The organism is Pontibacter actiniarum (assembly GCF_003585765.1).
Lineage (GTDB): Bacteria > Bacteroidota > Bacteroidia > Cytophagales > Hymenobacteraceae > Pontibacter > Pontibacter actiniarum.
This window is the reverse complement of the sequence record NZ_CP021235.1, coordinates 2,584,683-2,700,025: the sequence shown is the minus strand read 5'-3', so window position 1 is coordinate 2,700,025 and position 115,343 is coordinate 2,584,683. Positions and strand designations below refer to the sequence as shown.

Sequence of the window (115,343 nt, the reverse complement as noted above, 5' to 3'; positions counted from 1 at the left end):
CCACGTTAACAACGGGGAAACTTGGGAAAGTGTGGACCCTAAAATTCACCGATGCGACCAACTGGATTCCTGTTGTCCGCTACCCGGAAGTGATACTGTCCAAGGCGGAGGCTTTGGCGAGGCAGTCTTCCGCGGTTAACCCTGAGGCCATCGAGTTAATTAACCAACTACGCAGGCGGGCACAGGCTTCTGAGTTTTCAGTTCCTGATTTTGCCTCCCGGGAGGAGTTGATCGAAACTATTTTGCTGGAAAGAAGAATAGAGCTTGCTTTTGAGGGACACGGTATTTTTGACAGGTTGAGAAACAAGAAAGACATACCGGCCTCCAGTATGTACACTGTTCAACCTTATGGCTCAAATAAAACGATCCTTCCAATTCCACAGGTGGACGTTCAGGCAAATCCTAACCTAGTGCAGAATCCTGGCTATTAATCGGGGTAGCTTTTCTGCGGCCTACGACAGGAAGCAGGGAGTTTGGTAGTCTGTCAAGCAATAGTGCTAGCAAAGCGGTGCAGGAATTAACTTGCACCGCTTTCTGATTTCAGGCGTGTATGATGCCAGTTCAATGGGCAAAGGGCCGGGGGGGTGGATGCTGATACCACCTGAAAAAGACAAGTTTAACATAAAGTTAGCTTCTACAGCATATTAAAATCAGGCGCTATTTTTCTAAACGCTGCATAAGAAGTACCTCAGAGATTTACTGACTACTCATCTTTGTATTTCTCTATTTCGCCTATCACGGTGCTGCGAAAAACACAGCCAGTCCAGTCCGCTTGCTGTGTAACTTGTAAAATCCTGCTTATTTTAATTTTCATGTTGCCATGCTGTTTGAGCCCTTCTTTAAATGTGTATATTTGAGTAAGTATTGTATTATAATTATAGAACTGATGGAGAGAAGGGCGAAATTGCCAGTAGGTGTGTCCTACAGTCACGCATGTGAAGTGGTGCATGTGGACGATAAAAATTATTATAATTTCAAGCCAAAAGTAAGTGCCAATCGGATAATGAGCTCTTTTTTTACCTCCTTGGAAGATGAGGTGCAGCCTCGCGGGCTTGGGCTAAAGTATGCAGCTGTAGGGCAAGAGCATTATTGCGTGCAAGGCAAGAAGTACAGCGTATCGAGGGACAAGTACCTTCTTGTCAACAATTCAGTGTCTTCTTTGGATGTTGCTATCAAAAACACCTCTACCTGGAGTGTGTGTATTGACATGGACGAGGCGCTGGTCAACGATATGTTACTTCAGTTGCTTCAGCCCAATGAACTGGACAATTATGAGGAGGTTAGCCGCTATTTGCTTACTCCGGAGCTTTTCTTGAGAGAAGTGGCGGTATCAGATTCTTTGAGGTGTTTTTTAGATAACATCATTACCTCCTCTGCTTCACATTCGATTGAGCGACCTGCTATGGAGCTTATATATGAGCTCATCGATTACATTGTGCAAGGAAATGTAGGTGTAATTAAGTCATATTATAAAGTAAAGACAGCAAAGTTATCAACTCGTAAAGAGGTATTTCGTCGGTTGCTTATTGGAAAAGAGGTCCTGGACGATAGTGTGTTTTGCCAGGCGGGCATAAAGGAGGTCGCGGAGAGTTGTTGCATGTCTGAGTTTCGTTTTTATAGACTTTTTAAGCAATGTTTTGGCGACAGCCCATACAATTACCTGTTCAAGAAGCGTATCGAAAAGAGTATTGAGCTGAAAAAGCAGGGACTAAGCTGGGTAGAGATTGCATCACTTTTAAACTTTACTGATTTGGCGGCTTTTAGTAAAGGTTTTAAAAAGACAAAAGGAGTTGCTCCAACAAAAGCTATGATCAATTGCTAATATCCTTCCTCTGCACTAGAAAGTTATACTCGTTTATCAGTACACCAGAAGAACATTGGAGCTTTTTAACTATGTAGAGAGTTAAAAAGCTCCATAACCACCCTCTTGTTACCAGGCACTCACCATGCTTTTACCGGTGAGCTATGTATTGACCCAGAACGCGGGTTTAAATTTGATTATGAGGTCGTACACAAGTTATACGACGCTAGGTCTCTAAAGCGAATGGTCTTTACACGCAGTTCTGCCTTGTTGCCAGTTTCTTCTTCAACTCTACATACTGCTGTAGCGTTAGTTAGTTAGTTAGTTAGTTCTCCTAGTGAAATAAGTACTCTATTTATGCGTCACAAAGGGACTCTCAAAGCTTGTTATTTCCCTATAACCTGTCAGGCTGATTTGGACTCCGTGACTAAAAACACTTCCCCTGCTGTTAGTCGTATAGTTCTCAATGTACTGCTCGCAAGCAAGTAAAATGCACAGTTGCAACCGCAGGCGGAGGGCACATACGGGAGGATAAAGGCTTGTGGGTATGGACAGCGGTTATGGGAACTTTGAGTACTCGAGAAGAGACTTAATTTTCCTCATAAAGCATGAGAGATATATCCTCTTCTGTAAGATGTTTGGGAAGGTAACCGTTAAAAGAGTCTTTCACGCAGATGCGTGTTTCCTCCATTGATTCTGTTGATGTCAAATAGTAAAGCCTGGGGGCGTAAATAACTTGTCTTTGCTCTAATTCTACAATAGTATTCGAAAGCTTGAAGCCATTCATGATTGTAATAGTCAGGTCAGTAAAAATAAGTACTTGCTCGAGATCTTCTTTTCCCTTATGACGGGCCTCACAGTTTGAATAAATCCACTTTATACCTTCCTGCTCAGTTGTCGCACTTTCTATAGCCTGGCAGATCCCGAGTTTATGAATTAAACACTTATTTAAAAATGAGGAAACAGGATCATCATCGATAAGCAGGATCTTTTTAAATTTTTTCATAGTGTGGTATTAAATTGGAAAAGTGACTAGTTATGGGAAGTACAATGCTTCTTTGCTATAGTGAAGCATAAAATGAAACAGCACAGTTAGCCGCGGTGTCATAAGTTTCATTTTTCTTTTCTGAAGTTAGTGTCTTTGAATTAACGGTAGCGTTCCTTCTTCATGGAGTACTTAGCGCTTGAAATGGATTTCCATACAAACAGAAAAATTATTGTAGTCCATTTCATACATAGTAACTGTAACTGAAGAATATGTTTAAGGCTTATCTGTATGATAGCCTTACAGCTAACGTTTACAGGGAGGCTACCTTGGTTATTAGATTCAAATATAGATGAATTATAAGAAGGTGATATTGTGATAATCTGACATTTTTAGAGTTGCAAGAGGGGGGAGTATACAACAGAATAGTTTCTGTTGTAAGCCATCAATAGCTTCGGTTTTCCTATCAGGAGAATAGACATGAATGTACAATACTAGCACAAATTGTTATTATTTCCTTTGTATTAGAAGTGTGGCAGTATTCACCTTTTTCGCTATCTCCCACAGTGAAAAGGCAAATTACTGCTTCGCTGAGTCAAACACCGCTCTAGTGACCGGCTGGGTACAAGAGGTTGATTGAGTTAAGGCGAGGCTTCTTGTTGTATCGGTTAGTATGATAAGCCTGCTTCACTACAGTTGTATTTATGCTCTTCATTGGTTAAAGTTGAATCAGGAGAGGCAGAGGGAATGTAAAAGATGTGTCTAACCAGGTAGCAGTGAAGTTACCGGAATGCATATAGCTGCACCGATACCTGCCTTATTGTTCATGGATTCCTGCTTTTCTCTGTTATACATTATCGAGTATAAGTGTTTAGACAAGTTTTTACGTGACTTAACTTGCTCTATGCAAAGTTATCGCTGTACTCGTTCCCTTGCTATGAAAGTACAGAACAGGCGGAAGCATGTTTTTGCCTGCTCCCTACCCAAAGGTGTTGAGCTTGTATCATAACACGACTTATAGAAGAACATGGAACATGCACTATGGTATCTATTACTCCTGGGCCATTGGGGAAAGAGAAGATGTTCCATTACGGATTTTTACGCCTACGGCAACTATTTAGGTGAAGCAATCCACCATGTGAAAGCTCGTGCGAAAGTACTTGGGCTTTCAGACTGTCAACTCTTAGAGGCTACCAGAGTTGAAACATTTTCATCACCTGACCCCATCTATAGTATCCGGTTGAGCAATGGTGTTTTTGTGGGTAAGGGTATAAGTTCTTTTACCGTATCCCCTGATACTGTTCCTTTCCTTTATCCTACCGGCATAGTTCAAAATGTTACAGATGGTTTACTAGAACTGCGAGATGCAGAAGATACCTACACTGCTAGTATGTGCAGCAAGTGGCATGTGGTCAGATCACAGTTGCAAAAAGTAACTTTCGAGCAGATATTTTACAAAGTGCTCGACATCGTGCCTCAGGTCCAGCAAGTATGCCTCACAGTGAGGGACTACAATGGCGAGGGCAGAGGTGCGTCAAAGTGGATAAAGAAAATAGAAGACAAACATGTTCTGCTGTCCTTGATCAAGGATAATAGCAAGGATATTCTGGAGAATGGTTTTGTAGAATTCGAAGTTTATACGCCGGATGGAGAGACTTGCTTAGGGTTTGACAAATACAGACACTTGTTGTTAAAAACACAGCACAAGGCCTTCTATCAGCTTTACCTGCTGCAGCTTCAGTCTTTTAAAGTTCAGGAAGTGGAAACCATCTCGCTACCGGATTCCTGTCAGTACTACTGTCACTACAGGCCCTTTGAAAGCCTCGTGGAAAAAGAGTTCAAGAACTTACTGTAGCGCCATGGATTTCAGAGGCAGTGCACAAGAGGTTATTCAAGGCTTCTACCGGTGCTTTCGCGTATTTTTAACAGTGGCTTCCATAGGCCTTAATCTTTGGAGGCTTTTAAAACTGCTACAGTTAGAGTTGCTGATATAATCTGTTGATGTCACTGTGGTTGAAGCATGTGCCTGCGGGTGCCCCAATCAGGGTACCCGCAGGCACATGGCTATGTCTTACCTGTTTCTCTATGAAGAATAACAAGAGCAGGTACTTAGAAGAGAGGGTGGTAGCTAATCAGCAACTGGAGTCTGTTAGCAATGCTTCCGCCGTTTCAGCGTCACGCACTACCCGGCAGCCATGTGAGGCGAATGCCCGAAGAACGGCTGGAGCGATCTAGCAGCAAGTTCAGGAAAAAGAGGGCCTGCCAGAAAGTAAATGTATCTAACTTCTGGCAGGCTTATACATGATCTGCAGAACCGCTACACGTAGTCAGGCTATATCACGGAGCAGCTCGATTTGCTGAGGAAGTAACTCTGCGTAGATTAGTTTCTGTTCTCTTTCATTCTTGGGATAAAGAAACTTTTGCCGCAAAGCAGGTTCTACAGTTGAAAGTGCTGAATGGCGGCCTCAGGTGATACTTGATAAATCCCATACGCTGTAGTTTTAACTATGCTTTTATGAGTGAATTGTTGTGTAAAGCTTGTTTGGGGTAACTTTTTCTGCTAACCCAACAGTGTCTAGTCTTATTTGATAAGTTATACTACGCTGGTGCGAATACGTTACTTTGTCCTGTGCAAGCTTAGCTGTGACTCACTACTTCCGTTTCAGTACACACTGTTCTCTGTGTTCATTTACATGTTGTGACTTTTACAGAGGAGATGGCAGCCCAGTTGAGATAAAAATGTCATCCGGTTGGAGTATGTAGCTAGTTCAACAAGTTCATCTAACTTTCCTTCAGGTAAAATCTTCTAGGAGGATGGATATTGTTGCGACATTAACTTGAAATGTAAAGTAAGGTTATACAGCAACAAGATTAGAACTGAAGTTGTTGCTTATGCCTAATGCTTTCAAACTGTCCAACAGCACTCAGGCTACTGGAGTGTTAGCAGGTAAAAGAAGTGTTCCTGGTACTTAGACTTATCTGGTGAACCGTAGGTTACCTGTACCGAAGGGTTATGGCCCAGGGTAAAAATCACAGAACTGAAAGTGAATGCTACGGCCGCTGGATCATAGGATACGCAAACAGGGAAGCGCTCGTGATCCTTTGAGCGAAGGGTTCCTTTAATAAGTTCTGGTGTTAGTGCTGTCTCTGAAACGTTCAGGCGTTGACGCAGCGTCTCATACCTTGTCTGGCTGTTCGTTTTTTGGCCTGTTCCTGTCTTTATACGTTGGTGGTATTCCTGCATCCAAGGTTTGATATCGTGGTTCTTTAAGGAATGGTTGGTGTGGAAGACCAAGTTTTTATTTTCAACAGGGAAAAAAGGTACTACCTGATTGGCCGATGCTTCAAAGTTGATGACTTCTGTTTGGGTTCCAATGAGATAGTTCTGACCAGTGGCATGCGGTACTTTGTTAATAAAATCGAGCGCCTGCTGTCCTGACGTCTGCTGCAGTATTCCGCGTGTTACAAAGGTAACAGGTAAGCCATCTATTGAATTATTCAGATCAGTCAGTGCGTTGATTACTACTGCTACACCTTTGTTGTTCATGCCAGCAAAACCGATAAAACCAGCGCAGGTCATCACGTATTGCTCCATGTTCTGCTCGCTTGAGCCAATGTGCAGCAGTACCTGGTACCCCTGCATATAGGTATCAATGTCTATGTTCTGAGCCACGAATGTTGGGCGATCCTGAGTCGCGGCCACGCCGATGGCACTACAATGGTCCTTGTCGACTGAACCGTTCTCCAGGCGATCCAGGTAGCCCCAATATTCATCAATCAGTTGAAACGCCAGCACGTCATCCATCTTTTGCCCGGAGCCGACCGCAATGCCCTGAATCTCCTGCCAAAGGTCCGGTGTCCACTGCTGGATGGCATCCTGATAATTAGATGTTTGCAGGAAATCAGCAATAACTGCATCAGGATCTTTGCCAGTGTCTTTTCTAATGCTTTCTTTCCACTTGTAGTAAACTTCTGCTATCTGCTTTTTTAACTGATATCCATGCTGTAACCCGCGGTTGTACCCGGTGCCGGTAAGCGTCAAGACAGGAACCTGTTTCGGGTTTTTAGGTTTGGCGATAGACTGGAATGTGAGCATACACATTAGCAGAAGTAAAAGTAATAGAGTTGTCTTTTTCATGTTTTAAAAGTTTAACTGGTGGTGTAAAGGGTAAAGTTGTAGTAATCTTGGATAGGTGGGCATTGCTAGCCCTGTCGATTGCTGCAAATGTAACTGTTTCCACATAGGGAGCTTTGTAACTTCCTGCCCAATTGAAGGGTGGTACAAGTAAACCCGGACAGCCTTTTAACACCACTGTCACTAAAGTACTAGCGGCTGATGGAAGCAGGTGTCATGCTGCCGGTTATGTGCAGGGTTCCTGTAAAGCTCATAGCGGCATCGACAACAGCTGCCCGCTCTCCGGCTGTTACCTGATATGGCTCTTTCTGTCATTTTATGATTACCAGGCTTTATAAGGTAGGCTGCTTGCGGCTATTTGCTCTTGCCGAACAAAGTTCTGAGACAAGGGTATTAGCCTCACAGTGGTGGCAGCGGGAGTCCCGCCATAGGCATTAAGTTAACTTTGGATGAAAATGAATTGTGCTAAATGACAGGATTGTACAAGTAAACAAACTTCAAAAAGTCATTACTTTATTGCCTTGAGGAAGAGGTGGTCTCTTATTGGATTCCTATGGAAGGATGACAACTTTCCATTTGCTTCTTCCAAGGCGAATGTAAGTTGATTATAAAATACATACCCTATGAAGCGATTATTTACCAGCACTTTGCTGATACTTTTCTTTTGCTATTTCAGATTAGCAGCACAGACTCCAGCACAGACTGTGGTTTTAAAAAAGCTGCTGCAGACTAAGCTCGACTCGCTACAAAAAGCCAACGGGTTCCCAGGAGCCACTTTTGCTGCCGTGTTACCAAACGGGGAAAAGATCGCTATCGCAACAGGCATAGCGGATTCGCTTGAGCATACGCCTATGGACCCAAATAGCAGAATGCTGTCTGGTAGCAATGGGAAGACACTCTTTGCCGCATCAGCCATGGTGCTGTCAGAGCAGGGCCTTTTTGGACTTGATGATAAAATTGAAAAATTCATAGGCCACGAAACATGGTTTGACAGACTGCCAAATGCACGAAACATCACCATGCGCATGCTGCTCAACCACACTTCCGGTATAGAAGAATACCTGGAGCAGGGCGATTTCATGCAGCGGCTTAAAAGCAATCCCTCTCACAGATGGGAGCCAGTGGAGCTTCTAGCCTACGTGTTTGACCGCGAACCTTTGTTCGAAGCGGGGACCAAATTTAACTATGCCGATGCCAACTATATCCTGTTTGGCTACATTGTAGAGAAGATCAGCGGTGATAAAATGTATGACCTAATTGCTACCCATGTCATTGCTCCCTATGCCTTGTCCGCTACAGAGCCGTCCGAAAAGCGAAAGTACAATAACCTTGCCGTGGGGTATGTCAGGTCGGGAGGACCTTTCCCAGTGGAAGGCGCTATGGTGAGAAACGGAGAGTTAATTCTCAACCCACAGTTCGAATGGGCCGGGGGAGGCTTTATATCCAGCGCTTCAGATCTAGCCCTTTGGGCGAAGGCCTATTATGAGTTTAAAGCTCTGTCACCTGATACGAGGGAGCAAATGCGGAAGGGTGTAACTGCTAACACAGGTAAAAATCACCAGTATGGGTTAGCCATGCAGATTAGACCTGGAGGAGAAGCAGGAGTAAGCTATGGGCACAGCGGTTGGTTTCCCGGCTATGTAACTGATGCTGCCTACTTCCCTGATTTAGACCTGGCTGTAGCCATACAGTTCAACACTGATAATTTTCACTTATTAAAAAGGTCTACAGAAGCATATCTTCTAGATATGGCAAAGACCGTTGCTACGATGCGAAAGTGAAATAGTTCGCTTCGGCTTACCGACATCTATCACCTGCGAAAATTCCTGGTTAACATTTGGGTGCAAGAAGTGCGGTACCACTTTTTCTCCTTCTATTCCTGAAGCTATTTGCTTTACTCTAAACGACATGATGAAAAACTTAATTTTAACGGCTTTCCTACTGTTCATCCTAACAGGTAGTTCCCTAGCCCAGTTAACAGGGAAACTACAAGATGAAAAAAGAGTTGCACTGGCCTATGCAAATGTGGCGGTACTCCATACTAGCGACTCTACTGCAGTGACAGGTGTCGTAACAGGGGCTGAAGGTGACTTTGCCGTTCCCACACCTGCCGAGGGGGAATACCTGCTTCGCCTGAGCGCAATAGGATATAGAACAATGTTTGTCGGTCCTTTTGAGGTAATTGCCAGAGGGATGCGCAAAGATTTTGGTGTCCTTACTTTAAAGGAAAACGCTGAAATGCTGAGGGAGGTAACTGTACAAACTCTTAGACCCACCATAACAGTGGACGCAGACAAGATGGTGGTAAGTGTCGAAGGAACTGCACTGGCGGCAGGCAGCACAGCTTATGAGGTGCTTGAAAAGTCACCGGGGGTATGGGTAGACCAGGATGGCAACCTGCAGCTAAACGGAAAGGCCGGTGTTCGCGTGATGATAGACGGGAGGCCCTCCTTCCTCTCTGGGAAAGAGCTTCAAAGTATGCTGGAAGCGATGTCTGCAGAGAATGTGAAAAGTATAGAAGTCATAGCCAATCCATCCTCAAAGTATGATGCTGCGGGAAGTTCCGGTATCATCAATATAAAACTAAAGCAGAATACCCGTCAGGGTATGAACGGTAGTTTGTACGGAGGGTATCAGTACAACAAGGCTTCAGGGTATAACGCAGGCGCAAACGTAAACTACAAGAAGGGGAGTTGGAATTCCTTTGTCAGTGCGGACGTAGCAAAGCGCCCGCGCCTGCGCGAAGGGGTTATGATCCGGGAGTTTTATGAGGCTGGTGCAGACGCTCGTTTTCACCAGCTCCGTGACGAGCTTATGGCCACAAGCACGCCCGCCCTGCGCTTGGGTACCGACTACGATTTTAACGACAAACATAGCGTTGGTGCTGTGGCTAACTTTAGCCACAGCACCACCGACCGTGCCTTCTATTCCGATACTGACATGAACGATAGGGCAAAGGGTGTGCACACGTTTGTAAAGGCAGGCAACTTTAATGATATTACCAGCAACAGCAGCGCCTTTAACCTGCACTACAGTGGCCTGTTGGATACGACTGGCACCAGCCTCGCCATAAACCTGGACTACATACAGTTAAATAATAACAACGAGGCTCGCTATGCAAACAGTTTTCGTAACCTAAACACAGGAGCGGGGAGCGAGGAGCTACTGAAAACTTATAACCCTGGTTATTATGATATTTACTCTACGAACATAGACTTTGGAGCCAACATTCTGGAAAACACAAAGCTGGAGATGGGGTTTAAAGGCAGCCATGTCCTATCGGGTAATCAATTAAGCTTTTACGTTGCCGATCCAGAACAGAAAAACCGTCAAGTGTTGGATGAGGCCAGGAGCAACCACTACCGGTACACCGAAAACATCTTTGCTGCTTATGCAAATCTTAGCATCAAGATGAGTGAGAGCTGGAACCTTCAAGCTGGCTTAAGAGGAGAGCAAACCATAGGTGAAGGCAAGCCAGTTGGAGGCGGTGAAACTATTAAGAAACGCTATCTTGATTTCTTCCCCAGCTTCTTCCTGACGCATAAGGTGAGCGGCAGCTACAAGATTGTTTATAACTATAGCCGTCGCATTGACAGGCCCAACTACCGTACCCTGAACCCGTTTATTTTTTACCAGGACCCGTACAGTTGGGCAGAGGGGAACCCGGACCTGAAACCGCAGTACACAAATTCGTTCCAGCTCATTCAAACCCTGCAGAACACGTACAATTTAGTGCTGGGTTACACCCACACCAAAGATTTCTTTGCAGAGGTGCCGCAACAGAACTCCGAAAACAACACCACCATATACCAGGAGCGCAATATTGACAAGTCAGAGAGTTTTAGCGCCACCCTTATAGCACCTGTTAAGGTGCTGAAAAACTGGGATGTGAGCAACAATCTGGTGGCTGGGCATCAGCGGAACAAAATACTGTTACAGGACAAGGAGCTAACAAACGAACAGTTCACATTTACTGCCCAGTCCACACATAACGTGCTGCTACCACTGGGGCTACAGTTACAGGCTACAGCGGGATACAGTTCACCCACCACCTATGGGGTTTACAAGTTCAAAACCCAGTGGTGGATGGATGTTGGCCTGAAGAAATCCTTTCTGGATGACAAACTGGACCTGATGCTTGGCGCCACCGACGTTTTCAGGACTAGGGAAGCGCGCGGAGACGCCAGCTACAACGGCAATATGTTCACGTTTGTCAACTATTTTATGGCAAAAAGCGTCAGGCTTAACCTGAGGTACAACTTTCAGCGTGGGCAGAACTTTAAATCGAAAAACAGAAGTACAAGGTTGGAAGAGCTCAACAGAGCAGGTGGGCAATAGGACGAGTATGGCATACGTGCGTCATTGTATTCGCCTTTGACAACCCCTATGCCTAAGGTAAGTCAGCGACTATATACCTACTGGAAAGCTTGCAGAAACATACCCCTGGCACATTACACGAATGGAGGAATTGTATTCTTATAAAAGTGTAATAGTCAAGATATGCTCTGCCAGTTGTGGATTAGCTGACAGGCATCTGCCCTAAAGTTGTGTTCCATGAGCCCGCGCCGTTGGGCTCATTTTTTTTCTGCACCACCCCTTCGTCTTCGGGTGTAAGGGCTGGTTCCAAAAAAAAATGTTTGACAGGATCTTGCCTCAAGCTGTCGAGCATTTTCTCCTTGGCCAGCGGAATGGTTTCGAGCAGTGTCTGGTAGGGTGTCCTGCCAAAGCAGTATTTGTCCGTATGCGTCCGCTCCTTGTTGTAGTATTCCAGCCACAGGTCCAGGTCTTCCTGCAGTTCCTCTAACGTAGCATACACCTTTTTACGAAAAGCGATGGCATAAAATTCGTCTTGCATAGTACGGTGGAAGCGCTCACAGATGCCGTTGGTCTGCGGGCTCCTGGCCTTCGTCTTGCTGTGGTCGACGTCCTCAATGGTCAGGTAGAGTTCGTACTCATGGTGCTCCCTGGCTCCTCAGTACTCGGTTCCACGGTCAGTGAGGATGCGCAGCAGCTTCAGCTCGTGCTGCTCATAAAACGGAAGCACCCTGTCATTGAGCATGTCGGCCACAGCAACGAGTTCTTCCTATCATAGACCTTCGCCTGCGCCACCTTAGTGTAGGTGTCGATGAAGGTCTGCTGGTAAATCTTGCCCGCGCCTTTGATGTAGCCCACGTAATAAGTATCCTGCGCTCCCAGGTAGCCTGGATGGTGCGTCTCTATCTCACCGTGCACTGTCTTCTCTTCCCTGGCTTTCTCCAGGGCCGCAATCTGCGCTTCGGTCAGGATCAGCCCTTCTTCAGCCACTTTGGCTTCAAGTGCTTTCAATCGTTTAGGGAAAGTCTCTAACTGGTAACGCAGCCACACGGATCGCACCCCTCCTGGTGAAATGAAGATGCCGCGCTTTTTGAGCTCATTGGAAGCTCTCAGTTGCCTAAAGGCAGGTTGCTCGGTGGCAAGTGCTACCACTGCGTCCTCAACGGCTTGCTCTACTCTGTTCTTGATGTTGGGCTTTGAGCGGCTGATCTCCTGCAGGGCTGATGAGCCGCCCTGCTCGTAGAGCTGTTGGAAGCGGTAGAAGGAATCTCTGCTGTACCCCATCACTTTACATGCCTGCGATACATTGCCCAGCATCTCGGTCAGGTTTAGCAATTCTAATTTGTTTTTGATAATTTTGTCTTGAGTAGTCATGGTATAATCTGACAGTTTAAGTGGTTAAATGCGTCATATTCAATATATCTTGACTATCTCTCTTTAGGCCATCGTAAAGTTAATTTTTCAAGTTACAGTTTCCTCCAATAATTCCGCGGGCGCCCTGAAGTTCAGCGCCTGGTGCGGGCGGTGGTGGTTATAGTCCTCCATCCATTCCTCAGCCTTCTGGCGCACCTCTGAAAGGGTTCTGAACACGTAAGCATTGAGCAGTTCTCTTCTGATGCTGTCGTTGCAGCGCTCGATGTAAGCATTCTGCATGGGCTTACCAGGTTGTATAAACACCAGTCTTACCTTGTTCTCCCTGCACCAGCATTCCAACTTGTTTGAGATGAACTCCGGTCCGTTGTCTACCCGGATCATCTCGGGCAGCCCCCTGAACTCCTTGAGGTACTCGAGCACCCTTATCAGCCGGATGGGCGGGATCGACAGGTCCGTCTCCATCGAGAGGATCTCCCGGTTGTAGTCATCGACAATATTGAGGAGCCTGAACTTGCGGCCGTCCCAGAGGCTGTCGCTCATGAAGTCCACCGACCATACCTGGTTGACCTTCCCGGGCTGGAACAGGGCCTGCTTCACACGTGCCGGCAATCTCTTCCTGTGTCTCCTGCGGATGTTCAGCTTCAGTTGGCTGTAGACCCTATAGACTCTCTTGTGGTTCCATGCATGGCCCTTTCTCCTGATTCTATGGAAGCACTGCCAGAAGCCGATGGCCGGGTGCTTCTCCACCAAGCTTTGCAGCTGCTCCTCTATCAGGCTGTCGTATTTCTCTGTTGCTTTGTACTGATAGGTGCTTCTGGCCACCCCTGCGGCCTTGCAAGCCTGACGAACGCTCACCCCGTGCTCCTCTACCATAAACTCCACCAGCGCCTTTTTCTCGTCAGGCCCTACAGCTTTTTTCCCACTGCGTCCTTCAGAGCGTGGTGCACCAGCGAGAGTTCGGCGAACATCTTCTTGAGGCGGCCGTTCTCGTGCTCCTTGATGATCTGTGGTTCTGTGAAGCGTGTCTTTTTCATTCCGTTTAAAGTTTGACCTCCCCCCTAAAAAACGGACCAATGTAAAGTAGAGAAAACGGGCAATAATCGTATAGAACCAAAAGCGAATTGCCAAGAAGAAATCAAAGTTTACTGAGGCGCAGATCATCTTCGCCATCAAGCAGTCAGAGACAGGAGTCTCTGTCGCAGAAGTATGCCGGGAAATGGGTATATCAGAGGCCACCTTCTATAACTGGAAGAAAAAATATGGTGGTTTAGGAGTATCGGAATTGCGCAAGCTGCGGCAGTTGGAGGAGGAGAACCTACAATTGAAGAAGCTGGTGGCGGACCTAAGCCTGGACAAGCAAATGCTACAGGACGTACTGCGAAAAAAGCTTTGAAGCCAGCCCAGCTAAAAGGGCTGGCTTCAAAGTTGACCGATGATTACCGCGTTTCCATCACCAGGGCCTGTAAGGTAGTGCAGTTCCATCGCTCCGGCTGGTATTACCGCTCCAAGGCCAGGGACAGCTCAGTGATCAGGAAGCGGATGCAGGAGATTGCTCAGGTAAGGGTCCGCTACGGGTTCTGGCGTATCTTTATCCTGCTCAGGCGGGAGGGCTGGAAGGATAACCATAAGCGTGTACATCGCCTCTATAAGGACGAGGGGCTGAATCTAAGGAGCAAAAGGCCCAGAAGAAGCAAAGCTGCGGCCCATCGGCTGGAACGCCCAGAGCTCTCTACTAACCATGAGTGCTGGAGCATGGATTTCGTGGCAGATCAGCTCTTCGACGGCAGGAAATTCCGCTGCTTAACTGTAGTGGATAATTATAGCCGCCAATGCCCAGGGATTCAGGTGGGACAGTCACTAAAGGGAGAAGATGTTGTAACCGCTTTGGAGAGCATCAGGCAGGACACTAAAAAGCTGCCCAAGCGTATACAGGTGGACAACGGCAGCGAGTTTATCTCCAAGGCACTGGATAGGTGGGCCTATGACAACAAGGTGACGCTGGACTTCTCCAGGCCCGGAAAACCAACGGATAATGCCTTTATTGAGTCCTTCAACGGGAGCTTTAGGGACGAGTGTCTGAACGTGAACTGGTTCCTGTCACTGGAGGATGCCCAGGAAAAGATCGAGGCCTGGCGGCAGGAGTATAATGGCTTCCGGCCCCACAGTTCACTAGGTGACAGAACACCGGAGGAGTGGATACAAAAAAATATAGTAAAACCTGAATTCTCTACTTTTGACCGGTCCTAAAAATGGGAGGAGCTCATCAGCGGAATAACATTCTACTGAGATTTGGCGTGAAGCAGGTGCTGGTTCAAGGATCGTTGCACCAACAGGAGCAAGCAGACATGCTGCAATGGGTTTAGTCGCGCTCAACAACGCCGATCCTGCCTCGGGGGCAGTCACTTAAGCCAACCTGGAAAATCTTTCGTGCATCACAGCCTTATAGGCTTCTTTAGTTCCTTCGCTTAAAAAGCTGGTGTCTATAAACGAGACCCATTTGGCCTTCGCCTTAATCATCTTGCTAAAAAGGTTCTGCTGTTGTCTTTCGTTCAGCTTGAGGGTGGTGAATGCTGTTATGAAGTCTTCCTTTTTGATTTTCTTCCTCTTGCCATTGAGCATAAGGGCCAGGTCTTCGTCATCTGCCGGGTTCACGACAGCCGTGGCCACCATGTCATAGGCCGGTGCCAAGACTGGTCCGAAGCCAGGCTGGTGAAGCAGGGAGAAATTCTTCAGGTGCATGTCCGCATTCCCAGTGAGAAAGGAAAAGAGTACCTGCTCAAAGAAGTTAATCACGTCCAGGCCCGGGTTGACCGAGTACCTAAGGATAGCCTTGGCTATCTGTTCGTAAGAGCCATAGTATTTATCTTCCGTAAGCCGTTCCGTCAGCTGGCACATGTCCTCCATGTGGAGCTTGCCTTTCGGTGTGCGGTCTATGCGTTTGGTAATGTAGGACAGATTTCCTGACTTCAAACGGATCAGGCTGTGCGGCACCACGGTTATTCCGGCGATGGTTGCCAGGTGCATGGTTAGGTCCTCTACCTCCGGAAGTTGGGCATAATGTGGGCTTGGTGGCTTCAGAATGTAGCCTCCCCACAAGCCGACGATGGTGAAGCGCTTGGGGTCGGCAGCAGTCGGTCCCGGTGCCAGGTCGAGCGACAGCTTCGGTTGCACCCCAGTGACCGCGGCATGGTTCCGGATCACCTGCTCAGCCAGCTGCTCCATTTGTGCCTCCGTATATGGCAGGGTAGGAGGGGTTGCCTGTCCGAACAGCTTTTTGCTGCAGCGCGCATGGAAGTCCCCCTCATGTTCTGCCAGGAGTTGATAGCAATACAGACACCTTTTCATGCGTTTCCCTCCTCATCAACCGGGTATACACTTACAGCTCCGATGCAGTCCTGGCAGCAGGCGAGCAGTAATCCCATGCGGTCCCGCGGGTTTAGTTTCCAGTTGCGCTCGGCGATGTCCAGTAGCCATCCTTCCGGGATCAGTCCGTCAAAGAACGGGAACAGGACCCTGCTGGTGAAGGGCTTTTCCTGCAGCGGTAGCGTAAGGCTGACCGGTTCTGGCGCAGGAGATTGCAGGTAGGCCGGGTCATACACAAAATGGTACCCGTTCTCGTCCTGCGTCAGCCAGCCGGCCGTTCTGTCGTGGAGCTTTATCTCGGCTTTTCGCATCAGGTAGTTATGTTATGTGTTGTAGGTACGGGTCCTATCTGGTGCCCGAAGAGCTGCAGCACCTGATTCACCTTATCCAGGCGGAGAGTCTCTTTCCCCTGCTCCAGGTCCCGTATAAACCGGAGGCCGACACCTGCCTTCACCGCCAGTTCTGGTTGTGTCAGGCTCGCTTGCTTGCGCCTTTCCTTTACAAACTCATTTAATAGCATATTTTATACCTTATCGGGTATAAATTTACGAAAAATATTAGTATTATACCTTATCGGGTATAAATATTTGTTTTGTGATGCTTCTATACCCGATGAGGTATAATAAAGTGTTAAGTAGTGGCGAAATTCACAGCCGTTACCCCACATTAATGAGTTAATTGAGTGCATGCAGGCTATCAGTTTACTCCAGACTTATTATAGCTCATGGTGCATTCGATTTATATCTGTTTATTTGCCGAATGCCGTGAGATGCGCCGCATACTGCCGCTTCACGTCATCTTCGAAGCTGTCGAGATAGAACTCCGTCGTTTTGAGGTTGCTGTGACCAAGCGACTCGGAGATGAATTCGGTGGGGGCACCGGCGCGCTTGAGGACGGTGGAGAAGGTGTGCCGGGCAGTATAAGTAGTCACGTTATGTTCGATGCCTACGTCGGCGGCAACTCGTTTGATGTAGAGGTTGATCGTTTTGGTTGTTTGTCTGACATAGGCTAGCTCTTGCTCAGGAGTTATGCCCGCCCTGAGAATAGGAAAGACGTAGGTGTCTGGTGATACCGGTTTGTTGCCCCACCGCTTGATGATACGATTGATTTCAGGGGTGCGCATGGCTACGATGGGCTTGAGGGCATGACGGGTGGTGCGTTCTGTCTTCGCCCGGATAAAGGTAATGCACTCCCGGCTCAACTGCTTGTACTTTAACCGCGCAATGTCTTTGACGTTGATGCCATTGCACAGGTAGGAGAAGATCCAGAAGTCCCGGGCCTTCGCCTGGCTGTCGTGCACGGGGTGGTAGTTGTATATTTTCTCCACATCCGAAATTGTCAGCGCTTTTTTGACATTCTTGCTGGCTGGCATCCTGTACTTCCTTCTTCCGAACGGATAGAGGTCCCTGCTCAAGTCCCCTGCGTCTATAAGATCATTAAACAGGGTGCGGAGCGTACGCAGGTACATGCTTACCGTCGTCAGGGTCTTTCCGCGGCTGAGCATCCATTTTTCATAAGTATTTAGGAAGTCGACGGTAATATCGGTAAAAGGCAGCGGCTTTTTCCTTCTTTTCAGGTCCTCCTTCCTTTCCTTAGACTTTTGAATAGAAAGTCTCCTTCGGTTGATGGGAGGCTCCTTGAGCATAAAAGAAATAAGTGAGATATAGGCAGTTTCATAGAAGTTGGCGTTGGCAGCCTGCCCATTCTCACTCAGTTGCTTAATGCTCTGCTCGTAGGCCGCGAACACATCCGTTCTTGCCGGCAGGTCCAGAAACTTCCTGTCAAAGGCATCGAAGGTGAAGAAGGGCATCTTCTCAATGATGCGGACTGCCTTCTGCTCTAAAGCCTGCAGGGAGAGCTGGATTTCTTTGTGTCTGCCCCTGGGTTTGTCCCCTTGTACTTTGGAGAAGTCTTCCTCAGACAGGGCATATTGGGTCCCGTAATATTTTCGTTGTCTTAGGTAAGTAACCCTTAACTTTACACGGTACGTCCCGTCCTTTAACGGGCGTCTGGTGTCCAACATAATGGATGTGGATGCAGTTATCATAGCTGTGTGCAAGGTGTTTCTGTGCACACAATTTGCACACAAAGAGCTAAAATAGCAATAATTACCAAAAATTAATTTTTAGTAAAAGTGTTGTTAATCAGAAGTTTATAAAATATTAAAAAACATGTATAACTGGTAAAATACTATTGTTTGCCGCTTCTAAGCAGTAGGTCTTTGGTTCGAATCCAAACGGGATCACAAAAAGCCTCTCTACATCACGTAGAGGGGCTTTTTTGTTTTATGGGCACCAAATTGGGCACCATTTTCAAGTCCATGCTTTCCCAAATGCCCGCCTTTCCAGCTCGTTCAGCTGCTGTAATTTCTCCTTAGTATCGCCGATATTGTTGTGCACCTCCAGCCGGTTCGGTCAGCTCAGTACCTCCTGTTTCATCTCCCGTACCTCCTGCAGCAACTGCTCCTCAAACTTGGTCAGCGTCTGGTTCTCGTTACTACTGTTTGGCAGGGACCGGTGCGGTCATGCTGCCGTCGGCGAAAGCACGAACTCTCTTCTGGCGCTCTGCCTCCAGCCACTGCACAACGTTAGCATACTTCGGCGACTCCACCATCCAGTTGGGCAGCACTAACTCCCGGCCGCGCTCCCCGATCAGGTCGAGCTGTGCATCGTTCACAAAACCACCGTCGGCAAAGGCACCGATGTTGCCCCCGGAGGAACCGCTGGCCGTCTGCCACAGCCCGTTCACTTCATTCATCGGGATGGTCTTGCCTCCGGAGCCGGTAAAGCCTCTCTGCTCAAAGGCTACTACCTTGGCCATGGATATTTCCGCACGCACCGTGGAAAGGATGTTGACGGCTTTCAACTGAGTGCACCGGCGGCACCAAAGGTAACGGCATTCAGCGGGTTGGCAGCCGCAGCCACGGCGTTAAAGGCCAGTTCCCTCTCCAGGTTCATAATGATCTCGGCCACTGTCAGTATTTTGCGGATCGCCTTGAACACCTGGTAAGCGGCTGACTCCTCATTCAGGAAGCCCATCCGGCCATCTAAGGTGTCGCCTGCGATAGACAGGCGCATCTCGGACATGCTTCGCTCAAAGTTTGCCCGCTCCTGGGCCAGTGCCTTGTTCTTTTCCGTCTTCTCTTTCTCGATGTATAGGATTTCATTTTTGATTTTGAGTGCCTCCAGTATTGCTCCCTGACCAGCGGCCTGCAGGAATTCCAGTTTCTGGTGAAGCGTCTGCTGGTGCAACTCCAGCAAGGCTTGCTCTCTGGCAGCCTCGGCGTTATGGGCACGCAGACATAGTCTAATACTCTTCCTCCTCAAGCTCAAAAAAGTATTCTACCCGCTGCAACTTCCTGTCTGTCTGTTTAACTTCTTTCGGCGCCAACTTGTACTCCTCATCCTTTAACCGCTGCTGCTCAGCATAGGTGGCCAACAAATCCTGTTTCTTACTTTCTTTAGTATAAAATAGTATATATCAAAATCTCTTACTAGATTTTAGGTCCACAAGTAAAAATTATGGACAAGTCACTAATCAGCGAACTTAAGGAAGGGAGCGAAAAGGCTTATGATGCACTGTTTCATAAGTTCTATGGGCGTTTATGTGGATTTGCAATAAGGTTTGTTCGCGATCAAGAGATTGCTGAAGAAATAGTGGCCGAATCCATGGTGGTGCTTTGGGAGAAGCGCCATAAGTTTGACAACATGCTTGCCTTGAAGTCCTACCTTTATAACACTGTGCGTAACGCATCGCTGGATTACCTTAAAAAGTCAGGAAGGCATACCTCTCTGGACATGCTCGATGGAATGGAAGCCGTTGTGGCGGCGGATTTCTATATTGTGGAGGAGGAGGTGCATGCTACACTCTACCAGGCCTTGGAAGCCTTACCTGCGAAATGTAGGCGGGTGTTTGAACTTTCCTGTATTGAAGAACTGAAGTATAGTGAAATCGCAGATGATATGGGCATTAGCCTGAATACTGTTAAATCACAGCGGGCAAGGGCAATCCAGTTACTCAGGGATTTTCTGAAAGCCCACCCTTATGCTGTATTGCTCCTCCAGATTCTGCTGGGAAGGTAGCGTAATGACGTCGTGACGGCGGTAGAGTTTAAGTAGCTCAGAGCAAGCAGATGAAAAAATAAAAAAAGTTTTCCACCCGAATCACACCTTCAGGAGTTCTATAGATACTAGAAAGAAATTATGCGCTTAAACAACTCTAATTTTCAGCTGGCGGACCTTATCTGTAAATCCATTGCGGGTACTCTTACAGAGGAGGAAAGTGCGGTGCTAACCCAGTGGAAAGCGCAGCCTGAAAATGAGAAGCTGTATGATCGCATCGTGGACGTGCAGACCATAAGGCATAGGTTTGAAACTTATGACCAGTTCGATAGCCATCGGGCACTGCGCACGGTGAAAACCCGAATCCGAGAGAAAAGCAAACCTCAAGCACCAGGCTTCCTAGTTCAGTACCTGAAGTATGCAGCGGTGCTGTTTGTGGTTGGCCTAGCCGGGTCCCTGTATGTGTATTTGAACAACAAGCCTGGAAAAGAACTACTTGGGGCTGCTGAGCAACCCGTACAAACACAAGGCGTACAGACTGAACCTAGACTGATGCCTGCCAAAAACAAGGCGGTGCTGCTGTTGGCAGGCGGCGAGGAAATAGACTTGACGCAGCAAGGCAAAGAGCTACTCAAACTTTCCGGCCTGGAAGTCAGAAATGAAAACAACCTTCTTGCTTACCCGGATGACGAAGCAGCTGCCGGGTCGGTTATTGCCTACAATACGTTGCAGGTACCCGTCGGCGGAGAGTACCAGGTGCAGTTACCCGATGGCACCAAAGTATGGCTCAACTCAGCATCGTCGCTAAAGTACCCCACCCATTTTACGGGCGACAGACGCGAAGTTGAGCTGCACGGCGAAGCGTATTTTGAGGTACAGAAAGACGCGAAGCAATTTGTAGTAACAACGGGTGAAGTGGAGGTAAGAGTACTTGGCACCAAGTTTAACCTGAGTGCTTATGCCGATGATGCAACCATTGCCACCACACTAGTAGAGGGAAAAGTAAGTATGGAAGGCACTGCGGCCAGCAAGCCTACTATACTTACACCTGACAAGCAGGCGGTGTATAGCCGTGCTAATAACAAAATTAGTGTAAGGGAGGTAGAAACCGGAGAGTATACTGCCTGGAAAAACGGGGAGTTCTACTTCAAAAAGGAAAGGCTTGAAACTATACTGACCAAGCTTGCCCGCTGGTATGACATCCGTGTCACGTACCAGCACCCCTCCATGAAAGATAAAATCTTCACAGGCATCGCCTTGAAAAGTAGACCCCTTGAGCACATACTGGATTTAATCAGCAAGACCTCTGGTATAAATTACCGGATTGAAAACAACAAGGTTATTCTTTTAGAGAAGGAGTAACATAACACAAATCTTAGTTTTTGCCCACTGCTTTTCAGTTAACGGCAGGTGACACCTGCATGTCTGCTAGGAGAAGTGTGGCCTGTTATAACCTATAGCTGAAAAGACAGAAACCCAACACTGGTGTGTTTGTTGTTATAACCATATTGATTATTGTTATAATAGTATAATTGTTAGCGTTTCTTGTACACCTGTAGGCTTTCTGAGTTTTAGTCTGGCACTGTGCATCTATACTATACCACCACCTTATCTAACCAGTAACCTTATGATAAAACCTCTACTAAAAGAAGCTTCACCGGGCTTGGCTCTCCGGAGAAACACACTCTCGCAGCGGAAGAAAAAGCTTCTGCTGCTTTTACTGGCCTGCTCGGTAAATGTTACAGGAAATGCGTTTTCGCAAACAATTTCTTATTACGTACCAGATGGTGACTATCAGGGCAAAGCAGTGCCAAGTGCTGCCAACAAGCTCATCAGCATTAACATGGGCAACGTCACGCTGCAGGAAGCCTTCTCCAGAATTAAAAGCCAAGCTAATGTCCACTTTTTCTACAGCGATGATGAGCTGGATGTAAGCCGTCAGGTGAATGCCCGGTTTACCAACGTCACCCTGGCCGAAGCTGTGGCGAGCCTTGTAGGCCCACGTTACAAGGTAGAGATTAGCGAAGATAACACGGTGGTTATTACACCGCAAGAAGCTGACAGGGAGGTGATAAGGAAAAAACAGGAAGCAAGGGTAAGCGGTAGGGTCACCGACGAAAAGGGTCAGCCCTTGCCTGGTGTGAGCGTTATGGTTAAAGGGAGCAGCCGGGGCGTCGTAGCTGATAACCAAGGTACCTATAGTTTACCTGTGGCCGCCGGCGATGTGCTTATTTTCCGGTTTATTGGCTTTGAGGTGATAGAGGTGCCGGTCAATGGCCGTGAGGAGATTAATGTCCAGATGGTCCCAAACGTAACGGAGCTCTCCCAGGTAGTGATCACTGGTATTTTTGAGCGTAAGGCAGAGAGCTTTACAGGCTCAGCGGTTACCATCACTCAGGAAGAGCTCAAGCGCGTTGGCAATGCCAACCTGTTTCAGACTATCCGTAACATTGATCCCTCCATCGTTATTATGGACAACCTGGCTTTGGGGGCTAACCCAAACGCCCTGCCCGAAATGCAGATCCGTGGAACTTCTACCTTCCCGGTGGATGAAGCACTGGCTGGTTCCGGCCTAAAGGGAAACTACCTCAAAAGCCCAAACCAGCCGCTGTTTATACTGAACGGTTTCGAAGCCACCGCAGAACAGGTGCTGGACCTGGATATTAACCGTGTGGAAAGTGTAACACTGCTGAAGGATGCCGCTTCCAAAGCTATTTATGGATCAAAGGCGGCCAACGGCGTGGTGGTTATCGAGACAAAAAGGCTGTCCGGCTCCAATACGATTGTTACCTACAACGGTAGCCTGGACATCGACATGCCTGACCTTACGAGCTATAACCTGGCCAACGCGCTGGAAAAGCTGGAAGCGGAGCGAATTGATGGGAGATACACGCCTACCGTTAACGACCCGGAGGCGCAGACCGGCTTGCAGCAGCTCTATAACGCACGCAAAAAGCTGGCGCTGGAAGGGTTGGACACCTACTGGATGGCCAAGCCGCTTCAAAATGGTGTGGGGCAGCGTCACGGTCTGGCAATGGAACTGGGCGGCCAGGAACTGCGCATATTAGGAAACCTTTCTTATCGGGATGTGGTGGGCGTAATGAAGGGCTCTTCCCGAAATAATATTGCCGGAAACCTGACCACCTCCTATCGACTGAAGGGCTTCTCTTTTCATAACAGCATGAGTGCTAACAGCAACAAAGCCGAGGAGTCTCCTTACGGCACTTTTGCAGAGTATGCCCAAATGAACCCTTATTGGCGTGCCGTCAATGCAGATGGCAGCATCCCCTACTATGCTGAAACAGGCCCAAACGGGGAGCGGTATACAAACCCGCTGTATAACTCCACGCTCGACTCCAAAATAACGTCGAGCTACTTCAACTTCACCAACAATTTTTACCTGGAGTGGGCTATTTCCCCTGCGTTCAGAGCGGTCACCCGTGTAGGCATAGATGTAAAGAAGAACAGTGCCGATGAGTTCTACCCTTCGGCACATACGCAGTTTGAGAGCCTGGTTGGGGAGCTTGATGCGCAGCGCAGAGGGTCTTATCAGGTAAACAACGGCGAGCGCAGCTACTTGTCCGGAGACTTTAACCTGAACTACTCCAAAGAGGTAAACAAGCACTTCTACTTTGCAAACTTTGGCTTTAACATCAGCGAGAACAAGTACAGTGAAGTGATTCACAGGGTAGAGGGCTTCCCGAGCAACCGCATGGATAACATTATGTTCGGCCGCGACTATGCCCTGGATTCACGACCAACAGGCATCGACGGCATTTCGCGTGACATCGGTTTCCTGGCGGTTGGATCTTATACTTATGATAACAGGTTCCTGTCTGACCTGACGCTCCGCACGAGTGCCTCCTCGCAGTTTGGTTCTGATAAGCGCTGGGCCAAGTTCTGGAGCTTTGGCTTAGGTTGGAACCTGCACAACGAAGGGTTCATGAACGGCAGCGCTTTTGACCTCCTGAAGGTGCGTGGATCGCTAGGCTCTACAGGAAACCAGAACTTTAACACCAATGCCTCTATTGCCACCTATGCTTATTACCTGGAGAAGCTCTATCAGGGCTTTACAGGTTCCTACTTAGAGAACATGGCCAATACCAGTCTCCAGTGGGAGTCAAAGTTTGACTATAACATTGGCTTTGATGCGAAGGTGAAAAACCTGTCGGTACGTTTTGACTATTACGAGAACTATACTGAGAACCTGATCACCGACATGACCATCCCGAACTCCACGGGTTTCAGTTCAGTGAAAGACAACATAGGCCGTGTGAAGAATGTAGGCTATGATGTAAATGCCACTTACCTGCTGTGGGCCAAAGGCAGAGATTTCTTCTCCGTCAATTTTGGTTTGGTAACCAACCACAACGAAGTTGTGCAACTCTCCAACGCCATGAAGAGCTACAACGATGCCATGGACGCCCAGGCTGCCGAACGGGGAAATAACAAGCCGTTACACAAGTATGAAGATGGCATGTCGATGAACGCGATCTGGGCGGTTCGCTCCCTGGGGATTGACCCGGCTACGGGTAACGAAATCTACCTAGACCGCTTCGGTAACACAACCTATGTGTGGGATGCAAAGGATATGGTGGTGGTAGGAGACAGCAACCCGAAGTACCGCGGTAACTTCGGTGTCGGTGCAGAATACCTGGGCTTTGGGATCAACGTGACCTGCCGCTACCTGGGTAGTGGCCAACTGTACAACCAAACGTTGGTAGATAAAGTGGAGAACGTGGATATGAACTACAACGTGGATAAGCGCGTGCTCACCGGCCGCTGGCTGTATCCGGGCCAGGAAGCGCTGTTTAAGCGCCTGGGCAACTACAGCGTAGACACCGGCGAAGGGTCCGTTGTCGTGTACCCGGAGAAAACACGTGCCACCTCACGTTTTGTGCAGGACAGGGATGAACTGGACATTGCAGCCATTAACCTGTATTATGACTTTAAGCCGGCCATGCTGAAGCACGTGGGTATGGAGAGGCTGAAACTGGGCGTGAACATGAACGAGATAGCCAAAGTCTCCACCATCCAGATTGAACGCGGCACTGACTATCCCTTTGCTCGAACACTTTCCTTCTCTGTATTAGCCACCTTTTAACGCAAATGAACATGCTACGAAAAGTAACAAAGACCTTAGCTGGGCTATGCCTCTTGCTTACGGTATCGTCCTGTGATAACTGGTTGGAAGTAACTCCCAAAACACAGATCAGGGCCGGAGACCAGTTTAAAACAGAGGCTGGTTTCAGGGATGCCTTAATGGGAGCCTACATCGGAATGACCGCACCGGAGCTGTATGCCAGGGATATGACCTGGAACATGGTGGACCTACTAAGCCAGCAATATGCGCCGCTGCCCAGCTTGGCCGGTTATGCAGAGCTGCAACAGTACCGCTATAAGGCTACCCGCGTTGTGCCAAAGCTGGACGCTGTTTGGAATAAGACCTACAACATCATCGCTAACATCAACAACGCGCTACATTACCTGGAGGTGAATAAAGAGCTACTAAACCCGATCAGCCATGATATCATAAAAGGTGAGTTACTGGGGCTGAGAGCCTTTCTTCACTTCGACCTAATGCGTCTATATGGGTACGGTGACTTAGCCAACCGACCTGAAGTTGGCGCCAAGCCAGCGATACCGTATGTTACTGAGTTTGATAAGGAGATAACGCCGCAGCTTACGTATGCCCAGACGTTTGAGCTGCTGGCGCAGGATATCCGTACCGCACTGGAGCTGCTGCAGGCCGACCCCATTTACCCGAACGCTGGCAGACCACCGGGATACTATGCGGAAATCAACCGCGACGGCTTCTTTGACCACCGGGAGCAGCGCATGAACTACTATGCCGTAAAAGCCCTGCAAGCCCGCATGCTGCTGTGGCAGGGTGGCGCTGATAGACTAGAGGCCGCTAAACTTGCGGCTGAAGAAGTAATTAACAGTAACGCGGCCGCGCTGATTTCTGCGGAAAGCTATCCGGCAAGCAGTGATCCGATCCTTTACCCGGAGGTGCTCTTTAGCCTGAATGTGTATGCCCTTGCCGATGTGGTGAACCGTTACTTGGATGCAGATAAGCCGACCAACTACGATGCGCTGTTCCTGACGTCCACGGCTGCCAACGAAATCTACGAAACCAGCAATGTAAACGTTGGCGTGGCCGATATCAGGTTTAACACATTGCTTGATCAGCAAACCAGCGGCTACGTGCCTGTTAAGCTTTTGCAGAACAAGAACACCTACCTAAACAATGTACCGCTTATGAAGCTGCCGGAGATGTACTACATCGCCGCAGAATACTATGCCAACAACGGCCAGCCGGGCACAGCCATACAGTACTTAAACTCGGTACGCAAGAGCCGCGGCATTTTAGAGGGAATTCCGGAAGCAGCTGATGCGGAGGCGGTGAAAGCCGAGCTCTTTAAAGAGTACCGCAAAGAGTTTGTGAGCGAAGGGCAGCTGTTTTTCTACTACAAACGCAAGGGGCTAACCAAGCTTCCGGGGCTTTCCGAAGAAACCGTGGTCGGCGATAACATTTACCTGATCCCTTACCCGGATAGTGAGATCGAGTTTGGCAACCGTGTTCAATAATCCTAAACGTTTGGAACAATGAAAAATGCTAAAACTATACTTTCGGCGGCTCTGCTGGTAGCAATGCTGTTTACCTCCTGCACGAAAGAAGAAATAATGCCATTCCAGGCTGAGCCTGCCGTGCACTTTGCCAGTGAGTCTGTGGAGTATACTTTCCTGGGCAATCCTGAGGGAGCGTACGTGCAGGAGGTGGACGTGACAGTTCTGGGTAACAAAGCTGCCTACGACCGCCAGGTGAACGTCGAAGTCATGAGCGATTCCCTAACAACAGCAAGCCCAGGGCAATATGAGCTGTTGGGTGGGGTGGTAAAAGCTGGCGAGTTTACAGGCAAACTGCGGGTAAAGCTATTCAATTCGGAGCAGCTCGACACTGTTAAGGTTATGCTGCACCTGCGCATCGCTGAGTCCGAAGACTTCAGGAAAGGCAACCGCGAATCTGTTGATATGACTCTGGCTTGGACGAACAAGGTGATTGTGCCCTCCTGGTCCTATTACCGCTACTTTTTTACGGCCAAGGCGAGCACCGCTGCCTACCGTGCCATTGTAGAGGCCACCGGTGTCACCACGTTTACAGCAAGCGACTACCGGGCGCTAGGCGCTACAGGCGCACAGGCGCTGGGCACGAAGTTCGGAGACTACGTGAAGCAATGGAATCTGGACAACCCGGGTAATCCCCTTCGCCACGATGACGGCGAGCTAGCCGGAGAGGAGATTGTGCCGATGTATTACACGCACTCAAAATTTGACTAAGTATGAAAAAAGTACAGATACTATTCTATCTATTCGTCCTGTCTTTAGGGGCGTTTACCTCCGCGTGCCACGATGATCTGAGCACGCTGGACGTGAAAAAAATACCGGGCGTGGTCGTGGATACAACCAATATGGTGGCGCTTTCGGTGCACCAGTTTAACCACCTGGTGGTAGAGCCGAAACTCGAAAAGGCAAATGGCCTGGCAGAAAGCGGACTGAGCTACGAGTGGCGCATCAACCCAGTGCCCGGCGATACAGTGTTTCAGACTATCGGCACAGAGAAAAACTTGGACTATGAAGTACGCTTCAAGCCAAGCGTAGCAGGTAAATACCACCTGTTGCGTTACACCATTACCGACAATACCACCGGCCTGAAATACATCATGATCTGGCCACTTACGGTGAAGAACAACATAGGGGAGGGCCTTATAGTTGCCGAGACCTACGATGGCGTAAATACCGATATCAGCCATATAATGCACCCCGCCGTTACCGCAGACTATAGTGGCGAGAGTGTGAAGTACAAAGTGTATTCGTCCATTAACGGCAAACCCCTGCCAGGGCTGATCAAGCAGATGCGCTTTACCAATGTGTATGGCGTTGATGCTCTTTATGGCATTACCGACAAGAGTGTAGTACGTATCAACATGTTGGATTATACGCTGAATGGTGTAAATGGGGAGTTGTTTTATGGAAGCAGCACCAGCTACAGGCCTCAGTTTTTGGGTAGCATTGTGCAGGGCGATATTTATGTAGGCGACGGCAAACTTACCGGTACCTACCTTGGCACCTCAAAAAAGTACGGTTTGCCCTTTGACTTTCCCCACACGGTGCCGGACCACATAGCGTTGAACGGGTACAATAACTATCCGCCTATCCGTATCAACTTCTACGACGAGGAAAACGAGCGCTTCGTGTACCTGCCCTCCATTATGCAGTTCGGTGATGATGACATGCACCTGGTACCAGGCGCACCCAGTGGTGTCTTCGACCCGGCCGCTGTACAAAACAAGGTGAACCTAGCTGCGGGAACTAACACAAGTGGCGACTTTTTACACCTACTTAAAGACAAAATCACAGAGGAGGTAACCCTTTTTGTATTGGACGGCGGTGGTAGCGAATACCCACTTACGATACCACCCAAGCCAAAGGCTAAAATAAGTATGGCGGGTGCCCCTGAGATTGGTAACGCCCGGTTCTTTGTACTGCTTGATAATCAGAAAGTCATGTACTATGCCACGGAGAGCAAAGTTTATGCCATGCTCTACAGTACCGGTACTCCGGTTTTTGAGCTGCGTTATACAGTGCCTGCCGGAGAGGAAATCACGACGCTGCAAGTGTACCAGCAGGCCGACTACCCGTTTCGCACCGAAGAGTCTCCGTACATCGCCACTAACAATAAGCAACTGGTGATGTCTACCTACGGCTCAGAAGGTAAGGTATACGTGCTGCCGATGGTCAATGCCGGACTTGGCAATATTGACCATGCAAACATTAAAACCTTTGCTGGCTTTGGCAGAGTTACCGCAATCACTACTCAATTGTAGGCGAAAAACCAGTCGTAACGTTATGCCGGTGCCTGAAGCGACTGCATAACGTTACGCAAAGCCGTTTTTATACTATGGCAGCAACAGACGAAGAAGGCCAACGTCGCGCAAAAGCAACTGCCGGATATTTTAGTTTTAACACAGGCCAGTTGAGCTTCTTTAACAAGCAGGTTTAGCCTCGCCAAGCCAGCTTACCCTATCAATAACCAATTCATTTATGAAAAAAATACGAAGAATAGCCCGGTTGGAACTAAGCCTCCTGTTCTATTCGCCTATTGCCTGGATCTTACTGATCATCTTTATCATTCAGTGTGGCATTACCTTTACCGGCCTGATAGAGGCCCGAGAGGCAACACAGCAACTGGGTAACCCCCTTAATAACCTAACCATATTAGTTTTCGGTGGCTCAGAGGGGTTCTTTTCCACTGTCCAGCACAAGCTGTACCTGTATATTCCACTGCTTACTATGGGTTTGATGAGTCGTGAAATCAGCAGTGGCTCCATTAAACTGCTGCTCTCCTCGCCGGTGACCAACCGCGAGATCATACTGGGCAAGTTTGCCGCCATGCTGGCATACGGCCTACTGCTGGTGCTGGTGCTGCTCGGTATACTTGTAGCTGGCTTATTCTCTATAGATGCCTTGGATGTGAAGTTCGTGTTGGGCGGTATCCTGGGTTTATACTTACTGATGTGTGCCTACTCCGCCATAGGCCTCTTTATGTCCAGCCTGACCTCTTACCAGGTGGTGGCTGCGATCAGTACACTGGCCCTGTTTGCCTTACTTAGTTTTATAGGTACTGTGGGGCAGAGTACCGATTTTGTGCGCGACATCACCTATTGGATTTCCATTGATGGCCGTGCCGATAATTTTATAAACGGGCTGGTTAGCAGCAAGGATATCATTTACTTCCTACTGGTGATTTTCCTGTTCCTGACTCTTACGATCATGCGTTTGAACAGTGGCCGCGAAACCTCTTCTCCTATGATACTGGGGGGGCGCTACGGTCTATTAGTGGCAAGCGTGCTAGCTATCGGCTATTTTAGCTCACTGCCGCAGTTTACCGGCTATTACGATACAACACGGTTTAAGGAAAGAACCCTGACTGAAAACAGCAAAGAACTGCTCAAGCAGCTCGACAAGCCTGTAAAGATCACCACCTATGTCAATGTTATAAACGGATTTGCACATCTGGGGTCTCCGAAGTTTCGCATTTTCGACCTCAAGCAGTTCGACCAGTATACGCGCTTTCTGCCGGACCTGGAGATGAACTACATATCCTACTATGACTCGACTTATTCGGCCCGTGATTTTTCAGGCAAGACACTGCCGGAACAGGCGCATAAATACGCACTGGCCTTTGGGTTTGACTTTGATCGGGTGCTGGCGCCCGAGGAGATCCGAAAGCAGATAAATCTAGTGCCGGAGCAGAATCTTTTTGTGCGCATGGTAGAGTACAACGGCAGGCGAACGCCCCTGCGCATGTTCTTTGATATGCTGACCTACCCACAGGAAGCCGAGATATCTGCCGCCCTGAAGCGACTGATGGTAGACGCCCCGGTGGTGGGCGTATTGACGGGAAACGAGGAACGTAGCATACTGAAAAAAGGCGACCGGGACTACAAAGAAGTTACCAACGCACTTTCCTCGCGCGGCTCTTTAATTAACCAGGGCTTTAAGGTGGAAACAATCAGCCTGGCCGATTCTGCCGGCTTGCCGCAGAACCTTGCCGCGTTGGTAGTGGCCGACCCGATTGAGGCTTACACGGCGGAGCAAATAGAGCAACTGGCAGCCTACCTTGACACAGGCGGTAACCTGCTGTTGGCCGCTGAGCCGGGCAAGCAAAGCCTACTCAACCCATTGGCAGCAAAACTGGGCGTGCGCTTTGAGTACGGAAAGTTGCTCCACGAATCAAAGGAGCTGGACCTGGACCTGGTACAGGCGCATGTTTCGCCCAAGGCGACAGCGTTTACTTCTGGCATTACAAGTAAAGACGTGGTGAGCCTGCCTGGTGCAGTGGTGCTCTGTTACACACCTACGGGAGGTTTCAACGCAACGCCGGTACTGGTCACAGACAAGCAGCGTGCCTGGAACAAAACCGAACCGTTCAACCTGGAAACAGACTCCGTAGCATTCAGGCCGGGTGTAGACAAACGGCTGACGGCACCTGTTGCCCTGGCGCTTACCAGGCAGATAGCTGGAAAAGAGCAGAAGGTCATGGTGCTGGGCGATGCAGACTTTATGAGTAACGGCGAGCTAGGCAGGTACAACCTCCGCACTAAGAATTTTGAATTTACCATCAACACCTTCAAGTGGTTTAGCAACGGTGAGTTTCCTGTTGATACAAGCCGCCCGCAGGCAATTGACAACAAAATATTGGTAACACAGGCGCAGCTATCCTGGCTGCAGCTGATTTTCTTGGCACTGCTGCCCGTCTCGCTGGGTACCTTCGGTGCCCTTACCCTGATCAGAAGAAAAAGAAATTAACCCATAAAACGCGCATCATAAAACAATTCAGATGGAAGATACTATCGCAAGAATTCAGAACCTGTCGCACCGATACAGCAAGGACTGGGCAGTTAAAGATATTAGTTTCAGTATTCAGAACAGGGGGATACTTGGCCTGCTAGGCTCCAACGGGGCAGGCAAATCCACAACGATGAACATACTCTGCGGAGTAATTAACCAAACACAGGGAGAAGTGTACATTGATAACATTAACGTACGGGAGAACCCGGTGGAGGCCAAAAAACTGATCGGCTTCCTGCCGCAAAAAGCGCCTTTGCATCTGGAGCTGACCGTGGACGAGTACCTGACGCACTGTGCGCACATGCGCTCTATCCCAAAATCAGAAATAAAGGATGCCCTGGAGCTGGCCAAGGCCAAGTGCGGCATCAGCCACTTCAGCAAGCGTGTGCTAAAAAACCTGTCGGGTGGTTACCAGCAGCGGGTAGGCCTGGCGCAGGCTATCATCCATAACCCCAAGCTGGTAGTCCTGGATGAGCCAACCAATGGCCTGGACCCGAACCAGATTTTGGAAGTGCGCAAGCTAATCCGAGAGATTGCTGAAGACCGCGCCGTTATACTTTCCACCCACATTTTGTCGGAAGTACAAGCCACCTGCGATAACATCGTCATGATTGAGCATGGCGAAATTGTTTTTGCCGATACGTTGTACGCCTTTAACAATTACATTGAGCCCAATACTCTGGTGATGGAGGTAGACCTGCCGCCGACCGCTGAGGACCTGTATGCAATACCTGGCGTGACGGATGTGTACTTCATCACAAAAAACAAAATCAGGCTGCAGTTCAGTACGGGCCCCGATATTACCAAAACCGTTATACAGGCAAGCATGGTGCACGGCTGGGCCTTGTCGGAGATCTACTTAGAAAAGAGCTCCCTGGATGGCATTTTTGCGCAGCTGTCGAAAAAGCACCCTGTCCCCGCCGGTAAACCAGCACAGGAGCTGATCAATCAATAAACAGATGCTGATGAAGAAGATACTAAGGATTGCACGCTTAGAGCTGAGCATCATGTTTTATTCACCGATCGCATGGCTCATACTTATCATTTTTATTGTCCAGACGGGAATGGCTTTCACAGAGCTGCTCTATAACCAGGAGACCAACCAGCAACTAGGCAGGCCGCTGCAGGTACTCAGCAAAGTACTTTTTGCTGGTGAAAAAGGTGTTCTCGCCGCCGTGCAGCAAAACCTGTACTTATACATCCCTTTGCTAACGATGGGTCTGCTCAGCCGCGAAACCAGCAGTGGGTCTATAAAACTACTGCTTTCCTCGCCGGTTACCGTGAGCCAAATTGTTTTAGGTAAGTTTGTGTCGATGATGGGGTATGCCTTGGTTCTGGCGCTGGTGCTGCTCAGCTTTATACCTATCGGGCTGCTATCGGTGGAGGCACTGGATGTAAAGTTTGTACTCGGCGGGGTGCTGGGGATTTACCTGTTGATCTGCGCCTATGCAGCCATCGGCTTGTTTATGTCCAGCCTTACCACCTACCAGGTAGTGGCAGCCATCAGTACGCTGGCTATATTGGCTGCACTCAATTTTGTGGGCAATATTGGGCAGCAATACGATTTTGTTCGTGATGTAACTTACTGGCTCTCCATTTCAGGCAGGACAGACCATGCCGTCAACGGCTTGCTGAGCAGCAAGGATGTTATTTATTTCCTGCTGGTGATCGGCTTGTTCCTGACCCTGACAGTTATGAAGCTTTCCAATGAGCGTCATAGCCTGCCAAGAAGTAAAAAGTTCAGTCGCTACGGTAGTCTGATCGTTCTGGTGATCGCGATAGGCTACGTAACGTCGCTACCAACCCTGAACGTGTACCACGACACGACGCGCTTCAAAGACAGAACCCTGACTCGGGCCTCACAGGAGATTGTGCAGCAATTGGATAAGCCAATCAGTATCACCAGCTACGTGAACGTGGTACATTACACTGCCTCCAATGGCGCACCCGAAAACCGTATCAATGACCTGAACCACTTTGAAAAGTACCGCCGTTTCCTGCCGAACCTCAAGATGGAATACGTCTATTACTATGATACGCTGGTGCAGTACAATGACACCACCAGTACACTGTTAGAAAAAGCGCAACGGGCGGCCAAAGCTCATCGGGTTGATTTTGATGACTTGCTAACTCCGGAGCAGATAAAGCAGCGTATTAACCTGGTGCCGGAAGATAACCGATTTGTGCGCTTTATCGAGTACGATGGTAAAACTACGCCGCTCCGCATGTTCGACGATATATACCAGTACCCGGGTGAAACCGAAGTGTCCGCTGCCCTGAAAAGGCTTATAGCCAGGCCCGCACTAGTAGGAGTGCTTTCCGGTAACGGGGAGCGCAGCGTAGACAGGATCAGTGATGGGGATTATAAAATAATAACCAAGGGCCTGAACGTTCGTGGCTCGCTAATAAACGCCGGGTTTGATGTGGTGAACATTGCCCTTGACAGTGTGCAGGAAATTCCTGCCGACCTGGAGGTGCTGGTGCTGGCTGATCCAAAGTCAGCTTACTCTGCGGCGCAGGGTCAGCTGATCAAGGCCTACATAGCGGCGGGCGGCAACGTGTTGTTCGCCGGTGAGCCGGGCAGAGAGTCTGTGCTGAACCCGTTACTCATGGAGTTGGGTGTACGTTTTGCACCAGGCACCCTGCTGCAGGAAAGTGACAACTACTCGCTGGACCTGGTGCAGGCTAAGTTTACCAGCCAAGCCGCCAGCCTGGGTTTCGGGTTCTATGATAAGGCAGTTGTAACCCTTTCAGGTGCTTCTCCCCTGATACTGGCGCCTAACGGGAGCTACAACATCACGCCGCTACTGGTTACGGACCCACGCAGTACCTGGATCAAACACGGCGATTTCGATCTAAACACAGATAGGGTAAGGTTTGATCCGGCGGAGGAGGAAAAAGTTGCAGCGGCCGTGGCCGTGGCCTTACAGCGTGAGATGCCAGGCAAAGTGCAGAAAATCATGGTGGTAGGCGATGCGGATTTTATGAGCAACGCAGAATTGAGCAGACAAAACATCAACACAGTGAATGCCATTTTTGCGCTGCGAGCTTTCAAGTGGTTCACCGACGGAGAGTATCCTGTCGATACCAGCCGACCAGATTCTATTGACGATCAGGTGCGGTTAACCAGAAGCGGTATTGGCTGGATGAAAGCCTCTGTGTTGGGCGTGATTCCGCTCCTTGTCGGTCTGTTTGGCACAGGGCTGCTCATGGTCCGGAAAAGAAAGTAGTACAGGTATCGCTGCAGGAGTATAGCACTGGCTCCAGTAGCTGTTCTGTTGGTCTGTAGTTAACAATTGAACATGGGTAAAGGCACTACGCGGCATATCCGAGTGATATCCGTACCGGTATAGCCTTTGCCTATAGCAATAACTTATTCATGAAGTATAAACAAACACTTATCTTACCCCTGCTGGGGCTGCTACTAGCCGGCGCGCCGGCTTTTGCACAGACTGTGAAGGTAGTCAGCAGTACAGAAAATATCCCTGCAGACCCGAGCGTCAAGATCGGTAAGCTAAAGAACGGGTTAACGTATTATATCCGTAAAAATACCGAACCAAAAGAGCGGGCAGAGTTATACCTGGTGGTAAAAGCAGGCTCGCTGCAGGAGAGCGACGAACAGAAAGGACTTGCCCACTTTACGGAGCACATGGCTTTTAATGGCACACGCAGCTTTCCGGAGAACGAGCTAATCAGTTATTTACAAAAGGCAGGTGTGCGTTTTGGTGCGGATCTAAACGCCTATACTGGTTTTGACCAGACTGTGTATCAGTTACCGCTACCCACCAGTGACCAAGAAGTATTTGAAACCGGTTTCCGCATTTTAGCGGATTGGGCAGGTCGTGTAACCTTTGACGGTGCGGAGATAGACAAGGAACGCGGCGTGATCGTGGAAGAAGAGCGGCAACGTGGTAAAAACGTGTCTGAGAGGATCAGCAAGCAGCTGTTGCCTGCTATGTTTGCCAATTCCAGATACCTTGAGCGTTTGCCCATCGGGGAGGTTGAAATAATTGAAAACTTCAAGCATGAAACCCTCCGTGCCTACTACCAGCAGTGGTACAGGCCCGATTTGCAGGCTGTTATCGCGGTGGGCGACTTTGACGAGGCCAACGTAGAAAAGCTGATCAGGGATAACTTTGCCGCTTTTGAGGCGCCTGCTAATGGTAAGCAGCCACAGCACTACAGCATACCGGCAAATGCGGAGCCAATCGTTAAAATCGTGACGGATCCAGAGTTTCCGTACACAGTAGCTTTCATTAATTACAAGCACCCGGGTACCGTCACAAAAACACTCGCCGATTTCAGGCAGGCGATCATGCATGGTGTAATAAATAGCATGCTCTCTGCCAGAATCCAAGAGCTGGTAAAAAGTGGTAAAGCTCCTTTTTTAAATGCTGGAGCAAGTTATGGAGCATACCAGGGGGGGGCAGGGCACTTGGATGCCTTCAGCTTACAGGTCGTGGCTAAAAGCGCCGACGCCTTAAAACCAGCCCTTGAAGGAATTATGGACGAAGCGCTGAAGGTGCAACAATACGGGTTTACCATCTCAGAATATGAACGGGTGAAACAGAGCTTTGAGAGTGCGATAGAAAAAGCGTACAAGGAGAAAGATAAAACCTCTTCAAAAGCTTATGTCAGTCAGTACCTGCAGCACTTCCTGAATGGGGAAGCCATCATTAGCATGGAATACTCCTATGCTTTTTACCAGGAGGTATTGGACCAAATCAGCCTGGAAGAGGTGAACAGGCTGGCAGCAGGGTACATTAGGACGGAAAATCAGATTGTTATTGTGCAAGCCTCTGAAAAAAGCAAGGACGTTCTGCCAGATACCCAAGAGCTGCTAAAATGGGTAAATAACGGGGAGCGCCAGCTGGAGGCCTACGTGGATGAAGTGGTGGCAAAACCGCTGTTGCAGGATTTTGTATCTGTAGGGGCTACCAAAAAGCAAACGTATCAAAAGGCGCTGGGCACCACGGAGCTGGTTCTATCAAATGGCGTAAAGGTATTGTTAAAGCCAACGGACTTTAAGAATGATGAGATTCTGTTTTCGGCCTATAGTCCGGGAGGCTACTCCCTTGCTCCGGCAAGTGAGGTACAGGCTGCGAAAATGGCTGGGCCCGTGGTAGCCGCCGCAGGAGTCGGGGATTACAGCGCCACGCAGTTGAGCAAGATGCTGGCTGGCAAGAACGTAGCGGTGGGGCCTTACATCAATACGTATTCTGAGGGGATAAAGGGATATGCAGCACCGGAAGACTTTGAAACAGCACTGCAGCTGACTTACCTGTACTTCACACAGCCACGAAAAGATAGTGTTGCTTTTAACCGGCAGATTGAGAACACGCGCGTGTTTCTGGAGGGGAAAAACGCCAACCCCGTGTCCGTTTTTCAGGATACTATCAACGCTGCCATGAGTGGCTACGGCCCTTGGGCCGCAAGCCCGACACTGGAACAGCTCAACCAGCTTTCCCTGGATAAGGCATTTGCTTTTTACAAAGATCGTTTTGCTGATGCCAGTGACTTTAGCTTTGCAATCGTTGGTAATTTTGAAGTGGAAAAGATACAGCCGCTAGTGGAGAAATACCTGGGGGCTTTACCCGCTACACACCGATCAGAGACATTTAAAGACGTAGGCATACAGCCTTTGCCGGGCAAAATAAGCAAAACAGTTTACAAAGGCCTGGAGGATAAAGCAGTTGTTGTGCTAGCGTATCACGATGCTTACACTTACAAGCAGGCTAATAACTTGTACTTAAAAGCCTTGGAGTCTGCCTTGGAAACGCGCTTGCTGGAAAGGCTGCGGGAGAAGGAGAGTGGTGTGTACAGCCCTTCCGTGACGCTAAGTTTTGTAAAAGAGCCGAAGGCTACCTATTCATTGGCAGTTTCCTTTAGCTGCGCCAGCGACAGGGTAGAGGAGCTGATCAGTGCCACCCAGGATGAAATTGAGAAGATGCGTGCCGAAGGCCCAAGCTCAGATGAACTGGGTAAGTTTGTGGCACAGGAGAAGCGCCAGCGAGAGGTAAAGCTCAGAACAAATGCGTTTTGGCTAAGCTACCTTTCCGGTATTAACGCTAACAGACACGGCAGTGGTGAAATGGAGTCCTATATGGAGCGCCTGGAAAAAATAAAGGTTCGAAAGGCAGCCAAAGCCGCACGTAGTTATTTATCAGGAGCAGAAACGATAAGGCTGGTTTTGCTGCCAGAGGCTTCTCATTTATAACCTGTGGGGGTGATGCGCCGGGTCTTGCATAGAGTACAGCCGATAAGGTGTGCTGTTGGTTAGTTTATTTGTTTGTGTTAAGGTGAAAGGGGCAGCACTTGTGGCTGCCCCGGCCTTTTATGGGCCCCACGCAAATCATGTATTAGAACTATAGGGGGGATGGCTGTAAGCGTACAGTGCTTAAAGAAACACAAAGCTTCTTCATAATTTGCTCGTTCAGTCGTTACTTCTCTTCGATTGCGGGGCGTGTGAAAAATAGCTAGCAAGACTAACACCTCCCGCGTTAGCGTGTGTCGTGCGCTATTTGGCTATGATAACTTTGATGCCACGCTCTTCTAAGGCTTCGACCACACTTGGTTGCACTCCATGGTCGGTTACGATGTAATGCACCTGATCCAGACTGCATACTCGGCCCAAGCCCCTGCGGCCAAACTTGGTGCTGTCAGCCAAAACGACCAGCACCTGTGCTGAGTCTATCATTTTCTCGTTTAGGCTGGCTTCGGCCAAATTTGTAATAGACAAGCCAAAATCCAAGTCGATGCCGTCAACGCCTAGGAACAACACACCACAGGAGATTCCTTCTAGTGTACGCTCAGCCTGTGAGCCTGCAACGGAAGAGGAGTTCGGTCGGATTAGTCCTCCTAGTTGGAGCACCTCCACGTTAGGGCGCGAAGAGAGCTCCAGTGTTACCTTTACTGCCGGTGTAATGACAGTGAGGTGAGAAGTAGGGTGCAAGCAACGTGCAAGCTGAAACACAGTTGTGCCAGAGCCTATAATAATGGAGTCATTCTCTCTGATCAGAGACAAGGCTGCTTTCGCAATCTTTTGCTTCTCCTCCGCGTGGATGAATTCTTTTTCATTGATAGGACGCTCAATTGCATAAGGGTTATGGATAGAGCCACCGCCACGTGTTCTAAACAAAAGGTTCTTATCTTCAAGTAGCTTTAGGTCTTTGCGGATGGTCACCCCTGATACCTCCAGCATGTCACTTAGTTCCTGAATACTGACACGGCCTTCTTCTTGTAGCTTCTGTAGAATTACCTGGTGTCTTTCTGTGATATTGATCATCCTCTTTGCTTTTAGTCTTTAGAATAAGTGCCCGGACTTTAATTAACACTTTCTTAATTTAAACTATTACAAAGTTAAAAAAAGCTTTTAATACTTTTGATTCAATACTTCTTAATGCAAAAGTATTTTAGTAATAGTATGTTCTATTAATATAAACTGATAATGTTGGTGTCAAAACAAAGTTCATGTTGTTTCATAATGTTTAATAAAAATTAAAATACCTTTTATTTTGTTTATATAATTTAAAGTCACTTTCTTTGATTCAGTAATAGAAAGTAATTCCTCACTTTCTATTTGAGTTGCCGCAAAGGGTGGGTGATCGGTTGTGGGCATGAGATTAGGATGGGGAGGCAAGCCGAGGCTGAGGCTTAACGCTAGTTGTGGACACCGTGATGTAGAAAGCGTTCTAGGGCATTAATATTAAGAAGACGTGAATATTAATATTATACCATATGATAAAAAGGATCTATATCATGTTGCTGATCTGCTTGCTTGCAGCAAGCAGTGTCTTTGGCCAACAACTAAGCCAGCTATCCGGAAAGGTTGTTGATGGCCTGGGAGACCCACTGCCGGGTGTCGCCGTTGTTGTGAAGGGGGGCACAAAGCACGCTATCACAAACGAGCAAGGGGTGTATACGCTCTCCGAAGTTTCTGCTGATGCTACCTTGGTCTTTACTTATTTAGGGATGAAGAACCAGGAGGTAAAGGTGGGTAACCGTAGTGCCATTGACGTGGTGCTGGAAAGCGAGTCCTTTGCTCTGGGTGAAGTGGTAGCCATTGGCTATGGTGTTGCCAAGAAAAAGGACATTACCGGAGCCATCGCAACACTGGATGGAGAGGTGGCTTCTAAAAGGAATACAACACAGCTTGCACAGGCCTTACAGGGTACCTTGCCAGGCGTTATGATTACCCGGTCTAACAGCGAGCCTGGTGCCTCAGCCACTGTAAGGGTGAGAGGCGTTACAACGATAGGCGACAGTGACCCGCTGGTAATTGTGGATGGTGTGCCTGTTAGTAGTATGAACGATGTGAACGCAGCTGATATTGAGGACATCTCTGTGCTGAAAGACGCAGCCTCTGCGTCTATATACGGTGCAAGAGCTGCCGCAGGGGTAGTGCTGATCACGACGAAGCGGGCCAAATCAAACAAAACCAACCTGGAGTACAGGGCTACCTTTGGCTTCGACAGGCCCACTGCCTTTCCTAAAACTGTAGGGCCGCAGCGCTACCTGGAGATGATCAACGAGTTTACCTGGAATGATGCCGGTAACAAACCAGGGGAGGAGTATAGCCTTTACCCAAAAGAGGATGTTGAGAACTGGCTGGCTTATAATAAAGAAAATCCCAACCAATACCCGGTTACTGACTGGATGGGGCTTGTTGTAAATGACTACGCGCCACGTAGTAGCCACAGCCTTACCTTCTCTGGGGGCTCTGGTAAAATAAAGTCGCTGGCATCCCTGAACTACGAGAACGTAGACGCGCTGTACGATCACAAATCATTTGAAAGGGTGATGGCGCGGATAAACAACAGTATTGAGTTTTCAGATCAACTCAAGGCAAATGTTGATTTCTCCTATAACTATAATCTAAAGAAAGAGCCGGTGGTTAACCCGATCTGGGATGCGCAGCGTTACCCAGCCGTTTTTGCGGCGCAGTGGAGCGACGGTAGAATCGCAGAAGGTCAGAATGGAGGTAACGTATACGCTGCTTTGCACCACGGCGGGTTTGAGAATACCTTCATCAACAAGATTAACGGAAGAGTGTCACTGGAGTATGAGCCAATTGAAAACCTGACATTTACAGGCGTTGTATCACCACACTTTTATACAACCAAAGGGAAGTTGTTTAGAAAACAGATCCCATACTACACGGCGGAAGACCCTACCTTGCAGGCGGGCTATATTTCCGGCTACACTGCTACATCTTTGTATGAGGCCAGAAAAGATGGTAAAACGTTTACGAAGCAGTTGCTGGCAAACTACACCAAGAGTTTCAGTGACCATAGTTTTAACATGTTGGCCGGTTACGAGGACTTCTACTCATTTGATGAGGTCCTGAACGCGCAGGCGGAGAATTATACTTTATCAAACTTTCCGTACCTGGACCTGGGGCCGCTGGATTACATGAAGAACACAGGTAGCGCCTGGGAAACAGCCTATCGCTCCTACTTTGGCCGCTTGCTCTATGATTACAAAGGCAAGTATCTGTTGCAGGCCAACATCCGCTACGACGGTTCTTCCCGGCTTCACCCGGATTACCGCTGGGGAGCGTTTCCTTCTGTTTCCGCCGGTTGGGTGATTTCAGAAGAGTCTTTTATGCCGGAAAATAGTGTGCTTTCGTTCCTGAAGCTGAGAGGCTCCTGGGGGCAATTAGGTAACGAGCGCATCGGAAATTATCCTTATCAGGCTTCTATCGGCTATTCAAATGCCTTGTTTTACCGTGGCGGCACGATAGTTTCGGCCACCACGGCTGCCCAGTACGCCTACGCCATACAGGATATTACCTGGGAAACGACCGAGACAGTAGACCTCGGGTTTGATGCCTACTTCTTTAATAACAGGTTGATGCTTACGGGTGATTATTATAACAAGCGCACCAAGGACATGTTGCTGGAGCTGGAAATACCCGACTATATGGGTTTTGAGAATCCGCAACAGAACACAGGGGTTATGTCTACCAAAGGCTGGGATGCGCAGATTACCTGGCGTGATAACATAGGAGAATTGGGTTACTCAGCCTCCTTCAACTTATCTGATTCTAAATCCAAAATGGGTGACCTGGGAGGTATTGTGTTAGATGGCGCACAGGTGACAAGGGAAGGAAGTGAGTTTAACGAGTGGTACGGTTACATCTCGGACGGGCTTTACCAGTCGGAGGAAGAAGTGGAAAACTCTCCTAAGCTCTATAACTCTGTGAAGCCGGGGGATGTGAGGTATGTAGACATCAGCGGGCCGGATGGTGAGCCAGATGGCAAGATAACACCGGATTACGACCGGGTACTGCTAAGTGGTTCGCTGCCGCGCTACCTGTATGGTGGTAATGTCAGCGCAAATTATAAAGGATTTGATCTGTCGCTGGCATTCCAGGGAGTAGGCAAGCAGAAGAGCAGGCTTACCGAGCAAATGGTGAAACCTTTCTTTTCAGCCTGGACCAACCCTCCCGCCATAATCGACGGAAATTACTGGAGCCACTACAATACAAGTGAAGAAAACCTAAGTGCCCGTTACCCAAGGTTATCTTACACGGGCTCAGAGAACAACAACTACGTTATGTCTGATTACTGGCTTATTAACGGGGCTTATTTCCGTCTGAAGAATGTGGTGCTGGGCTACACGCTTCCAACTGCCTTTACATCCCGTGTGAAAATGGAGCAGGTAAGAATATTCGCCTCTGCTACCGATCTTTTCTCTGTCAGCGACTATCCGAAAGGCTGGGACCCGGAGGTTTCTTACAACACCTACATTAGCCAGACTTTCAACTTAGGACTATCTGTTAAATTTTAACCATAACCAGATGAAAAAGCTTATAGCTCTTATAGCACTGCTGCCGCTGCTGCTAGGCTGTACAAAACTAGACGTAAATCCTTTGTCTGAGGGTTCTTCTGAGAACTGGTACTCCGATGAGACAGAGATAACCCTGGCCCTAAACGATTTGTACAGGACCTACCTATGGGATTTTGAAATCAACTATAACACAGAGCGCATGAGTGATAACTGGACACAGCGCCAGGCGATCGATGCTTTTCCGGCAGGCTCTGTCAACAGTGAGTGGTCCCGGTCAGAAGATTTGTGGCTGAGCACCTATAAAGGTATCACCCGGGCTAATACCATATTGAACAGCCTGGACAACGCAACCGGCAAGGTTGCCGAAGCGAAAATAAAACAATTAGCGGCAGAGGCCTCCCTAATGCGGGCTGTGTTTTATGCCCGCCTGGTTTTCTACTATGGTGATGTGCCTTTTTACACAGGTTATTTAAACATAGATGATGCCTTTGAATTGGGGCGCACAGATAAAGAAGTCGTGCTGCAGCAGGTTTACAAAGATTTTGATGCGGCTATCGAAAGCCTGCCGGTAAGCTATGGCAGCAACGAATTAGGGCGAGCTACTAAAGGGGCAGCACTGGCTTTTAAAGCAAGAGCCGCCTTATACATGGGCGATTGGGTTATAGCACGCGATGCTGCCAAAGCATGTATGGACCTGCAGGTGTACTCGCTACACCCGAACTATGGAGAGTACTTTCTGTCTAAAACGAGAAACTCCCCAGAGACGGTTTTCGCCTTGCCGCGCTCGTTCGAACTGGGTTCCTCCTGGGGTGCCAAGAATTTTTACACCCGTACCCCGGGTGGAAGCGCGGTGGCACAACCATCCTGGGAACTGTTTTGCGCCTACCCTTGCACCGATGGCCTTCCGATAGACGAATCGCCGCTCTTCAACCCGAGAGAACCCTTCAAAAACCGTGACCCTCGTTGTGCCATGACCATTGTGGAGTTTGGAACAGAGCACCTGGGAGTAATCTATAACCCTAATCCTTATGCTACCAAAGTGCTGAATATGGAGACGGAAAAAATGGTTGCGAACAAAGACACCAGAAGCGTAGATACCTATGCCTCTTACAACGGGTTGGCACTGAAGAAGGGAGTGGACGAAGATTGGTCTGATAACAACGAAACAGACTTCGACATCAGAATTATGCGCTATGCGGATGTGCTACTGATGTATGCCGAAGCTCAAATAGAGCTGAATGAAATTGATGCCTCGGTGCTTGATGCCATTAATGCCGTGCGGGCCAGGGCTTATGGTGTGGATGTAACCAATACAACGGCTTATCCGGCCCTTACCGCCACCAGCCAGGAGCAGTTGCGAAAAGAGCTGCGCAACGAAAGGCGTATCGAGTTTGCCTGGGAAAACAGAAGGTTTGATGACCTGCTGCGATGGCGCCTGGCTGAGAAGGCACTGATCCGTCCGATCTACGGCATTCTGGATCCGAATGACCTGAAGCAGAGGGTGGTAGACCAGAATTTGTGGTTCTATTCTCAGGCACCAGAAATTGATGAAAATTGGCTGCCGGATTTTTCAGCGTTACACAACGCAGGTACTGTGAAGGTGTTGGTGGAGCGTAACTTCGACAAAGAAAGACAGTACCTGTTCCCGATCCCATCCAAAGAAATCATCATCAACAAGAACTTAAAGCAGAACCCTAATTATTAAGTATGATTATACTTGGCATCATTTGCAAACAGGTTAATAAAAGTATGATTTGGCGAGCAGGCGGTATGTGTCTGCTCCTGCTTTCGGCCCTTTCTGGTTTTGCACAGGGTAAAAAGGCATTTCAGGAGCCAAAACTATCTACGCAAGACTCTTATACGATGGTAATCCTGCCGGACTTACAGAACTATGTAAAGTTCCAGCGCAACCAGCCTATACTAGATGTGATGATGAACTGGGTAGTGGCACGCAAGGATAGCCTGAACATTGGGATGGTGCTGTGTACCGGCGACTTGGTGGAGCATGATGACATTATCAATCCGGACGGCAAAAAGATGGACCAGACGGGCAGGCAGCAGTGGCTGAACGTATCCGGTGCTTTTGGTAAACTGGATAACCAGCTGCCTTACGTAACAGCCACTGGCAACCACGATTACAACATCTTCAGCTACACGCATAAGCCTAAAACAACTCATTTCCCCACTTACTTCTACTCCGAGAAAAACCGTGAAAACAAGAAGCTGCTGCGGGAGGTGTTTACCAACGTGTACGGCGAGAACAGCCTGGAGAATGCTGCTTACGAATGGTTGTCTCCGGTTGGTAAGAAATTCCTGTTTCTGTCGCTGGAGTTTGCCCCGCGCGATACCGTGTTAGGCTGGGCCAGAGAGGTGGTGGCAAAAGATAAGTATAAAGACCACACCGTGATACTGCTCACACATGCTTACCTGAACTACAAAAATGAGCACATCGAAAGTATGTCTTACGACCTGACAGACGCTAACCCTGGGCTGGCCGTTTGGGACAAGCTGGTGAAAGGTTCTAAAAACATTGAAATGGTGGTATCAGGCCATATCGGAGCCAAAGACAATGCCCGAAAGCATGTAGGGTATCGAACTGATAAAAACGCAGCCGGTAAAACCGTGCACCAGATGACCTTTAACGCGCAGGCCATGGGAGGCGGGCACTATGGCAACGGTGGCGACGGCTGGCTTAGAATCCTGGAATTTCTGCCTGACGGGAAGACAGTTCAGGTAAAGACATTCTCTCCCTTTTTCGCTTTATCGCCCTCTACGCAGCATCTGGCCTGGCGACATGCCAACTACGATGAGTTTACCTTTCAATTTGATTAACACCTGGTAATGCCCCTAAAGCCCTCTGAAGTATGGCTTTGTGCGTGCTTCAGTCGTACCATGTTTCATACTTGTCTTACCAAAAAACATAAGATGCATCATGAAAAAGTTTCTAACCTTAAAGTTCCAAAGCCAAACTGATTGTGGTACAGCTTATGTGAGCAAGTTCTTCTTTTTTGCCTGCTTGCTAATCAGCCTTTCAGCCTGTAAAAGTGACTCCGATGCTGACCCTTTTCCTGAGGAGGAAGCCATAGCGCAGGAGGAAGACGCGTTCTTCACAATTGCCGTGCTGCCGGACACACAATACTATACTTCATTAAAGCATGGCGGCACCATGGAGATGTTCGCGGAGCAGATTCAGTGGATAAGAGACAATAAGCAGGCACAGAATATTGCCTATGTGGTGCATTTGGGAGATATGGTAGACCACGGAGACGATGCAAACGAGGTGGAGTGGGAGCGAGCGAAAACAGAAATGTATAAACTGGAGGCTGACAACATACCTTATGGTGTAGCGGTAGGCAACCACGATCAGACGCCATTCGGTAATCCGGCTTCTCCGGGTACGAACAGTGGCTATGGTACGTATTTCGGCAGAAACCATATGCAGCAGTTTTCGTGGTATGGCGGTGCTTACGGCTCATCTAACAACAGCGACAACCACTATGATTTATTTACGGCCAACGGCCAGAACTACATCGTGTTGTACCTAGAGTTTAATTCACCGGGGCAGGAAAAGTATAGTGTCTCCATTGAGAGCGCCGTGATGGCTTGGGCAGAAGGGGTGCTCGATAGCTATTCCGATCGCAAAGCTATTGTAGTGAGCCACAGTATCCTGAACAGGCCAAACGGATCGAACAGCGATGTGAAACCCGGAGAGGGAAACAACAGTGTTGCCAGCCAGTTCACCAACCAGGGTGATGTGATCTACAACCGTATGAAGCTACATAACAACGTGTTCCTGATGCTGAGCGGGCATATCTCCGGCGAAGGGTTTCGACGTGATAATTACAATGGTCACATTATCAAGTCGTACCTGGCCGATTACCAGTCGCGCGAGAACGCCCCTTACGATGGCACCAACCGGAACGGTGGTAATGGCCTGATGCGCATGATGAAGTTTAACACTACGAAACAAACTTTAACTGTGCGCACCTTTGCTCCGCGCCCGGGCAGCAATATTTTAGAGACTGACGGCGACAGCCAGTTTACAGAGCCTTTGTACAACTAGCTCTTTGCTAGGCGAGGAGCTGTAAGTCTCTGCCCTTTTGGAGATGGCAGGATCGGAATATGATACAAATTGAATTGCCGGGAGCTCCGTAGTACTTTATTTTTAAATAAAGTAAAGCTTACATAGTCCTCTTTCCTGCACCCAGTTGTCTTGTAAAGGCAAACCATCAAAGCTATTAGATGAGCTTTGATGGTTTGCTAATATTTTAATAGCAAGATAGTTGTAGATAAGTTTTGGCAAGTAAAACTAGTGTTTTAACACTTACATAATGTTTAATTATATTTAATTGTGTGTTAAAAAATTGTTAATAATATTTTATTTGCTTTACTTTAGTCAAAGCTAAGGAGTTAAATATAATAATCAGAAAGAAATATAAAGCATATACCTGTTTTCTGCAAAGGTAGGAAGGGAGGAAGTTGAAGCAGGTGAATTTTGCTACTCAGGTTAAAGCGAGTGAAAGCAGAGTAAAGAAGCATCTGCTTTGCCTGCAAAGCTTTTAACAAAAAAAGAACAACAGCACACGACGCTATGAACAGTACCGATCTTATCGTTTTAGTAATTTATCTGGCGGGCTTGCTGGTGATGGGGAGTATCTTCTCACGTTTAAAGAATACGCAGGAAATGTTTGCAGCCGGAGGCCAGTCGCCGTGGTGGCTTTCGGGGCTCTCTGCGTTTATGACCACCTTCTCTGCCGGTACGTTTGTGGTATGGGGCGGCATTGCCTATCAGCATGGAATGGTAGGTGTATCTATACTTGCCGTAATCGGTGTAGCCTCCATGCTGGTAGGGTGGCTGCTGGCTGGCCGCTGGAAAAGCTTTGGCTACGACTCTGCCGCTGCTTTTCTGGATGCCCGCTTCGGCAGGTCCATTGTGCAGTTCTATACTTGGTTGCAGGGTACGGTAGGGGTGTTTACCATGGGGGGCGCCATCTACGCACTAGCCGTCATTGTCACGGCACTTATTCCCCTCCCTGCCGATCATTTCCTGGCCGATCCTGAAACAGGTCACTTCTCTGTTACCATTGCCTCGCTGCTCATATCCGTCTTGGTTATTCTAATTACCTCTGGCGGTGGCCTGTGGGCGGTTTTGATGACCGATGCCTTGCAGTTTATCATACTTACAGTTTCTGTGCTGGTAGTGGTGCCGCTTATGTTGCTGCGTGTTGGTGGTGTGGATGGGTTCGTTGAAAAAGCACCAGAAGGATTCTTTTCCCTTGTTTCAGGGGAGTTTACCTGGTTCTTCCTGGCAGGCTGGAGCCTGGTGTTTTTCTTTAAAATGGGAGGAGAGTGGGCTTACATCCAGCGCTTTGTGTGCGTTCCTTCCCAAAAAGACGCTAAAAAATCATCTTACCTGTTCGGTATTTTATACTTGGTGAGCCCATTAATCTGGATGCTGCCGCCTATGGCATACCGCCTGATTGATCCTTCTGCTGATCCGGAGCAAGCGTACATCCTGGCGTGCCAGGTGGTGTTACCTGCCGGTATGCTGGGGCTGATGATTGCGGCCATGTGTTCGGCTACGGCAAGTATGGTAACTACCCAACTGAACGTGTTTGCGGGTGCGTTTACCACAGAGTTTTACCAGCGCCTGATCCGGCCTGAAGCTGATGACAAAGAACTCGTGACAGTAGGGCGTGTGATTACGCTGCTGCTCGGAGGGATTGCGATAGCAGGTGCCCTGATCATACCCCGCATGGGTACTTATACTGGGTACATACTTGCCTCGGTGGCCATACTTACGGGGCCACTGGTGCTGCCTACTATTTGGGGCCTTTTCTCCAGTAAAATCGGCCTGGGCACTGCCTGGACGGTTACCCTGCTAAGTATAGCAGTAGGCCTTCTAGTAAAAGGTGGCTTTCAGACAGACGGCTGGTTTACGGATATAGCCTTTTTTGCACCGTTCACAAAACTTGCGCAGCTCAACGTGCGCATGACCGAAATAGTGGTCGGTACTGCCTTCCCCTTAGCACTACTCCTGATCGCGGAGGTAACCATCAAAAAAACACACGCTGGCTGGGAGCGCATACAGGCAAACCGTACCCGGCACCACAAAGCTGTACCCGTTACACCTTCGCCACTACCAGCCCGCCTTTGCGGGTGGTCTACCATCATTGTAGGTGCCATAATGCTGGTGCTGGCTGTAGTAGACCAGGTGGATGCCCTGATCCTGGGCGGTTTTGCGGCATTGTTGCTTTTGATCGGGGTAGGCATCCTGCTGCTGGCTAAAAGGTTAGAACGGTTAGCGACAGAGAAAGAGGCAGCCATACAACAGGTGCAGCAAGAAAAAGAGCTGATCAACAACGGGTGGTAACCGCACCAAGCAAATAAAGGATAGAGCTCAATAGATATCGACTTAATAATTCATACAAAATCATGGCAAGTAATAAAATTTCTATACCTGCAAGAGAGGTTTCCGTGCGCAAAGAAGTGGATGTGTTGGTAGTAGGCGGAGGCCCATCCGGTATCATGGCGGCACAGGCAGCCGCTGAAGACGGACTTAAGGTGGCCCTTATCGAGAGCAGAAGCTTTGTGGGTGGTAACATGACCATCGGCCTTCCTATACTTGGTTTCCTGGGCCAGAAAGGTAACCAGATCATCAAGGGCCTGCCGCAGAAGTTTATCGACAGACTCGCTGAGCAAAATGCTGCCAGCGAACACCGCCCATGCCCGCTGCACATGAGCATAACCTTAGTAGAGCCGGAGGCGGTAAAGGCTGTAGGCCTCGAGGTATTGGTGGAGAGCGGTGTAGATGTGCTGCTGTACGCTTTCTGTGTGGATGTAATTATGGAGGGCGATACCCTGCGTGGCGTGGTCATTGAGAGCAAGGCTGGCCGTGAAGTTATACTTGCCAAGGTTGTGATTGATTGTTCCGGCGATGCAGACGTGGCATACCGTGCAGGTGTGCCCACCGAGCAGGGCAACGAGCATGGTGGCACACAACCACCTACCATGATGTTTTGCCTGGGTGGCGTGGATACCGAGAAGCTTCGTCAAAGTATAACCCAGGAGCCGAGAACCTACCTGACAGATTTTATCCCGAACGAGTATTTTGGGCAGAACCACCAGTTTATTGTAGTGGGCCTTCGTAACCTGATGCAGCAAGCCAAGGCGGAAGGATACCAGCTGCCAACCGAGCGCACCATCGTAATTACTGGCCTGAGAAAAGGTGAAGTATGGATTAATATGTCCAGCGTGCAGGGCGTTAACGGGGTGGACCCGCAAAGCCTGTCCTATGGCGAGATCAAAGGCCGTGAGCAGATCAAAGAAATTCACCGCTACCTTGTCAACTACGTGCCAGGTTTCGAAGAATCCTTTTTCACGAAAACTGCGCCGTTCCTGGGTATCCGGGAGACAAGGCGTATCGTGGGCCAGTATGTAATGAACCGTGATGACATCATGGGTTGCGGTAGGTTTGACGATGCCATTGCCGTGGCGAGCTACCCACTGGACCTGCATCACCCGGAAGGCGGAGGCTGTACCCTGGAGTGGTGTGGCGACTGCTATGATATTCCGTACCGTTCGCTCGTGCCGCTAAAAGTAGAAAACCTGCTGGTGGCTGGGCGTAGCATTTCAACCACACACGAGGCTATGTCAGCTATCCGGGTAATGGCGCCTTGTATGGCCATGGGCGAGGCAGCAGGCCGTGCGGCCAAGCTGGCCGTGCGTGAGGGCATTGCCCCATCAAAAATAGATGTGCAGAAACTGCGCGCCGAACTGGTGGAGTCAGGCGCTTTCCTGAACTCGCCGGAGCTGGCAGTTTCTGAGTTATAAAAAGAATCTCTCCTGATATGTCAGAAAAACATACTTTCTCGCGAAGAAGCTTTGTGAAGGGCATCGGTGTGGCGGCAGCCATACCCTTGCTGCCACAAGTGCTTCACGCCGAAGATACTGCCTATGCAGGAAAAGCTGGCACACCGCATAAGGTACTTACCTGTAACATTAGGGTGGCCTTGCCAGACGATGATGCCAAAGGCTTTGGCTGGGGTGCGCGCAAAAAACTCTGTGTAGATGTAATGCGGGCGCAGAAGCCCGACATAATATGTATGCAGGAGGTGCTGCGTGTGCAGAATGAAGACCTGAAACAAGCATTTCCTAACTTCTTTTCCTATGGTTTTGAAGGGCCGGAGATGGATGCCCATACAGAAGGCTACCACGGCATCGCCAAAAATCCCATCTTTTTTTTAGGGCAGCGCTACGAGCTGCTCTCCGCCGGGTCTTATTGGCTGTCCGATACGCCACATATTGGTGGCAGCATGTCGTGGGGCACAGCCCGGGCAAGGCATGTCAACTGGGTACGTCTAAAAGACAAAAAGTCCGGTCTCGACTTTAGGGTCGTTAACCTGCACCTGGACCATCAGAGCCAGGAGGCGCGCGAGAAGCAGATAAACATGGTGATGGACGAGGTGAAACAATACCCCGCAGGTTACCAGCAGCTCCTGACCGGCGATTTTAATGTGGGGGTTGACAATGCTGTGTATGAGATTATTCGCAATGAGGGCTGGACAGACAGTTATGCTGCCATACATGGAGAGGGAGAGGCAGGGTTTACTGTGCACTCTTTTCAGGGGGAAGACTATCCGAAAAAAGACAAGCGCAAAAAAATAGATTTCATATTTCACCGTGGAGGAGGCAGAGCTCTCTCTGCTAACATCATCAAAGACCACAAGGGCAACCTGTATCCCAGCGACCACTATTTTGTAGCAGCAGATTTGATGCTGGGCGCTGAAAAGTCATAAGCAACTAAGGCTTAGTTCCGGCACAGGTATACCTCTGCGGGCTATCAATAAAGCAAATTAGCTGGTAGTAATCCAGCAATAGCAAGGCATTAAAGGTGAGTAGCTTGTGATTAGACAAGGCCAGTATCCCCAGTCGCTTAGGCTGGGGGTATGTGGGTATACTTCACCATGAGAGACAGTATGGTTCCGCAGCTGCTGGAGCAAGGGCTCTTGGTGCAGCGGAGAACCTCGCGCATCATTGCCTTTTAACAGGCGCTAAGGCAAGTATGAAATTGCATAATAGCATTGTGTATTACTTCTAAAGAGAGAAAATAATATGAGGATTTTAATTACGGCACCTTACCATGAGAAGGCACTAGAGCAGTTGCAGGCAACTTTTGGAGAAATCATATATAGACCCTGGAAGCCCCATGGCCGTGCCTACAACGAGCAGGAGCTCAAGGCGCTGCTTGCAGATACGCAGGCAGAGGCCTTGATTACGGAGCATGATCATGTAACGGAGGAGGTAATCAGCGCTTATCCTGACCTGCAGTTTATTGGTGTTTGCCGGGGCACGCCGTCCAATGTGGCGGTGAGCACGGCCACAGAGCTGGATATACCCATATTTAACACACCGGCCCGTAATGCACAGGCTGTGGCTGAAATGTTTGTGGCTAACACCATCTCCTTACTTCGCCATACAATGGCAGGCTGTGCCTGGCTGCAAGGTGAGAACTGGGAGGCCGGTGCCCATACTTCATACCTTCAATTTAAGGGTAACGAACTGGCCGGCAGAACTATCGGTATGGTAGGGTTTGGAGCCATCGGGCAGCGCATTGCTGAAATGGTCCGCTGCTTCCCTTGCGATATTCAATTCTACGACCCCTTTATGGAGTCTCCGGACCCGGCCTATAAAAAAATGACACTGGAAGAGGTGTTTACAACCAGCGACATCGTTTCTGTTCACCTGCCGGTAACGGAGCAGACGATCAATATGATTGATGCCTCGCTTATCTCGCTAATGAAGCCTGATGCCATCTTTGTGAACACCGCCCGCGCAGCCGTGGTGAAGCGGGAAGACCTGCTGGATGCGCTGGAGAATAAGCGTATCCGTGGTGCCATCCTGGACGTGTTCGACCACGAGCCGCCGGACGAGACGGACTACAAGATCATCCACATGCCGCACGTGCTGGCCACGCCGCATATTGCCGGAGCCACATTTGAGGTGGAAGACCACCACGCCGACATCATGAATGCTGCTTTGCAAAAGTGGTTTGTGGAGGGTAAGAAAGAACTGAAGCAATTAGTAAACAAAGATATTTTGACACTGCAAAGCTAAGCAATATGGCAGCACAGGACGCATACATGATCGTGGACATTGGTACCGGTAATGTTAGGGTAGCGGTGGCTACTCCGGCAGGAGAGGTACTTTGTGTGGAGCGCGACAATGTACACTACAAAACAGATGATAAGTACGCAGATGCCCTATGGTTTGACCCTACAGCATTGTGGGGGCAGATCCTGACACTAGCCGCAAAAGCACTGCAGCAGGTGCCGCAGGTAGTCATCAAAGCTGTTACGGCATCCAGCCAGCGCGAAGGCGTGGTGTTGCTGGACGAAGAAGGAAATGCTATCATCGGCTTTCCGAACCACGACCACCGTGGCCGGGAGTGGGAATGCATGCTTGCAAACAAGGAGCGCATTTATCAGCTTACGGGCCGCTATCCGAGTTCGCTTTTCTCTGCTTTAAAGTTAGTGGGGTTACGGGAGAGGCAGCCAGCGTTGTATGATAAATTCAGCACACTGCTAAGTATAAGCGATTGGGCTCAGTACCAGCTAAGCGGCGTGAAAGGTTTTGAGCATTCGCAGGCATCTGAAACGCAGCTGTATGATGTAGCCGCGAAGTGTTGGTCAGAAGAGCTCTGCGCCGCCTTCGGGATTGAAAGCAGGGTGTTGCCTCCGCTTCATTCTTCCGGGGCTATACTTGGTAAAGTGCTGCCAGTGTATGCGCAACAGCTGCAAATTTCACCTGAAACGGTAGTTGTAGTGGGTGGGGCAGATACTCAGCTGGCGATCAAGAGCACGCGCCCTTCTGTGGATGATATCGTGATTGTTTCCGGTACTACCACACCTGTTACCAAAATCATGACAGACTATTTGGTGGATGAGCAGGAACGCACCTGGACGAACCGACATGTAGAGGAGGGCTGCTTTATACTAGAGACAAACGCCGGAGTAACGGGGCTGAACTATCAGCGCCTGAAAGAAATATTTTACCCTTACGAAAGCTATGATGTGATTGAGCGGGAACTTGCCGCTGCGCCAGCCTCGCAATGCGTGGCCTCGCTTGGTTCTTTGATCGCTGATGAGAAATCGCCTGTCATTCGGGGTGGGTTTTCCTTCAATGTGCCAGTATCGCATGAGCTTACCCGCGCCTGCTTTGTGCGTGCCGCCCTCTGGGATATAGCATGCTGCATCAAGGCAAACTGCGAGGCGCTGTGCCAGGTAACGGGCCACGAACTAGACTACGTATGGGCCTGCGGTGGCGGCATGCAAAGCCCAATGCTGCGGCAGTTCATTGCCACCTTACTGAACAAGAAAGTGCTGCTGCGGGAAGGGTTTCAGCAGGCATCGGTGATAGGCGGAGCATTTATCTGCAACCAGGCATTGGGTATACCTGAAGGGGATACACCTGTGGCAGAAATAGTTTACCCTGCAGCGCAGGAACATGAAGCCCAGCAGGAGGAATGGCGTAGCATGCGCCGCAGTCTTAGACAGGGGGACTTAAGAGAGGAGGTCGTATGAGAGCTCCGTATTTTATAGGAATAGATATCGGAACACAAGGTGCGCGCGTCGTGCTGGTCGACTCGGTAGGGAATGTGCTCGGCAGCAATGAAGAAGTTTTCCCGCTCAGCAGCCAGTCCAGAGAAGAGCAGTCGCCGAAGGTGTGGTGGGATTCCTGCCTGCGCTCGCTTCATGCGCTCCTGGCGCAGGCCGGCAAGGAGGTGAACTTACAGGAGGTAAAAGCTGTGTCAGTTACATCTACCTCCGGCACGGTTATTCCGCTGGATGCTGCCAATGAGCCGCTGCACAACGCCATCATGTATAGCGATAAACGCTCTGCTGCAGAAGGGGAGCTGTGCAGGGAGATAGCCTTGCAGCATACTCCGGATGGGTATACGGGCTTTAATGCCTCCAGCGGCCTTTCCAAAATGGTGTGGTACGTGCAGCATTACCCGGAGCAGGCCCAGAAGCTGGCCCAATGGGTGCATGCGGCAGACTACATCATTGGTAAACTAAGTGGCCGCTTTGATATAACGGACTATACCAACGCCCTGAAATCAGGCTACGATGTCAAAAACAACCAATGGCCTGCCAACCTTTACGAACAGCTGCCGCTGAAGCGGAAGTGGCTGCAGGAGGTGGTGCCGTCGGGCACACCTGTTGGCGCTATGCTTCCAGAACTGGCACAGGAGCTGGGCTTGCCGAGAACTGTTCAGGTAGTGGCAGGTATGACAGACGGCTGCGCTTCCCAGATTGCCTCCGGCGCGGTGAAGCTGGGTGACTGGAACACGACCATCGGTACCACCCTGGTGGTGAAAGGGGTTACAAAAGAGGAGGTGGTAGATCCGCAGGGGAGGCTCTACAGCCACCGCCACCCCGAAGGCTTCTGGATGCCCGGTGGCGCAAGCAACACGGGTGCCGATTGGGTATCAGCGGATTTCTCCGGCAATCTGGACGAGCTGAATCAACAGGCGGCAAAACTGATTCCTACTGACCTAGTGGCCTGGCCGCTGCGCCAGCAGGGGGAGCGTTTCCCTTTTATTGCTCCGCAGGCAGTAGGATTTGAACCTGAAGGGCTGACCGAGGCTGAGCGCTTTGCCGCTAACATGGAGGGGGTAGCTTATGTGGAACGCTTTGCTTTCGAGCTAATCGAGCAACTATCCGGGGAGCAGGTGAAGGCCGTGTATACGGCGGGAGGAGGCAGCAACAGCGATGTGTGGCTCACCATCCGGAGCAATGTGCTGAACTTGCCGATCTACAAAATGCGGCATGTAACGGGTGCCGTAGGAGCTGCCATATTAGCTGCATCCAAAACACATTATACTTCCATTGTAGAGGCTGCCAGTGCCCTGACACAGGTAGAGAAAGAAGTGTACCCGACAAAGGAAATGAGCGAACGCTACGAGCGGGGCTACAAAAAATTCCTGCAGCTTATGCAGGAGAAAGGTTATATAGCATCAAATTATCAATATGCTTAACATTTACTTATTGCGCCACGGGCAAACAGCCTGGAATGCCGACGGCAACAGATATTGTGGTCGCACTGATTTACCTTTAACAGAAAAAGGCTTGGCACAGGCAGATGCTGTGAGCCAGCAGCTTAAAAGTATAAATTTTGATGCTGTATATGCCTCTCCGCTGCAGCGGGCCAGCCAGACAGCCTACATCGCCAGTGGTAAGACAGAAGTGGTAACGGATGAGCGCTTGATTGAAGCTGATTTTGGTAACTGGGAGGGCAAAACCAAAGAAGAGTTTATCGCTGAAAACCAAACCCTGTGGACTGACTGGATGAATGACCCGACCAACTGCCAGGCTGGCGGCATCGGGGAAACAGGCAAGGCAGTTATAAGCCGTGTGGATGATTTTTTCAGATCGCTGGCAGAGCGGCACCTAAGCGGTAATGTACTGGTGGTGGCCCACAATGGCGTAAACCGCCTGTACCTGGCGCACAAGTTGGGCATGCCGCTCAAAAATTATCGTAAACTTGAACTCGATAACTCTGCTATCACGCAATTTACACTGGATGAACAGGGAGAGCTGATTCTGAAACGTCTGAACAGCTTGCTGTAAAAGTGCCTTGGGAATATGATTGTAACACTTCTGCGGCTCGCTGCCTTCATACCTTTAATGGCAATGGGCTTTCTCTTGAGTGCTTGTGCTGTAAGGGTAGAGAGGGCTCCTAAACTCCACACGCTACAGATTAACGGCAGCAGCAAACTACGGGAATACTTTAGGTACACAGGGCAGGGTGTTCCGCTCATCAGCGGGCACCGCGGCGGCACTGAAGGCTACCCTGAAAATAGTATTGCGGCTTTTGAGCATACGCTGCGTCACATCCCCGCTTTCTTTGAAATAGACCCGCGACTGACCAGAGACAGCGTTATTGTGCTGATGCACGACGCCACCCTAGACCGTACCACCACTGGCACTGGAAAAGTGTCGGACTACACCTGGGCCGAACTTAAAAAGCTGAAGCTGAAAGACCGTGCGGGAAACGTGACGGAGCACCGCATTCCCACACTGGAGGAGGTAATAGCGTGGGGAAGAGGCAAAACGATCCTTAACCTGGACAAGAAGGACGTGCCCTTGAGGATAACGGCCGCCCTCATTAAAAAGCACCAGGCAGAGGGGTACGTGATGGTGACGGTGCACAACGCCGCCCAAGCCAGGTTCTACCATGAACAAAATTCCGAGATCATGTTTTCTGCCTTTGTGAAAACCAAAGAAGCACTAGCTGAATATGAGCAGGCGGGCATTCCTTGGAGCCACATGATCGCGTACATCGGTTCAGAGAGCAAATCTGGTAACAAGGAGATGTATGACCTGTTGCACACCCGGAGCGTCATGTGCATGATTTCCGCAGCGCCTATCTATGACAAGCTTTCTGACCCGGCAGCGCGACAAAAGGCTTACCAGGAGATCATCAAAGGAGGAGCTGATATTCTGGAGTCAGACTTGCCGGTAGAGGCCGCCCAGAGCATCAAAGGGTATATCCCGGCCCAAAGTACAAAGCGCAAGTTCTTCTAACATCACTCTGCTGGGCAGAGCAGCGGTTGTCACGGCTTTGAGCCGTGTGTGACTGTCAGAGCTGTCTGTTATGTAATTTTAAGCTAGACTAATATGAGATTACGTTTGAAGGCAGCAGGTATCGTGCTGCTGGTGCTCACCGCCTGTCGCTCTCAGCAGCCGATCGCAGGTCTCACTGGCAACCAGCCGGTGCAGTGGCAAAGCGGAGAGGCCTATACTTCTAAACCAAAATTAGTGGTGGGAGTTATCATAGACCAGTTCAGGCCTGATTACCTGCAGCGCTTTTACCACCACTTCGGCAGCGGAGGCTTCAAGCGTCTGATGACCCAAGGGTACTATAACCGGAACACCCACTACAATTACGTGCCCACTGTTACGGGGCCTGGCCATGCCTCTGTGTACGCCGGCACTACACCTGCCGTCCATGGCATCGTAGCCAACAGCTGGTACAGCCGGGAATTGAGCCGTACGGTGTACTGTGCCGAAGATACGTTGGCGAGATCTGTAGGAAGCGACACAGACGCAGGAAGAAGGTCGCCTCGCAACCTGTTAACAACAAACATTGCAGATGCACTAAAGCTATCTACAAATAGCAAAAGCAAAGTAGTTGGGGTTGCCGTGAAAGACCGTGGTGCGATCATGCCTGCTGGCCACATGGCTGACGGGGCATATTGGTTCGACAGCAGGCAAGGCAAATTTATCAGTAGCACTTACTATATGGAAGCGCTTCCTGATTGGGTAAATGCTTTTAACACAAAAAGCCTGCCTCAACAGTACATGGACAGCACTTGGAACATGCTAATGCCACTGGCAACCTATGAAGGCCCTGATGATTCCCCTTTCGAAAAAGTCTTCAAGGGAAAACGCGCCGCCGTCTTTCCTTATAACCTGAGGGAACTGGGGCCGGATAATGGAAATTACAGTCTACTGACTTATACACCGTTTGCCAACACCATCGTCACAGAACTGGCTATGGCTGCCATAGCAGGGGAGCATATGGGGCAAGATGAGGTGCCGGATCTGCTCGCTGTGAGCTACTCGTCCACTGATATCCTGGGCCACAGTTTCGGGCCCCGTTCTGCTGAAATTCAGGACATGTACCTGAGGCTGGACCAGGATATTGCGTATCTGCTCAATTACCTGGACAGTACAGTGGGAGAGGGGCAGTACGTGATGTTCCTGACAGCTGACCATGCCGCCGCAGAAGTGCCAAACTATTTGGTCACTAATAAAGTGCCGGCCGGTTATTTCAGCCAAAAAGACTTGAGAAGGAAGGCTGAAGCCTTTCTACAGAATACCTACGGGGAGGATGGACTGGTGGAGTACGTGACAAACCAGCAAGTGTATCTGAATCACAAAATTGTGCGCGACAAAAAGCTGGATCTCGATGTGGTACAGCAAAGTGTTGCCAGCTACCTGCGTGATGTAGATGGCGTTGTGGCTGTGTATACTTCCGGAGAGTTGCGGCAGCAAGATTACTGTGAAGGGAATCCATGGCTGCTGAAGAAAGGCTATAATTACAAAAGATCTGGTGATGTATTTGTAGTGTTGGAGCCTGGCTGGCTGGACGGCGGTAAGGTTGGCACTACTCATGGAACAGGTTACAATTATGATACGCACGTGCCACTGCTGTGGTACGGTGGGCATATAAAACCTGGTTCATCTGTCCGTAGGCAAAATATTACCGACGTTGCCCCGACATTATCTTTTATGCTGGATATTATTCTTCCAAACGGTGCTAATGGTGAGCCGATCCAGGAGGTTTTACAATAAAAATAACAGCATTTAGTAAGGAAAGAACTCATTAGAGTAAGAGCACCCTTATACTGCTGACGCTCCTGTAAAAGTCGAGCCGGCGCTTTAACGAGAATCAAAGTTGCTCAATTCAGCAGCAGCACCGCGCGTTACTTGCTCAACAGCAGAACGGCGGTATGTGTCCATACTGCGAAGAGCGGCAGGCTTCGCCACGAATAAATACGAACTTAAGGCATCTCCTATGTAAATATTAGACTTTTTAAAGTACCTTTTATGGATGAGCTTCAGTATGTGAGGAGTGCCGGAAATTGTACGGTTAGAATCATGAAGGGCGTTTTAGTAGCCTCGCAAGTACTATGCTAAACCAGCTGTAAGACTGACCTCACCAAGTGATAAATTGGGACATGTTGCTTCCAAATTCCCTTCAAACACACCCATTAGATAACTAGGTAAGCTTTACATATGAAGTTGCATGGTAATACATTGGTATTCGTTTTAAATAAGCTAGGATTGCACAGGTAATTATCTACATTTGCCAGAAATATTTAATACAAGACAAACTTATGTACAAAAAACTTTTACCAGCTGCATTATCCTTTGTTCTGCTGTCAGGAATAGTCGTTGCGCAGGATATCAACCTTGAGAAGGTAAGCTTTAACTACATGAGGCTTCCATTACAGCCTCTACCAAAAGAAGCGAAAACCTTCTCGGGTAAAGTAGAGATTGCCTATAAAGAAGAGGTAGAGGCTGCCAAAGAAGCACGCCAGCAGGAAGTGGAGGATATCAAAGCGACTGCCGCCGCCGAGAAGGCTGAGTACAAGCAAAAATCTTTGGGGGCGAAGGCCTTTAGCAAAATAATACTGGATGAGGGCAAGCCTAAAGGTCCCGTTATTGGCAAGGACCCATACGTTGCGAAAATCCATGATGGCAATAGCCTTGCCAATTCCTATGTACAGATACCGAGTTATACCCGGCAAGATGCCGATGCCGATGTGCAGGTAACGGTGCTGTTGCACGGTTTTTCGGTGGTAGACGTTGTGCCGCAGACAAGGGAATCGATGATTAAGAAAGATGGAAAAGACATCACCACTACGTATTATTACTATGAGGTGTCTTATAATCATCCGATTACGCTGCGAGTACAAAATAAGGATGGGCAAGTGCTCTATGAGTCGCCTATCGAAGCGCTAAGTGAACTAACAGTAGCAAAAACAGGTGAGTATAAAACACAGGACGGCCTTGAAAAGCACTGGGCTATAAACCAGAACAACTTCCTGCGCGGGCTGGACGATGCGATCATTCTAAAAAATATGAACATCGTGAAGGAGGAACTCGCCAGCCAGTACGGCTACAATCCTATGTTGAGAGCAACCACAGTCCTCAATATCAAGGACAAGAAAGTTTCTTACGATGACTTTAACCAAGCCTTTGAAAGTGCGACCACAGGCTACAGCAAATTAGCCAACCAGGAGAAGAAAGCGGAAGCGGTGGCTGAGCTGGAAAAGGCACTAGAGTTGTGGAATAATGCGCTGAAAGAAGCGGATCCGAAAAATAAGAAAGCACGAGTAGATGCCAAGGTAGCCGCTGCCACACACTTGAACTGTGCAGAAGCCTATATGTGGCTGAATAATTTTGAAGAAGCTGAGAAGCATCTTAATAAGATAAAGATGCTGGATGTTAGTAAGTATGAGAACCTGGCAAAAGAACTACAAGTAGTACTTGCCGATCAAAAGAGTCGTTACAACAGCAGCCAGAACAACATGTAAGGGTTGTGCTTCAGGCATTTCCTGCCCATTAGGTTTAAATCCCTCTGCCACCGAAGAGGGATTTTTTCTTTTAAGCCTACACAGGCACCGGATACTGGCGAAGCTTGAAGGAGGCAGCGGTTAAGCTGTAGTATGGGTTAAGTGAGGAACAAACAGGAGATCGCTTTCAGAGTAAAGCAGCGAGCAGCATTCGTTGCATTGAATGCGCTTTTAGCGTAAGTTATTCGCTCCTGTCTGTGGTAACAGGAAGTTGTTGGAGGTATTCACCTAAACGGGATCAGCTCTATAGCCAGGTAACTCTCTCTATTTACCAGTTTCTTGGCTTTCCTGATATGTACTTTCAAAACCCTGAATACCGCTGCATATTCCTTTCCGTGAAAGGTGCGAAGGGTTGCCCGTGGAAAAGTAGAACAAGAAGGCCCTTGCTCATAAGCAGGGGCCTTCTTGTTTTAGATACTTACAGGAGCCTCTTGAGGAGCCTGAGCAGAAGCGGTGGCTCTAAAAAGGTCCGCCTGGCTCATGCGTCCTTTCGGGTCATTTCCGTAGCGGTTGCCTCCGTGGTCACCGTCGCCGAACAGCATCCAGAGTCCGTAGAAAGGGATCAGCTGAAAAAAGCCTGAGTTCCCGCGGTCATGGCATCTTTTGGTGCCAGCAGCAAGGCTAACCCAGCTAAGCAAGAGCATGGTAATAAAGAGACAGACCATTGCCCCAACTGCTGCCGACTCGCCGGCAAAAAGCGAAGCCCCGAAAATAAAGAAGAGGATGCCGCCTACGAATGATAAAACAATTTGCGTAACGGCGTACTCGGTTCTGCGGATTCTTCCGCTAAAAGAGAAGATGTTTGACATACTAGTTTGTTTTAAATTGTTGGAAAGATTAAAACACAAGTTAAGCAATATATAGTAACAGACAGGTGGTTTAACTGATGTTTTTTAGGAGCTGTGGGATTAGTGTAAGTGGAGCTAACACTGGTAGCATAAAAGTAGCCTTGTTAGAGCTAGTAGCTTATTGCGCGGAAAACTACAGAATTGAATATATTGGAGGACCTAAAGATGCTAACTGAAGGAGCTGCCCTGGTAAAGGAGGACAAGAATAGAGAAAAAGCAGACATCCCTGCCAATGAGTGAAACTGTAGCTAAAGATAGTTTATGATAAAGCAAGTAGGTTTAGCCGTGTTGTTGATGACCATGATTCTCTATAACGTTGGGCCAAGAATTATCCATTCATCTAATCAGGAAAGAACACCTTCAGTTGTAATAGAATCTAATAAAGACCTATATTATGAGCTTGCTGATGAAGTAATGGAAGGAGCAGCGGATGCTGAAAAGAAAAAGGAGCAAGTTGATTCATTGTACCTGTGGTTCCATGTCAGAGGAATCAACATGGATGATGGGGATGAAGCAGTTGGTATAATGAACAAGTGGAGGATGTTGTGGAACCAAAATCGTGAAAACTATTCTTCAACGTATTAAGCCAAGGTTTTTTGCAGGTGTTTGAGGGACAGGAAGTTTTGATTTTTTAGGCACTACGAAAGGCTGTTTTAGACTTGGTCTCCGAGCAGCATGAGTTTAAAATGGAAGTAGTAGCTTTCCTGAAGGATAAAGGCCTTAACTATCATCAGGAGCCGATTCCTGAATCGGTTAAAGTAGAAACAAAGGAGAAGTACCCTGGTAGTTGGGAGACTTATACAGAGAAAGATTGGTTTAGCTTTTGTTGATGCGGCTGTCCTAACCAAGAAGTGTTTGTGCTAGTAAAGCTGAAGCCTACACAGGCAAGAATCCCAGAAGAACGCACAGAACAGTAACAGCTTCAACTATATCTTCCTAAATTGTTGCTGAAATGAAGACAAGCGGCCCAGAGCTGCCTATGAGAGAAACAAACAGGCCCTTACTTAAACGGGCTTTGTATGATCAACTATAAAACAACTTAATACTTAAAAGCATGAAAAAACTTCTACTCTTACTGTTTCTTCCTTTTACCCTTTGTGCCCAGTCTTATGATGCGCAGCTCGGGGATATGCTGAAAGGAAACGAGCTCCGGGAAAAATTCGCCGAGCCTCCCAGCCGCCTGCAGCTGAAGTATGGCTCCACTGCGGGGAAGTTCTCCTTCTTCGACGTGAAGAACAAAATAGCCTACCAGGGCTTCAGCACCGGGGCCGGTAAGGCCCTGCAGATCGGGGAGTTCAAGGATTACGTCAACTTCTCCGAAACCAGGTTCCTGACCTCCGAAATGGAAGTCAGCGAAAACCAGAAGGTCTTCATCCACGGCTTTGTGAGCGCCAGCAATAAGTTCTATGTGCTGTATTCGGTGAGCGATAAGGAGAAGAACAAAGAGTTTGTGTACGTCAACGAGCTTAGCTCCAAAATGAAAGCCCTGGGCACACCGCTGCTCCTGACTACTTTTGATGAGAAGAAAAGCTACAGCTCGCCCATCTATTTTACCTCTTCCCCTGATAAAAAGTCCTACGCCATCGTGCGGGAGTATACCGACAGGGGCGCGGCGGATCGTATCGAGGTGAAGGCTTTCAGCCAGCACTTCGCTGAACTCTACAAAACCTCCATCGACGTGGCCTCTATGGAAGATCACCTGGTACTGACGGATGTAGCCATTGGCAACGACAGGAGATTATACCTCTACGGGCAGGTGGACCCGCGTGCCAAGCGGCTCATCGTTATGGCCGGCGCGAAAAACAAAGCCATCCCGCTGGTGATGACCTATGACTCTAAATCCCAGAAAATAAAGCAGGTGCAGGTAGGGGAGCCGGGCATCAAGGAGTACTACGACAGCAGGTTCTTCCTCACACCTGACAATGAGCCGGTGGTGGTGTCGGTGTACAACGCCGGTAGAAAAGTGGGCTATAGAGTGAGCCACCTGGAGAAGGGGATGAGCTACAGCGGCCTGCTGACGCCAACGTCGGAGAAGCTAGCCAAAAAGTACGGCGGCAAAGGCCTGTTTTTGACGGTTAAGAATTTGCAGCGGTTGCACTCCGGGGAATATATCTTTTCGTTGGAATGTAACTTCATCAAAACCACCAAGTACAGCAGCTATCCTGTTTCGGGGCCTGTTATCTTTGTGGGGCTGAACCAGCAGTTGGACAGGCTTTGGGAAAACACGCTTTACAAAGGGCAGCTGACGAGAGATGGTAGAGCAAACTCCCATCGCAGCTTTGCCACTAGTTCCGGGCTGCTGGTGATCTACAATGAGAACTTCGAGAACCTGTCGTTGGAGCCTTCTGGCGCAAAGGCCGGCAATTTAATTAAGCAGCAGCAGGCTATGCCCGTTGCCCTCGAGATAAACGCCAGTGGAGAGATGAAGCGCTACCCGCTGTTCAAGGAGCAGGATATGCTGGGTTTCACGCTGGACATGAACCACTTCATTGAAATCGAGAAGGGGCAGTACCAGCTCAGGATCTTCAGAGACCCCAGACTGAAACAGTACGAAACAGCCTACGGTAAGCTAGAACTGAACTAGGGCACACCTGTCATTAAAAAAGACGCGTAGGAGAGGGGGGAACTACCTGTATATAAGGTTTATTTCTTATACTGTCTGCGCGGCTATAGTTCTTATAGTTATCTTTTTTTTGGTATTTGCAGAACTTCAGTGGTAGTACAGTAGTGTTTTCCTTGGTCTTTTCGGCTTTATATGTGATCTTCTACACAAGTCGAAGGAAAAGTAAAATCTTATAACTACATCTCTAAGTTGGCTACGCCGCTATACAGCCAAGTCCATTCGTGAAATCTATACCCAAAAAAGAAGATAAACAAGCTCTTAACTAGCCATAAACGGCTGCTTTGGCTGTTAGTGTTTCTTTTGTTTCCACTAGGTAGCTATGCCGAAGGTGGTGTAAAAGCAATTAGTTTTTTAGCAGAGCTGTTCGTGTACCTAATTTGGGCTTTGGCCCTCATCTCTTTACTACTAGCTTTGATCTGGGGAAAGAAGCAGTCTGAAGCAAGGGTTATCGTCTACTTAATTTGTGGTTTTTCATTTTTGATCTGGGGATTTAGTTCATTTTTACTTGGCGGAGCACTAGGTACATCTTATAACTTAGCTAACTTAGTTTCATTTGGAATAATTGTGATGACAAGAGTTAGAAAAGAGAGGAAAATGCCATCTAATCATACCTGAAGTTACTGTGGCGCCTTTTAACAGACCTATTAGATCATTTTCTTAAAGCCATTGCCCTAGAATAAAGGCATCACCAGCCTATGTATATACTGTTGTACATTTACACAATTTTGTTTCTATCGTTTCTAGGTTCGGCTTTTGGGACGTTTATTAACCTGATTCTCTACTACATCTTTGAAAGTGTAGATGTTGAAAGTACATTGAGCCTTTATACCCATACAAAAAACACATTTTTAGTTGCATGGCTAGCTAACCTGGTGCTGTTTATCATCATGATCTGGTATTCTATAGGTACTCGTAAATTCGAAATGGTTGTTGGCCTAGGAGGGCAGGTTGTATTTTGTGTGGTAACTTCTATAATCACCTTTATTAACTACAGATGGCTTAGAGAACCGATACAGTTTGAAGAGTAACTCCAACGTAACCTGAAGAATATCATTAACTGCGTGAAAACATCACTTACAGCCTTGATTGTGCTATGCACAGTGTTCAGTTTAAGAGCACAAAGCTTATTTTCAGTTCTTCATTTGAATGAAGAAACAACTGTGCACAGTGGTGTGCCAAAACAAATAGTGGAGGTTAGAACGTTCTACAACTCTAACGGGGTTGAAATAAAACAAGACATCACAGAGTATGATAGCTTGGGCTTGCCTACTTCGCTACAGGTTCTGGATGAGAGAAAACAAGTAGTTTCAATCGCCACCTTCAAGCACGATAAAGTTAGAAGAGTTGTACTAGAGAAGAGTCTGAATCAGCTCAATGTAAGATTTCCCTCTAATAAAGTCCGCACTACTTATGAGTACGATACCCTCGGGCATTTACTTAAAATTGCCTACTATAACCAGGAAGGAACCGTTGTTAAGGAAGTACACTTAAAGAACAACGCTATAGGTTTACCAACAGAGTTCAGGCTGTATGAGCCACCGGGGAATCTAATCGGAGTAGAACTTGGCTCGTATGTGCCGCATGAAAATATGGCTCTTGTGAGTGTCGCGAACAGTAAAGGAGAAGTTATGTCTATTGATACCATGATGATTAGCTTTAAGGACGCCCACAAATTCAGTTACCCCAGCACTTCAAAGTATAACGCGTACGGAGATGTGATTTCCTCACAGAGCAGATGGTCTAATGGAAGCATCCACTATAAAGAGTACGAGTATAAGTATGACAGCCAGGGCAACTGGGTTGAGCAGCGGGCTTATGAGGTAACTCATAAAAAGAACGGCAAGAAGAAACGAGACCTGAAGTCGCTGTTTAGAAGGGATATGACCTACTGGAAAGGATAGCAGAACTGCCACGGTGTGTAACGATGAACAGTATCGTCAGAAATGCACCTCGCGTTAAAAGCCAGAGCCCATCACTAGCTCTGGCTTTTTTGCTTTCTACACTTCCATCATCCCTTCCCACCCCCGCATTCCCTACACTCTGCTGCTGGCGGGCTTTCTATTTTAGAGTGGAAATATTTAATTAAAATATACAGTATATTCATTAGCGCATTTCAGTTCGCCTCCCTATTTTGAGTGTTTAAATGGACAGACTTTACCCAAAAATAAACAAGCTACAATGAAAACAATTTTAGGCATAGCCATTGGAATAATAGCAGTTGTTTGGGTGATAGTTAGAGTGTTTGGTGCTTATAATTCCAATGCTATATTATCTAATGAAGCTTCTTTTGAGGTGTTGGTTGATAGCAACTCTTTTGATGCAGATGAGTTTTTTGGACTGCCAGAAGGTACCTTTGACCCTGAAAAGCACATTTTAATTTGCAAACTGCCAGTGGAAACTGAAGGGTTTAGACCAAGTCATGTAAGTGTCAGAACTGACATAGAAAATATTGCATGTAATACTAAAGTTGAGAAAGGGCAGTACATACAATATCAGCCTTATGAACTGAAAGATTCAAAGTTTGAGTTGTTGATGGTGCATAAAAACGCTAATCTAATTGCTCTTAACTCTCCTGTAGGAAGTAGGCTTATTTTAGCGAAGAAAAGTTTACGGTACGATTATTCGAAAGGGAGGCTTAACCGCTTATTAATTTCTAAGAGCGGATTAATGGAATACTGTAACTAAAATTTAACACACACAACCTATAGCTGTTCAGGTCATTGTTTACAAATAATCAGAACAGCTACCTACCGTCATACCAACTAAAGCCAGAGCCACCACTACTCTGGCTTTTCTGTTCTAAATCTCCAACATCCTTTACCTCCACGTTGCCCACACCCTTCTGCTTCAACTCAATATCCCCTACACCTTTGTACTTGATTGCCCTGCTGTTGGCGTTTCGGACCAACACCCGGGTAGGAGAGAGCGGGCGAACCGGAACTCCCTCCCCAAGTATAAGCGTGGTATCATAAAGCATGGCCGAGAGGCTAAAGCAGGAAGCAGTAGCTTTGCCTCCTGCTTCGATCTATATACATTGCCCATCAGCGCACGGCTAAAGAGTAACTTGTTCACAAAGCCCGCCGCACTGTCTCCTAGAGGGCCTTTTCCTAACTTGGCTTTCTTATCTTACGCTGATTGTATACCCTTCTAACAATATTTCGGTTTGTTTCTCTTTGCATGGGTGCGTTCAGGAAGATGCTTGTTGGTTGGCTATGTGCTTGAATTGAGGTAACATCCTATTAAATAAAAAATATGCTTTTTTGTTTGATTTTTATTTTGTTTCGTTTACATTTAAATATCGAAACAATAAGTAATTAAAGATAAGTATCTGACAAGTGGATGGAAATAAAAAGAACTATACCGCGTCTGCCTTTAACCGTGCTGCGCTAAAGCAGGAGTTGGCACTGGAGGGGCAGGTGTGGGATGTCATAGTAATAGGAGGGGGGGCTACCGGATTGGGAGTAGGTGTCGACGCTGCGTCGAGAGGCTTTCGGACGCTGCTCCTGGAGCAGTCTGACTTTGCAAAAGGAACCTCCAGCAGGAGTACAAAGCTGGTGCATGGCGGTGTGCGCTACCTGGCACAGGGTGATGTAAGCCTGGTTTTCGAAGCCTTGCGCGAAAGGGGGCTGCTGATTCAGAACGCACCGCACCTGGTGCACAGGCAGCCCTTCGTTATTCCTAGCTACAGTTGGTGGAACAAGATGTTCTACGGCATAGGGCTCAACGTGTATGATTGGATGGCGGGGCGCTACCGCTTGGAGAAAACCTCTTTCCTGAGCAAAGCGGCCGTTACGCGGCTCTTGCCAAACGTGAGAAAAGAAGGCCTTGCCGGGGGAATTATGTATTATGACGGGCAGTTTGACGACGCCAGGCTGGCTGTAAACCTGGCGCAGACCTGTGTGGAGCAGGGTGGAGTGGCGCTTAACTATATGAAAGTCGATGGCCTGCTGAAGGACGGAAGCGGGAAAGTGGCCGGCGTTCAGGTGCACGATGTGGAAAGCGGAGAGGCTTATGAGCTGAAGGCAAAGGTGGTGGTAAACGCAACCGGTGTGTTTGTGAACGAAGTGTTGCAGATGGATGCCCCTAAGCAGCAGCCGCTGGTAAGGCCGAGCCAGGGAGTGCACGTGGTCATAGACCGCTCCTTTCTGAAGGGGGATAATGCGCTGATGCTTCCAAAGACTCCGGACGGACGCGTGTTGTTCGCTGTGCCATGGCATGGGCACGTGCTGTTAGGAACAACAGATACACCACTGGATGAGCATAGCCTGGAGCCAAGGGCGCTGGAGCAGGAAATTGACTTTATCCTGCAGACGGCCGGGCAGTACCTGGAGCAAAAACCGACACGGCAGGATGTGTTAAGCGTGTTTGCCGGGCTGCGCCCCTTAGCGGCCCCAACAAAAAATTCTGGCAGTACGAAAGAGATTTCCAGAAGCCATAAACTTATCGTGGCCGCATCCGGCTTAATTACCATAACAGGCGGTAAATGGACCACTTACCGCAAAATGGCAGAGGATACTGTAGATAAGGCCATTGCCCTCGCAGGCTTGCCTTTCAGACCATGCAATACCGAAGGCTTACAAATACATGGGGCTATAAATGAAAAAAGTAATATATTGAAACCCCTTAGCATCTATGGCGCAGACGCCAGGGGAGTGGAAGAGCTCGTGCAGCAGCAGCCGGGCCTGGGCAGGCCCTTGCACAAAAAGTTTTCGCACATACAGGCGGAGGTGGTTTGGGCAGCGCGCCATGAGATGGCCAGAACAGTGGAGGATGTGCTGGCCCGGAGGCTGCGGGTCCTGTTTCTAGATGCGAAGGCGGCCATTGACATGGCGCCGCAGGTGGCTGAGCTCATGGCAACGGAGCTGGGGCATGATGCAGCATGGCAACAGGACCAGGTGCGCGTCTTTACCCAGCTTGCGGGGCAGTACCTGTTAGAGCCCTACAGTAAAGCAACACCTGCAGCGGTTGATCAGATTTAATTTAACATAGCATCTATGCAGAAGTATATACTCGCCTTTGACCAGGGTACTACTAGCTCCCGCGCTATCATATTTGACAAGGGAGGGAGCCCTGTTTCAGTTGCCCAGAAAGAGTTTTCGCAGCACTACCCCCAGCCGGGTTGGGTAGAGCACAACCCCAACGAAATCTGGTCTACCCAGGTGGGGGTGGCGGCTGAGGCGATACTTCAGGCGGGGCTTCAGGCAAAGGATATACAGGCAATCGGGATTACCAACCAGCGCGAAACAACGCTGGTGTGGGACCGGCGAACGGGAGAGGTGGTCTACAACGCCATTGTCTGGCAAGACCGCAGAACCTCCGGGCACTGCGACCAACTGAAGGCGGACGGCTACGAGGGCGTTATCAGGGAGAAGACAGGCTTGGTGATCGACGCCTATTTCTCTGCCACTAAAATCAGCTGGATACTCGATAACGTACCAGGCGCCCGAGCAAGGGCCGAAGCCGGCCAGTTACTTTTCGGTACGGTGGATACCTGGCTCATCTGGAAGATGACGGACGGTAAAAAGCACGTAACCGACGTGACCAACGCCTCCCGCACCCTGCTTTACAACATTCACTCCCTAACATGGGACAGCGAGCTTCTGCAGCTCTTTAACATCCCCGCCAGCATGCTACCCGAGGTAAAGGCTTCCAGTGAGGTGGTCGGCCATACATCGGGCTCCCTTTTCTCCACTCAGATTCCTATTGCCGGTATTGCCGGAGACCAGCAAGCCGCGCTTTTCGGGCAAATGTGCACTAAGCCGGGCATGGTTAAAAATACATACGGCACGGGGTGCTTTATGCTGATGAACATAGGGGAGACCCCTATCATTTCCAGCCACAGGCTGGTAACCACCGTTGCCTGGAAAATCGGAGACCAGGTGCATTATGCCTTAGAGGGAAGCATCTTTATCGCGGGTGCGGTCGTGCAGTGGCTGCGTGATGGCCTTGGTGTTATTTCCTCCTCTGAGGAGGTGGAGCAGCTGGCGAAAAAGGCCACCGGCAGCGACGGCGTGTACTTAGTGCCTGCCTTTGTAGGCCTGGGCGCCCCGCACTGGGACCAGCATGCACGTGGCACCATGGTCGGGATGACCCGCGGAACGACTGCGGCCCACATTGCCAGGGCTGCGCTGGAAAGCATTGCCTACCAGACCTATGAAGTGCTGAAAGCCATGGAGGCCGACGCAGGCATTACCATCAAAGAACTGCGGGTAGATGGCGGCGCAACGGCAAACGACCTGCTCATGCAGTTTCAGGCCGATATCCTGGCTGCCCGTGTGGTGAAGCCAGAGGTAACAGAGGTAACGGCTATCGGGGCGGCTTACCTGGCGGGGCTGGCCACCGGCTTCTGGACCAGTGTCGAGGACATTCAGCAGCAGTGGAGTGTGAGCAGGTGTTACGAACCGGACGGCAGCCTGCCAGTCGAGAGCCTGTTAAACGGTTGGGAGCGGGCAGTGAAAGCAGCAAAGGCCTGGGTGTAATCTTCAAGAACCAAAGCAACAGCAACGAAAATGACAGCATTTACAGCGGAGCTTATAGGCACCATGCTTTTGATTTTGCTAGGCAACGGTGTTGTCGCCAATGTGGTCCTGAAAGGCACAAAAGGAAACAACAGCGGATGGATCGTGATTACTACCGGCTGGGCGCTGTCTGTGTTTACCGGGGTCGTGATTGCCGGGCCCTACAGTGGAGCCCACCTGAACCCAGCTGTGACGCTTGCGCTGGCACTTGCCGGCAAGTTTGGCTGGCACCTGGTGGGGGGCTACGTTTTGGCGCAGTTGTTAGGAGCTATGCTGGGGGCTTTCCTGGTCTGGCTGCTCTACCGCCCACATTTCGATGCTACAGAAGATGCTTTCAGCCAGTTGGCTGTCTTTTGCACGGGGCCTGCCATCAGGCACCGCTTCTCCAATATATTTAGCGAAGCACTGGGCACCTTCGTGCTCATCTTCGTCATCTTTTACTTTACAAACCCGGAGCTGGGAGAGCAGAAGACACCTATCGGTATGGGGTCTTTGGGGGCTATACCGGTGGCTTTTCTGGTTTGGGCGATTGGTTTGTCGCTTGGAGGTACCACCGGTTATGCCATTAACCCTGCCCGGGACCTTGGCCCCAGGGTGATCCATGCGCTGATGCCGATCAAAAACAAGTGCCACAGTGACTGGGGCTATGCCTGGGTGCCGGTGGCGGGGCCGCTGATGGGGGCAGGCGTTGCCGCTTTGCTCTACCTGGCCCTGAATGTATGATTTTTACAGGAGCGTGACGCGCTCCTGAGCGCCTGCTGCCCGGCAGAAGGTCAGGGGTGCTAACATAGCCAGTACGCGTGCTGAGGTGCGCACGCAGGCCAACATGTGTTTTACAAGGAAAGTGATTCATCACTTTCAAAATAGAAGAAAAGAACGATCGACTTTTTTACCACTTATTATCTGTACAGCCGCTTATGAACATTATTTCACCTGCACGCCATGCCGACCGGCTCCCGCTAGAGCGGATTGACCCTGAGTATAAGCGCCTGCGCTTCCAGGTATTTTTGGGCATTTTCATCGGTTATGCCGGCTATTACCTAGTGCGCAAGAACTTCTCGCTCGTAATGCCGGACCTGATTGAGCAAGGCTACTCTAAGGCTGACCTGGGTATTGCACTTTCAGGGGTGTCTGTCGCCTATGGACTGAGCAAGTTTCTGATGGGCAACTTGTCCGACAGGAGCAACGCAAGGGTGTTTCTGAGTGTGGGGCTTGTGCTGTCGGCGCTTACCATGATCGTTATGGGCGTTGTGCCGGTTGCCACCAGCTCTATCGCCATCATGTTTACGCTACTGTTCCTGAACGGCTGGTTCCAGGGGATGGGCTGGCCGCCTTGTGGCAGGGTAATGGTGCACTGGTTCTCAACCAAGGAACGGGGAACGAAGATGTCTGTCTGGAACATCGCCCACAACGTGGGGGGCGGCCTTGTTGGCCCGCTGGCCATTGCGGCTGTGGCCCTGTTCGGTACCTGGGAAAGCAAGCTGTACTTTCCCGGCATTATCGCGCTGCTTTCTGCCATGATTGCCTATATGCTGGTCCGGGACACACCGCAGTCGTGCGGGTTGCCGACCATAGAGGAGTATAAAAACGACTATCCGAAGAACTACACCACGGATCACGAAAAAGAGCTGTCGGCCAGGCAAATCCTGTTCGACTACGTGCTTACGAGCCGCGTGCTGTGGTACATCGCTTTTGCCAACGCTTTTGTTTACCTGGTTCGCTACGGCATCCTGGACTGGGCTCCCACTTACCTGGAGGAGGCGAAGGGCTTCTCGGTGAAGGAGACGGGCTGGGCCTACTTTGCCTATGAGTACGCGGGCATACCCGGCACGCTGCTCTGCGGATGGATCAGCGATAAAGTGTTTGGCGGCCGACGTGCCCCTGCCACAATTATCTACATGGTGCTTGTGCTTCTTGCGGTACTGGTTTACTGGAAGAACCCTGCCGGAAACATCTGGGTGGATAACGCCGCGCTGATTGCCATAGGGTTCCTGATTTACGGGCCTGTGATGCTGATAGGGGTGCAAGCGCTTGACCTTGTGCCAAAAAAGGCAGCCGGAACAGCCGCAGGTCTTACAGGCCTGTTCGGCTACATGGGGGGAGCCCTCTTTGCCAATATCGCCATGGGCTTTGTAGTTGATGCGTGGGGCTGGGACGGTGGTTTCATCGTGCTGGTGGCTGCCTGTATACTTGCCATCTTCTTTACGGCCCTTACCTGGAACAAAGAAGTGACACAAACCAACCTAAATAAAACCAACTAATTAAAGCTCTAAATCTAGCCGTATGAAAAAACATTTACCTCTTTCCCTAAAGGGCAGGCACCCCCTTAGCAGAGCAGCGCTGCTCTCCCTGTGCCTCTGTCTTACCGGCCCGTCGCTGATGGCTGGCCCGGAGGAGGCCTTTGTACTGGAGCAGGCGGTGCAGGCCGAGAAAATAGCCGTTGAAGGCCGTGTGGTGGATAGTGAAGACGGTAGCCCGCTGCCCGGTGTGTCCATTGCCGCAAACGGAAAGCCTGTGGGCGTAACTAACCTGGAGGGCCATTTCAAGCTGGACGTGGAAAAAGGGGCCAAGCTTTCCTTTACCTACATCGGCTACAGACCGACTAGTGTAACCGTTAACCAGCCGGAGGCGAACCTGTCCGTTCAGCTGGAGACCGATAACCAGCAGCTGTCGGAGGTAGTGGTAACGGCGCTGGGTATTAAGCGGGAGGAGAAGTCGCTTGGCTATGCGTTAACAAAGGTGAGTGGGGATGAGATCAGTAAAACAGCCCCTACCAACTGGATGAACGGCTTGGCCGGTAAAGTGCCCGGCTTAAACATGACCTCCGCCGGGGCTGGCCCGGGCGGTTCTGTCAGACTTGTGCTGCGTGGCCAGAACTCGCTGGACATGAGCAAGGGCGAGGCGCTGATTGTGGTAGACGGGGTGCCAATTAACGGCGGCGCGCAAGGCAACAGCGGGCAGGGGTATATGAGCGACGAGTCCTCTGTAGACTACGGAAACGGGGCGAGCGACATTAACCCGGAGGACATTGAGAGTGTTTCGGTGCTTCGGGGAGCCTCTGCAACCGCTCTTTACGGTTCCAGGGCCGGTGCCGGTGCCATTGTCATTACAACCAAGTCGGGTCAGAAAAAGAAGGGCCTGGGCATCACCGTGTCTTCGAGCGCGGCGATTGACGACGTGCTGCGCTGGCCAGACTACCAGTCTGAGTACGGCCAGGGGCAGCGCTCTGAGGCAAAGCACTATTACTATTCCTACGGAAAAACAGAGGATGGCGCCAGTAACATCAGCACGCACACCTGGGGGCCGAAGTTTGATGGCCAGCTGTACTACCAGTACGATCCTGTTACAAACCAGGTGGGCGCTGAGAGAACGCCGTGGGTAGGAGACGAGAACTACATCAAAGACTTCTTCAGAACCGGTACCACCTTCACGAACTCGGTATCCCTGAGAGGCGGCGACGAGAAGAACAGCTACAGCCTGTCGTTCACGGATCTTCGCAACAAGTACATCATTCCTAACACAGGTTTTAACAGAAACAGTGTTGCCCTGTCGTCTTCGCACGACCTGAACAAGTTCCAGATCAACACCAAGATCAACTACTATAACAAGAACAGCGATAACCTGCCGCTGGCAGGCTACAGCAGCAGGTCGTTTATGTACGCCATGATCTGGACGCACCCGAACATTCCGGTTGACTGGTACCGCAACTATTGGGAGCCGGGAGAGGAAGGCCTGGTGCAGAACAACCAACTGAACGGCAACCTCGACAACCCTTTCTTCAGCCTGTATGAAAACCTGAACACGGTAGACAAGAAGCGTATCTTCGGTAACCTGTCGGTTACCTACAGCTTTAACGACAAGCTGAGCCTGATGCTACGCTCCGGCCTGGACATGGACGACGAACTGAGAACCTCACGCCGTGCGGTAAGCAGTGTGGCCTCTCCTAACGGCTGGTACAAAGAGCAGGTGACCGGTACTACCGAGATCAACAACGACTTCATGCTGAAGTATGACGAGAAGCTGGGCGATAAGATCGGCCTCTCTTTAACCGTGGGTGGCAACAACATGTCTCGGAAGTGGAAGAACAACACCGCCATTGCCGAGCGCCTGAACTTCCCCGGCATTTACAAGCTGGCTAACTCCCAGGACAGGCCTTACATCAGCAACAAAAGGTATGAGAAAGAGCTGAACAGCTTGTACGGGCTGGCGCAGTTCAGCTACGGTTCCAAAATATTTGTGGACGTAACTGGCAGAAATGACTGGTCCAGCACGCTGCCTTCCGGTAACAACTCCTATTTCTATCCTTCTGTTAACACCAGCTTTGTGCTGTCAGAGTTGTTCGACTTCTCTTCCATCGGCCTGCTCAACTCGCTGTCCTTTGCAAAGCTGAGGGCCTCTATTGCTCAGGTGGGTAACGACACAGATCCGTTCCAGACACAGCGCTACTACTCAGCAAACGAAATCGGGGGTAGCTATACCAACCCGACCGTGCTGCCGAACCTCGACCTGAAGCCGGAGATGATTACAAGCCGCGAGGTTGGCCTGGACGTTCGCTTCTTCAGCAACCGAATCGGGCTGGATGTTACCTACTACAACTCCGACACCAAAAACCAGATCATTGCCGTGCCTACGGACCCTGCCAGCGGCTACTACAGCAGAATGTTCAATGCCGGCCTGATCAACAACTCAGGATGGGAGATTGGGTTTAACGCCATCCCGGTTGACAATGCGGCCTTCAAATGGAACACGTACGCAACCTGGTCTAAGAACAAGAACGAGGTGGTGGAACTGGCAGAGGGCGTGGAGACAATCATCCTTTCGCAGGGCCCAAGAGGCTATGTGCAGGCCACGGTGGGTGGTACCATCGGAGACATTTATGGCGCGGGTCTGGCCAGAACGCCGGACGGGCAGGTGATCTATGATGAATCAGGCTACCCTGTTCTGGATAACGAACTGAAGTACCAGGGTTCCTCCATTCCGGACTGGAAAGCCAGCTGGGGTAACCAGTTTACCTACAAAAACCTGAGCTTCAGCTTCCTGTTCGACGGGCAGCTTGGCGGCAAAGTATACTCTCTTACCCACTCCATGCTCGCCTACAGCGGTAAGCTGAAGAAGACGATACCGGGCCGCTATGACGGGCTGATCGGAGAGGGAGTGCAGGTAAACGCTGACGGAAGCTACCGCCCTAACGATGTTCGGACCAAAGACATCAGCTTCTACTACAACGCCCTTTACCAGCGCGATAACGTGGAGATGAACACCTTTGACACGTCCTTTATCAAGCTACGGGAAGCACGCTTGCAGTTCGCGTTGCCGAAGCGATGGTTCAGAGCAAACATCCTGCAGAATGCCACGGTGAGCGTGTACGGCAGAAACCTGCTCCTGTTCACAGACTTCCCTTCGTTTGACCCGGAGGTGGCCACGTTAAACGACGGCCGCATTGAGCCAGGCTTTGAGACAGCCCAGCTGCCTTCTACCCGCACTTTCGGAACAAATCTAACGCTCTCATTCTAACCCTGAAAAGATGAAATTTATACTATCTAAATATACCATCGCCGCCGGCCTTGCCTGCAGCATGCTGTTCTCCTGCCAGGACGACTTTGAGGAGATCAACGCGGACCCCAACCGACTTGAGGCTGTGCTGCCCGGCACCTTGCTGGCACCTGCCTTGCTAAACGCTTCTAACGTGATGTTGAGCCGCACGCACCGCATCAGCCACGAGTTGATGCAGTACACGGTGCAGACGAACACGATCGATGAGTTTCACCGCTATGTTTTCCGCGATACCGAGCCTGACTACCTGTGGAAAAACCTGTACCGGTGGGCCACGAACGCCAACGACATGTATGACCTGGCCAGCGAGCTGAACGATAAGAACAACATGGCGGTGGCCCTGGTGGTGCGCTCCTGGATTATGGCCAACGTAACGGATCTCTTTGGTGACGTGCCTTACTCAGAGGCTTTTCAGGGAGACGAGCGGGTTTACTACCCTAAGTTCGATTCTCAGAAAGAGATCTACATGGATTTGCTGGCAGACCTGAAGGAGGCCAACGAACTGATCGACCTCTCGAAGCCGCTTGCCGCCAACGACCCTCTGTATAACGGCGACATGATGAAGTGGAAGAAGTTCAGCAACTCCCTCCGGCTTCGCCTGCTCATGCGCGTGTCGGGCAAGGAGGAGATGAATGCACCGGCTGCTATCAGTGAGATATACAACAACCCGGAGAAGTACCCGCTGTTCACCTCCAATGAGGACGCCGCCACCTTCAACTACACAGGGACCGCACCATTTGTGAATCCTTTTTCGGAGTGGCGCGCCTTTGAGTTTAACGGCAACCGGGACTACGGCTCTACCTTTATCAACATACTGAATGATGCCAACGACCCGCGCCGGGCGATTATCGCGACCAAGGTGGGCGGTACGTACGTCGGTATCGAAAGCGGCCAGCCGGAGAATATAGTGACCGACCAGCACGCGCTGGGAGCTTCTACTTACAATGATAAAGTACTCAAAAAGGCGACACAGCCTGCCTATATCCTGCCTTACTCAGAGGTTTTGTTTAACCTGGCGGAGGCAGCGCAGAAAGGCTGGATAAACGCGGATGCAGAGGAGCTTTATACCAACGCTGTCATCGCTTCTGTAGAGCAGTGGGGTGCCACGGCCACAGAGGAGTTCCTGCAGAACGAGAATATTGCCTACAACGGCACCATGGAGCAACTTATGGAGCAGAAGTACGTGGCCTTGTTCTTTGTGGGCTTTGAGAGCTGGTACGAGTACCGCCGCACCGGAATGCCGGAGCTCTTTAAAGGAAGCGCGCTGCAGAACAACGGACTGATGCCTGTGCGCCTGGAGTACCCGGTAATAGTGCAGGCTACCAACAAGGCCAGCTACGATGCCGCCGTTCAGCAGATAGGCGGAGACGACATGAATGTGAAGGTTTGGTGGCAGAAGGAGTAGGCACCACGGTTTAACTGTTTAAGGTGAAGGTTGAGGGCAAGCCCTGCGCGTTGCCCTATGTTTTAAACATGTAAGGCTGCCTTATTGGGGCAGCCTTACCTAAACACACGCGATGCGATACTTGTTACCCTCCTGTTTATTTGCCCTTTTTACCCTGCTAGTTTCCTGCGGCGGCTCCGACGAAGCCCCTGCTCCCCCTGTTGCAGAGGCTGTGCCCGTGACAGCCTCCTTCCCCGAAGCGGTCTTTACTGACCCTGCCAAAGTGGTGCGGGGAGTGTCTTCTACAGAGATTATGGACCGCTTAATAGCCCTGGTGGACGCAAGCCCCAGGAACTCGGCTATCTACATTTCCATCTTCCAGTTTGAGTACCCGGCCCTGGTAGCTGCCCTTAAGCGGGCGGACGCACGCGGTGTGGCGCTACACATCATGCTGGACTTAAGCAGGGAAGAGAGCATGGCTTATAACCCCGCGACAATTGACGACCTGAAAACAAACCTATCGGAAAACGCTGAACTGGTAGTTGTTGAAAGCGACGCCGGCAGCATTGCCATTAACCATAACAAGTTTGCGCTGTTCTCAGAGCTGGCCACTACGGCTGGCGGAGCCAGGAACGTTGTCTTCCAGACCTCGCACAACTTTACATTAGCCGGCACCCGTAAAGCGCAGGATGCGGTAATTATACCCCACCAGGGCCTGTACCAGGCTTACCTTAGCTATTGGCAGGACATGAAAAAAGGCGCGCAGCAGGGGATGAAGGACTACAACTACCAGGAGTTCCATGATCCTGCCGCCGGCGTGTCTGCCTTTTTCCTGCCGAAGCGGCGAAACGGCGGGGCGTACGGAGAAGACGCCATCATAGAGCTGCTGGACCAGATCTCTCAGCCTGCCACAGCTACTGTCCGCATCGGCATGTCTGACTGGGTGAGCTCGCGCATGAACATCGTGCTTAAGCTGGAGGAGCTTTTGCAGCAGGGGGCGCACCTGGAGCTGGTGGTGAAGAGCAGCATCAGCGAAGACATCCTCAGCGGTTTGCGTGCGCTGGAGGCGAAAGGAGCCTTCCTAAAAGTACTTAACATGACGGAGTCCTCCCGGCAGAAAGTGAATATCCACTCCAAATTTATACTTATAGAGGGCGTCTGGGACGGGAGCCAAACAAAGCTGCTGCAGACAGGATCGCATAATTTTACGCAGAACGCGCTGCGCTACAATAACGAAACTATTCTGCTGCTAAAGGACCACCCGCTTTATAGCCAGTATACTTCCTTTTTCGAGGAGCTGAAATCATTGCCAGGATTGTAAATACTAACCGTTGCTGTATCATGAAAAGAAGAAAATTTATTGCGAGCTTCCTACTGCTGTCCGGCGGTGTTGTACTTAGTAGCAAAACGGCGCTGGGCTTTCCTGGCATAGCCGGGGCCAGGGTAAGAGGAACTGTGAAGGCCCGTGGTAAGAAACTTGCCAACGTCATTGTGTCGGATGGCTTTAGCGTGGTGCAAACCGACAGGAAAGGGCGCTATGAGATACCGTTCAATGCGCAGGCGAGGTTTGTTTTTGTCTCTATTCCGGCAGGCTATGCCATCCCGAACGAAAACGGCATTGCCAGGCACTACCAGCCCTTCAACTCTTCGGATACAAAGCAAGAGTACCACTTTGAGCTGACGCCGCTGCAACAGGACGATACCAGCCATAGGTTTATTGTTTGGGCAGACCCACAGGTGAAAAACAAAAACGACGTGGAGGAGATGCAAACAACGGCGGCCCCCGATGTGAAGCGGTTGGTGCAGTCTTTCGGCGCAGGGGCGCTGGTGCACGGCATGACGGTGGGAGACATCGTGTGGGACAAGCACGAGCTGTTCAGCAGTTACGACAAAGCAGTAGCCAGCACTGGTATACCGTTCTTCCAGGCGCTGGGCAACCATGACATGGATTACAACAAGGGAGGTGACGAAGCGTCGGACGCTACTTTCCAAAGCCTCTATGGGCCTACCTACTATTCTTTTAACCGCGGCAAGGTACACTACGTGGTGCTGGACGACGTGCGTTACCTGGGTTCAGACAGACACTATGACGGAGCCCTTTCGGAGCAACAGCTGAACTGGCTGCGAAAGGACCTGGCGTTTGTGCCGAAGGAGCACCTGGTGGTTATAGGCCTGCATATACCGGTGCACAACGGCGTGGAGAATAACCAGGAGCTGTATGAGTTGCTGGGAGACCGGAAAGTGCACATTATGTCGGGCCACACGCACTATAACCGCAACGTGGTGAAGGACAATGTGTACGAGCACGTGCACGGCACCCTCTGCGGAGCCTGGTGGACGGGCCCTGTTTGCGGGGACGGTGCACCGCGGGGCTACGGTGTGTACGAGGTTAACGGAACAGACATGACCTGGTACTACAAATCCACCGGTTTTGAAAAAGACCACCAGCTAAGCGTGCAAGTAGACGACAGCGAAGGCCAGAAGTATATGGTGGCCAATGTCTGGAACTGGGATCCGGAGTGGAAGGTAGCGTGGTGGGCAGACGGTGCCTCTATGGGAGCGCTGGAAAGCACAAAGGGTTTTGACCCGCTGGCGGTTTCCCTTTACAAAGGCAAGGGGCTGCCGGAGAAGCGCGGCTTTGCAGAGCCTACCGAAACAGACCACCTTTTTAGGGCGGCGCTTGCCCCGGGCACGAAAAAGCTTAAAGTGGTGGCCACGGATCGATTTGGTAACCAGTATGAGCAATCCGTTGAAGTAGAAAACTCTTAAATTACCCTTTGCTATAAGTATACCCGTTTACATGAAAAACCTACTAAGTATAGCCCTTGCCGGCTTAGCGCTTTTTGCAGGCTGCAAGAGCAGCGAAAGCCTTTCGAAGCAAAACGCTCCGCTTCCCGCATTTGACACCGAGGGCCACCGCGGCAGCCGCGGCCTGATGCCGGAGAACACGGTGCCTGCCATGATAAAAGCCATTGACCTGGGCGTGACGACCATCGAAATGGACTGCCATGTGACAAAGGACCGGCAGGTAGTGGTAACGCACGACCCGCACCTTAACCCACTGTATGCGCGCACGCCGGCCGGGGAGGACTTCACAAAAGAGGAAAGCAAGCAGTACGCCATCTACCAGATGAACTATGACGATGTGCGCCGGTTCGATACCGGTTCCAAGCCGTACGCGCTGTACCCGCGCCAGCAGAAGATGGAAGCACACATCCCGCTGCTGTCTGAGCTCATAGACTCGGTGCAAACCTATCTGAAAGCCAACAACCTGCCGCAGGTCTTCTATAACATTGAGATCAAATCGAAAGAAGGGAAGGACAACGAGCTCCATCCAGAACCGGCCACTTTTGCAAAGCTGGTGGTAGAGGTGCTGGAGCAGAAGAAAATCACCCCCTGGGTCATCATCCAGTCTTTTGACATGCGGGCTTTGCAGGAGCTGCACCGGCAGCAGCCGCATATCCGTACTTCCCTGCTGATTAACAACGAGCAGTCGGTGGAGGAGAACCTGCGGCAACTGGGCTTTACACCGGATGTGTACAGCCCCCACGCAAAGCTGGTCACAAAGGAGCTGGTGCGGCAGTGCCACGACCGCCAGATAAAAGTGATTCCCTGGACGGTGAACACGGCCGAGGGAATTGCCGAAATGAAAGCCCTGGGGGTGGACGGTGTTATTTCGGACTACCCGGACCTGTTTGCCCAGGTGCAGCAGTAGCAAGCCATGTTCAACCAAGACGAAACAAATCGAATGAAACGACTAAGCCGATTGGTTAAGGGCGCCTTTGCCTTCGCGTGTGTTCTTTGGGGCACTTCAGCTGCCGTCGCGCAGGAGGCGGCGGCCTGGGACAGCACCTACCGTCCGTCTACGTACCAGGTGCAGGTGGATCAGTTCCGGGCGTACCCCAACTCCCGCAAGGACATCGTGTTCCTGGGCAACAGTATAACGGCGCACCCAAACTGGAATGAGTTACTTGGGCTAAAGAACGCCAGAAACCGGGGCATCTCAGGGGATATCACCTACGGAGTGCTGGAGCGCCTTGATGAAGTGACGGAAGGGAAGCCAGCAAAGGTGTTTTTGCTCATCGGGATAAACGATATTTCCCGCAACATACCAGACAGCCTGATTCTGCAGAATTACAAGAAGATTGTGCGGCGGGTAAAAACCGAAAGCCCCTCCACAAAGCTTTACATCCAGACGATACTGCCGACGAACAACACCTTCACTAAGTTTAAGAAACACTACAACAAGGAGGAGCATGTGTTCTGGCTAAACGAGGCGCTGAAACAGCTGGCCGCGGACGAAAACGTGACGCTTATTGACCTGTACCCTGCGTTTACGGACGGGGAGGGGCGCCTTGTGGAGGCCTACACGCATGATGGCCTGCACCTGACCCACCTGGGCTATCAGAAATGGGCCGAGCTGCTGCAAAAAGGAAAGTACCTGAAGTAGCAGCAGCCAAGTATAAAAAGCAGCAGGCCCCATACAACAAAGTATGGGGCCTGCTGCTTTTAGGTGGCAGGGGCGGGGCCGCTACACAATGGTAACCTTAATGCCCATGCCCTCCAGGGCCTTCACCACATAATCCGAAATACCCTTGTCGGTGATAATCTGGTCGATGTCATCGAAACCGCAGATTCTGCCGAAGCCCCTTTTCCCGAACTTGGTCGAGTCGGCCAGGACCACCGTTTTCTGCGATACCTTGATCATCTGCCGGTTGAGGTGGGCCTCCATCACATTGGTGGTTGTGAGGCCGAACTCCAGGTCAATCCCGTCTACCCCCAAAAACAGCTTGCTGAAGGAAAAGTCAGCCAGTATACTTTCTGCGTAGGGGCCGGTTACCGAGGACGAGCTTTTGCGGAGCAGTCCCCCGAGCTGGAGCACCTCAATCTCGGGGTGCCGCAGGAGTTCCAGGGCAACGTTCAGCGCAGAGGTAATAACCGTCAGGCTGCCGGAGGGCTGTATGTTCTTCGCCAGGGCCAGCACGGTAGTGCCCGAAGCGATCAGTATAGAGTCGTTCGGCTGCAGGAGCGTTGCGGCCTTCGCACCGATCTGCATCTTCTCAGAAGACTGTATCTTTTCCTTTTCATTGACGGAGCGGTCAATGGTGTAGGGGTTGTTCAGGGTGGCGCCGCCGTGTGTTCTGAACAGCAAGCCCTTATCCTCCAGCAGCTTTAAGTCTTTACGAATAGTGACAGAGGAAACATTTAGCTCTGCACACAAATCAGCCACGTTGATCTTTCCTTCTTTTTGCAGTTTATCAATAATCTGCTGGTGCCTTTCGGCTATGCTTACCATAGAGTGTCGTTTTCTTTAGACAGATATTCAAGTATGAAAATATAACATATTTTTGTTCTATGCATAACAAAAAGTTAATATTATCGCTGTAAGAAGCAGCGGGTGGCAAAACGCCCATGGCATTCATCTAAACCAGGCGCAACCCGGTTGGTTACCCTTTTTTCTGCAGGCTGGAGCCGTTGGAAGGATACGAAATTGTATTGCGCAGGCTCTGGATGCGCTCGGGAGTAAACTTAGGGATCTGGACGTCGTTGGCGGCACGCCATTTCTGAACCTGCTCCTCCGCCTCCTCAGACTTCTCCTTGGACAAGCCTTGGTCGCGGGCAATGTACAGGGTCTGCGACGGAAAGGCAAAGCCTGTACCGCTGGCTTCCACCACATCCATCATGCGTAAGTACAGGTCCTCCTGCACCTCCAGAAACTCATCAAAGTCTATTGCGTTGACGTAGGCGAAGACCTCCAGGTTTAGCGAGTCCGCACCTATCTTCACAAAGCGGATGCGTGCCGGCGACGGGTCCACTTTGGGGTGCGCGTACAGAATCGAGCGCAGCTCTACCAGCAGGTACCGAATCTGGTCCGGGGTGGTTTCGAAGCGCAGGCCAAAGGTGGGGTGAAACCAGAAGCGGTCTCTGTGGGCATAGTTTTCAATTTTAAGGGAGGAAAGCTCCCCGTTCGGAATGGTGACAATGGTACGCTCCAGCGTGCGAATGCGGGTAGAGCGCATCCCTATTTGCTCTACCGTACCGACCACGTCCCCAGCTTTGCAGAAATCCCCTACGCGCACGGGCTGGTCTGCTATAAGGGTGACGCTGCCCACAAAATTCTCCACGGTTTTCTGGGCGCCCAAAGCCAGCGCAATACCGCCTATACCCAGCGCGGCCAGGCCCGTGGTAACGTCAAAGCCAATGGAGTCGAGCAGGGTGATCACCCCTAGCACCACAAGCGCCACCTTGGCGGCGCGGCGGAGAAAGAGCAGCGCCGATACCCCGGCCATGTTGTTGCGGTGCAGCAGCCGCCTCTGCACAAACTGCGTAATGGCGTCTAAAAGGCGCCAAACCAGGAGAAGCACAGCCGCGACCCCTACAATTAGGGTTATCTCGCTAAACCGCTGGCGCACAATAATCGATATGCCGACCTGTTGACTGGCTACTACGAAAATCCAGACTGTGAAATATATCCTTAGTGGCAGGGCAAATGCCTTTACAATGCCCGCAGTGGGCTCTTCTCTCACCTTGTACCAAGACAAGCGGATCAGGTAGAGGGCAAGCGATACGATTCCCCACGCCAGCAGGTACGCCACCACGACCAGCAGTAGTATGGCCAGCCAGTGCCCTACAGGTACCCCGCCCCATTTGTTGTCTTCCAGCACACTGGGGCTGAGCTGGCTTACCAGCGGAACAAAGGCCTCCTCTTCATCCTGAAAAGGGATACGCTGCACCGTCTGCGAGGAAAACTTCCAGACTGGGCCCCCGTCCGGACCTTCTGTCTTTTCCAGTATCAGGCTAAAGGTTTCTCCGTTTACGGTGGCTTCGCCTACGCGGTCAAGGTTTGGGCCCAGCCCATCGTCCTGTACGCCGTTGGTATCGTTGCTTATCAGGGCATAGGGGTAGATCTTGCCGTTCTGGTCAAGTAGCCGCTGCAGGGCCCGCGCGAGCTCAGCCCCGTCCAGGTTCTCCTGCAGGGAGGGGGCCAAGCGTAAGTACTCGGCAGCCTTATCGTAGTTTTCGTTTGCAACGGCGCTGATAAAGCCCTCTACCGCACTGCGGGGGGTACGCCTGCCAAGCGAATCCATTGGCCAGCTGGGCTCCACGTCTGCCTGTGCAGCCTCAGTGGTGTCTGCTGCCTCCTCCTGGGCGGTTGCCGGCGCACCGGCAGCCAGGAAAAGCAGGAGCAGCACTGAGCAAAAGTATAAAAAGCCTCTGAAGGGTTTCCTGATGTATGGCATGTAAGCAAAAAGATGTTAAAGATGCGTGTTGTGCCCGCAGGGCAACTGCCTGTAAGCGGTGAGCATTATATACGGAGGAATGCGCCCTTTCTGTTAGGCCGGGCAGGAAAGACAGGGGTTGAGGGGCAACAGGGGCATTCGCCTGCCACTGCAGTTGCCGGTTGGTGCAGGTCAAAAGGCCAGCCCCGGTTTTGCTTTTTAAGTAAGCGAATGGGCTTTGGGAAAGTATACTGGTGCCGCGCTTTCTTGAGCTTAGCGCATGGGTGTTAGCCATTCCAGCCCCCCCTCTACCTGGCGCTTCCACAGGACGCAAAGCAGAGATGTGCCTGTATGAACTCCAACCTCGTAAAGCTGATCCTCAGTTACTAGCGTAATGCTGTTGTGCTGCAACGGAATCTATTGCGCAGCGGGAGTATTTCTTAAAGTAGTGAATACGGTAAGCTATGCCATGCTTTTTGCACCTGCATACCATGCAACGCTGGGTAGGGGAGGAGCTGTGACACAGCCGTTGCTCTACCAGGGGAAGAGCGGAGATAAGGGGTGGCAGGGCTAAAAGCAAAACCGCCGCAACTGTTATGTTGCGGCGGTTTATACTTAAGAAAGCGGCTGCTTTTGCTTAGAAGTTCTTAACTACCTGCGCACTCAGTGCATTGGTATTGCCGGATGGCGGCGTTACAAAGCCTCTGATGATCACAGTATAGGTTGTGCCGACCAAGAAATCGTTGCTGGAAACTGTTAGAAGCACATCATCCGAGCCAGCTGCCTTTATCTGCATAGAGTACTTGCCTGCATCTACGCTCATAAAAGGAGTAATGCCTTTAAAGTCCAGCTCGTTGGTCAGCGCAGTTTCGTTGGTGCTGCCTGCGGCTGATGCGCTAACCGCTACCGCTGGTGCATCAGGAGACAGGTTGATGATGCGCAAGGCCGCTTTCCCGGTAGCCGGAGCCTTTACGCTATCCTGCACTACAAGCAGTTCCATATCCTCCAGCTCATCTACGGCAAACATGGTGTAGGCGGCTCCTTCTTTAAACGTAAAGCTGGAGTCTACATAGGCGTTGGCTGCGTTAACAGGGGTAAGCTTAACGGTATAGGGGCCGGGCACAAACCCGTGGTAGCCGAAGTAGTTGGAGAACTTAATGGGCGCCCCGTTGTACTTCTGGTTGTTGAACTGGATATCCATCTCAGGGGCGTTAGGAGAGCCTTGGTAAAAGGACACATACGTAACGGGTTGTGGTTCTGGCGTCTCCAGGTCATCGTCCATACAGCCGGTTAGGGAGAAAGATGCCACACTAAGTAATACAAGGGCTGCTTTGCTGAAAAAAGACTTGCGGAAAAAGTTGTTCATGGTGATTTTGGATAGATTATAGTGGTTTCAGATTGTAGGCCGCCCTGCACTAAAGCAGACCCAGGCCACCAACAAGACCCGCCGTGGAGCAAAATGGTTGCATGTGCCGCATCAGAATATATGTTTTAACGCTAATATGTTGAAACACTGTATGCTGCATGCGTTAAACTTGCTTAGTGCACGGCTGCCCTGGTAAAGCTGCTCCCTTTTGTGCTAGTTTAGGGTTGCAACAAGATAGGCATTTATACTTACTCCTGTGTAAGGAAAGAGGCCCGGCGTATTTTGGCAGTAGAAAACTTTACCCTTAGCCTCTGGTGTTATACCTTTTGGGCGGCATTAAGCCGTTGCCATAAACAGACAGTTAAAATGAATTATTTTTCACATAACCCCCTAAACCGCTTTTCAGAAATTCGCCCGGATACCGCTAAAATGGGAGAGCTTTGGCGGCACGAGCAGGCACGCGTACTGGTGGTGAGTAATAACTTAAGCCTGCTGCAGGCAGAGGCCAGAGAGGCCGCTTTTCTGCAGCAGCAGGAAGCAGTTGCCCTGGCAAATCAGGCTGAAGTACGGGTCTACCTGGGCTCGGAAGGGGAGGTGCCCTACTTTGCCCTGGGGTTTGCAGGCTTGCCGCCGGCCTTGCTCCCTGAGGCGTACGAGCTGCATGACCTGAGGCAGGTGGCCCTGCAGTTGCCGCAGGAGCAAAGTGCCTTGCTGGCCTACGCGCGGGGCATGGTGCACTGGAACCTGCGCCACCTCTACTGCCCCGACTGCGGCAGCCTTACCTACAGCACAGCGGCCGGCCATGTGCGCCAGTGTAGCAGTGAGGCCTGTAACAAACACCACTTCCCGCGCACGGATACAGCCATTATCGTACTTATTTCCGAAGGCGACGCCTGCTTGCTGGGGCGCCAGAAAGTATGGCAGCCGGGTATGTACGCTGTGATTGCGGGTTTCCTGGAGCCGGGCGAAACACTGGAGCAGGCGGTGGCGCGTGAGGCCGAGGAGGAGACCGGCGTGTCGCTGCAAAGTATAGCGTATCACTCATCGCAGCCCTGGCCATTCCCAAGCTCCATCATGGTCGGCTTTCAGGCGGTGGCCGTAAACCGTGAGCTGCAGGTTAACTATGATGAGATGGAGGATGCCCGCTGGTTTACGCGTGAGCAAATTGTGGCGGGGCTGCAAAACGGAACACTCCGAATGCCGCCGCAGTTCTCGATTTCCTTCCGCCTTATCAGAGACTGGTTTAACCAAACAGGAGCGTACAAGCTGGAAGAGCTGGTTAGTGCCTAAGCCGCCGGTGCGGTAGGTACGCGTGCTGGCGGCTTCCCAACGTTTCAGCAGCCTGGCGGGCAAACAAAAAAGGGCGGGCCACCGGTTTTCTGGTGGCCCGCCCTTTTTCTATGCATCACAGGAGCGCGGTTTTACCTGGGGCACGCCTGCAGCAGTTGCTCTACCTCCGGCATGGTATAGCGCTCGTTGTTGTTGCCAAAATTGGTGTGGATATAGTTAAGCAGATTCGTGATCTGGTCCTCGCGCATGTTCTCTATGCCGGGCATCTCCTTGTTATACTCTACACCGTTCACCGTGACAGGGCCCTCCATGCCTTCCCGCACGATGCAAGGCAGCTGGTCGCGGTGAGTTTGAAGAAAGTCGGCGCCGGCCAAGGGCGGGATCAGGCCTTTGAGGCCACTGCCGTCCTCCATATGGCAGCTCTGGCAGTGCTGCTCATACAGGCGCTTGCCCTCGTCCTTTTTGTTCGTAAAGCACTGGGTAAGGGTGGTGAGGGCAAAGGCGCCCAGCACCACCGCTACAAACCTATTTTTTCTCATCCTTCTTGTCGTTCAGCAGCAGCGGAATATCCTGGATCAGCTGGTCTACCGACTCAGCCTTTGTGCCGTCGTAAATGCCCCGGATGTGCCGGTTGCCGTCCACCAGTATAAAATGCCCGCCGTGCGTAAAGCCCCCTTCGGCGCCTCCGTCCTCCTGTGCAGGAACCAGGTACTTCATGGCGATGTCGTAGATGCTGTCTTTGTCGCCGGTTACCAGGTGCCACTTATCCGACTCAATTCCCAGGCGCTCCGCGTAATCGTGCAGCACGGCTACCGTGTCGTGCGTCGGGTCGATGGAGTGGGAGAGCAGCATCACCTGCGGGTTGTCTTTGTAAGCCTCATACACGCGCAGCATCTGGCTCTTCATTTTAGGACAGATGGTAGGGCAGGTGGTAAAGAAGAAGTCGGTCACATACACTTTGCCGTCTACCGTTTCCTGTGTCACCCGCTGGCTGTCCTGGTCCACGAAAGCGAAGTCCGGGATCTGGTGGTACAGCGTGTCTACCACGGTTTCGCCGTTCACGGTGCGCTCCACAGGCTCGCGCTCTCCGTAGATAGGCAGTTCTTTTTCTGAGGCGCTATTGCTGCAACCGTAGAAGGCCGAGGTGGCCAGGGCGAAAGCCGCTGCGGCTACGCCGTACTTCAGGCTGAATTTATTTCTGTTGCTCATATCGGGATATGGTTTGCTTGGCAGCGCTGATGGTGCTGTCCATAACGGTTTGTACTCTCTCAATTTTAACAAGCTCCTGCTGCAGGTAGGCAACTGCCTCCTGGTGCTGCAACGAGTCAGGCGCTTTGTACTGGTGCATCCACTGCATCATCACTGCGTCGGCGCGGTTCAGCCCATCCAGCTCCTGCTGCAGGGCCGGCAGTGCGGTGCTGTCGGCTTGCGGCTGTTTCTCCAGCGTGTCGCGGAGGGTGCGCAGCTGGCGGCGCAGCTTGTAGATATCACCCATGCGGACCATGGCCTCGTCGTGTATCCCCAGAACCTTGTTCTCCAGGCTTGCTTTCTCCTCCGCCTCAGACGGCCCCACATTGCAGGACGACAGTACAACAGCCAGGGGAAAAGCCAAATATATAAAGTGCTTCTTCATGATGCTTATAAGGGTGAGGGCTAGCCGGTCGCTACCGCCTCAGTATTAGAATGAAAGTTTGGGTAAAAAGGTTTACGCCTTGCTACTGGCGCAAAAGTATAACAGGCTATCCAGAAACAGAAGCCAATTACTTAAAAGACGCTTCACCTTAACTCTTGGGAGGGCGGAAAGGCACGGGCAGCTCCCTTCTACGTTCACGGAGCGTGTAAACGGCTGCTGGCGTAGCTGCGGCGGCTGCCCAGGGGTGTGGGAGCGCGGCCAGAAGGTGCGGCATGCCCTCCACTGGCTGAAAAGCCTGTAGCAGGTGCTGGAGCAGCTCTTTCTGGAGTTGCCGGGAGTGCAGCTGCCTGATTTCTTTGCGCAGCTGGCATTTTATGTGGCACTGCCGTTGTGGCTTGTCGCGGCTGATGCAAAGTGTTTCAGAGGCGTGGGCGGAGGTAAGCTGGTGGTGCACCAGTGGCACTACATAGCGCATGGTAGCCATCAGGTAGATGACCAGCATACTCAGTCCGATAAAGTAGCTCCGCCACATGCTGCAAAGGTATGGCCGCTGTGCGGCAAGTGCAAGCACGTTGCTAATCCGGGGCAGTAAACAAAAAGTGTATGACCGGAGTGAGCGAAAAGTATACCGCTGCCTACAGCTGAGAACAAAAGAAAAGCCCGGACTAAGCCGGGCTTTTTATACTTTAACACATCTGTTTTCTTAAGCAGGTACCGTTATCTCGGAGTGAATAGCCTGTGCAATCTGCTCATACTGCCCCTCAGAAAGATGGTCGCGCAGAAACGTCATCACATCCTGGAAAGCATAGAAGGCATGATCCAGTGTCGGGAAATCGCTTTCTGCTGCTCCGGAGTCCTTCGAGCGGATATACTCCAGCCATTCGTCCTCGTGGCGAATGCGAACAGGCTCATGCATCGAAAACCCATCGTAGTAAATTCCTTTCCACAGCACTGGAATCTGCGCCCCCAGGTGAATGGCCTCACCCGTTGGGATGCGGTCCCGGATGGCGTGCAGCACAGCTCTGAAGATACGGGCTGCCTTCTGTTCGTCCTCAATACCTAAGTAGTTGCAAAGCTCATGCAACCATGTTTTCGCGTCTTTTAAATAATTCTCAAAGTTCATACTCATAGTTTGTTTTCGTTTGTAGATCGAATGTACATTTATAAAAAACGAACAGAACGGGACAGGGTTATACTGGCCGGCGACGTTGCGGGTCTTGCCCTCGGTTTTGAGTGTGAACCCCTGTTTCAGTAAAGGCAGGGGCACTTGTTGCGCAGCAGTTATACTTTGCGCGGTAATTTACAAGCAGGGGCTTATGCGCAAAAGGCACTGGAGAGTGCCGAAGCAAAGCTACGCTTCCTGAGTAGCGGTAGGGCAAGTATGGCGCTGTGGGCGTGGGCATCCGGGCAGGCAGTGCACGGCAGTAGGATGGGCTTCGCCGGCGCATGGTGCCGAGGGTAAAGGGGAAGCCTTGGGAGTGGCTGAGTCGTTTCTTGCCTGGCGCGCTGTTTCTATTTTACCTGTAGATGCGCCTGGTCTGTGCCTCTTCCAACATGCTACTGGCAGGGCGGCCTCAACGGGGAGTGCCATTCGCTGCACCAGAACCCGCCAAACCGGTGAAGTTGACCTCAAGCGCACTGCCGTTTTGCCGGGAGATGGCCGGAGGAAAATGCCCGCTCTAAGCCGTTGTTTCTGCTGCGAAAGCAGGAGCAACAGGCTGCTGTTGTTTTGCATTTTAGGGAGGTAAATACCACGCAAACAGGCACTATTAAAGAGGTTAATTTGTTAATTTATAGTGAGATATGCTTTGTGCCCGGGCGCAGCATGAAGGGCTTCGGCAAACGGCTGTTCGGAAGGCGCTCAAAAGTATAGTTTAAACGAAATAAAAGTGGTAATTTTACCTATTCAATCTATCTTTTTACACACATGAGTGAAGTAGAAGAAAAATCATTAGCAAACGATTATTCAGCAAATAGCATCCAGGTACTGGAGGGACTCGAAGCAGTTCGTAAGCGCCCGGCCATGTACATCGGCGACATTGGTATTAAAGGCCTGCACCACCTGGTGTGGGAGGTGGTAGATAACTCCATCGACGAAGCCCTGGCGGGGCATTGCGATGAGATCAATGTCACTATCAACGAAGATAACTCCATCACGGTATCCGACAACGGCCGTGGTATTCCAACGGATTTTCACCAGAAAGAAGGCCGCTCTGCCCTGGAGGTAGTAATGACGGTGCTGCACGCCGGTGGTAAATTCGATAAAGACACATATAAAGTATCGGGTGGATTGCACGGCGTGGGTGTATCCTGCGTAAACGCACTCTCCACCGACCTGCACGTAACGGTGCACCGCAAGGGCAAAATTTACGAGCAGCACTATAACATCGGTGTGCCGCAGTACCCTGTGCGCGAGATTGGCGAGACAGACAGAACCGGCACCACGGTACAGTTTAAGCCTGACGCCTCTATTTTCACGGCGACAGAGTATAAATTCGACACCATCGCCAGCCGCCTGCGCGAGCTGTCTTTCCTGAACAAGGGCATTCGCATTAACCTGAAAGACCTGCGGGAGTTAAACGACCAGGGCGAGCCGCTAAACGATTCGTTCCTGTCTGAAGGTGGCTTGAAGGAGTTCGTAACCTACCTGGACGAGACGCGCGAGAACCTGATTCCGGAGCCGATCCACGTGGAAAGCGAGAAGAACGGTGTGCCTGTGGAGATTGCCCTGCAGTACAACACGTCTTACTCAGAGAACATCTTCTCTTATGTAAACAACATCAATACCATCGAGGGAGGTACGCACGTGGCTGGTTTCCGCCGTGCCCTTACCCGTACACTCAAGGCCTATGCCGAGAAATCAGGCATGCTGGATAAGGTAAAGGTGGACATTGCCGGTGATGACTTCCGTGAAGGCCTGACGGCGGTTATTTCTGTAAAGGTGGCGGAGCCTCAGTTTGAGGGGCAAACGAAAACGAAACTGGGTAACTCAGAGGTTTCCGGTGCCGTGGACACAGCCGTAGGCGAAATGCTGAACCAGTACCTGGAGGAAAACCCGAAGGAGGCCCGCACGATCGTAAACAAGGTGATCATAGCCGCCCAGGCGCGCCACGCTGCCCGCAAGGCCCGCGAGATGGTGCAGCGCAAGAACGTGCTCTCCAGCACCAGCTTGCCTGGTAAACTGGCCGACTGCTCGGATAACAACCCGGAGAACTGCGAAATATACCTGGTGGAGGGTGACTCCGCCGGTGGTTCTGCCAAGCAGGGCCGCGACCGTAAGTTCCAGGCTATTCTGCCGCTGCGCGGTAAGATCCTGAACGTAGAGAAGGCGCAGGAGCACCGTATTTATGAGAGCGACGAGATCAAGAACATGATCACGGCCCTTGGCGTTAGCTTTGGCACCCAGGAGGATGAGAAAGCCCTGAACATGGACAAGCTGCGTTACCACAAGATCATCATCATGACGGATGCGGACGTAGACGGATCGCACATTCGTACCCTGATTCTGACGTTCTTCTTCCGCTACATGAAGGAGCTTATCGAGAAAGGCTATGTGTACATTGCATTGCCTCCGCTGTACCTCGTGAAGAAAGGCAAGGAGGAGCGCTACTGCTGGTCTGAGCAGGACCGTATCGATGCCATTGCTGAGATTGGTAAGGGAAGAGAAGAAAGTGTGGGAGTGCAGCGCTACAAAGGTCTTGGCGAGATGAACCCTGAGCAGCTGTGGAACACGACCATGGACCCTACAAGCCGCAGCCTGAAGCGCGTAGACATCGAGTCTGCCGCAGAGGCCGATCACCTGTTCTCGATGCTTATGGGCGACGAAGTTGCTCCGCGAAGAGACTTTATCGAACGAAACGCCAAGTATGCACGCGTAGACGTGTAAAGCTTCAGCAGAATTCATAAAAAGCGACGGCCATACTTTACAAAGTATGGCCGTCGCTTTTTATGTTACCCTAGCTCTCTGGCTGTGAGCCTCCTTTAGGCTGCCACGGGAAAGAAGTTATCCACCCGTTAAACCCTGAGCCTGCTCCTCGCTCTAACTAGAGGAGCTACTGCAGGAAGGCCTACAGCGGCTGCGTTTACAGGAAAGTAACACGCAGCACCGTCTGAATTTTATTATGGCAAATCTTGTATATCTTGCACAAGCGCAGCTAAAGATTCCCTTAGGAGCTTCTGTTTAACTTTTAAGCATTACATTAGGGGGAGAATGGCAGTATTCGCTTTCTGACTAAAAACGAACTATTCAATTAATCTTAACTAAACTACCCTTCGATGAAGAACGTGTCGAACTGGAAAAACCACCTGAGACTACTACTTTTCGGGGCTGCTACCCTTTATGGTGTAGATGCCGCCGCACAGCAAAACGGAGCACCCAAAGGGCCTTTTATCGATAAGTCTAACATGGACCTTTCGGTGAAGCCCGGAGACGACTTTTATACTTACGCCAGCGGCGCCTGGATCAAAAGCAATCCGGTGCCAGCCAAAGAAACCCGCTGGGGAAGCTTTAACCTGCTGCGTGATTTTAACATCAATGCCGTAAAGGATATCCTGAACGAAACCGCTGCGGACAAGAACGCGGCGCCCGGCTCTGTGAAGAAGCGCGTAGGTGACTTCTATGCCGCCGCCATGGATAGCGCCACCATCGATAAGCTTGGCTACAAGCCTATCAAGAAGGACCTGAAAAGAGCCGGCTCTGTAAAAGACGTGAACGGCATCCTGAACGAGGTGGCCTACCAGAAAACCGCTGGTATTGCCTCTCCGATGTTCGGCTTCTATGTAGGCCAGGACCGCAAAGACGTAAATACCATGATTCCGCAGCTGAGCCAGGGCGGCACAACCCTGCCAGACCGTGATTACTACCTGAAGGACGACGCGCGCAGCCAGAAAATTCAGCAGGCTTACAAGGCGTACATCACTAAACTGTTTACCCTAACCGGCACACCGGAGGCAAAGGCGCAGCAAAATGCCGAAACCATCTTTAACCTGGAGAAGAAGATGGCCGAAGCGCAGATGGCACGTGTAGAGATGCGCGACCCGTACAAAACCTATAATAAGTTTGCCGTTGCCGACTTCAGCAAAACCACGCCTAACATGGACTGGAAATCGCTGATGGCGAAGCTGAAGGTTACCGGCGAAGACACCATCTTGGTGAACAACCCTAAGTTCTTTACCGAACTTAACGGCCTGCTGACGAGCACACCTACCGCTGACTGGCAGACGTACCTGCAGTGGAACGTGCTGAAGTCATCGGCACCTTACCTGAGCACGCCGTTTGTGGACGCCAACTTCGCTTACACGCAGGCGCTGACCGGGCAGAAAGTGCAGACCCCGCGCTGGCAGCGTATGTCTTCTCTGACAGACAACACCGTTGGGGAGCTGCTGGGCCAGCTTTACGTGGAGAAGCACTTTAAACCAGAGGCGAAAGCCCGAATGAACGAGTTGATCAGTAACCTGATCAAAGCGTACGAGATCCGCATCAACAACCTGGACTGGATGAGCGCCGCCACCAAAGAGAAGGCGCTTGCCAAACTGCATGCCTTCAGGCCGAAGGTGGGGTATCCGGATAAGTGGAAAGACTACGAAGGGCTGGAGATCAACCGCAAGGCATTCTTCCAGAACGTGCGCAATGCCGGCGAGTGGGGCTATAAGGATATGGTAAGCCAGCTGGGCAAGCCAGTAGACAGAACAAAGTGGGGAATGACGCCTCCGACTGTTAATGCCTATTACAGCCCGGTGATGAACGAGATCGTGTTCCCGGCAGGTATCCTGCAGTTCCCTTTCTTCGATCCGAACGCGGATGATGCCGTGAACTACGGCGGTATCGGTGCGGTGATCGGCCACGAAATCTCCCACGGCTTCGACGACTCCGGCAGCCAGTACGACAAAGACGGTACCCTGCGCAACTGGTGGACCGCGGAGGACCGCTCCAGGTTTGAAGAGAAGGCAGCGGCTTTGGCAGCGCAGTATGATGCCTACACCGTGCTGGATACTATCCACGTGAACGGTAAGCTTACTCTGGGTGAGAACATTGGCGACTTAGGGGGGCTTAGTGCCGCTTACGAAGCCTTCAAAATGACGGAGCAGGGACAGTCTAAGGAAATGATTGACGGTTTTACGCCGGATCAGCGTTTCTTCCTGTCTTGGGCACAGGTTTGGAGAGGCAACATCCTGCCAGAGGCAGCCGCACAGCAAATCGTGACGGACCCGCACTCGCCAGGCCAGTACAGAACCATCGGTGCGCCGGTAAATATGGATGCCTGGTACGAAGCCTTTAACGTGCAGCCAGGTGATAAGCTCTACAAAGCACCAGAAGATAGAATCAGACTCTGGTAACCAGAGCTGCAGTAAGTACAGGTTTTATAAAAGCCGCCCTGTCATCAGGGCGGCTTTTATATTTTCAGGGCGGCTTTTATATTTTAAAGAATAATTCTATATTGAGTTATAATAGTTAAACTATGGACTGGAGGCTCCAGCTAAAGGGCTAATAACCGGAATAACCCTTTATATGCAGCCGTTGTAAAAAGTATAATAAACTAAATGAAAATAAATATGAAAAAAATTTCCATCCTCAATCTACTGTTTCCTCTTTTATTGGTCCTTTTCATTTCTTGTAGCAAAGACTCACCTGAGCCAGAAGAACCTTACATAGGCAATGGATATATTAAAGGAAACTTTGGTTCCGAATACCTCACCTATACCGAGAAAGCCGTTACCACCGGTGGAGAGGCATGGGGTAATTCCTATGATCCCAATATCAATGGTGGCGAACTTCATATATCCAGAGACGGCACCTCTCCCGACCAACGTCATATAAGTATAGAAATTAGAAACATTGATTTAGATAACCTGCCAATCCCTTCTGTGGTTTACGGGGAGCAAGCTCCTCGAAATAAGAATGGCTTTTTAGCCGCTGGCGGTGTGGGGCTTTATGATCCTGCCTCTGTGCCACAAGGCACTAGTCATTTTGGGCCTGAGGATAGCTATAACTATATGGGGAGTACCTATGAAGAAGGCCTTACGGTACGTGTAACGAGCAAGAAGAATGACATCATTGAAGGCACATTTGAAGGTGAGATTAAGACGCCAACGGGTTTGGTGAAAACAGTCACAAATGGTGAATTTAGAGTTAAAATCATCAGGAAAGAATAATCTTTTCTAACCTTGCCCATAAGCCAGTTACGCGGCCTTATGGGCAAGGCCGTTGACATAGTAGAAACTAAAGAAATGACAACAACTACTATAATTCTGGTCTTAAGCTTAATTTTTGCTGCTGAAGCACTTGCTGGCGAATGTGCTCCTGTTTCATTAGAGCGAAGCTATCAGTCTGCAGATTTTGTCATTCTTGCCAAAGTTGGATATGTAAAAGATAGCCTGCTAAAGAAATCTCGATACATGAATGTGTGACGAATCTACTCTATACTGGCATCCGGCATAAGGGTGGAGTTGATGTAGTACTTCAACTGGAAAAGGTTTATAAAGGGAACATTGCGGCTAGCTAAATAGAAATAATTACTGACTGGACTATGTGCAGTCAATTCTCTAGGAAAGGACAGTGCTACGTTGTCTTCGGCTGTATTTCTGACAAAGGCACATTTACAACAAAGGTTTATTCTGGCACTTTCTCAACAGCATAGAAAAGGCTTACTGTAGTCTTTTAAAAGTATAAGCAAAGAATAACATTATGCAGTTAGCTGCGCCACCATAGCCCTATTCGTGTGCAAAAAAAGAAGCACAAGTATGTTCTTTACTTAGGCCCACACTCTACCACCCAAATCCTTCAAAAATGAGAGTAACGTTAACTCTTCTTTTGCTTTTAGTTACATTACAGGTCTGTGCGCAGATCAACCTCGAGAAGCCTTTCCTGAATTGTAACATACACGGCAGTATCACCTTGTATGATTATCAGGCAAAGCAGTGGATATTCAGCAACAGCAATGATAGTCACACAGCCACGCTGCCTGCGTCTACTTTTAAAATTATCAATACTTTAATCGCCCTTGAGACAGGTGTAGTTGCCGACGAGAACGAAATTGTTGTTTGGCCGGGAAAAACAGACACAGTGAAGTACGCCTACCGACCGGATATTTACCATGATATGAGCCTCAAGCAAGCTTTTAAACTATCAGCGGGGTGGGTGTATGTGGAGCTGGCAAAAAAGATCGGAAAGAACAGGTATGAGGAGTTTCTTACAAAATCAAACTATGGGAATGCAGATGTGTCTGAAAACAACCCTGACTTCTGGAACTTTGGAAAGTTTGCCATTACACCTACCAACCAGATCGAAGTACTGGTTGGCGTGTACGAAGAAACCCTGCCCTTTTCCAAGAGATCATTCAAGATACTGAAGGAGATCATGAAAGAGGAGGAAACCGACAGCTACACCCTGAGGGCAAAAACTGGATGGACAAGGGATGGGGGAAAAGATACAGGCTGGTGGGTTGGGTATGTAGAAAAGGCAGACAATGTATACTTCTTCGCTACCAGGTTGGTGAAAGACCGTAACTCGCCTAACCCTGATTTCGGGCGCTGCCGAAAGGATATTACAAAGTCAGTTTTAAGGCAGCTAAAAGTGATTCAATAAAAGCGAGTGCACCAGATTGCCAGTGCTTCAACACTCCCTGGCCTACCCGCTGCAGCTAAACATTAGATGAAAACAGACACTTATCAACCAAGCTGTTACAGCCTACCCGCTAGCTGGGCTATAGGAACTGCCCTGCTTTCAGTGGCTGTATCAGAGGTAACGGCGACCTTTGTAAGGCCTATGTACGGAAAGGGGCAGGGGCTGATTCCTGAACTACTCGGTGTGCTGCCTAATTTTCTGGCCGGCTTTCACCTTCCTTTTATACTGCTTGGCGCCTACTACTGGTTTATGCTTGATCTGGAACGAACACATCCAGAGGCCTTGCAGTCAGCTGAACTTTCGCGCAGTCAAATTACTGGGGCTTTTCTGGCTGTTTCTGTGCTTACAATGGCAGGGCTAACACTGTGGGAGTTCCTGCAGATAGGCAGTAACCTTGTGTATGACCACAAAGATTTGGCAGCAACCATCGGAGGTTCAATTGCTAGTGTGCTCTTCTTTACAAAAACCTTCCTTGTTGAAAACAAACAGGCTCTACAGCAGCCATAAAGTCGTTTTGTTGCTACCTACTCTAAGGTTTTTTGTTAACTTTAACTACTGTACTAAATAGCCCTTTTACCTATGAAAACAATAAAACTGTTCCTGTTGCTGCTACTGCTTTCATCTTATGCGAGCGCTCAAACTCTGCTTTTTAAAGGAAAAGTTATCGACAGATTCCAGAAGAAACCAGTGCCGTTCGCAACAATTGGCATCAAAGGCAAAAGCCTGGGCACTGTGGCAGGCGAGAACGGAGAATTTCAGTTCTCAGTGCCCGCCACCGCTGTTTCTGATGAGGAGCAGATTGTTGTTTCCTGCGTTGGCTACAAAAATGTAGCGGTTCCCGTCTCAGCCTTTATAGGCGGGCAGTAGCAGGTAAGTTTGCCGCCAGCCTCCGTTAGCTTAGGCGAAGTTACCGTTAAGGAACGCAGGGTAAAGACGAAGACCTTTGGCAGGACGGGAAGCTCTACCTTTATGGTGGCCAACATGTACACCGAAAGCAACCACATTTCTGATGCCTTGGCCAAGGAGCAGGGCACCATCATAAAACTCGATGATGAGGTGCTCCTGAAGGACTTCAACATGCACGTGGTGTTCAACAGGTTCAAGTATGTTAAATTCCGGCTGAACATTTACAGCGTAAAGAATGGCCTCCCTGACAAGCCCTTGCTCAAGGAGGACGTCCTGTTTGATGTTACGGAGAAGGAGGGATGGGTGAAAGTGGACCTAAGAAAGTACCATGTTTTCCTGCAGGACCAGAACCAGGTGGCCGTTACCATTCAATGGCTCGAAAGCGAGGCGACAGAAGGAGAGAGAAAGGCTTTCAGCGTTTCAGCTGTTCCTGTACCTACGCACGCCATGCTGTTCCGCGACAAAAGCCAGGCCCAGTGGAAAGAAGTAAAGCCGGCCTACCTTAGCTTCTACCTGACGGCAGACGCCTATAAAGGAAGAAACAGGAACACCGCAACTGCGCAAAAGCCGGAAGAAGACTATGTGCTGCCGGATAGCCTGAAGTACCTTCGCTTTTTAGACCTGCAGGCGCCTGAAAACATGTATGGCAACCGCCACTACGGCGACAGCCTGCAGGCGGGCGACTATGTGGAGGTGCGTGGCGCAAAGCTATACTACGAGACGTACGGGCAGGGGGAGCCGCTGCTGCTGCTTCACGGAAACGGGCAGTCTATAGCCGCTTTCTCACAGCAGATAGAAGCCCTCTCCCGAAGCTACAGGGTAATTGCGGTGGATACCCGCGCCCACGGCAAAAGCAAAGACGACGCAACCGGGGAACTCTCCTACGACCTGTTCGCCTCCGATATAAAGCAGTTGCTGGACTCCCTCCACCTGAAGCAGGTAAACGTGCTGGGGTGGAGCGACGGAGGTAACACCGCTTTAAAGATGGCCCTGCATTACCCCGCCTATGTAAAGAAGGCAGCTATTATGGGCGCTAACCTTTTCCCGGATGCAACGGCTGTAGAAGGCGGGCTGCTGGAGCTTTTTAGCAGGCAGCTCTCAGAACTGGAGGGCAAGCAGGACGAACTGTCGCTGAACGAGGCACGGCGGCTGCGTTTGCTGTTGAATGAGCCGCATATGACCTTCGAGGAGATAAAAGCAATCCAGGCTCCTGTGTTGGTCATGGCCGGTGAGCATGACGTTATTCTGGAGCCGCACACCAAAGCGATAGCCGAGAGTATAGCAGGAGCGAAACTCATCATCTTCCGCGACGCCTCCCATTATGCCCCGCAGGAAGTGCCTGTTGAGTTTAACAAAGCGGTTGCCGATTTTTTCGCACGGCAGCCTACCCTGTGAAACAATGCCTGACGCAGGGCCTGGTACGAAACAGGTCAAGAGCACCCACATTAACAAACTTACTGCAAAATGAAAAAGCCTTTACTGCTGCTTATCACACTTTTCTCCACCACCTTTTGCCACAGCTATGCCCAAACAGACTCCGTGAGGGCCTATGTAACCGAAGCACTTGATATCATGAAGGCCCGCTCTGTCAATAAGAACAACGTTGACTGGGCACAACTATATGGTGAGGCGCTGGAGAAAGCAGGTACAGCCCACAGCATCAGAGAAACGTATCCCGTTATCGCAGCAGCACTGGAACAGCTTCAGGATGAACACTCAAAGTTTTTCCCGCCGGAAGTAGTAGAAGCCTACAGGCAGGGCTATAGGGCAAATGGGATGGAGCTTCCTGCACCTAAGTTTAGCATGGTTGATAACGAGTACGCCTATCTTCAGATTCCGGCTTTTGGCGTCATCAACATCGAAGAGCAAAGGGAATACGCAGCCTCTATTCAAAAAGCCATCAAGCAACTGGATGAGCAAAGGCCGAAAGGCTGGATCATCGACTTGCGCCAGAATGATGGCGGCATGTCTGTGCCGATGTCGGCGGGGATCGGACCTTTTGTAGAGAAGGAAAAATGTGTCGGATGGCGAGATGCAGACGGAAAGAACGGCTACTGGATCTACAAAAAAGGAAAGGTGTATGAAAACGATCTGCTTGTGTTTGATATGGCGGTAAAACCATACAAAGTAAAAAGCAGAAAAAAACCGGTAGCAGTTCTCGTGGGCAAAAAGACAGGCAGCTCCGGAGAGATCATTGCTATGTCCTTTGTGGGAAGGCGCAGTACCGCGTTGGTGGGCACAAACACGGCTGGCTTAACGTCTGCTAACAATGAGCACGAGCTATCAGACGGCGCTTACCTCATTCTGACCGAAGGCAACTATATCGACAGAACAGGAAAGGAATATGCGACAGTAGGAGAAGGTATAGCCCCCGACATCAGGGTCGAAACGCCGAAAGCTGACAAGGCTGCAGGTACGGATGCTTGCCTGGAGCAGGCAATTAACTACTTAAGCAAAGGCAGCAGGTAAAACAGGTTACTTCGTGCTAATCATCAACGTGCTGGGCAGCCGGCAAAAAGATAACCTTATGGCGCTCTTCCCGCTATCCACAGCAAGGCTAAACCTGAGGCTTGTATGCATGGGCGATTTAGAAGCGGTTCATGCCTTACACGCTTTACCCGAGACTGATGCGTTCAACACGCTGGGGATTCCGGAGGAGGTGGGTGTCACCGAAGCTGTACTGGCAGCCTGGCTGTTGGATCACCGGCAGGCAAACGTAAAGAACTACACATTTGCCGTAGAGCTTGCCGCAGACGGGGCGTTTGTCGGCCTCATAGCATTAAAGTTAGGGCCTGAAAAGTACAGGCGGGGCGAAGTATGGTACAAACTGCACCCCGACTACTGGGGGCGCGGGCTTGGAACCGAGGCGCTGAACAGAGTCCTTGACTTTGGCTTTGGGGAGCTGCACCTGCACCGGATAGAGGCAGGCTGCGCAGTCGATAACATTGCCTCCGTGAAAGTATTGGAAAAGGTGGGGATGACGAGGGAGGGAAGAAGACGGCAGGTGCTCCCGCTAACCTCGGGGTGGAGTGATAACTTTGAGTACGCCATCCTGGAAACGGACCCAAGGAGATAGAGCCTGTGCGGGCTTTCTGAAAATATCGGCAACAAAGCGTTACCTTTGCGGTACAGCTGCCTTTTAACAAGAGCTAAGGCAGTTTGTATCCACTTTCAAGTTTGTGCCGCTGTTTAAACCCTTTGCTTTATGAGTTTTTTAAATGTAGCTGAAATCTCCCTGCAGCAACAAGAAGGGTTTGCTTTACAGAACATCAACTTTACGCAGCTAGAGTTCCAGAAGGTAGCCATTGCCGGCGAAACGGGCTCCGGTAAAAGCACGCTGCTCAAGATTGTGGCCGGCCTTTTGCAACCAGCCTCTGGCCAGGTATACTTTGAGGGCGAGCGGGTGCTGGGGCCGGAGGAAAAACTGGTGGCCGGGCACCCGGGCATCTCCTACTTATCGCAGCACTACGAGCTGCCGCACTCCCTGCGGGTAGAGCAGGTGCTACGCTATGCCAATGCCCTCTCGGCAGAGGATGCAGAAACCCTGTACGAAGTATGTCGGGTCAGCCACCTGCTGCAGCGCAGAACAAATCAGCTGTCCGGTGGTGAAAAGCAGCGGATCGCGCTGGCGCGGCTCCTGTCATCATCCCCCCAACTGCTGCTGTTGGACGAGCCCTTCTCTAACCTGGACATGGTGCACAAGAAGGTCCTGAAATCAGTTATTCACGATATCAGCGAAGAGCTCGGAGTAACCTGCCTGCTCACCTCGCACGACCCGCTGGACACGCTCTCCTGGGCCGATGAGATTCTGGTGATGCGGGCAGGGCAGATGCTGCAGAAAGGAACGCCAACACAAATATACCGGCAACCGGAGAGCGAGTATATCGCGGGACTCTTCGGGGACTACAACCTGATACCCGCTGCGAAGGCAAAAGTACTTGCTACGCTGCCCGGCATCAGGGCAAACGGAAAAGAACTGCTTGTAAGGCCGGAAAGCTTTAAGCTGGTGCCACAGCAGGAGGGAACCGTGACCGGAAAAGTAAAAGACACGCGCTATTACGGCAGCTACCATGCCGTGGATGTGCAGCTAGGGGAGGCTACTGTAACAGTAAAGACTGGCAGCGGCCTTGCCAAAGGCGATCAGGTACATGTCGCCTTGGCACCGGAGGATGTGTGGTACCTATAGAGTTTTAGGTGTTACAGTTGCTCCAGCGGTTTTACCTGTAGCTCCTCCAGAGGCCAGCCCGCTAGTTTAGCCCCCGCCTGGTAGCAGCTCTCCAGAAAGGCCAGCAAGGCTTGGCGCGGGTTGTCCAGCGTGCGGAGCTCTTCGTAGTTTAACACCGCCATGGGGCTTCCGTTCGCCTCCACCCAAGCAGCCTGCGCAGGCTGTAACGGCTCCTTTTCCAGGCCCTCCGGCGAGGGAAACGTGTAGGAGTAAAACGCCGGGAAACGCACTTCTTTATCGCCGGGCCAGAAGCCGAAGCTTATCACCTCGTGCGAGTAGGCATCCTTTTCCACTGTGCTCGCCTCCGGCTGGGTAGGCACCCGCTTTCCGGAAAAGCGCGTAAGCGTCAGGTCCAGGTGGTGCCAGTAAAGGTGCACCGGGCAGGACTTGCCGTAAAAGCGGCCGCTGAACTCCTTCAGCACCTGGTCCACGAGGACCAGTACGCGCCAGTAGCGGTTCACCTGTTCGGGGTGGTACGTAGCGTGCAGGTGGTCCTGGGCAAAGGGCGTCGTGCTAATATTATCGTAAGGCCTGGCCAGGATCTCCAGGTGAATCCCCAGCACTTCCAGCGCTTTCATCGCCTGTGCGTAAAACGCTGCTACGCTCAGCCCGTCCTGTAGGGCTATAGTTTCAGAGGCTCCTGTGCTGGTGCGGATGTGCAGCTGGTGCTCTATAAAGTCGAGGTCCACCTCAAACGTATAGAACTTGTAGGGGATGGGGCCGGTGCCGAGGCCGCGGCTCGTAACATACAGCGTAACGTTCCACCAGTGGTTGCGGCGCGGCATGAGTTGCAGCCTGATCTTGCCGATGATCTGTAGGTACAGGTGCAGCGTTTCTTTGGTGTGCTCCCACTCTTCCAGCGGCAGCGGCGGAAAAACATAGCCTTCTTTTCCGGGGATGTTGGTTGCGTCCATGTTGCTTGCGTGAGGCGTGTTTGCGATTCGGTTTCCTGCCTTTAAAGTACGTTGGATGGCGCAAATGGTGCTGGCGCTGTGCGTATTGCGGGCGAATGGCTGCCACTCGCTGGCTTAGGGAAAACTGGTGCTGCCCGGGCCGGAACCGGGAAAACAGCGGCCAGTGGGGCACAAAGCACCACTGGGGAGGTGCGACAAGCGGGGCGGGAGAGACATTTGCCCGCAACCATCGTAACTAAAAATTATTTTTCTAATATAAGGATTACCTATACTTTATCCTTATATTTTGGGTTTATGAAGTACAGCGGGTTTCTGCCGCCTCCCCGGGCTAATTGCAGCTACCCTAAATCAAGAAAACATGCTTATCAATAAGGTTTCTGACCAGATAAAGAAAAGTAAATATATTAGCCGTGACCTTAGCTGGCTGCGGTTCAACTACCGTGTGCTGGACCAGGCGCGCGACACCAACAAAAGCTTCTTCGACAGGCTGAAGTTCCTGGCCATCACCTCGTCTAACCTGGATGAGTTCTTCATGATCCGGGTGGGGAGTTTGTACAACTACCTCGACTACGGCAAAGAGCGCACTGACTACTCCGGGCTGCGCGAGTTGCCGTTCCGCAAGAAGCTGCTCGACTACGCGCACCGCTTTGTAAACGACCAGTACCTGACCTTCAACAGTGAACTGAAGCCCCTTTTCGCTAAGAACGGCTGCGACATACTAAAGGTGAGCGAGCTGACGGAGATAGAGCAGAAGAAGGCGGACTCCTACTTCAAGAACACAATCTTCCCGCTGCTCACGCCCATGGTGTTTGATAACTACCACGGCTTTCCGCTGCTGATGAACCAGCTGCTGACCTTTGGCGTGGTAACCCGCACCTCCGACGAAGGGAAGCCGCAGGACCGCGTGACCTTTATCCAGATCCCGCAGAACCTGGCGCGCTTTTACGAGATCAACCGCAAGGACAAGATCATCTTCGTGCCGATTGAGGACATCATCCGCTGGAAAATAAAGAAGTTCTTCCGTAACGTGGAGATCGTGTCGGTTAACCTCTTCCGCATCACCCGCAACGGCGATTTTACCCTGGAGGAGTCGGACGACCTGGAGGCGGACTTCGTCCAGGAGATCAAGGCCAAGCTGAAGACGCGCAAGAAAGGGCGCGTGGTGAGGCTGGAGGTGGAGCGTAACCCGTCGCAGTTCATGATGCGCATCCTGAAGGAGCGCTGGACGATTGATAACGCCAACGTGTTCACCATCAACAGCCTGCTGGACCTGCGCGCGCTGTGGCAGATCGTAAACCACCGTCAGTTTAAGGACAAGGGCTTTAAGCAGCCGTCGTCGGTGCCGCCGCTGAGCCTGCCGAGCGATGGGGTGGACATGTTTGAGTACCTGAAGGAGCATGACGTGCTGCTGCACCACCCGTACAACAGCATGGAGCCCGTGGTAAACCTGTTGGAGCGTGCCGCAGAGGACCCGTCGGTGCTGGGGATTAAGCAGACCATTTACCGTTTGGCAGACCAGAGCCGGGTAACGGCGGCGCTGCTAAAAGCGGCTGAGAACGGCAAGCACGTCTCGGTGCTGTTTGAGGTAAAGGCGCGCTTCGACGAAGAACGGAACATAAAAGAGGGGGAGCGCCTCGAGAAGGCCGGTTGCTTTGTGATCTACGGTATCAGCAAGTATAAAACGCATACCAAAATGATGATGATCATCCGGAAGGAGGGGGAGAAGGTAACGCGTTATGTACACGTGGGGAGCGGCAACTACAACGAGTCTACAGCCCGCCTCTACACCGATGTAAGCCTACTGACGACGAACGAGATTTACGCCCACGACGTGTCGGAGTTCTTTAACGTTATCACCGGCCATTCGCGCCCGAACGAGTACAAGTACCTGATGACCTCGCCGAAGAACATGCGCCACCAGCTAATTGAGCTGATACGGCATGAGGCGCGGAACGCCAAAAAAGGGCTGAAGAGCGGTATCGTGATCAAGATCAACTCCCTGGAGGACCGGGAGGTGATTGATGAACTGTACAAAGCCTCCAAGGCCGGGGTGCCGGTGAAACTCATTGTGCGCGGCATCTGCTGCCTGCGCCCGGGGCGCGAGGATTTGAGCGAGAACATCAGCGTGAAGAGCATTGTGGGGGAGTACCTTGAGCATGCGCGCCTGTATTATTTCCACAACAACGGCGACCCGAAGGTATACGGCGGAAGTGCCGACATTATGGTGCGCAGCTTTGACCGCCGCATCGAGGCCCTGTTCCTGATTGCGAACGAGGAGCTGAAGCATGAAGCGATCAACGTGCTGTACTACAACCTGCTCGATAACCAGAACTCCTACATTATGCGGGAGGACGGCACCTATGTGAAGAAACGTGCCGGAACGGCAGAGGAGGCCATTGACATCCACAAGGTATTCTACGGGAAAGCCTTCTGTGAGCAGGAGGTGGCACTGGTGTAAGTCACCAGCCCTTTTCGCTCCTGAGGCGTTGGGCAAAAGAAAAAGGCTGCAGCTAACCTCTTTTAGGTGTTGGCTGCAGCCTTTTTTATACTTGTTCTATACCTGAATCAACGACTAAACTGTTGCTAAGGGCTTAGCTGATCTTTGCGATCACGAAGCGCTCCGGGTGGTAGCGCTCGTAGAGCGAGTGCAGCATACCGTCTTTCAGCCCGACAGCCGGTACGATCATACTTTCCAGCTTTGCCCATTTCATGGCCGAGAGGTAAATCTCAGAGGCGGGAACGATGACGTCGGCGCGGTCCGGGTTCAGCAGCAGCTTAGTGATGCGGTCTTCCATGCTCATGCCGGCGACATAGCTGGCCACCTCTTCAATCTGCTTCCGGAAAATAGGTTTGCCAACGGACTTGCCGGCAATCTCGAATATCTTGTTGATGTTACCGCCTGTGCCGATCGCGCGCGACACATGGTACTTGCGGGCGTTGGTCTCAATCCAGGTGCGCATGCTGTTCCAGAGCGCTTCGGAGTCGCGGCCATGCATGTGGCGGATGGAGCCCTGCTCAAAGGACTGGGAGGCCATCTTCTGGCGGTTAACGTAGATGTTGAACTCTGTACTGCCGCCTCCTACATCGATGTGCAGGTAGTTTCGCTCATCCAGAAAGTTAAAGATGACCTTGTTGATCAGGTCTGCCTCCGTCTCCCCGTCAATCACCTGAATGTCCCAGCCTACTTCCTGCCGCACGCGCTCCAGTACCTCGGGGGCGTTTTCGGAGGTGCGCATGGCCGAGGTGGCGCAGATCATGTAGTGGTCCACATCGTGCACATCCAGCAGGAGCTGGAAGGCCTTTAGCAGCTTTACGAACTTCTCTACCTTTACCTCGCTGATATAGCCGGTGTTGAACACATCTTCGCCAAAACGGATGGCATAGCGCACATACTCTACTTTTTTAAAGAACACGTTTCCGTTCTGGTTCAGTACACTGGAGATCTGGCATCTCACCGCGTTCGACCCGATATCTATAGCAGCTAACTTCAAATTCTACAAGGCTTTGGTTAATATCTGTAGGGTAAATATAATCAGAATTTGCTACTATACCCGCTTTTTATAGCCTCCAGCCCACTGTAGCGGCAAAAAAAGAAGCTCCCGGGAGGAGCCGCTTCCATGTTCCCAAAGAGACAGGCTTTACTGGCGCAGGCCTGCCTGCAGGTGTGGGTTAATCCAGCCTAGCACACCGTTTTCCTGCCGCACCAGTTCAAACCCCCGGAAGCTGCCCAGCACCGCTACGCCGCTTCCGGCAGGCAGGCTCGCTTTTGCGGCGGCACGGGGGTGCGCCTCGTCCAGCAGGGCTGTGGCAGCTGAAAGCTTTTGGTGCTTCACTGGCTTATCTGCCGGCTCCACCACTGCGTTGGCCACATACGCCTCGGCACCGTCTGGCAGGGCAACGCGGTACCAGCTGGATGTAGCCCCTGTTACCTTCAGCGGCGTGTGTCGCGGTAGCGAGCGGTACACGGGAGACGTTGTGCTTGGCTGCAGCCGCACATTGGCTGCCTTACGGGATATGCGAACCCAGCTGCCGACCAAGCCTGTATCAACAGTGACGGCTGGCACAGGCGCAGTAGACCGGTGCACGTAAGGGTAAGGGTTTGTGGCTCCGCGCCCATAGCGGTAAATGCCAAAATGCAGGTGCGGCTTCGTTGTTTTAGCGTTGCCGGTGTTGCCGATCAGGCCAAGGGTATCGCCTGGCTGCACGCGCTGGCCCGCCTGCACCAGCTGGCTGTCGAGGTGCGCATAGTACAGGCTCTGGCCGCGCTCCGTATCAGAAAGCCACACGACCTTTCCGCCACGCGGTGTGGTGCTGACGCGCCTCACAATGCCTGCCGTGGCAGCCAGGGCAGGGGTGCCGCGGCTGGCAAAGACATCAATGCCCTCGTGGCGGCGGGCCCCGGCGTCACGAGGGTCGCCCCATATGCTGGCTACGTTGCGGCTGCTTTTGCCTTCTACCGGAAAAGCCAGGGTAGGCTCCGCCTGAATGGTAAGCGTATACGCTGCGCTACGCAGCAACTCAGGCTGAACGCGCAGGATATGTGGCTGGTCTTCCGCTACCTCGTAGACCAGGGCAGCCGCTGTAGAGTCTGCAGCGGCTACGGGATTCGGCTGGCCGTTTTGGTCTTCAAACAGATCCATGAACACCTGTAGCTGCTCCCGGGCCTTTACCTCCAGGCTTACGATCAGGCGCTGGCCTCGCTGGGCATTGATGCGGTAGCCCAGGGCGCGTGGCTGGGCTGCAGAGAAATAGCCGGTTTCCTTAAAAGGCAGCGTAACGGTGATCGAATCCTGCAGGGCCTCTTGCCCTGCCTGCAGCCACTCTTTTCCTAGCGCCGTTTCATCAAGATTGGCGTCTTTTAGCTTGGCGGCATACTTCTCATGCGGCGTCTGGCTTTTAAACACGCCGCGCAACGTTTGTTGCTGGCTGCAGCTGGCCAGTAACAGAATTATCAAAGTATAAAAAATGGCGTTGATGGACTGCCTGTTATTTGCTCTCATGTGGTAGTATATCGGTGTGTTACAGCTTGTATAACAGTTGTGTTGGCAAAAATAGTGCCTGTCGTAATAGCATGGGGTGCCGTGGCTTTATCTGGCAAAAGTATAATTATGGGTTGTTAACCGTTGCCGCAGCGATACGTAAAACCATAGCGTACCAATTTTGTGAGTGATGAGAAAACCAAGATGGAGAAGCATGCGCCGTAAGCTAAACCGTAACCTGCTGCCTTTATTCGCGCCGCTGGTTCTGTCGCCTATGGTGACACCGGTTAGCACCGGCTCCGGTACACCCACTACAAATCCAAAAGAGCTGAAGAAAAGGGTTACCAACTATAAGCTGATGCGTTTCAACCAGCTGTCTTACAACCTGTACAGCAACATGCGGCTAAAGGAGTCCGGCCTCCGCTTCGAGGTGTTCGACAAGGCCCTGACGGGGTACTACAACATGCGCCATAACAAAGAGGTGTCAGACAAGCCCTACATCACGATCATCGATTTTACCAAGTCTTCCAACGAAAAACGGCTTTGGGTGGTGGATGTCGAGAAGAAAGAGCTGGTGTACAACACCTACGTGTCGCACGGGCGTAACTCAGGGCAGGAGTTTGCCGAGCACTTCTCCAACCAGAACGAGTCCTACATGAGCAGCATTGGCTTTTACGTGACGGAAAACACCTACTACGGCAAGCACGGGCTCTCGCTGAAGCTAGACGGGCTGGACAAAGGGTTTAACACGAATGCTAAAGACCGCTGCATTGTGATGCACGGTGCCGAGTACGCCACAGAGGAGTTTATCGAGCAGGCCGGGCGCTTAGGCCGCAGCCTGGGTTGCCCCGCCATCCCCATGGAGGAGCATGAGGATATCATCAAAGCCGTGCAAGGAGGCACCGCCATGTACGTACATGCCTCATCCGACAAGTATACCTCGCAGTACCTGGACCACGAGACAGCCATGGCAGAACTCGTTAATGAGAATAAGAAAGATGTGCCGTTGCCTCCGGATGTTATCGCAGATGCTAACGCGAACGCCACTTAATACCGCATCCCACGCTTGGCACCTGCTGCGCTGGCACCGGCTGCCCGGCAAGCAGTGCGTCTAGTGCCTGGCCCAGGCTTTGCCCTGTAACCGGCTTTCCGTTACTGGGCCTGGAGTCGTCGAACTGCCCGTGGTAGGCGAGGCGCATGTTCCCGTCGTAGGCGTAAAACTCCGGGGTACATTCTGCGTGGTAGGTGCGGGCAACCTGCTGCGTCTGGTCATAGAGGTAGGGGAAAGGGAACTGCAGCTGGTGGGCAAGCGCTTTCATGTACTGCGGCCCGTCCTGTGGGTACTCGTCTGCGTTGTTCGCATTGATAGCGACAAAGCTCACCCCCTGGGCCTTGTAACGGGCGGCAAACTGCACCAGCTCTGGCAGAATATGCTGTACATAAGGGCAGTGGTTGCAGATAAACATGATAACGGAGGCTTTTTGCGACGATACATCCTGCAGCGAGATCAGCTTATCGGAAGCGGTATCCAGGAGGGCGAAGTTGTGTGCCTGTGTGCCAAGTGCAATGGTGGCTGTTTGCTGTGCCATAGTTTCAGTCTGCGTTAGAGATGGTAAGCTACTGTGTACTATTGCTACTAAGATAGGCTTTTGCCACAGTATAACAAACAGAACTGGAAGAGTTTAGGCAAAAAGGCGAGCGGCTTGCACTGCAGCGGGCACGCGCCTTAGATGTATCAGGCTTCTGCTGTTGTGGCTACGCCATGCGCTTTGTAGAGTATCAGGCAAAATGCCTTATCTTTTGCTTGTTTACCTCGCACAGAAAAGGCTGGTGGTGCCAACTTTATACTTCTTGTGGAGGCTTTGTGCGGGACCTGCATAAGCCTGTTAAATTCTATTCCTACTAGAAACGCGGACAGCGTACCTGGTTAGCGCGGCAAAACGTGATCTCAACAAAGCAGTACTGTAGGCTGGCCTAAAAGGCGAGGGTAAATCCTACCCCGCTCCCGGTCGGGCCGAAGTACAGCTCCATTGGGCGGGCTGTTTGCCCTGCCTCCAGTGTAGCCTCGTTATGCATGTTGACTGCTTCTGCCACCTTTTTATTGTACCTAAGCTCGAACGGTAACGACAGCAGGGATAAACCAGCGCCTACTCCTGCTATTACCCCATCTGGCTCTGCGTTGGCTAAAGCGGCTCCAAGGGTGTAGCCTACCATAAACCCTCCGGAGATGCCGAAAATATCTGAAAACACTTTATTGGCGCGTGCCTTTTGCACGTGTGCGTAGGCTTCTTTGTCGGAGCGCAGCAGCGAGACCGCTTTAGTCCTGTTGATTTTCTGCCCATCAGAGAAAAAACGATACCCGATAAACGCTTTCTCTGCTTTAACATTCGGGGGCACCCGCTGCGCATGCGAGGGCGAGAAAGTCAGCAACAGGGTGATCAGGGGAAGTATAAAAAGCTTCATCAGCATAAAAGGGTGTTGGTTCGAAAGGCAAGTTAAGCAGCAGCACAAAAAAGCAGGGTAACTTCTTAGAAGTTACCCTGCTTTTTTGTGCTGCTTGGTGAGGTTTACTTCCAGCGGCCGTACCGCTGCGATAGTTCCTTCAGCTCGGCGCGGTGCTCTGGGGTGAACTGGTGCGGCTGCATGCGCCACTCCCAATTGCCGGAGCCGGTAGAAGGCTTGTTCATGATGTGCCCAATGCCAAGGCCCAATACATCCTGCATCGGTATAACGGCAAGCTGCGCTACAGAAATGTACGACAGCCAGATCAGGACACCATGCACGTTGTCGATGTTCACGTAGTGGTTGCTGTACTGGCGCAGGCGGCGCTTATCGTCTCTGGAGGCCTCGTGCTCATACCAGCCACGGACCGTGTTGTTGTCGTGGGTGCCGGTGTAGACAATGCTGTTCTGGGTGTGCTGGTGCGGTGCATAAATGCTGTGCGGCAAATCTTCGCCAAAGGCAAAGAGCAGTACGCGCATGCCCGGCAGGTCAAACTTGTGCATCAGGTCGCGTACCGGCTGGTCAATTTCGCCCAGGTCTTCCGCCACAATAGGGAGCTCCTTAAACCGCTCCTGAACCAGCTTTAGAAGCGGCGCGCCCGGTGTCTTTACCCATTCGCCGTTAACGGCTGTCTCCTCACCGGCAGGTACTTCCCAATAGGCCGAAAAGGCGCGGAAGTGGTCGAGCCGGAGCAGGCCGAAAAGTTTAAGGTTATGGGCAATGCGGTGCAGCCACCAGTCAAAATCCTGCTCCTGCAGCTTTTTCCAGTCAAACACGGGGGTGCCCCACAGCTGGCCCGTTTCGCTAAAGTAGTCAGGCGGCACCCCGGATACGGCAGTGGGGTTGCCTTCCTCGTCCAGCTTAAAGAGGTCCGGGTGGCTCCAGACGTCGGCGCTGTCGTGGCTCACGTAAAAGGGCATATCGCCGAAAAACACAATGCCCTTCTGGTTGCAGTAGACTTTCAGCTTTTGCCACTGGTGGTAAAACAGAAACTGCAGAAACATCTCAAACTCCACCTGCTCCTGCAGCTGCTCAGCAAGCTCTTCAATGGCTTTCTTCTTACGCCACTTTACTTCCTCCGGCCACTGCACCCAGCTTTTGTGCTTGTAATGCTTTTTAAAGGCTGCAAAGCGGGCATAATCCTGCAGCCACAGCTTGTGCTCCTTCTGAAAGCTGGCAAAGTCTTTCCAGAGCGCGTCCGGCAGCTCGTTACTGAAATTTTTGTAGGCCTTGTGCAGCAGCTTGACCTTGAAAGCACTCACCTGCTCAAAGTCTACCTTGGCGTCGTGGAAGCTTTCGCTGTGCCGCAGGTCCTTTTGCTGCAGCAAACCCTCCTGCACCAGCTGCTCCGGGCTTATCAGCAGCGGGTTTCCAGCAAAAGCGGAGTGGCTGCTGTAAGGGGAGTTCCCATAGCCGATCTCCGTCGGGTTAAGGGGCAATATCTGCCAGTAGCGCTGCCCGGCCTCCTGTAGCTGGTCGGCAAAAGTATAGGCCTCGGGGCCAAGGTCGCCAATGCCGAAGCGGGAGGGGAGAGAGGTGATGTGGAGCAGAATGCCTGCACTGCGTTCTGGTATGATCATGAGTTGGTTGCGGTTAACAATGCGACAGGAAATGTCTTTAGTACCTCTGCTACGGGCAGGGCGCCGGTTGCGTTTAGCTTACCCTGCCCCAGTGCCTGCTGCCACTCCTGTGGCGCATGCTGCGGTAAGAGGATAGCGGTATCGCCCCAAACCTCTGCGCCTAACGGCTGGTGGTGGCTGTCTACCAATGCGACGAGCAGGAGCGGAACAACTACCAGTACCCACTGCCCCTGATGGTGGCGGGCGAAGGCCAGCACGTGCTGCTGCTGTGCCCCCTGCACCTGTAGCGGAATGTACTGGCCCTGGTCGAACAGTGGCTGCAGGTCTCGGCGCGTTGTCAGCGCCTTGTGCAGCAGGTACAGTTTTACCTTGGCGTCCTCGGGGTGATGCAGCAGTTCCTCGTGCAGCTTTTCCACCCCTTTTTCTTCCTCCTGCTGCAGCTCCTGCAGGTAGCGGCGGCGCAGGTCATAGTCCACCGGGCGGCGGTTATCGGGGTCTACCAGGCTCAGGTCCCAGAGCTCGGTGCCCTGGTACACGTCGGGCACGCCGGGGCAGGTGATCTTGAGCAGCGTTTGGCTAAGGGCGTACACCCAGCCGTAGTGGGCCACTTTCAGGAAGAACGGCTGGAAGGAATGTATAAAGTCCTCATCCTGCAGCAGCAGCTGGTGCACCAGGTCCTTCATTGCCTGCTCATAGCTCTCGTTCGGCGCCGACCAATCCGTTTTTACCTTGGCCTCGCGCAGTGCTTTCTCCAGGTACTCCTGTACCCGCTCCACAAGCGTGTCGTCTACCTCGCCGTTTAACGGCAGCACGCCCACCAGCGTCTGGAGCAGGAAGTACAAATCGTTGTTGGAAGGCTCGGAAGTATACTTTTTAGTTATCTGAAGCCACTGCTGTACTTTTTGCTCCCATTCTTCTGCCATCTCGCTCAGCACGTTCAGGCGCATGCGGGCACCCTCGCCGCGCTTGGTGTCGTGGGTGGCGGTGGCGTTGATGGAGTGTGGGTACACGCGCTGCCGGTAGAGCATCCGCTCATGAAACTCCTCTGTTTCCAGGTGGAAAATATCCGGGCTGTTGCCCACCTCGTTCAGCGAAATCAGGCGGTTATAGTTGTAGAACGTGGTGTCTTCGACGCCTTTGGCAGCCAGGGGGCCTGTAAACTGCTGGCTTCGCATCACAAAGTAAAGCTTGTGGTGCGCTGTTTCCTCGCTGTCTTCCGGGGCGAGGGTAAAGAGCGTGTGCAGGTGCTTCAGCTGCGCCTCTACGTCCGGCGCTTGCTTGTGTGCCTCGGCAAAGGCCTCGTCCACTACTTTCATATCCCCCCTGGATAGAGGGAAGCGGTTGCCGTAGATGCAGTACACCGGCCAGGCCGTCAGCAGCACCGCGAGGGCACGGCGCCATTTATCCTCCGGCTCCAGCGGAACCAGGTGGCGCTGCTGCAGTTGCCGCAGCAGGTTCTCCAGCTCCCCCTGCATGTAGTTGGTCAGGATGAACATTTTCTTATCGAATACCAGCTGCTCATAGTTGGTGGGGGCCTCCGGCACCAGGCGGCGGTAAATGTCGGTGAGCTGCCGGCGGCCTTTTTTAGAAGTATACAGGTTGCTGACCCAGGCCAGGAAGTCGTAGCCGCTGTTGCCCTGTATCGGCCAGCGCTCCGGCAGTTCCTCCTCACCCTCCAGTATCTTCTCCACCACGATGTACTGCTCCGGCCCGGCCAGTTGGCGCAGGCGCTTCAAGTAAGTGCTTGGGTCAAAGAGGCCGTCTACGTGGTCCACGCGCAGGCCCTGCACCAGCTCCTGGTCACAGAGCTGTTTGATAAACTGGTGGTACTGCTCAAACACCTCCGGGTGCTCCATGCGCAGGCAGATCAGGTCGTTCACCGTGAAAAAGCGGCGAAAGTTGATTTTCTTCTCTGTTTCCTGCCAGTGGCAAAGTATAAAGTGCTGTTTATTAAGCAGCTTTCGCAGCTGTACCTTGTCCGGGTTAATGCGTTGAATAACCTGCTGCAGTGCCTGCCGGAGCGCCTCCGCTTTGTGGAGCTTCTTCTTAAAGTTGCCCCAGGCGGCGGGGTTTATACTTTCCTCCCCCTCGTGCAACTGCAGCTCCTTCAGGCTTTGCGCTACCAGCGGTGTCACCTCCGGCTCGCCCGAGGCTTTCTGTGCTTCCTCCAGCAGGGGGCGGTAGCTGGAAACGCTCAAGGGGTAGGCGTTGTCATAGTAGTTTACGGTGATCCCTTTGTCGCTGAACTTTAGCTCCAGCTGGCCCTGCTCCAGCACTTTCTCCAGCGGGTCTCCTAAGAACGGCACCATCACCTGCCCGTTAAAGTCGGGGTGGTGAAAGTCGATGTCGAAGAAGGTGTAGAAGTAGGACTGCGGCCCTTTCTCAAGCACATCCATCAGCCATACATTGTCCGGGTGGTAGGCCATGTGGTTCGGCACGATGTCCTGCAGCCAGCCCATGCCCCGCTGGCGCAGCTCCAGAGCTATCTCCTGCAGCTCCTGTTTGGTGCCCACTTCCGGGTTAATGTCGTAGGGGGCGGTTACGTCGTAGCCATGCTCGCTACCGGGCCGGGCGCAGAAAAAAGGAGCTGAGTAAATGGTGCTGACGCCCAGCTCATGCAGGTACGGGATCTGTGCCTTTATATCACTTAACTTGAAATTGGGCGATGTCTGGAGCCTGTAAGTGGCCGAAGGAATGTATACCATACTAGATGTTGAGGTTCAGGTTTTGGTAGAGTTTCTCAAATTTCTGGCACCAGGCCGTTGCCGCCTGGTCGCCTTGTGTACTACGTT

The 115,343-nt window shown here is 50.8% G+C and carries 87 protein-coding genes and 2 pseudogenes (2 of these 89 cut by a window edge); 59 read left to right on the top strand and 30 right to left on the bottom strand.

Features of this window, described 5'->3' with window-relative positions; genetic code table 11:
• On the top strand, positions 1 to 431 hold the 3' portion of the coding sequence (locus CA264_RS11645; RefSeq protein ID WP_025607336.1) for a RagB/SusD family nutrient uptake outer membrane protein. It extends 985 nt beyond the left edge of the window; only the last 431 of its 1,416 coding nucleotides appear in the window; its start codon lies off the left edge, out of view; its stop codon occupies positions 429 to 431.
• 455 nt (positions 432 to 886) lie between these two features.
• Positions 887 to 1,822 (top strand): helix-turn-helix domain-containing protein, encoded by a 936-nt coding sequence (locus tag CA264_RS11640; protein ID WP_169728057.1) that lies wholly within the window; start codon positions 887 to 889, stop codon positions 1,820 to 1,822.
• A gap of 568 nt (positions 1,823 to 2,390) precedes the next feature.
• On the opposite strand, the gene CA264_RS11635 is transcribed toward CA264_RS11640, so the two are convergent.
• Positions 2,391 to 2,807 carry a response regulator gene (locus CA264_RS11635; protein WP_025607332.1) on the bottom strand — a complete coding sequence of 139 codons (417 nt, stop codon included), beginning with the start codon at positions 2,805 to 2,807 and terminating at the stop codon, positions 2,391 to 2,393.
• Between the two features lie 1,006 nt (positions 2,808 to 3,813).
• Between CA264_RS11635 and CA264_RS11630 the strand changes: the two genes are divergently transcribed.
• Positions 3,814 to 4,641, top strand: a complete 828-nt coding sequence (locus CA264_RS11630; protein WP_025607331.1) for a hypothetical protein — start codon at positions 3,814 to 3,816, stop codon at positions 4,639 to 4,641.
• 1,074 nt (positions 4,642 to 5,715) lie between these two features.
• On the opposite strand, the gene CA264_RS11625 is transcribed toward CA264_RS11630, so the two are convergent.
• Entirely contained in the window at positions 5,716 to 6,924 is a 1,209-nt protein-coding gene (locus CA264_RS11625; RefSeq protein ID WP_025607329.1) for a C45 family autoproteolytic acyltransferase/hydolase, read from the bottom strand.
• Between the two features lie 620 nt (positions 6,925 to 7,544).
• Here CA264_RS11625 and CA264_RS11620 point away from each other — a divergent pair.
• Positions 7,545 to 8,702 (top strand): serine hydrolase domain-containing protein, encoded by a 1,158-nt coding sequence (locus CA264_RS11620; protein WP_025607327.1) that lies wholly within the window; start codon positions 7,545 to 7,547, stop codon positions 8,700 to 8,702.
• A gap of 127 nt (positions 8,703 to 8,829) precedes the next feature.
• Positions 8,830 to 11,259: a TonB-dependent receptor gene (locus CA264_RS11615; RefSeq protein WP_051364425.1), complete on the top strand. Its 2,430-nt coding sequence runs from the start codon at positions 8,830 to 8,832 to the stop codon at positions 11,257 to 11,259.
• Between the two features lie 325 nt (positions 11,260 to 11,584).
• Here CA264_RS11615 and CA264_RS11610 read toward each other — a convergent pair.
• The 3 genes and pseudogenes from CA264_RS11610 to CA264_RS22375 all read right to left on the bottom strand — a co-directional run.
• A pseudogene (locus CA264_RS11610) lies at positions 11,585 to 12,609 on the bottom strand (IS481 family transposase); the annotation flags it as partial.
• 87 nt (positions 12,610 to 12,696) lie between these two features.
• Positions 12,697 to 13,482, bottom strand: a complete 786-nt coding sequence (locus tag CA264_RS11605) for an IS3 family transposase (protein ID WP_051364461.1) — start codon at positions 13,480 to 13,482, stop codon at positions 12,697 to 12,699.
• A gap of 32 nt (positions 13,483 to 13,514) precedes the next feature.
• Entirely contained in the window at positions 13,515 to 13,643 is a 129-nt protein-coding gene (locus CA264_RS22375; RefSeq protein ID WP_257791722.1) for a hypothetical protein, read from the bottom strand.
• Between the two features lie 86 nt (positions 13,644 to 13,729).
• Here CA264_RS22375 and CA264_RS11600 point away from each other — a divergent pair.
• A protein-coding gene (locus tag CA264_RS11600) for an IS3 family transposase (RefSeq protein ID WP_418313996.1) occupies positions 13,730 to 14,856 on the top strand; the annotation gives its coding sequence in 2 pieces (ribosomal slippage) (positions 13,730 to 13,997 and positions 13,997 to 14,856; 1,128 coding nt in all).
• Between the two features lie 156 nt (positions 14,857 to 15,012).
• Here CA264_RS11600 and CA264_RS11595 read toward each other — a convergent pair.
• The 6 genes from CA264_RS11595 to CA264_RS11570 all read right to left on the bottom strand — a co-directional run bounded on the left by CA264_RS11595 (position 15,013) and on the right by CA264_RS11570 (position 19,232).
• Positions 15,013 to 15,954, bottom strand: a complete 942-nt coding sequence (locus CA264_RS11595) for a HipA domain-containing protein (RefSeq protein WP_025607319.1) — start codon at positions 15,952 to 15,954, stop codon at positions 15,013 to 15,015.
• Positions 15,951 to 16,283 (bottom strand): HipA N-terminal domain-containing protein, encoded by a 333-nt coding sequence (locus tag CA264_RS11590; protein ID WP_025607317.1) that lies wholly within the window; start codon positions 16,281 to 16,283, stop codon positions 15,951 to 15,953. Before CA264_RS11590 ends, CA264_RS11595 begins: the two co-directional genes overlap by 4 nt.
• Positions 16,283 to 16,492 (bottom strand): helix-turn-helix transcriptional regulator, encoded by a 210-nt coding sequence (locus tag CA264_RS11585; RefSeq protein ID WP_025607315.1) that lies wholly within the window; start codon positions 16,490 to 16,492, stop codon positions 16,283 to 16,285. Before CA264_RS11585 ends, CA264_RS11590 begins: the two co-directional genes overlap by 1 nt.
• A 228-nt stretch (positions 16,493 to 16,720) precedes the next feature.
• Positions 16,721 to 17,995, bottom strand: a complete 1,275-nt coding sequence (locus CA264_RS11580) for a site-specific integrase (protein ID WP_237151110.1) — start codon at positions 17,993 to 17,995, stop codon at positions 16,721 to 16,723.
• A gap of 473 nt (positions 17,996 to 18,468) precedes the next feature.
• Positions 18,469 to 18,837 (bottom strand): hypothetical protein, encoded by a 369-nt coding sequence (locus CA264_RS11575; protein ID WP_025607313.1) that lies wholly within the window; start codon positions 18,835 to 18,837, stop codon positions 18,469 to 18,471.
• Complete coding sequence (locus CA264_RS11570; protein ID WP_025607312.1) at positions 18,834 to 19,232, bottom strand: hypothetical protein; 399 nt, start codon at positions 19,230 to 19,232, stop codon at positions 18,834 to 18,836. The genes CA264_RS11575 and CA264_RS11570 overlap by 4 nt, the downstream gene beginning before the upstream one ends.
• A 261-nt stretch (positions 19,233 to 19,493) precedes the next feature.
• Here CA264_RS11570 and CA264_RS11565 point away from each other — a divergent pair, with 261 nt between their 5' ends.
• The 10 genes from CA264_RS11565 to CA264_RS11520 all read left to right on the top strand — a co-directional run bounded on the left by CA264_RS11565 (position 19,494) and on the right by CA264_RS11520 (position 37,665).
• The gene (locus tag CA264_RS11565; RefSeq protein WP_025607310.1) at positions 19,494 to 20,054 is read left to right on the top strand and encodes an RNA polymerase sigma-70 factor; all 561 of its coding nucleotides are present in this window, start codon (positions 19,494 to 19,496) and stop codon (positions 20,052 to 20,054) included.
• 120 nt (positions 20,055 to 20,174) lie between these two features.
• Positions 20,175 to 21,395: a FecR family protein gene (locus tag CA264_RS11560; protein ID WP_025607308.1), complete on the top strand. Its 1,221-nt coding sequence runs from the start codon at positions 20,175 to 20,177 to the stop codon at positions 21,393 to 21,395.
• Between the two features lie 265 nt (positions 21,396 to 21,660).
• Positions 21,661 to 25,137, top strand: a complete 3,477-nt coding sequence (locus CA264_RS11555; protein ID WP_025607307.1) for a SusC/RagA family TonB-linked outer membrane protein — start codon at positions 21,661 to 21,663, stop codon at positions 25,135 to 25,137.
• Between the two features lie 11 nt (positions 25,138 to 25,148).
• On the top strand, positions 25,149 to 26,624 hold the full coding sequence (locus CA264_RS11550; RefSeq protein WP_211233395.1) for a RagB/SusD family nutrient uptake outer membrane protein: 1,476 nt from the start codon (positions 25,149 to 25,151) through the stop codon (positions 26,622 to 26,624).
• 18 nt (positions 26,625 to 26,642) lie between these two features.
• A complete protein-coding gene (locus CA264_RS11545) occupies positions 26,643 to 27,374 on the top strand; it encodes a DUF4843 domain-containing protein (protein ID WP_025607303.1) in 732 nt (243 codons plus the stop codon).
• Positions 27,375 to 27,376: 2 nt separating this feature from the next.
• Positions 27,377 to 28,921 (top strand): PKD-like family lipoprotein, encoded by a 1,545-nt coding sequence (locus CA264_RS11540; protein WP_025607301.1) that lies wholly within the window; start codon positions 27,377 to 27,379, stop codon positions 28,919 to 28,921.
• Positions 28,922 to 29,138: 217 nt separating this feature from the next.
• Entirely contained in the window at positions 29,139 to 31,406 is a 2,268-nt protein-coding gene (locus tag CA264_RS11535) for a DUF4350 domain-containing protein (RefSeq protein ID WP_025607299.1), read from the top strand.
• Between the two features lie 31 nt (positions 31,407 to 31,437).
• Complete coding sequence (locus CA264_RS11530; protein ID WP_025607298.1) at positions 31,438 to 32,403, top strand: ABC transporter ATP-binding protein; 966 nt, start codon at positions 31,438 to 31,440, stop codon at positions 32,401 to 32,403.
• 10 nt (positions 32,404 to 32,413) lie between these two features.
• On the top strand, positions 32,414 to 34,678 hold the full coding sequence (locus tag CA264_RS11525; protein WP_025607297.1) for a Gldg family protein: 2,265 nt from the start codon (positions 32,414 to 32,416) through the stop codon (positions 34,676 to 34,678).
• A gap of 149 nt (positions 34,679 to 34,827) precedes the next feature.
• Complete coding sequence (locus CA264_RS11520; RefSeq protein ID WP_025607295.1) at positions 34,828 to 37,665, top strand: M16 family metallopeptidase; 2,838 nt, start codon at positions 34,828 to 34,830, stop codon at positions 37,663 to 37,665.
• 300 nt (positions 37,666 to 37,965) lie between these two features.
• On the opposite strand, the gene CA264_RS11515 is transcribed toward CA264_RS11520, so the two are convergent.
• Positions 37,966 to 38,733 carry a DeoR/GlpR family DNA-binding transcription regulator gene (locus tag CA264_RS11515; RefSeq protein ID WP_025607293.1) on the bottom strand — a complete coding sequence of 256 codons (768 nt, stop codon included), beginning with the start codon at positions 38,731 to 38,733 and terminating at the stop codon, positions 37,966 to 37,968.
• Between the two features lie 452 nt (positions 38,734 to 39,185).
• Between CA264_RS11515 and CA264_RS11510 the strand changes: the two genes are divergently transcribed.
• The 14 genes from CA264_RS11510 to CA264_RS11445 all read left to right on the top strand — a co-directional run bounded on the left by CA264_RS11510 (position 39,186) and on the right by CA264_RS11445 (position 60,348).
• The gene (locus CA264_RS11510) at positions 39,186 to 42,239 is read left to right on the top strand and encodes a SusC/RagA family TonB-linked outer membrane protein (protein ID WP_025607291.1); all 3,054 of its coding nucleotides are present in this window, start codon (positions 39,186 to 39,188) and stop codon (positions 42,237 to 42,239) included.
• A 10-nt stretch (positions 42,240 to 42,249) separates the two neighbouring features.
• The gene (locus tag CA264_RS11505) at positions 42,250 to 43,944 is read left to right on the top strand and encodes a RagB/SusD family nutrient uptake outer membrane protein (RefSeq protein ID WP_025607290.1); all 1,695 of its coding nucleotides are present in this window, start codon (positions 42,250 to 42,252) and stop codon (positions 43,942 to 43,944) included.
• Positions 43,945 to 43,988: 44 nt separating this feature from the next.
• Positions 43,989 to 45,071 carry a metallophosphoesterase gene (locus CA264_RS11500; RefSeq protein ID WP_036776506.1) on the top strand — a complete coding sequence of 361 codons (1,083 nt, stop codon included), beginning with the start codon at positions 43,989 to 43,991 and terminating at the stop codon, positions 45,069 to 45,071.
• Positions 45,072 to 45,171: 100 nt separating this feature from the next.
• Positions 45,172 to 46,302 carry a metallophosphoesterase gene (locus tag CA264_RS11495; RefSeq protein WP_025607288.1) on the top strand — a complete coding sequence of 377 codons (1,131 nt, stop codon included), beginning with the start codon at positions 45,172 to 45,174 and terminating at the stop codon, positions 46,300 to 46,302.
• Between the two features lie 528 nt (positions 46,303 to 46,830).
• On the top strand, positions 46,831 to 48,612 hold the full coding sequence (locus CA264_RS11490; RefSeq protein WP_025607286.1) for a sodium:solute symporter family transporter: 1,782 nt from the start codon (positions 46,831 to 46,833) through the stop codon (positions 48,610 to 48,612).
• Between the two features lie 62 nt (positions 48,613 to 48,674).
• Entirely contained in the window at positions 48,675 to 50,072 is a 1,398-nt protein-coding gene (locus CA264_RS11485) for an FAD-dependent oxidoreductase (protein WP_025607284.1), read from the top strand.
• Between the two features lie 17 nt (positions 50,073 to 50,089).
• Entirely contained in the window at positions 50,090 to 51,037 is a 948-nt protein-coding gene (locus CA264_RS11480) for an endonuclease/exonuclease/phosphatase family protein (protein WP_025607283.1), read from the top strand.
• A 316-nt stretch (positions 51,038 to 51,353) separates the two neighbouring features.
• On the top strand, positions 51,354 to 52,355 hold the full coding sequence (locus tag CA264_RS11475) for a 2-hydroxyacid dehydrogenase (protein ID WP_025607281.1): 1,002 nt from the start codon (positions 51,354 to 51,356) through the stop codon (positions 52,353 to 52,355).
• 5 nt (positions 52,356 to 52,360) lie between these two features.
• A complete protein-coding gene (locus CA264_RS11470; RefSeq protein ID WP_025607279.1) occupies positions 52,361 to 53,821 on the top strand; it encodes an FGGY-family carbohydrate kinase in 1,461 nt (486 codons plus the stop codon).
• On the top strand, positions 53,818 to 55,278 hold the full coding sequence (locus CA264_RS11465; RefSeq protein ID WP_025607277.1) for an FGGY-family carbohydrate kinase: 1,461 nt from the start codon (positions 53,818 to 53,820) through the stop codon (positions 55,276 to 55,278). The genes CA264_RS11470 and CA264_RS11465 overlap by 4 nt, the downstream gene beginning before the upstream one ends.
• The gene (locus CA264_RS11460; protein WP_025607275.1) at positions 55,271 to 55,870 is read left to right on the top strand and encodes a histidine phosphatase family protein; all 600 of its coding nucleotides are present in this window, start codon (positions 55,271 to 55,273) and stop codon (positions 55,868 to 55,870) included. The genes CA264_RS11465 and CA264_RS11460 overlap by 8 nt, the downstream gene beginning before the upstream one ends.
• 15 nt (positions 55,871 to 55,885) lie before the next feature.
• A complete protein-coding gene (locus tag CA264_RS11455; RefSeq protein ID WP_036776081.1) occupies positions 55,886 to 56,827 on the top strand; it encodes a glycerophosphodiester phosphodiesterase family protein in 942 nt (313 codons plus the stop codon).
• A gap of 93 nt (positions 56,828 to 56,920) precedes the next feature.
• Positions 56,921 to 58,600 (top strand): alkaline phosphatase PafA, encoded by a 1,680-nt coding sequence (pafA, locus tag CA264_RS11450; RefSeq protein ID WP_084196209.1) that lies wholly within the window; start codon positions 56,921 to 56,923, stop codon positions 58,598 to 58,600.
• Positions 58,601 to 59,145: 545 nt separating this feature from the next.
• Positions 59,146 to 60,348 carry a tetratricopeptide repeat protein gene (locus tag CA264_RS11445; RefSeq protein WP_025607270.1) on the top strand — a complete coding sequence of 401 codons (1,203 nt, stop codon included), beginning with the start codon at positions 59,146 to 59,148 and terminating at the stop codon, positions 60,346 to 60,348.
• Positions 60,349 to 60,797: 449 nt separating this feature from the next.
• Here the strand turns inward: CA264_RS11445 and CA264_RS11440 are convergent, their stop codons facing one another.
• Positions 60,798 to 61,196 (bottom strand): DUF805 domain-containing protein, encoded by a 399-nt coding sequence (locus tag CA264_RS11440; protein WP_025607268.1) that lies wholly within the window; start codon positions 61,194 to 61,196, stop codon positions 60,798 to 60,800.
• Between the two features lie 300 nt (positions 61,197 to 61,496).
• Here CA264_RS11440 and CA264_RS11435 point away from each other — a divergent pair, with 300 nt between their 5' ends.
• The 4 genes from CA264_RS11435 to CA264_RS11415 all read left to right on the top strand — a co-directional run bounded on the left by CA264_RS11435 (position 61,497) and on the right by CA264_RS11415 (position 66,543).
• Positions 61,497 to 61,820 (top strand): hypothetical protein, encoded by a 324-nt coding sequence (locus tag CA264_RS11435; RefSeq protein WP_025607266.1) that lies wholly within the window; start codon positions 61,497 to 61,499, stop codon positions 61,818 to 61,820.
• A 469-nt stretch (positions 61,821 to 62,289) separates the two neighbouring features.
• Positions 62,290 to 63,819 carry a hypothetical protein gene (locus CA264_RS11430; protein WP_025607264.1) on the top strand — a complete coding sequence of 510 codons (1,530 nt, stop codon included), beginning with the start codon at positions 62,290 to 62,292 and terminating at the stop codon, positions 63,817 to 63,819.
• Positions 63,820 to 64,919: 1,100 nt separating this feature from the next.
• Positions 64,920 to 65,759 carry a hypothetical protein gene (locus CA264_RS11420; protein ID WP_162912079.1) on the top strand — a complete coding sequence of 280 codons (840 nt, stop codon included), beginning with the start codon at positions 64,920 to 64,922 and terminating at the stop codon, positions 65,757 to 65,759.
• A gap of 277 nt (positions 65,760 to 66,036) precedes the next feature.
• Positions 66,037 to 66,543: a hypothetical protein gene (locus CA264_RS11415; RefSeq protein ID WP_025607258.1), complete on the top strand. Its 507-nt coding sequence runs from the start codon at positions 66,037 to 66,039 to the stop codon at positions 66,541 to 66,543.
• 58 nt (positions 66,544 to 66,601) lie between these two features.
• Here CA264_RS11415 and CA264_RS11410 read toward each other — a convergent pair whose 3' ends face one another.
• Complete coding sequence (locus tag CA264_RS11410; RefSeq protein ID WP_025607256.1) at positions 66,602 to 66,835, bottom strand: hypothetical protein; 234 nt, start codon at positions 66,833 to 66,835, stop codon at positions 66,602 to 66,604.
• Positions 66,836 to 67,193: 358 nt separating this feature from the next.
• On the opposite strand from CA264_RS11410, the gene CA264_RS11405 reads away from it, so the two are divergent.
• The 10 genes from CA264_RS11405 to CA264_RS11360 all read left to right on the top strand — a co-directional run bounded on the left by CA264_RS11405 (position 67,194) and on the right by CA264_RS11360 (position 81,763).
• Entirely contained in the window at positions 67,194 to 68,837 is a 1,644-nt protein-coding gene (locus CA264_RS11405; RefSeq protein ID WP_025607255.1) for a glycerol-3-phosphate dehydrogenase/oxidase, read from the top strand.
• A gap of 15 nt (positions 68,838 to 68,852) precedes the next feature.
• Complete coding sequence (glpK, locus tag CA264_RS11400; RefSeq protein WP_025607253.1) at positions 68,853 to 70,337, top strand: glycerol kinase GlpK; 1,485 nt, start codon at positions 68,853 to 68,855, stop codon at positions 70,335 to 70,337.
• Positions 70,338 to 70,367: 30 nt separating this feature from the next.
• Positions 70,368 to 71,099, top strand: a complete 732-nt coding sequence (locus CA264_RS11395; protein ID WP_025607251.1) for an MIP/aquaporin family protein — start codon at positions 70,368 to 70,370, stop codon at positions 71,097 to 71,099.
• Positions 71,100 to 71,293: 194 nt separating this feature from the next.
• The gene (glpT, locus tag CA264_RS11390; RefSeq protein ID WP_025607249.1) at positions 71,294 to 72,637 is read left to right on the top strand and encodes a glycerol-3-phosphate transporter; all 1,344 of its coding nucleotides are present in this window, start codon (positions 71,294 to 71,296) and stop codon (positions 72,635 to 72,637) included.
• A 22-nt stretch (positions 72,638 to 72,659) separates the two neighbouring features.
• Complete coding sequence (locus CA264_RS11385) at positions 72,660 to 75,890, top strand: SusC/RagA family TonB-linked outer membrane protein (RefSeq protein WP_071784589.1); 3,231 nt, start codon at positions 72,660 to 72,662, stop codon at positions 75,888 to 75,890.
• Between the two features lie 10 nt (positions 75,891 to 75,900).
• Entirely contained in the window at positions 75,901 to 77,334 is a 1,434-nt protein-coding gene (locus tag CA264_RS11380; protein ID WP_025607245.1) for a SusD/RagB family nutrient-binding outer membrane lipoprotein, read from the top strand.
• A 112-nt stretch (positions 77,335 to 77,446) separates the two neighbouring features.
• The gene (locus tag CA264_RS11375) at positions 77,447 to 78,634 is read left to right on the top strand and encodes a phospholipase D-like domain-containing protein (RefSeq protein ID WP_084196208.1); all 1,188 of its coding nucleotides are present in this window, start codon (positions 77,447 to 77,449) and stop codon (positions 78,632 to 78,634) included.
• A 20-nt stretch (positions 78,635 to 78,654) separates the two neighbouring features.
• The gene (locus CA264_RS11370) at positions 78,655 to 80,082 is read left to right on the top strand and encodes a calcineurin-like phosphoesterase C-terminal domain-containing protein (RefSeq protein WP_025607241.1); all 1,428 of its coding nucleotides are present in this window, start codon (positions 78,655 to 78,657) and stop codon (positions 80,080 to 80,082) included.
• A gap of 31 nt (positions 80,083 to 80,113) precedes the next feature.
• A complete protein-coding gene (locus tag CA264_RS11365; RefSeq protein ID WP_025607240.1) occupies positions 80,114 to 81,028 on the top strand; it encodes a glycerophosphodiester phosphodiesterase family protein in 915 nt (304 codons plus the stop codon).
• 33 nt (positions 81,029 to 81,061) lie between these two features.
• Complete coding sequence (locus tag CA264_RS11360; protein WP_025607239.1) at positions 81,062 to 81,763, top strand: GDSL-type esterase/lipase family protein; 702 nt, start codon at positions 81,062 to 81,064, stop codon at positions 81,761 to 81,763.
• Positions 81,764 to 81,844: 81 nt separating this feature from the next.
• On the opposite strand, the gene agaR is transcribed toward CA264_RS11360, so the two are convergent.
• From agaR to CA264_RS11345, 3 genes are all read right to left on the bottom strand, one after another.
• Positions 81,845 to 82,609, bottom strand: a complete 765-nt coding sequence (gene agaR / locus CA264_RS11355) for a transcriptional repressor AgaR (RefSeq protein WP_025607237.1) — start codon at positions 82,607 to 82,609, stop codon at positions 81,845 to 81,847.
• A gap of 151 nt (positions 82,610 to 82,760) precedes the next feature.
• A complete protein-coding gene (locus CA264_RS11350) occupies positions 82,761 to 84,554 on the bottom strand; it encodes a mechanosensitive ion channel family protein (protein ID WP_025607236.1) in 1,794 nt (597 codons plus the stop codon).
• A gap of 616 nt (positions 84,555 to 85,170) precedes the next feature.
• Complete coding sequence (locus CA264_RS11345; RefSeq protein WP_025607235.1) at positions 85,171 to 85,899, bottom strand: DUF4397 domain-containing protein; 729 nt, start codon at positions 85,897 to 85,899, stop codon at positions 85,171 to 85,173.
• A gap of 366 nt (positions 85,900 to 86,265) precedes the next feature.
• Between CA264_RS11345 and nudC the strand changes: the two genes are divergently transcribed.
• Positions 86,266 to 87,189, top strand: coding sequence for an NAD(+) diphosphatase (gene nudC, locus CA264_RS11340; RefSeq protein WP_036776077.1), 924 nt, complete (start codon positions 86,266 to 86,268; stop codon positions 87,187 to 87,189).
• Between the two features lie 131 nt (positions 87,190 to 87,320).
• Here nudC and CA264_RS11335 read toward each other — a convergent pair whose 3' ends face one another.
• From CA264_RS11335 to CA264_RS11315, 5 genes are all read right to left on the bottom strand, one after another.
• The gene (locus tag CA264_RS11335; protein ID WP_025607232.1) at positions 87,321 to 87,728 is read right to left on the bottom strand and encodes a c-type cytochrome; all 408 of its coding nucleotides are present in this window, start codon (positions 87,726 to 87,728) and stop codon (positions 87,321 to 87,323) included.
• Positions 87,715 to 88,398, bottom strand: a complete 684-nt coding sequence (locus CA264_RS11330; RefSeq protein WP_025607230.1) for an SCO family protein — start codon at positions 88,396 to 88,398, stop codon at positions 87,715 to 87,717. The genes CA264_RS11335 and CA264_RS11330 overlap by 14 nt, the downstream gene beginning before the upstream one ends.
• Positions 88,382 to 88,822 carry a hypothetical protein gene (locus CA264_RS11325; protein WP_025607229.1) on the bottom strand — a complete coding sequence of 147 codons (441 nt, stop codon included), beginning with the start codon at positions 88,820 to 88,822 and terminating at the stop codon, positions 88,382 to 88,384. Before CA264_RS11325 ends, CA264_RS11330 begins: the two co-directional genes overlap by 17 nt.
• A gap of 148 nt (positions 88,823 to 88,970) precedes the next feature.
• Positions 88,971 to 89,354: a hypothetical protein gene (locus CA264_RS11320; RefSeq protein WP_025607227.1), complete on the bottom strand. Its 384-nt coding sequence runs from the start codon at positions 89,352 to 89,354 to the stop codon at positions 88,971 to 88,973.
• A gap of 171 nt (positions 89,355 to 89,525) precedes the next feature.
• Positions 89,526 to 89,951: a DUF2267 domain-containing protein gene (locus CA264_RS11315; protein ID WP_025607225.1), complete on the bottom strand. Its 426-nt coding sequence runs from the start codon at positions 89,949 to 89,951 to the stop codon at positions 89,526 to 89,528.
• A 798-nt stretch (positions 89,952 to 90,749) separates the two neighbouring features.
• Between CA264_RS11315 and gyrB the strand changes: the two genes are divergently transcribed.
• The 12 genes and pseudogenes from gyrB to CA264_RS22500 all read left to right on the top strand — a co-directional run bounded on the left by gyrB (position 90,750) and on the right by CA264_RS22500 (position 102,537).
• Positions 90,750 to 92,708 (top strand): DNA topoisomerase (ATP-hydrolyzing) subunit B, encoded by a 1,959-nt coding sequence (gene gyrB / locus CA264_RS11310; protein ID WP_025607223.1) that lies wholly within the window; start codon positions 90,750 to 90,752, stop codon positions 92,706 to 92,708.
• Between the two features lie 518 nt (positions 92,709 to 93,226).
• Positions 93,227 to 95,158, top strand: a complete 1,932-nt coding sequence (locus tag CA264_RS11305; RefSeq protein WP_036776496.1) for a M13 family metallopeptidase — start codon at positions 93,227 to 93,229, stop codon at positions 95,156 to 95,158.
• A gap of 216 nt (positions 95,159 to 95,374) precedes the next feature.
• Complete coding sequence (locus tag CA264_RS11300) at positions 95,375 to 95,974, top strand: hypothetical protein (RefSeq protein ID WP_169728056.1); 600 nt, start codon at positions 95,375 to 95,377, stop codon at positions 95,972 to 95,974.
• 75 nt (positions 95,975 to 96,049) lie between these two features.
• Positions 96,050 to 96,229, top strand: coding sequence for a hypothetical protein (locus tag CA264_RS11295; protein WP_157593696.1), 180 nt, complete (start codon positions 96,050 to 96,052; stop codon positions 96,227 to 96,229).
• A 379-nt stretch (positions 96,230 to 96,608) separates the two neighbouring features.
• Positions 96,609 to 97,406, top strand: coding sequence for a penicillin-binding transpeptidase domain-containing protein (locus tag CA264_RS11290; protein WP_025607215.1), 798 nt, complete (start codon positions 96,609 to 96,611; stop codon positions 97,404 to 97,406).
• 66 nt (positions 97,407 to 97,472) lie between these two features.
• On the top strand, positions 97,473 to 97,952 hold the full coding sequence (locus CA264_RS11285; RefSeq protein WP_157593695.1) for a hypothetical protein: 480 nt from the start codon (positions 97,473 to 97,475) through the stop codon (positions 97,950 to 97,952).
• A gap of 72 nt (positions 97,953 to 98,024) precedes the next feature.
• Positions 98,025 to 98,312: a carboxypeptidase-like regulatory domain-containing protein gene (locus tag CA264_RS11280; RefSeq protein ID WP_025607213.1), complete on the top strand. Its 288-nt coding sequence runs from the start codon at positions 98,025 to 98,027 to the stop codon at positions 98,310 to 98,312.
• A gap of 9 nt (positions 98,313 to 98,321) precedes the next feature.
• A complete protein-coding gene (locus tag CA264_RS11275; RefSeq protein ID WP_025607212.1) occupies positions 98,322 to 99,746 on the top strand; it encodes an alpha/beta fold hydrolase in 1,425 nt (474 codons plus the stop codon).
• 69 nt (positions 99,747 to 99,815) lie between these two features.
• Positions 99,816 to 100,820, top strand: a complete 1,005-nt coding sequence (locus CA264_RS11270; protein WP_025607210.1) for a S41 family peptidase — start codon at positions 99,816 to 99,818, stop codon at positions 100,818 to 100,820.
• 13 nt (positions 100,821 to 100,833) lie between these two features.
• Complete coding sequence (locus tag CA264_RS11265; protein ID WP_237151109.1) at positions 100,834 to 101,427, top strand: GNAT family N-acetyltransferase; 594 nt, start codon at positions 100,834 to 100,836, stop codon at positions 101,425 to 101,427.
• A gap of 129 nt (positions 101,428 to 101,556) precedes the next feature.
• Positions 101,557 to 102,042: pseudogene (locus tag CA264_RS22505) on the top strand (ATP-binding cassette domain-containing protein); the annotation flags it as partial.
• On the top strand, positions 102,043 to 102,537 hold the full coding sequence (locus tag CA264_RS22500) for a TOBE domain-containing protein (RefSeq protein ID WP_418313995.1): 495 nt from the start codon (positions 102,043 to 102,045) through the stop codon (positions 102,535 to 102,537).
• 11 nt (positions 102,538 to 102,548) lie between these two features.
• Here CA264_RS22500 and CA264_RS11255 read toward each other — a convergent pair whose 3' ends face one another.
• Entirely contained in the window at positions 102,549 to 103,490 is a 942-nt protein-coding gene (locus CA264_RS11255) for a DUF5996 family protein (protein ID WP_025607207.1), read from the bottom strand.
• Positions 103,491 to 103,848: 358 nt separating this feature from the next.
• On the opposite strand from CA264_RS11255, the gene ppk1 reads away from it, so the two are divergent.
• The gene (gene ppk1 / locus CA264_RS11250) at positions 103,849 to 105,948 is read left to right on the top strand and encodes a polyphosphate kinase 1 (protein ID WP_025607205.1); all 2,100 of its coding nucleotides are present in this window, start codon (positions 103,849 to 103,851) and stop codon (positions 105,946 to 105,948) included.
• Positions 105,949 to 106,081: 133 nt separating this feature from the next.
• Here ppk1 and CA264_RS11245 read toward each other — a convergent pair whose 3' ends face one another.
• Both CA264_RS11245 and CA264_RS11240 read right to left on the bottom strand, forming a co-directional pair.
• Entirely contained in the window at positions 106,082 to 106,981 is a 900-nt protein-coding gene (locus CA264_RS11245) for a Ppx/GppA phosphatase family protein (protein WP_025607203.1), read from the bottom strand.
• Between the two features lie 147 nt (positions 106,982 to 107,128).
• A complete protein-coding gene (locus CA264_RS11240; protein WP_025607201.1) occupies positions 107,129 to 108,490 on the bottom strand; it encodes a M23 family metallopeptidase in 1,362 nt (453 codons plus the stop codon).
• A gap of 169 nt (positions 108,491 to 108,659) precedes the next feature.
• Here CA264_RS11240 and CA264_RS11235 point away from each other — a divergent pair, with 169 nt between their 5' ends.
• On the top strand, positions 108,660 to 109,520 hold the full coding sequence (locus CA264_RS11235) for a murein L,D-transpeptidase catalytic domain family protein (RefSeq protein WP_237151108.1): 861 nt from the start codon (positions 108,660 to 108,662) through the stop codon (positions 109,518 to 109,520).
• Here CA264_RS11235 and CA264_RS11230 read toward each other — a convergent pair.
• The 5 genes from CA264_RS11230 to CA264_RS11210 form a co-directional block, all read right to left on the bottom strand.
• Positions 109,501 to 110,058 carry a thioredoxin family protein gene (locus CA264_RS11230; protein WP_025607197.1) on the bottom strand — a complete coding sequence of 186 codons (558 nt, stop codon included), beginning with the start codon at positions 110,056 to 110,058 and terminating at the stop codon, positions 109,501 to 109,503. The genes CA264_RS11235 and CA264_RS11230 overlap by 20 nt on opposite strands.
• Positions 110,059 to 110,443: 385 nt before the next feature.
• Positions 110,444 to 110,938, bottom strand: a complete 495-nt coding sequence (locus CA264_RS11225; RefSeq protein ID WP_025607195.1) for a hypothetical protein — start codon at positions 110,936 to 110,938, stop codon at positions 110,444 to 110,446.
• A 98-nt stretch (positions 110,939 to 111,036) separates the two neighbouring features.
• On the bottom strand, positions 111,037 to 112,551 hold the full coding sequence (gene malQ / locus CA264_RS11220; protein WP_036776072.1) for a 4-alpha-glucanotransferase: 1,515 nt from the start codon (positions 112,549 to 112,551) through the stop codon (positions 111,037 to 111,039).
• Entirely contained in the window at positions 112,548 to 115,256 is a 2,709-nt protein-coding gene (gene treY, locus CA264_RS11215; RefSeq protein ID WP_025607192.1) for a malto-oligosyltrehalose synthase, read from the bottom strand. Before treY ends, malQ begins: the two co-directional genes overlap by 4 nt.
• A 1-nt stretch (position 115,257) precedes the next feature.
• A protein-coding gene (locus CA264_RS11210; RefSeq protein ID WP_025607190.1) for a DUF3536 domain-containing protein crosses the window boundary here: on the bottom strand, positions 115,258 to 115,343 show its end. The gene runs 2,338 nt beyond the window's last position; only the last 86 of its 2,424 coding nucleotides appear in the window; the start codon falls outside the window, past its right edge; the stop codon is at positions 115,258 to 115,260.

Excerpts from the sequence above, each read along its gene's own strand:
- CA264_RS11640 (WP_169728057.1), top strand. The coding sequence starts at position 887 with ATGGAGAGAAGGGCGAAATTGCCAGTAGGTGTGTCCTACAGTCACGCA.
- CA264_RS11635 (WP_025607332.1), bottom strand. The coding sequence starts at position 2,807 with ATGAAAAAATTTAAAAAGATCCTGCTTATCGATGATGATCCTGTTTCC.
- CA264_RS11630 (WP_025607331.1), top strand. The coding sequence starts at position 3,814 with ATGGAACATGCACTATGGTATCTATTACTCCTGGGCCATTGGGGAAAG.
- CA264_RS11625 (WP_025607329.1), bottom strand. The coding sequence starts at position 6,924 with ATGAAAAAGACAACTCTATTACTTTTACTTCTGCTAATGTGTATGCTC.
- CA264_RS11620 (WP_025607327.1), top strand. The coding sequence starts at position 7,545 with ATGAAGCGATTATTTACCAGCACTTTGCTGATACTTTTCTTTTGCTAT.
- CA264_RS11615 (WP_051364425.1), top strand. The coding sequence starts at position 8,830 with ATGATGAAAAACTTAATTTTAACGGCTTTCCTACTGTTCATCCTAACA.
- CA264_RS11605 (WP_051364461.1), bottom strand. The coding sequence starts at position 13,482 with ATGGTAGAGGAGCACGGGGTGAGCGTTCGTCAGGCTTGCAAGGCCGCA.
- CA264_RS22375 (WP_257791722.1), bottom strand. The coding sequence starts at position 13,643 with ATGAAAAAGACACGCTTCACAGAACCACAGATCATCAAGGAGCACGAG.
- CA264_RS11595 (WP_025607319.1), bottom strand. The coding sequence starts at position 15,954 with ATGAAAAGGTGTCTGTATTGCTATCAACTCCTGGCAGAACATGAGGGG.
- CA264_RS11590 (WP_025607317.1), bottom strand. The coding sequence starts at position 16,283 with ATGCGAAAAGCCGAGATAAAGCTCCACGACAGAACGGCCGGCTGGCTG.
- CA264_RS11585 (WP_025607315.1), bottom strand. The coding sequence starts at position 16,492 with ATGCTATTAAATGAGTTTGTAAAGGAAAGGCGCAAGCAAGCGAGCCTG.
- CA264_RS11580 (WP_237151110.1), bottom strand. The coding sequence starts at position 17,995 with ATGTTGGACACCAGACGCCCGTTAAAGGACGGGACGTACCGTGTAAAG.
- CA264_RS11565 (WP_025607310.1), top strand. The coding sequence starts at position 19,494 with ATGGACAAGTCACTAATCAGCGAACTTAAGGAAGGGAGCGAAAAGGCT.
- CA264_RS11560 (WP_025607308.1), top strand. The coding sequence starts at position 20,175 with ATGCGCTTAAACAACTCTAATTTTCAGCTGGCGGACCTTATCTGTAAA.
- CA264_RS11555 (WP_025607307.1), top strand. The coding sequence starts at position 21,661 with ATGATAAAACCTCTACTAAAAGAAGCTTCACCGGGCTTGGCTCTCCGG.
- CA264_RS11550 (WP_211233395.1), top strand. The coding sequence starts at position 25,149 with ATGCTACGAAAAGTAACAAAGACCTTAGCTGGGCTATGCCTCTTGCTT.
- CA264_RS11545 (WP_025607303.1), top strand. The coding sequence starts at position 26,643 with ATGAAAAATGCTAAAACTATACTTTCGGCGGCTCTGCTGGTAGCAATG.
- CA264_RS11540 (WP_025607301.1), top strand. The coding sequence starts at position 27,377 with ATGAAAAAAGTACAGATACTATTCTATCTATTCGTCCTGTCTTTAGGG.
- CA264_RS11535 (WP_025607299.1), top strand. The coding sequence starts at position 29,139 with ATGAAAAAAATACGAAGAATAGCCCGGTTGGAACTAAGCCTCCTGTTC.
- CA264_RS11530 (WP_025607298.1), top strand. The coding sequence starts at position 31,438 with ATGGAAGATACTATCGCAAGAATTCAGAACCTGTCGCACCGATACAGC.
- CA264_RS11525 (WP_025607297.1), top strand. The coding sequence starts at position 32,414 with ATGAAGAAGATACTAAGGATTGCACGCTTAGAGCTGAGCATCATGTTT.
- CA264_RS11520 (WP_025607295.1), top strand. The coding sequence starts at position 34,828 with ATGAAGTATAAACAAACACTTATCTTACCCCTGCTGGGGCTGCTACTA.
- CA264_RS11515 (WP_025607293.1), bottom strand. The coding sequence starts at position 38,733 with ATGATCAATATCACAGAAAGACACCAGGTAATTCTACAGAAGCTACAA.
- CA264_RS11510 (WP_025607291.1), top strand. The coding sequence starts at position 39,186 with ATGATAAAAAGGATCTATATCATGTTGCTGATCTGCTTGCTTGCAGCA.
- CA264_RS11505 (WP_025607290.1), top strand. The coding sequence starts at position 42,250 with ATGAAAAAGCTTATAGCTCTTATAGCACTGCTGCCGCTGCTGCTAGGC.
- CA264_RS11500 (WP_036776506.1), top strand. The coding sequence starts at position 43,989 with ATGATTTGGCGAGCAGGCGGTATGTGTCTGCTCCTGCTTTCGGCCCTT.
- CA264_RS11495 (WP_025607288.1), top strand. The coding sequence starts at position 45,172 with ATGAAAAAGTTTCTAACCTTAAAGTTCCAAAGCCAAACTGATTGTGGT.
- CA264_RS11490 (WP_025607286.1), top strand. The coding sequence starts at position 46,831 with ATGAACAGTACCGATCTTATCGTTTTAGTAATTTATCTGGCGGGCTTG.
- CA264_RS11485 (WP_025607284.1), top strand. The coding sequence starts at position 48,675 with ATGGCAAGTAATAAAATTTCTATACCTGCAAGAGAGGTTTCCGTGCGC.
- CA264_RS11480 (WP_025607283.1), top strand. The coding sequence starts at position 50,090 with ATGTCAGAAAAACATACTTTCTCGCGAAGAAGCTTTGTGAAGGGCATC.
- CA264_RS11475 (WP_025607281.1), top strand. The coding sequence starts at position 51,354 with ATGAGGATTTTAATTACGGCACCTTACCATGAGAAGGCACTAGAGCAG.
- CA264_RS11470 (WP_025607279.1), top strand. The coding sequence starts at position 52,361 with ATGGCAGCACAGGACGCATACATGATCGTGGACATTGGTACCGGTAAT.
- CA264_RS11465 (WP_025607277.1), top strand. The coding sequence starts at position 53,818 with ATGAGAGCTCCGTATTTTATAGGAATAGATATCGGAACACAAGGTGCG.
- CA264_RS11460 (WP_025607275.1), top strand. The coding sequence starts at position 55,271 with ATGCTTAACATTTACTTATTGCGCCACGGGCAAACAGCCTGGAATGCC.
- CA264_RS11455 (WP_036776081.1), top strand. The coding sequence starts at position 55,886 with ATGATTGTAACACTTCTGCGGCTCGCTGCCTTCATACCTTTAATGGCA.
- pafA (WP_084196209.1), top strand. The coding sequence starts at position 56,921 with ATGAGATTACGTTTGAAGGCAGCAGGTATCGTGCTGCTGGTGCTCACC.
- CA264_RS11445 (WP_025607270.1), top strand. The coding sequence starts at position 59,146 with ATGTACAAAAAACTTTTACCAGCTGCATTATCCTTTGTTCTGCTGTCA.
- CA264_RS11440 (WP_025607268.1), bottom strand. The coding sequence starts at position 61,196 with ATGTCAAACATCTTCTCTTTTAGCGGAAGAATCCGCAGAACCGAGTAC.
- CA264_RS11435 (WP_025607266.1), top strand. The coding sequence starts at position 61,497 with ATGATAAAGCAAGTAGGTTTAGCCGTGTTGTTGATGACCATGATTCTC.
- CA264_RS11430 (WP_025607264.1), top strand. The coding sequence starts at position 62,290 with ATGAAAAAACTTCTACTCTTACTGTTTCTTCCTTTTACCCTTTGTGCC.
- CA264_RS11415 (WP_025607258.1), top strand. The coding sequence starts at position 66,037 with ATGAAAACAATTTTAGGCATAGCCATTGGAATAATAGCAGTTGTTTGG.
- CA264_RS11410 (WP_025607256.1), bottom strand. The coding sequence starts at position 66,835 with ATGCTTTATGATACCACGCTTATACTTGGGGAGGGAGTTCCGGTTCGC.
- glpK (WP_025607253.1), top strand. The coding sequence starts at position 68,853 with ATGCAGAAGTATATACTCGCCTTTGACCAGGGTACTACTAGCTCCCGC.
- CA264_RS11395 (WP_025607251.1), top strand. The coding sequence starts at position 70,368 with ATGACAGCATTTACAGCGGAGCTTATAGGCACCATGCTTTTGATTTTG.
- glpT (WP_025607249.1), top strand. The coding sequence starts at position 71,294 with ATGAACATTATTTCACCTGCACGCCATGCCGACCGGCTCCCGCTAGAG.
- CA264_RS11385 (WP_071784589.1), top strand. The coding sequence starts at position 72,660 with ATGAAAAAACATTTACCTCTTTCCCTAAAGGGCAGGCACCCCCTTAGC.
- CA264_RS11380 (WP_025607245.1), top strand. The coding sequence starts at position 75,901 with ATGAAATTTATACTATCTAAATATACCATCGCCGCCGGCCTTGCCTGC.
- CA264_RS11375 (WP_084196208.1), top strand. The coding sequence starts at position 77,447 with ATGCGATACTTGTTACCCTCCTGTTTATTTGCCCTTTTTACCCTGCTA.
- CA264_RS11370 (WP_025607241.1), top strand. The coding sequence starts at position 78,655 with ATGAAAAGAAGAAAATTTATTGCGAGCTTCCTACTGCTGTCCGGCGGT.
- CA264_RS11365 (WP_025607240.1), top strand. The coding sequence starts at position 80,114 with ATGAAAAACCTACTAAGTATAGCCCTTGCCGGCTTAGCGCTTTTTGCA.
- CA264_RS11360 (WP_025607239.1), top strand. The coding sequence starts at position 81,062 with ATGAAACGACTAAGCCGATTGGTTAAGGGCGCCTTTGCCTTCGCGTGT.
- agaR (WP_025607237.1), bottom strand. The coding sequence starts at position 82,609 with ATGGTAAGCATAGCCGAAAGGCACCAGCAGATTATTGATAAACTGCAA.
- CA264_RS11350 (WP_025607236.1), bottom strand. The coding sequence starts at position 84,554 with ATGCCATACATCAGGAAACCCTTCAGAGGCTTTTTATACTTTTGCTCA.
- CA264_RS11345 (WP_025607235.1), bottom strand. The coding sequence starts at position 85,899 with ATGAACAACTTTTTCCGCAAGTCTTTTTTCAGCAAAGCAGCCCTTGTA.
- nudC (WP_036776077.1), top strand. The coding sequence starts at position 86,266 with ATGAATTATTTTTCACATAACCCCCTAAACCGCTTTTCAGAAATTCGC.
- CA264_RS11335 (WP_025607232.1), bottom strand. The coding sequence starts at position 87,728 with ATGAGAAAAAATAGGTTTGTAGCGGTGGTGCTGGGCGCCTTTGCCCTC.
- CA264_RS11330 (WP_025607230.1), bottom strand. The coding sequence starts at position 88,398 with ATGAGCAACAGAAATAAATTCAGCCTGAAGTACGGCGTAGCCGCAGCG.
- CA264_RS11325 (WP_025607229.1), bottom strand. The coding sequence starts at position 88,822 with ATGAAGAAGCACTTTATATATTTGGCTTTTCCCCTGGCTGTTGTACTG.
- CA264_RS11320 (WP_025607227.1), bottom strand. The coding sequence starts at position 89,354 with ATGTGGCGGAGCTACTTTATCGGACTGAGTATGCTGGTCATCTACCTG.
- CA264_RS11315 (WP_025607225.1), bottom strand. The coding sequence starts at position 89,951 with ATGAGTATGAACTTTGAGAATTATTTAAAAGACGCGAAAACATGGTTG.
- gyrB (WP_025607223.1), top strand. The coding sequence starts at position 90,750 with ATGAGTGAAGTAGAAGAAAAATCATTAGCAAACGATTATTCAGCAAAT.
- CA264_RS11305 (WP_036776496.1), top strand. The coding sequence starts at position 93,227 with ATGGACCTTTCGGTGAAGCCCGGAGACGACTTTTATACTTACGCCAGC.
- CA264_RS11300 (WP_169728056.1), top strand. The coding sequence starts at position 95,375 with ATGAAAAAAATTTCCATCCTCAATCTACTGTTTCCTCTTTTATTGGTC.
- CA264_RS11295 (WP_157593696.1), top strand. The coding sequence starts at position 96,050 with ATGACAACAACTACTATAATTCTGGTCTTAAGCTTAATTTTTGCTGCT.
- CA264_RS11290 (WP_025607215.1), top strand. The coding sequence starts at position 96,609 with ATGAGAGTAACGTTAACTCTTCTTTTGCTTTTAGTTACATTACAGGTC.
- CA264_RS11285 (WP_157593695.1), top strand. The coding sequence starts at position 97,473 with ATGAAAACAGACACTTATCAACCAAGCTGTTACAGCCTACCCGCTAGC.
- CA264_RS11280 (WP_025607213.1), top strand. The coding sequence starts at position 98,025 with ATGAAAACAATAAAACTGTTCCTGTTGCTGCTACTGCTTTCATCTTAT.
- CA264_RS11270 (WP_025607210.1), top strand. The coding sequence starts at position 99,816 with ATGAAAAAGCCTTTACTGCTGCTTATCACACTTTTCTCCACCACCTTT.
- CA264_RS22500 (WP_418313995.1), top strand. The coding sequence starts at position 102,043 with ATGGTGCACAAGAAGGTCCTGAAATCAGTTATTCACGATATCAGCGAA.
- CA264_RS11255 (WP_025607207.1), bottom strand. The coding sequence starts at position 103,490 with ATGGACGCAACCAACATCCCCGGAAAAGAAGGCTATGTTTTTCCGCCG.
- ppk1 (WP_025607205.1), top strand. The coding sequence starts at position 103,849 with ATGCTTATCAATAAGGTTTCTGACCAGATAAAGAAAAGTAAATATATT.
- CA264_RS11240 (WP_025607201.1), bottom strand. The coding sequence starts at position 108,490 with ATGAGAGCAAATAACAGGCAGTCCATCAACGCCATTTTTTATACTTTG.
- CA264_RS11235 (WP_237151108.1), top strand. The coding sequence starts at position 108,660 with ATGAGAAAACCAAGATGGAGAAGCATGCGCCGTAAGCTAAACCGTAAC.
- CA264_RS11230 (WP_025607197.1), bottom strand. The coding sequence starts at position 110,058 with ATGGCACAGCAAACAGCCACCATTGCACTTGGCACACAGGCACACAAC.
- CA264_RS11225 (WP_025607195.1), bottom strand. The coding sequence starts at position 110,938 with ATGCTGATGAAGCTTTTTATACTTCCCCTGATCACCCTGTTGCTGACT.
- malQ (WP_036776072.1), bottom strand. The coding sequence starts at position 112,551 with ATGATCATACCAGAACGCAGTGCAGGCATTCTGCTCCACATCACCTCT.
- treY (WP_025607192.1), bottom strand. The coding sequence starts at position 115,256 with ATGGTATACATTCCTTCGGCCACTTACAGGCTCCAGACATCGCCCAAT.